103 protein-coding genes, 1 tRNA gene and 3 pseudogenes (1 of these 107 running past the window's edge) are annotated in these 115,343 nt (G+C 62.8%); 42 read left to right on the top strand and 65 right to left on the bottom strand.

Translation table 11 applies throughout. The features are described 5' to 3' along the window. The 9 genes from CR103_RS05385 to CR103_RS05350 form a co-directional block, all read left to right on the top strand. Positions 1-1,477 carry the end of a contractile injection system tape measure protein gene (locus tag CR103_RS05385; RefSeq protein ID WP_099914980.1) on the top strand. It extends 3,209 nt beyond the left edge of the window, so the window shows 1,477 of its 4,686 coding nt (coding positions 3,210-4,686); its start codon lies beyond the left edge, outside the window; its stop codon occupies positions 1,475-1,477. Between the two features lie 25 nt (positions 1,478-1,502). Next, positions 1,503-2,864: an ATP-binding protein gene (locus tag CR103_RS05380; protein WP_229442813.1), complete on the top strand. Its 1,362-nt coding sequence runs from the start codon at positions 1,503-1,505 to the stop codon at positions 2,862-2,864. 1 nt (position 2,865) lies between these two features. Beyond that, positions 2,866-5,448: a hypothetical protein gene (locus tag CR103_RS05375; protein WP_099914979.1), complete on the top strand. Its 2,583-nt coding sequence runs from the start codon at positions 2,866-2,868 to the stop codon at positions 5,446-5,448. Positions 5,449-5,484: 36 nt separating this feature from the next. After that, positions 5,485-5,808 carry a hypothetical protein gene (locus CR103_RS22485; RefSeq protein ID WP_180279278.1) on the top strand — a complete coding sequence of 108 codons (324 nt, stop codon included), beginning with the start codon at positions 5,485-5,487 and terminating at the stop codon, positions 5,806-5,808. A gap of 164 nt (positions 5,809-5,972) precedes the next feature. Then, a complete protein-coding gene (gene tnpA / locus CR103_RS22480; protein ID WP_441293456.1) occupies positions 5,973-6,197 on the top strand; it encodes an IS66 family insertion sequence element accessory protein TnpA in 225 nt (74 codons plus the stop codon). Next, the gene (gene tnpB, locus CR103_RS05365) at positions 6,197-6,580 is read left to right on the top strand and encodes an IS66 family insertion sequence element accessory protein TnpB (RefSeq protein ID WP_099914977.1); all 384 of its coding nucleotides are present in this window, start codon (positions 6,197-6,199) and stop codon (positions 6,578-6,580) included. The genes tnpA and tnpB overlap by 1 nt, the downstream gene beginning before the upstream one ends. An 18-nt stretch (positions 6,581-6,598) precedes the next feature. Continuing rightward, a complete protein-coding gene (tnpC, locus tag CR103_RS05360; RefSeq protein WP_099914976.1) occupies positions 6,599-8,191 on the top strand; it encodes an IS66 family transposase in 1,593 nt (530 codons plus the stop codon). After that, complete coding sequence (locus CR103_RS05355; RefSeq protein WP_099914975.1) at positions 8,139-9,047, top strand: DNA/RNA non-specific endonuclease; 909 nt, start codon at positions 8,139-8,141, stop codon at positions 9,045-9,047. Before tnpC ends, CR103_RS05355 begins: the two co-directional genes overlap by 53 nt. Positions 9,048-9,426: 379 nt before the next feature. Further along, on the top strand, positions 9,427-10,920 hold the full coding sequence (locus tag CR103_RS05350; RefSeq protein WP_099914974.1) for a sigma-54-dependent transcriptional regulator: 1,494 nt from the start codon (positions 9,427-9,429) through the stop codon (positions 10,918-10,920). 12 nt (positions 10,921-10,932) lie between these two features. Here the strand turns inward: CR103_RS05350 and CR103_RS05345 are convergent, their stop codons facing one another. The 6 genes from CR103_RS05345 to CR103_RS21965 all read right to left on the bottom strand — a co-directional run bounded on the left by CR103_RS05345 (position 10,933) and on the right by CR103_RS21965 (position 16,343). Further along, positions 10,933-11,289, bottom strand: coding sequence for a hypothetical protein (locus CR103_RS05345; protein WP_099914973.1), 357 nt, complete (start codon positions 11,287-11,289; stop codon positions 10,933-10,935). 57 nt (positions 11,290-11,346) lie between these two features. Then, on the bottom strand, positions 11,347-13,521 hold the full coding sequence (locus tag CR103_RS05340; protein ID WP_099914972.1) for a serine/threonine-protein kinase: 2,175 nt from the start codon (positions 13,519-13,521) through the stop codon (positions 11,347-11,349). 367 nt (positions 13,522-13,888) lie between these two features. Next, positions 13,889-14,500, bottom strand: coding sequence for a hypothetical protein (locus CR103_RS05335; protein WP_099914971.1), 612 nt, complete (start codon positions 14,498-14,500; stop codon positions 13,889-13,891). Between the two features lie 147 nt (positions 14,501-14,647). After that, positions 14,648-15,535, bottom strand: coding sequence for a DUF4232 domain-containing protein (locus CR103_RS05330; protein ID WP_180279284.1), 888 nt, complete (start codon positions 15,533-15,535; stop codon positions 14,648-14,650). Between the two features lie 78 nt (positions 15,536-15,613). Next, positions 15,614-16,153 carry a glycoside hydrolase domain-containing protein gene (locus CR103_RS05325; RefSeq protein WP_267873971.1) on the bottom strand — a complete coding sequence of 180 codons (540 nt, stop codon included), beginning with the start codon at positions 16,151-16,153 and terminating at the stop codon, positions 15,614-15,616. Continuing rightward, the gene (locus tag CR103_RS21965; RefSeq protein WP_143752524.1) at positions 16,050-16,343 is read right to left on the bottom strand and encodes a hypothetical protein; all 294 of its coding nucleotides are present in this window, start codon (positions 16,341-16,343) and stop codon (positions 16,050-16,052) included. Before CR103_RS21965 ends, CR103_RS05325 begins: the two co-directional genes overlap by 104 nt. Between CR103_RS21965 and CR103_RS23230 the strand changes: the two are divergent. Next, a pseudogene (locus CR103_RS23230) lies at positions 16,344-16,475 on the top strand (ISAs1 family transposase); the annotation flags it as partial. Between the two features lie 34 nt (positions 16,476-16,509). On the opposite strand, the gene CR103_RS05315 reads toward CR103_RS23230, so the two are convergent. The 4 genes from CR103_RS05315 to CR103_RS05300 all read right to left on the bottom strand — a co-directional run bounded on the left by CR103_RS05315 (position 16,510) and on the right by CR103_RS05300 (position 18,953). After that, positions 16,510-16,968, bottom strand: a complete 459-nt coding sequence (locus tag CR103_RS05315; RefSeq protein WP_143752523.1) for a hypothetical protein — start codon at positions 16,966-16,968, stop codon at positions 16,510-16,512. 151 nt (positions 16,969-17,119) lie between these two features. After that, entirely contained in the window at positions 17,120-17,530 is a 411-nt protein-coding gene (locus CR103_RS05310) for a tellurite resistance TerB family protein (RefSeq protein WP_099914967.1), read from the bottom strand. An 86-nt stretch (positions 17,531-17,616) separates the two neighbouring features. Next, positions 17,617-18,582 (bottom strand): TerC family protein, encoded by a 966-nt coding sequence (locus CR103_RS05305; protein ID WP_099914966.1) that lies wholly within the window; start codon positions 18,580-18,582, stop codon positions 17,617-17,619. Continuing rightward, positions 18,579-18,953: an HPF/RaiA family ribosome-associated protein gene (locus CR103_RS05300; RefSeq protein ID WP_099915021.1), complete on the bottom strand. Its 375-nt coding sequence runs from the start codon at positions 18,951-18,953 to the stop codon at positions 18,579-18,581. Before CR103_RS05300 ends, CR103_RS05305 begins: the two co-directional genes overlap by 4 nt. A 123-nt stretch (positions 18,954-19,076) precedes the next feature. Here CR103_RS05300 and nhaR point away from each other — a divergent pair, with 123 nt between their 5' ends. Continuing rightward, positions 19,077-19,976 (top strand): transcriptional activator NhaR, encoded by a 900-nt coding sequence (gene nhaR, locus CR103_RS05295; protein ID WP_099914965.1) that lies wholly within the window; start codon positions 19,077-19,079, stop codon positions 19,974-19,976. 12 nt (positions 19,977-19,988) lie between these two features. Here nhaR and CR103_RS05290 read toward each other — a convergent pair whose 3' ends face one another. The 8 genes from CR103_RS05290 to CR103_RS21960 form a co-directional block, all read right to left on the bottom strand. Beyond that, positions 19,989-20,339, bottom strand: coding sequence for a DUF3147 family protein (locus tag CR103_RS05290; protein WP_099914964.1), 351 nt, complete (start codon positions 20,337-20,339; stop codon positions 19,989-19,991). A gap of 58 nt (positions 20,340-20,397) precedes the next feature. Next, entirely contained in the window at positions 20,398-20,772 is a 375-nt protein-coding gene (locus tag CR103_RS05285) for a hypothetical protein (RefSeq protein WP_099914963.1), read from the bottom strand. Between the two features lie 59 nt (positions 20,773-20,831). Then, positions 20,832-23,930: an efflux RND transporter permease subunit gene (locus CR103_RS05280; protein WP_099914962.1), complete on the bottom strand. Its 3,099-nt coding sequence runs from the start codon at positions 23,928-23,930 to the stop codon at positions 20,832-20,834. 6 nt (positions 23,931-23,936) lie between these two features. Further along, positions 23,937-25,052 carry an efflux RND transporter periplasmic adaptor subunit gene (locus tag CR103_RS05275; RefSeq protein WP_099914961.1) on the bottom strand — a complete coding sequence of 372 codons (1,116 nt, stop codon included), beginning with the start codon at positions 25,050-25,052 and terminating at the stop codon, positions 23,937-23,939. A gap of 2 nt (positions 25,053-25,054) precedes the next feature. Beyond that, positions 25,055-25,627, bottom strand: coding sequence for a hypothetical protein (locus CR103_RS05270; protein WP_099914960.1), 573 nt, complete (start codon positions 25,625-25,627; stop codon positions 25,055-25,057). Continuing rightward, positions 25,624-26,850: a TolC family protein gene (locus tag CR103_RS05265; RefSeq protein ID WP_099914959.1), complete on the bottom strand. Its 1,227-nt coding sequence runs from the start codon at positions 26,848-26,850 to the stop codon at positions 25,624-25,626. The genes CR103_RS05270 and CR103_RS05265 overlap by 4 nt, the downstream gene beginning before the upstream one ends. Positions 26,851-26,928: 78 nt before the next feature. Beyond that, a complete protein-coding gene (locus tag CR103_RS05260) occupies positions 26,929-27,330 on the bottom strand; it encodes a hypothetical protein (protein WP_099914958.1) in 402 nt (133 codons plus the stop codon). Positions 27,331-27,373: 43 nt separating this feature from the next. Continuing rightward, complete coding sequence (locus CR103_RS21960; protein WP_143752522.1) at positions 27,374-27,691, bottom strand: hypothetical protein; 318 nt, start codon at positions 27,689-27,691, stop codon at positions 27,374-27,376. On the opposite strand from CR103_RS21960, the gene CR103_RS05255 reads away from it, so the two are divergent. After that, positions 27,677-28,336: a carbonic anhydrase gene (locus tag CR103_RS05255; protein WP_099914957.1), complete on the top strand. Its 660-nt coding sequence runs from the start codon at positions 27,677-27,679 to the stop codon at positions 28,334-28,336. The genes CR103_RS21960 and CR103_RS05255 overlap by 15 nt on opposite strands. A gap of 54 nt (positions 28,337-28,390) precedes the next feature. Here the strand turns inward: CR103_RS05255 and CR103_RS05250 are convergent, their stop codons facing one another. The 6 genes from CR103_RS05250 to CR103_RS05225 form a co-directional block, all read right to left on the bottom strand. Beyond that, positions 28,391-29,311, bottom strand: coding sequence for an EamA family transporter (locus CR103_RS05250; protein WP_099914956.1), 921 nt, complete (start codon positions 29,309-29,311; stop codon positions 28,391-28,393). Between the two features lie 10 nt (positions 29,312-29,321). Next, positions 29,322-30,050 carry an ABC transporter ATP-binding protein gene (locus CR103_RS05245; RefSeq protein WP_099914955.1) on the bottom strand — a complete coding sequence of 243 codons (729 nt, stop codon included), beginning with the start codon at positions 30,048-30,050 and terminating at the stop codon, positions 29,322-29,324. Between the two features lie 11 nt (positions 30,051-30,061). Further along, positions 30,062-32,029, bottom strand: coding sequence for a branched-chain amino acid ABC transporter ATP-binding protein/permease (locus CR103_RS05240; protein WP_099914954.1), 1,968 nt, complete (start codon positions 32,027-32,029; stop codon positions 30,062-30,064). A 2-nt stretch (positions 32,030-32,031) separates the two neighbouring features. Continuing rightward, positions 32,032-32,922 carry a branched-chain amino acid ABC transporter permease gene (locus CR103_RS05235; protein WP_099787886.1) on the bottom strand — a complete coding sequence of 297 codons (891 nt, stop codon included), beginning with the start codon at positions 32,920-32,922 and terminating at the stop codon, positions 32,032-32,034. A 99-nt stretch (positions 32,923-33,021) separates the two neighbouring features. Continuing rightward, on the bottom strand, positions 33,022-34,179 hold the full coding sequence (locus tag CR103_RS05230; protein ID WP_099914953.1) for an ABC transporter substrate-binding protein: 1,158 nt from the start codon (positions 34,177-34,179) through the stop codon (positions 33,022-33,024). 247 nt (positions 34,180-34,426) lie between these two features. Then, complete coding sequence (locus CR103_RS05225; protein ID WP_099915020.1) at positions 34,427-34,792, bottom strand: hypothetical protein; 366 nt, start codon at positions 34,790-34,792, stop codon at positions 34,427-34,429. 178 nt (positions 34,793-34,970) lie between these two features. On the opposite strand from CR103_RS05225, the gene CR103_RS05220 reads away from it, so the two are divergent. Beyond that, positions 34,971-36,356: an ethanolamine ammonia-lyase subunit EutB gene (locus tag CR103_RS05220; protein WP_099915019.1), complete on the top strand. Its 1,386-nt coding sequence runs from the start codon at positions 34,971-34,973 to the stop codon at positions 36,354-36,356. Beyond that, on the top strand, positions 36,353-37,171 hold the full coding sequence (gene eutC, locus CR103_RS05215) for an ethanolamine ammonia-lyase subunit EutC (protein WP_099914952.1): 819 nt from the start codon (positions 36,353-36,355) through the stop codon (positions 37,169-37,171). Before CR103_RS05220 ends, eutC begins: the two co-directional genes overlap by 4 nt. A gap of 70 nt (positions 37,172-37,241) precedes the next feature. On the opposite strand, the gene CR103_RS05210 is transcribed toward eutC, so the two are convergent. Next, on the bottom strand, positions 37,242-37,991 hold the full coding sequence (locus CR103_RS05210; protein WP_099914951.1) for an MBL fold metallo-hydrolase: 750 nt from the start codon (positions 37,989-37,991) through the stop codon (positions 37,242-37,244). Between the two features lie 107 nt (positions 37,992-38,098). On the opposite strand from CR103_RS05210, the gene CR103_RS22475 reads away from it, so the two are divergent. Continuing rightward, positions 38,099-38,239, top strand: a complete 141-nt coding sequence (locus tag CR103_RS22475; protein WP_180279283.1) for a hypothetical protein — start codon at positions 38,099-38,101, stop codon at positions 38,237-38,239. Between the two features lie 79 nt (positions 38,240-38,318). On the opposite strand, the gene serB is transcribed toward CR103_RS22475, so the two are convergent. The 7 genes from serB to CR103_RS05170 form a co-directional block, all read right to left on the bottom strand. Next, a complete protein-coding gene (serB, locus tag CR103_RS05200; RefSeq protein ID WP_099914949.1) occupies positions 38,319-39,179 on the bottom strand; it encodes a phosphoserine phosphatase SerB in 861 nt (286 codons plus the stop codon). A gap of 26 nt (positions 39,180-39,205) precedes the next feature. Continuing rightward, positions 39,206-42,652, bottom strand: a complete 3,447-nt coding sequence (gene mfd / locus CR103_RS05195; protein ID WP_099914948.1) for a transcription-repair coupling factor — start codon at positions 42,650-42,652, stop codon at positions 39,206-39,208. An 87-nt stretch (positions 42,653-42,739) separates the two neighbouring features. After that, positions 42,740-43,678, bottom strand: a complete 939-nt coding sequence (locus CR103_RS05190) for a 5'-nucleotidase (protein WP_099914947.1) — start codon at positions 43,676-43,678, stop codon at positions 42,740-42,742. Beyond that, the gene (locus CR103_RS05185; RefSeq protein ID WP_229442811.1) at positions 43,678-44,673 is read right to left on the bottom strand and encodes an HDOD domain-containing protein; all 996 of its coding nucleotides are present in this window, start codon (positions 44,671-44,673) and stop codon (positions 43,678-43,680) included. Before CR103_RS05185 ends, CR103_RS05190 begins: the two co-directional genes overlap by 1 nt. Before the next feature lie 86 nt (positions 44,674-44,759). Continuing rightward, complete coding sequence (locus tag CR103_RS05180) at positions 44,760-46,742, bottom strand: OPT family oligopeptide transporter (protein ID WP_099914946.1); 1,983 nt, start codon at positions 46,740-46,742, stop codon at positions 44,760-44,762. 111 nt (positions 46,743-46,853) lie between these two features. Continuing rightward, complete coding sequence (locus tag CR103_RS05175) at positions 46,854-49,205, bottom strand: penicillin-binding protein 1A (RefSeq protein ID WP_099914945.1); 2,352 nt, start codon at positions 49,203-49,205, stop codon at positions 46,854-46,856. A 228-nt stretch (positions 49,206-49,433) separates the two neighbouring features. Next, positions 49,434-50,948, bottom strand: a complete 1,515-nt coding sequence (locus CR103_RS05170) for a peptide MFS transporter (protein WP_099914944.1) — start codon at positions 50,946-50,948, stop codon at positions 49,434-49,436. 276 nt (positions 50,949-51,224) lie between these two features. Here CR103_RS05170 and ppnN point away from each other — a divergent pair, with 276 nt between their 5' ends. From ppnN to CR103_RS05155, 3 genes are all read left to right on the top strand, one after another. Then, positions 51,225-52,595 (top strand): nucleotide 5'-monophosphate nucleosidase PpnN, encoded by a 1,371-nt coding sequence (ppnN, locus tag CR103_RS05165; protein ID WP_099914943.1) that lies wholly within the window; start codon positions 51,225-51,227, stop codon positions 52,593-52,595. Positions 52,596-52,818: 223 nt separating this feature from the next. After that, entirely contained in the window at positions 52,819-53,130 is a 312-nt protein-coding gene (locus tag CR103_RS24055; RefSeq protein ID WP_099914942.1) for an antibiotic biosynthesis monooxygenase family protein, read from the top strand. A 238-nt stretch (positions 53,131-53,368) separates the two neighbouring features. Then, entirely contained in the window at positions 53,369-54,076 is a 708-nt protein-coding gene (locus CR103_RS05155; protein ID WP_143752521.1) for an NAD(P)H-binding protein, read from the top strand. A gap of 67 nt (positions 54,077-54,143) precedes the next feature. Here the strand turns inward: CR103_RS05155 and lysS are convergent, their stop codons facing one another. The 4 genes from lysS to CR103_RS22470 form a co-directional block, all read right to left on the bottom strand. After that, positions 54,144-55,676 carry a lysine--tRNA ligase gene (lysS, locus tag CR103_RS05150; protein ID WP_099914940.1) on the bottom strand — a complete coding sequence of 511 codons (1,533 nt, stop codon included), beginning with the start codon at positions 55,674-55,676 and terminating at the stop codon, positions 54,144-54,146. Positions 55,677-55,718: 42 nt separating this feature from the next. Continuing rightward, complete coding sequence (locus CR103_RS05145; RefSeq protein ID WP_099914939.1) at positions 55,719-56,384, bottom strand: HAD family hydrolase; 666 nt, start codon at positions 56,382-56,384, stop codon at positions 55,719-55,721. Between the two features lie 3 nt (positions 56,385-56,387). After that, positions 56,388-57,492, bottom strand: a protein-coding gene (gene prfB / locus CR103_RS05140) for a peptide chain release factor 2 (RefSeq protein ID WP_143752520.1) whose coding sequence is annotated in 2 segments (ribosomal slippage) — positions 56,388-57,410 and positions 57,412-57,492 — 1,104 coding nt in all. Because the reading frame shifts where the segments join, the coding sequence is not laid out codon by codon here. Between the two features lie 193 nt (positions 57,493-57,685). After that, positions 57,686-57,853, bottom strand: coding sequence for a hypothetical protein (locus CR103_RS22470; RefSeq protein WP_180279282.1), 168 nt, complete (start codon positions 57,851-57,853; stop codon positions 57,686-57,688). A 71-nt stretch (positions 57,854-57,924) separates the two neighbouring features. On the opposite strand from CR103_RS22470, the gene CR103_RS05135 reads away from it, so the two are divergent. After that, positions 57,925-58,401, top strand: coding sequence for a phosphate-starvation-inducible PsiE family protein (locus tag CR103_RS05135; RefSeq protein ID WP_099914938.1), 477 nt, complete (start codon positions 57,925-57,927; stop codon positions 58,399-58,401). Between the two features lie 270 nt (positions 58,402-58,671). Then, positions 58,672-60,683 (top strand): annotated as a pseudogene (locus CR103_RS05130) (bifunctional 2',3'-cyclic-nucleotide 2'-phosphodiesterase/3'-nucleotidase). 108 nt (positions 60,684-60,791) lie between these two features. On the opposite strand, the gene CR103_RS05125 reads toward CR103_RS05130, so the two are convergent. The 4 genes from CR103_RS05125 to CR103_RS05110 all read right to left on the bottom strand — a co-directional run bounded on the left by CR103_RS05125 (position 60,792) and on the right by CR103_RS05110 (position 64,259). Next, positions 60,792-61,112, bottom strand: a complete 321-nt coding sequence (locus CR103_RS05125) for a DUF2288 domain-containing protein (protein ID WP_099914937.1) — start codon at positions 61,110-61,112, stop codon at positions 60,792-60,794. A gap of 63 nt (positions 61,113-61,175) precedes the next feature. Further along, positions 61,176-61,859 (bottom strand): RES family NAD+ phosphorylase, encoded by a 684-nt coding sequence (locus CR103_RS05120; protein WP_099914936.1) that lies wholly within the window; start codon positions 61,857-61,859, stop codon positions 61,176-61,178. 1 nt (position 61,860) lies between these two features. Next, positions 61,861-62,298 (bottom strand): antitoxin Xre/MbcA/ParS toxin-binding domain-containing protein, encoded by a 438-nt coding sequence (locus CR103_RS05115; RefSeq protein ID WP_099914935.1) that lies wholly within the window; start codon positions 62,296-62,298, stop codon positions 61,861-61,863. Between the two features lie 80 nt (positions 62,299-62,378). Beyond that, the gene (locus tag CR103_RS05110; protein ID WP_099914934.1) at positions 62,379-64,259 is read right to left on the bottom strand and encodes a potassium transporter Kup; all 1,881 of its coding nucleotides are present in this window, start codon (positions 64,257-64,259) and stop codon (positions 62,379-62,381) included. A gap of 194 nt (positions 64,260-64,453) precedes the next feature. On the opposite strand from CR103_RS05110, the gene CR103_RS05105 reads away from it, so the two are divergent. Next, positions 64,454-64,867 carry a GNAT family N-acetyltransferase gene (locus tag CR103_RS05105; protein WP_307719676.1) on the top strand — a complete coding sequence of 138 codons (414 nt, stop codon included), beginning with the start codon at positions 64,454-64,456 and terminating at the stop codon, positions 64,865-64,867. An 80-nt stretch (positions 64,868-64,947) separates the two neighbouring features. Here the strand turns inward: CR103_RS05105 and recJ are convergent, their stop codons facing one another. Both recJ and CR103_RS05095 read right to left on the bottom strand, forming a co-directional pair. Continuing rightward, positions 64,948-66,642, bottom strand: a complete 1,695-nt coding sequence (gene recJ / locus CR103_RS05100) for a single-stranded-DNA-specific exonuclease RecJ (protein WP_099914933.1) — start codon at positions 66,640-66,642, stop codon at positions 64,948-64,950. Continuing rightward, positions 66,639-67,658 carry a hypothetical protein gene (locus CR103_RS05095; protein ID WP_099915016.1) on the bottom strand — a complete coding sequence of 340 codons (1,020 nt, stop codon included), beginning with the start codon at positions 67,656-67,658 and terminating at the stop codon, positions 66,639-66,641. The genes recJ and CR103_RS05095 overlap by 4 nt, the downstream gene beginning before the upstream one ends. A gap of 144 nt (positions 67,659-67,802) precedes the next feature. Between CR103_RS05095 and CR103_RS05090 the strand changes: the two genes are divergently transcribed. From CR103_RS05090 to CR103_RS05070, 5 genes are read left to right on the top strand one after another with little or no spacing between them, the layout of a single operon-like run. After that, entirely contained in the window at positions 67,803-69,068 is a 1,266-nt protein-coding gene (locus CR103_RS05090) for a lipoprotein-releasing ABC transporter permease subunit (RefSeq protein WP_099914932.1), read from the top strand. Further along, entirely contained in the window at positions 69,061-69,828 is a 768-nt protein-coding gene (lolD, locus tag CR103_RS05085; protein WP_099914931.1) for a lipoprotein-releasing ABC transporter ATP-binding protein LolD, read from the top strand. The genes CR103_RS05090 and lolD (CR103_RS05085) overlap by 8 nt, the downstream gene beginning before the upstream one ends. Beyond that, positions 69,825-71,114 carry a lipoprotein-releasing ABC transporter permease subunit gene (locus CR103_RS05080; protein ID WP_099914930.1) on the top strand — a complete coding sequence of 430 codons (1,290 nt, stop codon included), beginning with the start codon at positions 69,825-69,827 and terminating at the stop codon, positions 71,112-71,114. The genes lolD (CR103_RS05085) and CR103_RS05080 overlap by 4 nt, the downstream gene beginning before the upstream one ends. Continuing rightward, positions 71,107-71,829, top strand: a complete 723-nt coding sequence (lolD, locus tag CR103_RS05075; protein WP_099914929.1) for a lipoprotein-releasing ABC transporter ATP-binding protein LolD — start codon at positions 71,107-71,109, stop codon at positions 71,827-71,829. Before CR103_RS05080 ends, lolD (CR103_RS05075) begins: the two co-directional genes overlap by 8 nt. Positions 71,830-71,854: 25 nt before the next feature. Continuing rightward, a complete protein-coding gene (locus CR103_RS05070; protein ID WP_099914928.1) occupies positions 71,855-72,658 on the top strand; it encodes a TatD family hydrolase in 804 nt (267 codons plus the stop codon). Here the strand turns inward: CR103_RS05070 and CR103_RS05065 are convergent. Beyond that, the gene (locus CR103_RS05065) at positions 72,647-73,393 is read right to left on the bottom strand and encodes a hypothetical protein (RefSeq protein WP_143752519.1); all 747 of its coding nucleotides are present in this window, start codon (positions 73,391-73,393) and stop codon (positions 72,647-72,649) included. The genes CR103_RS05070 and CR103_RS05065 overlap by 12 nt on opposite strands. A 464-nt stretch (positions 73,394-73,857) precedes the next feature. On the opposite strand from CR103_RS05065, the gene CR103_RS05060 reads away from it, so the two are divergent. Together CR103_RS05060 and CR103_RS05055 are read left to right on the top strand one after the other, a co-directional pair. Beyond that, positions 73,858-75,558 (top strand): methyl-accepting chemotaxis protein, encoded by a 1,701-nt coding sequence (locus tag CR103_RS05060; protein WP_099914926.1) that lies wholly within the window; start codon positions 73,858-73,860, stop codon positions 75,556-75,558. A 131-nt stretch (positions 75,559-75,689) separates the two neighbouring features. Further along, complete coding sequence (locus CR103_RS05055; RefSeq protein WP_099914925.1) at positions 75,690-78,083, top strand: DNA internalization-related competence protein ComEC/Rec2; 2,394 nt, start codon at positions 75,690-75,692, stop codon at positions 78,081-78,083. Between the two features lie 3 nt (positions 78,084-78,086). Here the strand turns inward: CR103_RS05055 and CR103_RS05050 are convergent, their stop codons facing one another. Beyond that, positions 78,087-78,281, bottom strand: coding sequence for a hypothetical protein (locus CR103_RS05050; RefSeq protein ID WP_099914924.1), 195 nt, complete (start codon positions 78,279-78,281; stop codon positions 78,087-78,089). Between the two features lies 1 nt (position 78,282). Beyond that, positions 78,283-79,266 carry a hypothetical protein gene (locus tag CR103_RS05045; protein ID WP_143752518.1) on the bottom strand — a complete coding sequence of 328 codons (984 nt, stop codon included), beginning with the start codon at positions 79,264-79,266 and terminating at the stop codon, positions 78,283-78,285. Between the two features lie 203 nt (positions 79,267-79,469). Between CR103_RS05045 and CR103_RS05040 the strand changes: the two genes are divergently transcribed. Both CR103_RS05040 and dcd read left to right on the top strand, forming a co-directional pair. After that, positions 79,470-80,267, top strand: a complete 798-nt coding sequence (locus tag CR103_RS05040; RefSeq protein WP_099914922.1) for an alpha/beta hydrolase — start codon at positions 79,470-79,472, stop codon at positions 80,265-80,267. A gap of 99 nt (positions 80,268-80,366) precedes the next feature. After that, positions 80,367-80,936: a dCTP deaminase gene (dcd, locus tag CR103_RS05035; RefSeq protein WP_099914921.1), complete on the top strand. Its 570-nt coding sequence runs from the start codon at positions 80,367-80,369 to the stop codon at positions 80,934-80,936. Between the two features lie 75 nt (positions 80,937-81,011). On the opposite strand, the gene CR103_RS05030 is transcribed toward dcd, so the two are convergent. Then, positions 81,012-83,264 (bottom strand): arginine/lysine/ornithine decarboxylase, encoded by a 2,253-nt coding sequence (locus CR103_RS05030; RefSeq protein WP_099914920.1) that lies wholly within the window; start codon positions 83,262-83,264, stop codon positions 81,012-81,014. Between the two features lie 271 nt (positions 83,265-83,535). After that, positions 83,536-84,027: a dihydrofolate reductase gene (locus CR103_RS05025; protein WP_229442810.1), complete on the bottom strand. Its 492-nt coding sequence runs from the start codon at positions 84,025-84,027 to the stop codon at positions 83,536-83,538. 311 nt (positions 84,028-84,338) lie between these two features. On the opposite strand from CR103_RS05025, the pseudogene CR103_RS23225 reads away from it, so the two are divergent. Then, positions 84,339-85,308: pseudogene (locus CR103_RS23225) on the top strand (methyl-accepting chemotaxis protein); the annotation flags it as partial. On the opposite strand, the gene CR103_RS05015 reads toward CR103_RS23225, so the two are convergent. The 9 genes from CR103_RS05015 to wrbA all read right to left on the bottom strand — a co-directional run bounded on the left by CR103_RS05015 (position 85,266) and on the right by wrbA (position 97,432). Continuing rightward, the gene (locus tag CR103_RS05015; RefSeq protein ID WP_099914918.1) at positions 85,266-86,060 is read right to left on the bottom strand and encodes a thymidylate synthase; all 795 of its coding nucleotides are present in this window, start codon (positions 86,058-86,060) and stop codon (positions 85,266-85,268) included. The pseudogene CR103_RS23225 and the gene CR103_RS05015 sit on opposite strands and share 43 nt — an antisense overlap. 33 nt (positions 86,061-86,093) lie before the next feature. Beyond that, complete coding sequence (locus tag CR103_RS05010) at positions 86,094-87,179, bottom strand: threonine aldolase family protein (protein WP_099914917.1); 1,086 nt, start codon at positions 87,177-87,179, stop codon at positions 86,094-86,096. A gap of 61 nt (positions 87,180-87,240) precedes the next feature. Continuing rightward, on the bottom strand, positions 87,241-89,277 hold the full coding sequence (locus tag CR103_RS05005) for a methyl-accepting chemotaxis protein (protein ID WP_099914916.1): 2,037 nt from the start codon (positions 89,275-89,277) through the stop codon (positions 87,241-87,243). A 124-nt stretch (positions 89,278-89,401) separates the two neighbouring features. Continuing rightward, entirely contained in the window at positions 89,402-91,297 is a 1,896-nt protein-coding gene (locus tag CR103_RS05000; RefSeq protein ID WP_099914915.1) for an ABC transporter transmembrane domain-containing protein, read from the bottom strand. 51 nt (positions 91,298-91,348) lie between these two features. Then, entirely contained in the window at positions 91,349-92,416 is a 1,068-nt protein-coding gene (locus CR103_RS04995) for a lipocalin-like domain-containing protein (protein WP_099914914.1), read from the bottom strand. Then, the gene (locus tag CR103_RS04990; RefSeq protein ID WP_229442809.1) at positions 92,416-94,977 is read right to left on the bottom strand and encodes an FtsX-like permease family protein; all 2,562 of its coding nucleotides are present in this window, start codon (positions 94,975-94,977) and stop codon (positions 92,416-92,418) included. Before CR103_RS04990 ends, CR103_RS04995 begins: the two co-directional genes overlap by 1 nt. Next, positions 94,974-96,383, bottom strand: a complete 1,410-nt coding sequence (locus CR103_RS04985; RefSeq protein ID WP_099914913.1) for an FAD-binding oxidoreductase — start codon at positions 96,381-96,383, stop codon at positions 94,974-94,976. The genes CR103_RS04990 and CR103_RS04985 overlap by 4 nt, the downstream gene beginning before the upstream one ends. Positions 96,384-96,413: 30 nt before the next feature. After that, positions 96,414-96,821 (bottom strand): DUF2069 domain-containing protein, encoded by a 408-nt coding sequence (locus CR103_RS04980; RefSeq protein ID WP_099914912.1) that lies wholly within the window; start codon positions 96,819-96,821, stop codon positions 96,414-96,416. Then, a complete protein-coding gene (gene wrbA, locus CR103_RS04975; protein WP_099914911.1) occupies positions 96,821-97,432 on the bottom strand; it encodes an NAD(P)H:quinone oxidoreductase in 612 nt (203 codons plus the stop codon). The genes CR103_RS04980 and wrbA overlap by 1 nt, the downstream gene beginning before the upstream one ends. 91 nt (positions 97,433-97,523) lie before the next feature. Here wrbA and CR103_RS04970 point away from each other — a divergent pair, with 91 nt between their 5' ends. Further along, on the top strand, positions 97,524-98,852 hold the full coding sequence (locus CR103_RS04970; protein WP_099914910.1) for a YihY family inner membrane protein: 1,329 nt from the start codon (positions 97,524-97,526) through the stop codon (positions 98,850-98,852). 175 nt (positions 98,853-99,027) lie between these two features. On the opposite strand, the gene CR103_RS04965 is transcribed toward CR103_RS04970, so the two are convergent. Then, the gene (locus CR103_RS04965) at positions 99,028-99,831 is read right to left on the bottom strand and encodes an alpha/beta fold hydrolase (RefSeq protein WP_099914909.1); all 804 of its coding nucleotides are present in this window, start codon (positions 99,829-99,831) and stop codon (positions 99,028-99,030) included. Position 99,832: 1 nt separating this feature from the next. Then, positions 99,833-101,152, bottom strand: a complete 1,320-nt coding sequence (locus tag CR103_RS04960; RefSeq protein WP_099914908.1) for an O-acetylhomoserine aminocarboxypropyltransferase — start codon at positions 101,150-101,152, stop codon at positions 99,833-99,835. Between the two features lie 260 nt (positions 101,153-101,412). Here CR103_RS04960 and CR103_RS04955 point away from each other — a divergent pair, with 260 nt between their 5' ends. Beyond that, on the top strand, positions 101,413-101,865 hold the full coding sequence (locus CR103_RS04955; RefSeq protein WP_099914907.1) for a CBS domain-containing protein: 453 nt from the start codon (positions 101,413-101,415) through the stop codon (positions 101,863-101,865). A 54-nt stretch (positions 101,866-101,919) separates the two neighbouring features. Here CR103_RS04955 and CR103_RS04950 read toward each other — a convergent pair whose 3' ends face one another. Then, positions 101,920-104,181 (bottom strand): EAL domain-containing response regulator, encoded by a 2,262-nt coding sequence (locus CR103_RS04950; protein ID WP_099914906.1) that lies wholly within the window; start codon positions 104,179-104,181, stop codon positions 101,920-101,922. Positions 104,182-104,410: 229 nt separating this feature from the next. On the opposite strand from CR103_RS04950, the gene aroC reads away from it, so the two are divergent. Next, a complete protein-coding gene (gene aroC, locus CR103_RS04945) occupies positions 104,411-105,517 on the top strand; it encodes a chorismate synthase (RefSeq protein WP_099914905.1) in 1,107 nt (368 codons plus the stop codon). A 363-nt stretch (positions 105,518-105,880) separates the two neighbouring features. Here aroC and CR103_RS22455 read toward each other — a convergent pair whose 3' ends face one another. Continuing rightward, positions 105,881-106,045, bottom strand: a complete 165-nt coding sequence (locus CR103_RS22455; protein WP_180279280.1) for a hypothetical protein — start codon at positions 106,043-106,045, stop codon at positions 105,881-105,883. A 209-nt stretch (positions 106,046-106,254) separates the two neighbouring features. On the opposite strand from CR103_RS22455, the gene upp reads away from it, so the two are divergent. From upp to CR103_RS04930, 3 genes are all read left to right on the top strand, one after another. Then, positions 106,255-106,905: a uracil phosphoribosyltransferase gene (gene upp / locus CR103_RS04940; protein WP_099914904.1), complete on the top strand. Its 651-nt coding sequence runs from the start codon at positions 106,255-106,257 to the stop codon at positions 106,903-106,905. Positions 106,906-106,915: 10 nt separating this feature from the next. After that, positions 106,916-107,296 carry an Hpt domain-containing protein gene (locus CR103_RS04935; protein WP_099914903.1) on the top strand — a complete coding sequence of 127 codons (381 nt, stop codon included), beginning with the start codon at positions 106,916-106,918 and terminating at the stop codon, positions 107,294-107,296. A 287-nt stretch (positions 107,297-107,583) separates the two neighbouring features. Then, positions 107,584-107,787 (top strand): cold-shock protein, encoded by a 204-nt coding sequence (locus CR103_RS04930; RefSeq protein ID WP_010398811.1) that lies wholly within the window; start codon positions 107,584-107,586, stop codon positions 107,785-107,787. Positions 107,788-107,974: 187 nt separating this feature from the next. Here CR103_RS04930 and CR103_RS04925 read toward each other — a convergent pair whose 3' ends face one another. Beyond that, complete coding sequence (locus tag CR103_RS04925; RefSeq protein WP_099914902.1) at positions 107,975-108,880, bottom strand: LysR family transcriptional regulator; 906 nt, start codon at positions 108,878-108,880, stop codon at positions 107,975-107,977. Positions 108,881-109,077: 197 nt separating this feature from the next. Here CR103_RS04925 and aceB point away from each other — a divergent pair, with 197 nt between their 5' ends. After that, positions 109,078-110,667 (top strand): malate synthase A, encoded by a 1,590-nt coding sequence (aceB, locus tag CR103_RS04920; RefSeq protein ID WP_099914901.1) that lies wholly within the window; start codon positions 109,078-109,080, stop codon positions 110,665-110,667. Positions 110,668-110,674: 7 nt separating this feature from the next. On the opposite strand, the gene CR103_RS04915 is transcribed toward aceB, so the two are convergent. Both CR103_RS04915 and gloB read right to left on the bottom strand, forming a co-directional pair. Beyond that, positions 110,675-111,346, bottom strand: a complete 672-nt coding sequence (locus CR103_RS04915; RefSeq protein WP_099914900.1) for a 2-hydroxychromene-2-carboxylate isomerase — start codon at positions 111,344-111,346, stop codon at positions 110,675-110,677. Between the two features lie 5 nt (positions 111,347-111,351). Beyond that, the gene (gene gloB / locus CR103_RS04910; RefSeq protein WP_099914899.1) at positions 111,352-112,155 is read right to left on the bottom strand and encodes a hydroxyacylglutathione hydrolase; all 804 of its coding nucleotides are present in this window, start codon (positions 112,153-112,155) and stop codon (positions 111,352-111,354) included. 28 nt (positions 112,156-112,183) lie between these two features. Here gloB and CR103_RS04905 point away from each other — a divergent pair, with 28 nt between their 5' ends. From CR103_RS04905 to CR103_RS04890, 4 genes are all read left to right on the top strand, one after another. After that, positions 112,184-112,969 (top strand): class I SAM-dependent methyltransferase, encoded by a 786-nt coding sequence (locus CR103_RS04905; protein WP_099914898.1) that lies wholly within the window; start codon positions 112,184-112,186, stop codon positions 112,967-112,969. Positions 112,970-112,978: 9 nt separating this feature from the next. Then, positions 112,979-113,416 (top strand): ribonuclease HI, encoded by a 438-nt coding sequence (gene rnhA / locus CR103_RS04900; protein WP_099914897.1) that lies wholly within the window; start codon positions 112,979-112,981, stop codon positions 113,414-113,416. Between the two features lie 64 nt (positions 113,417-113,480). Continuing rightward, the gene (gene dnaQ / locus CR103_RS04895; protein WP_099914896.1) at positions 113,481-114,185 is read left to right on the top strand and encodes a DNA polymerase III subunit epsilon; all 705 of its coding nucleotides are present in this window, start codon (positions 113,481-113,483) and stop codon (positions 114,183-114,185) included. A 47-nt stretch (positions 114,186-114,232) separates the two neighbouring features. After that, positions 114,233-114,307: transfer RNA gene (locus CR103_RS04890), tRNA-Val, on the top strand. A 41-nt stretch (positions 114,308-114,348) separates the two neighbouring features. Here CR103_RS04890 and CR103_RS04885 read toward each other — a convergent pair. Beyond that, entirely contained in the window at positions 114,349-114,975 is a 627-nt protein-coding gene (locus CR103_RS04885) for a site-specific integrase (RefSeq protein ID WP_180279279.1), read from the bottom strand. Between the two features lie 69 nt (positions 114,976-115,044). Next, on the bottom strand, positions 115,045-115,343 hold a 299-nt coding region (locus CR103_RS04880), incomplete at its 5' end, for an IS66 family transposase (RefSeq protein ID WP_143752517.1).

The following is a 115,343-nucleotide window of genomic DNA, read 5'->3' as shown; positions in this document are numbered from 1 at the left end:
TAGCGGCGCATCGACGCCGGCGCTTGCGCCCATCGTCGCCCCGACCGGCCTTGGCCTGGTCCTGCGCCAGCGCGAACAAATGGCGCGCTCGCTGCTCGCCAAATGCTGCGCGCTCGAAGCGCTGCTGTCGGGCCACACAGCACGCCCTGACGCGCCCGGCGCCGCAAGCATCGATGACGTCGCGGCGCTGCGCACGGCCATTGCGGCGCAGGTGGGCGCCAATCCAGCCATTGCGCTGCGGCGCAAAGCGCTGATGCTTGAATCGATCGGCGCAAAACTGGAACAAGCTGAGAATCCGGCACGTTTCCTGCGCGGCGTGCTGGCCGTGGTGACGTCGGGCGCGCCGCTCGATCTGGATGCGCTGCCCACGCCCGACTCCCCGGTTGCGGCTGCACCAAAAACGCCGACAATGCCGACCCACATGCTCGCTGCTGCCCTGATGGCGGGTGACGCCGCGGCCGTTTCCGCGCACTGGCAAACGCTGCTGCACAGCCACGCGCCGCAAATTCGTGCCGGCTTGCGCCATTACGGGCGCAACGCGCCGGTGCGGCGCGCTTTGGCGCAGGCACTTCCGCATACGATCTTCATCGGCCTCGCCGGTCTGCTCGATGGCGGCGCGCCGGCGATCCTGCGTGAAGTGCTGACGCCGTCGGCGCCCCTGCAGGATGCTGTCGGCCGCGGCGCGCCGTGGAATGCATGGACGATGCGCTGTCGTCTGCATGCATTGACGACGCTGATAAACGATCCAGCGGGAGGGCGCCGCATGGAAGCGGGCGCCTTCCTGCGCGGCCTCGCACCGGCGGACAGCCAGCTTCACGCCAACCTGCTGGACGCGCTACCGGCGCAATTCGCGGCAGCTGCAGGGCCGGCTGCGCAGCAAGACGCAGCCCCGGCGCCCTTGCCGCAGTCCCGCGCTGGCCGCGTCGGCGACGCAGCAGCGCCGGTATTCCCCGCGCCCGTCGACAGCACCGACTTGCTCGTCGTCGGCAACGCCGGCGTGGTGCTGGCCGGCCCTTACCTGCCACGCCTGTTCAACGTCCTCGGCCTGACGGTCGACGGCAAGTTCATCGACGAACACGCGGCCGGGCGCGCCGTCCAGCTGCTGCAGTACATGGCCACGGGAGAATCGCATGCGCCCGAATACCTGCTGGTGCTCAACAAGATCCTGTGCGGCTTGCCGACGGCAGCGCCGGTGCCGGCCGGCATTGACGTTAGCCCAGCGGAACAGGAATGCATCGAAGCAATGATTCAGGCCATGGTGGCCCACGCCAAGGTGCTCGGCAGCTGTTCGGTAGCAGCCATGCGCCAGACTTTTTTCGCCCGCAAGGCCGACCTGCGACTGATCGAGGACGCCTGGCAGCTGCGGGTCCATCCGGGTACGTTCGACATGCTGCTCGACCGCCTGCCGTGGGGCTATTCGATCATCAAATTCGGCTGGATGGCGCGGCCGGTGCATGTCGAATGGCGTCCGGCATGATCAACATTGAACCACGGAGCACGCCATGAACCAGCTCTGCACACCGATGCACGAGGCGGCGGTCAATGCACGCGCGCTCGAGCGTGAAATCGCCTGGTTTTCGCATCTGCTGGAAGCGCGCTTCGCCCATTATTTCGCGCAGCCCGGCACGCCGTTCGAGCCGCCGCCTGCGCCCGACCTGCACGCGGACACCTCGTCGTATGCCGGCATCGTGCGCGAGCACGCCATGATGGATGACGAGCGCGTGGTGCTAATGCTGGCCTTGATGCCCCATTTGCGGCCGCAGGCGCTGGACTTGATGTTTACCCAGAACCAGGTGCAGGCAAAGCGCTTCACCGAATTCGGCGGCTGGAAAGGCAAAACCCACGAAGGCTTTTTACCGACCTGCGAAACGGCCGCCTTCATCCTGGCCGGGGACGACCTGGCGCGCCGGATCGAGGTGGCATGCCTATTCGACGACGCCCATTTCTTCGCGCGCGGCAGGCTGCTGCGCCAGGAGCACGGCGGCGACGTCGAGCCCCTGTTCAGCACGCGGCTGGCCATCGCCCCCGACTGCCTGCAGCGCATCACCACGGGCGCGCGCCACAAGCCGGACTACAGCGCCGCGTTTCCCGCCAAGCGCATCAGCACCCGGCTGGGCTGGGGTGACCTCGTGCTGGCGCCGGAGGTGCGCAGCGAAATTGACAACATCGGACTGTGGCTCGCCAGGCCCGGCACGCTACTACAGGAGTGGGGGCTGGACAAGGCCGTCAAGCCGGGCTACCGCTGCCTGTTCTATGGCCCGCCGGGCACCGGCAAGACGCTCACGGCCACCCTGATGGTCGTGCTCGGCAACGCCGACGTCTACCGCATCGACCTGTCGATGGTGGTGTCGAAATACATCGGCGAGACCGAAAAGAACCTTGCCAACGTGTTCGACCAGGCCCAGGACAAGAACTGGATCCTGTTTTTCGACGAGGCCGACGCGCTGTTCGGCAAGCGCACCCAGGGCAGCAGCGCGAACGACCGCCACGCTAACCAGGAAATTTCGTATTTGCTGCAGCGGATCGAGGATTTTCCCGGCATCGTGATCCTGGCCAGCAACCTGCGCTGCAACATCGACGAAGCCTTTGCACGCCGCTTTCAGAGCGCGATCTACTTCGCCATGCCTGACGCCGACGCGCGCCTGCTGCTGTGGCAGCGGGTGTTCCAGGATGCCGTGCGTATTGGCCCGGACGTCAGGTTCGAGGTTTTGGCCGACACCTACGAATTGTCCGGCGGCGCGATAACGAACGTGGCGCGCTACGCCGCCGTCCAGGCCGCGCGGATGGGCCGTGCCACGGTCAGCCAACACGACCTCTTGACTGGCATCACCAAAGAATTGATCAAAGAAGGGCGCACGCACTAAAATGAAAACCAACTCCATCCTGATTCGCTTGCTGGGCGCCCTCGGCGCCTGTATGTTGACGGTGGCGCCGCTGCGCGCCGCGCCGCCTGAGCAGCCGGTCGACGCCAGCCAGAAAAATTGCGCCGCCGGCACGTACGCGGGAAGCGTGCCGCAGGTTCAGAAGGACCTGAACCGCATCTACACCGGCGACGACGTCTTCAAGCGCGACGCCGGCGAAGGCGACAACCCGCTGCGGGACGGCATACTCGGCCCCGTCACACGCCGTTGGCTGGGCCTGTTTTGCGCACAGCATCCGTTCGAGGCAGACGCCCGCCGTTTCGACCTCGATGTCGCTGCGGAGTTGGCCCGCTTTGGCACCGGCACCGGCACCGGGCACGCGACGCCAGCGGCCGGGAACGCGCAACCAGAGCCCTTGCCGGGCCCGGAAGCGAGCTACCGCTACGATCCGGCGTTCCTGCGCAAGCCGAAGGATATCGCGTTGATTTTGGCGCGCCTGCGCACGCTCACCGATCGGTACAACGACAAGAACCTGTTCGACGACGCGGTGCGGCGGGCTTCGAAAGGGCTGGTGCTCGATAACGCAACCCTCGCGCGGATCGCGAACTTCGCCGCGGTCGACGGCTACATGCTGCCCGGCCAGGCGGTCCAGCAATTTAAGGGCGCGTCCCCAGGACTGGTCGAAAAACTGATGCTCAAGACCGACATCGACTACGCCAGCGCGGACGACTTCCACATGGACCTGCGGGTCGCCATGGGCGAGGGCCCGGAAAAAGCAGGTCTGGCCCGGTTAGCCGCGCAGATCGACAAGCTGGCCCATGTCGTCCATTACCGGATCCCGACGACGATCGCAGCGGACCTGTCGGCCGCGACGGAGCTGGAACCGCCGGTCGCCGCCTTGTACCTGAGCATGGCCAAAGTGGAGTACCCTTCAAAAGAGCTGTTTGGCCTTGCACTGCGGGCGCGGATGGTACGGGCGCTCGACATGTGTCCGTCCAATCGCTATCGGCATGAAGGGCGCCTCGATGAGGATGGCGACGTCAGGGCGCTGTGGGCTCTGATGGATGGCAAAAATCGGATCGACGAGGTACTGGCGCTGCGTGCCGTCCAGGGCCGCTGCACGCCGCAGCAGGCGACGCTGGCAGCGGGGTTGACGGAGGCTGCGCATACGGTTTTCTACCGCAAGCTCGACAAAGCCGCCGAGTTGGTAACGCTGAACAAGGCGCCGGCTACGGTTGGACAGGGAGGGCCCGGCGCAGTCAAAGGATGTGGCTGCGCGCCTGATGCGCGCGAAGGCATGATGACCTACGGCTTTTATCCGCTCTGGAGCAACGCCGCCAAACAAAATATGGACTTCGACGTCCTGTCGCGCATCGGCCTGTACGGCATGACGATCGACGACAAAGGCGCCTTGAAACTGCCGGCCGGCGTCAACGCCACGCCATGGACGCTGCTCGAGGCGGCGCACCGGCACAGGACGAAGGTGGACTGGGTGCTGTACAAGAATGACTGGAGCGCGGCCAAGGGTGGGCGCATGGCCGGGCTACTGTCCAACCTGATCCAGAGCATTGACGCTCTGCTGCGCACGCCGTATCCCAAAACCGACTGGCGCGGCACCGCGCTGGCCACCTTCGGCCTGGAGCAGGGGCCTTCGGTCGGCGACGGCATCACGCTGCGCTTCGAAGGCTTTCCGGCTACCAAGCCGGAGCAGGAGGCCTTGGGCAGCTTTATTCAGGCGTTGACGGCGCAACTTCATGCGATGAAACCGGCGCGCCAGCTTCACCTGATGGTGACGCAGGCCGATATCGTCGACTCAACAGTCAAGGCTGACAATGCCAACAACGACGACCGGCCGTTTTCCCCCAGTAACCTGCAGACATTGATGCAAAAGGCCAATCTCATTCCTGACAACGCCGACCCCGCCGACATCAAGCGCCTGCGGGCGAACGATTTGCGGGTGCTGGTCCTGTTGCAAGAACCGACCTCGAGCGAAAAGATGCTGTTGCGCGCCAGTGTCGAAAACACGCTGTTCAGCAGCGGCCGGGTACGGGTGCTGCGTAACATCATTCCAATCCTGGAGTACGACGGAAAGCGGCCCGGTCAACTGAACGACGACCTCATCTACTTCAAAGATAATTTCGGCGGCGTGGGGTTCTGGCCGTTGTCGTTTGCCAGCATTGAAGACGATCTGGACGGCGCCACCACCGCCAATGCTGTCTTGCATACCTACTTCAACAGTGCCGGCATCGACGGCGGCGTCGTGGCCAAGGTGATCGACCAGATTTGCCCGAACCGCACCTGGCTGCGCTGGCTGGCCTGGATTTCCTCGATCTTGGCAATCGTGGCTGGCGTGACGCTGTCGCGCTGCCGCGGCTGTGGGACGCGCCTGGACAACAATGCATTTTATTTGGTCGGCATGGTGGTGTTGATCGTGCTGCCGTTTTTGGTGATTGCGGCGCTGGTTGTGGGCGATCCGTTGTTCAAGAGTGATTCGGGGGTGCATTGGTTTATTGCTGCGCTGTTGATTGGGGTGGTGGTTATTCCGGGGGGGTATGGGGTGCTGAAGCCGGCGCGCAAGCTGCCTTGAAGCTTGTACTTGATAAATCCGACAGGGAGGGGAACCATGCAAACCAAAGTAGAGGTGCGCGACAACGAGTCGTCGTCGGCGGACTCGGACCACGCAGTCAGACAAGATGCGCTGTCAGGCAGCGCTGCCTTCGATGACATGCGCCCGAAAAGTGCGGCGCAGCGCCAGAACAGAAACATTGCCAACGCTGGTTCTCGCACGGACCAGCAGCAGATGGCTGCCAGTGCCATCCAGCGCAAAACCAACAGCGCTGCCCTGCCGAACAGGACCGGGCTGCCGGACCAGCTGAAGGCTGGGATTGAATCGCTTTGCGGGATCAGCATGGACGACGTCAAAGTGCACTACAACTGTAAGCGGTAAGCCAGCGGCGTTATATCCGACAAGCGCCCGCATCGGCACAATCTCCTCCATGTTCAACACGATGGAGATCGGTCATGCATGGAATGCTCGTAAAACAATTGCGCAAGGAATTGGAATGGCGCCAGCGGCTGGCCCGGCTTGCCGCCAGCGGTGAGTAGGTCAAGCTGTTCTGCCATGCGGAGTTGGTGTCGGAGGCGTCGCTCTACCGCTGGCGCACGAAGTTGGCCGGGACAGTTGACGCGACGCCGGCAGCCGGCTTCATCGACGTCGGCGTGATGACGGCTGCGCCCGAGGCACCAGCGGTGCCGAAGCCTGCGTCGGTCGGTGGTGCGCTGGAAGTTCGCCTCGACCTGGGCCACGGCATGGTCTTACACATCGTGAGGCGCTGATGTTCTTTCCCGAAGGGCAAATCCGCGTGTTCGTGTACGGCCAGCCGGTCAGCATGCGCCTGTCCTACGATGGCTTGTACGCGCTGGCCAAACACACGATGCAACAGGACCCACTGTCGGGCAACCTGTTCGCCTTCATCAACCGACGCGCCAACCAGATCAAGGTGCTGTACTTCGATCGCAGCGGCTGGTGCGTGTGGGCCAAGCGGCTCGAGCAGGGCCGACTTCTGAGCAACTGGAGCACCGTGAGCACGCGTGAAATGGACTGGACCGGCCTGAAACTTCTGCTCGAGGGGATAGAGCCAAAACGGGTGCGACGGCGCTATCAAAAGCCATCTGCATTAGTCGCTAATGTCGCTAATATTGCTGAAAAAACAGGGTAAAAGATTTATAATATAGCCATGCATTCGCCCCTCAATTCCTCCTCGCCGACACCGACAGAATCGGTCGCACTGAGTGCGCCGCAGTTGGTCGACCTGGTTGAAAAACTGGAACGCGAAGTGGTCAATCTGCGTCGCCAGGTGGCGTGGTTTCAGCGCCAGATCTTCGGCCAAAAAAGCGAGAAGCGGCATCCCGATCCAGAAGGCGTTCAGGGCATTCTGGGCATCGGTTTCGATGCCGTTCCAGATACGCCTTTGCCTGGCAAAAAAGTGGTGGTGGCCGGCCACGAACGCAAGACAAAACCGGTTAGCAATGGCGCCAACGAATCAAGTTTGTTCTTCGACGAGAAACGGGTGCCAGTGGAAGTGATTGCTGTGCCCAATCCGGACATGGCATTGCTCAAGCCCGATCAGTACGAGGTGATTGGCGAGAAGGTCACGTACCGCCTCGCGCAGCGTCCCGGCAGCTATGTCGTGCTCAAGTACGTGCGCCCCCTGATCAAGCGCAAGGACACGCAGGCACTGTCGTGCCCGCCCGCACCGGTCGGCGTGATCGAGAACAGTCGCGCCGACGTCAGCTTCGTCGTCGGCATGGTGATCGACAAATTCGCCTATCACTTGCCGCTGTACCGCCAGCACCGCCGGCTCGACGATGCCGGAATCAAGGTCAGCCGGCCATGGCTGACGCAACTGATGCAAGCGACTGTGGCGCAGCTCGAACCGATCTACGATGCGCAGCTCGATTCCATACGGGCCAGCCGTGTCAAGGCGATGGACGAAGTGCCGATCAAGGCCGGCCGCTCGGCCCCCGGCAAGATGAAGACGACCTATTTCTGGCCGATTTACGGTGAGCGCGACGAGATTTGCTTTACGCACTCGCCAAGCCGCGCTGGCGGACATGTGCGCGACATGCTCGGGCTGTCGTCGCCGGACGACGCCGTGCTTCTCAGCGACGGCTACTCCGTCTATTCCAGTTACGCCAAACAGATCGGGCTGACGCATGCTCAATGCTGGGCACACGCGCGTCGGGAGGTGTACGAAGCGAAGGACATTGAGCCGGCGCACGCCGAAAAGGCGCTCGAGCACATCGCCGCGCTGTACGCGGCGCAGGAGCATATCCGCAAGCACGACTTGAAAGGCGCAGCCAAACTGGCCTGGCGCCAGGCCCACGCCAAGCCGGTGGCACAACGCTTCTTCACATGGGTCGACAAGTACTTCGAGGCGCAAGGTTTCCTGCCTAGCAGCCCCTTCACGAAAGCGCTGAACTACATCCGCGAGCGGCGCGACGGCCTCGCTGTTTACCTAAACGACCCCGGTGTCCAGATCGACACCAATCACCTCGAACGTGCGCTGCGGGTGATTCCGCTCGGCCGCAAAAATTGGCTGTTCAGTTGGACCGAACTGGGCGCCAGGCATATCGGCATCGTTCAGAGCTTGCTCGTGACGTGCCGACTGCACGATGTCGATCCGTATGACTACCTGGTCGATGTCTTGCAGCGCGTGAGCCAGCACCCCGCATCGTTGGTCGAGCAGCTCACGCCGCGCGTGTGGAAGACGCTGTTTGCCAACAATCCGCTACGCTCCGACCTTTACCAACGCCCGTCACGTCAATAACGCCGTTGGCTTACCGCTTACTTACAACTCGTCGCAGCCAGCGCAGCTCAATGCGCATGCCTACGCGCAAGGCACCGATATCCACATCGCGCCTGGGCAGGAACAGCACTTGCCGCACGAGGTCTGGCACGTGGTCCAGCAGGCACAAGGGCGGGTCCGGCCGACTGTTCAGATGGCTGGCGTCGCCATCAATGATGAAGGCGGGCTGGAGCGTGAGGCCGACGCGATGGGACGGCGGGCTGCGACAGGGGCCGCTATACGGCAGCAGATAGACGGCATGGATCTCGTAGGGCCATCTCTGCCTGCTGGCCATGTGACCCAAGCTTACAGGATTACGTATGGACCCCTGCATAACGGCAGTGGTACTGATATGCATGTATATATTGATGGCAAGAACGATGCTGACCTTGGAAAAGGTTCAGCCCCTTCAGTGACGCCACACTGGTGGCCAGCCGCTGGCACGTCCAACCGCTCATATCTCTCGCAATATGCAGTGCAAGGTCATCTCTTAAACAATTTACTGGGCGGACCGGGCAACGACATGAAAAACATGACGCCGATCACCAAGTCGACAAACTCTACACATTTTAAAAAAGTTGAAGATGACGTAAAAAAGGAAGTCGCTGCTGATAACGGGGTCGAGTACAGGGTCCGAGCCAATTACAGCAGCAATCCCCCGCTTTCGGACTTCGGTACCACCGCACCAGCTTCGCTTAATGCGATACTGCCCATGTTCGCCGGGGAGATCGCAGTCGATTACGATGTCTACGATCGGAGCAGCCTAAAGCTCCTGCGCGGGCTCAGCGGCGAACTTCTCATCAAAAATGAGGGCAAGCACAAGCAAGGCACGTTCTAGACCTCCAAGGCGTCCCCCGAAACGTAGGTAATTGAGGACCAACGACAGAGAAGGTGTTGGGCTAGCGATGGCGCGCATGGGTGCTTGAATGGGTAGGCATCAAAACGGTGTAGTGGACAGTGTTTGCCCCAAACAGCGGTTTGTCCGAGTCGTTGAGAAGTATCCGGAATAGGGTTACCTGGCAGCTACGACCGCGATCGTTCAATTGGATTTCGCTGGGTCCCTGAAACAAGTGCGTCGTTTCAAAACCGAAATCACGGTCCAATTTCGCGGCATTTTCAGCTAAGGAAACTTACTTGGGGTTACAGCTCGCCCTATCGACAGAGTAAAATGACAATTCGCACCGGCGTCTACTTAACTGCGTTTATTGTCAGGCCCCATGACCTACTCCGATTACACGCTGTCGTCCCCATTGGCCGACCTGGAAAGCGCCGCAGCGCCCTTGCTCGCCGTAACCATTGTCTGGCACCCCGACCGCACCCGTATTGGCGAACAATTTGTTGGCGGCACCAGCGGCGACGTCATCGAACTGAACCGCTACGCGCCGCTGTTCATGCACCCCGGCAGCAAGGCGCTGGCGCTCGGCCACGGCGGCATTTCGCGCCAGCCTTTGCGCCTAGCGCGCGACGCCGACGACAACGTGACCATGACGCTGCCCGCCACCCCGATGGTGGTGGAAGTAAATGGCAGCACCGTCAAGGATACAGTCCAGTTCAACGCCGCACAAATTGCCGAGGGCCAGATCCTGACGCTCGGCCGCGCGGTCGTCTTGTGCCTGCACTGGATGAACCGCCTGCCCAAGCTGAACGCCGTGCCGGGCCTGATCGGCGTCGGCAGCGTCATCATCGGCGTGCGCGAGCAGATTCGCATGGTGGCGCGGTCCGGCTTGCCGGTGCTGCTGCTGGGCGAAACCGGCACCGGCAAGGACATCGCCGCGCGCGCCATCCATGCGCTGAGCGACCGTAAGGCGGCGCCGCTGGTCGCCGTCAACATGGCCGCGCTGGACGAGTCGCTGGCGGCGCTGGAGTTGTTTGGCGCGGCAGGCGGCGCCTACGCGGGCGCGCCGGCGCCGCGCGACGGGCTGTTCGCGCAAGCTGATCAAGCAACCCTGTTTCTCGACGAAATCGGCAATGCGCCGGCGGCTGTCCAGCCGATGCTGTTGCGCGTGCTCGAAGGCGGCGATTACCGGCCGGTCGGCGCCGCCCAGGACCGGCGTTCGTCGGCCCGCCTGATCGCCGCCACCGACCAGGATCTCGACTCGGCTGCGTTCAGCCAGGCGCTGCTGCGCCGGCTGGAAGGCTTCGTCATCCACCTGCCGCCGCTGCGCGAGCGGCGCGAGGACGTCGGCGTGCTGATCGTGCATGTGATGGGAGAGCAGGGCGCGGACCTGCCCGTGACGCTGGTGGCGGAACTGGCGGCCTACGACTGGCCCGGCAATGTGCGCCAGCTGTCGCATGCGCTCAAGCGCGCGGCGCTGATGCTGCGTGAAGGCGTGACGCCCTCGTTCGAGCAACTGGTGCGGATCACTGCGCCGCAGCCGGGAAACACGACGCCGCCAGCGTCGGCGGCAGGCAGCGGCGAGGCGCAAACCCGGCGCCGGCTTGCAACCTTGACGGCGCACGAGGTCCTCGATGCGATGGCAGGCAATGACTGGAATATCCAGGCGGCCGCGCAGGCACTCGGCGTGTCGCGCCCAAGCATGTACAAACTGCTCGAAGACCATCCCGAAATACGGCGCGCCGAAATCATTCCGGAGGAAGAAATCGCGCGCGCCATGGCAGCCAGCAAGGACGACCTGGGACGTTGTGCGGCGCTGTTGAAGACGCCGGCCGAAGCGTTGCGCCGCCGCTGGCGGGTACTGCGACCGGGTTAATGCCCGGTTAAACTAGGTTGAACCGACTTCGAGCTCCGGATCAGGCAGGAAATAGAAGCTGCTGATGCCGTCTTGCTGGGTTTCGATGGCAATGGCGAAACCCCACAGGCCGGCTGAGTTGCCCACGCTGAGCGGCTGCTTTTTCATCAGGTCGATGGGATTGCCGCCGAACAGCGGACCGGTGCAGCCGCGCTCACGCGGACCACTCAGCAGCGTTGCCTGAACAATTTTTCCAGGGGCGTCGATAGTGAAGCTGACGGTATCGCCCTTCTGCGTTTTGATGACTGCGTGATCGCTGCCCTTGATACTCCAGCGCGCAATATCTTTTCCTTCGTCGCAAGTGACTGTAATCGAGTGACCGGTTTGCATAGTGGCTTTCAGTTGGGTGAATGAATGTGCAGTCAAGCACGGAATAGCCGGACGTTGTCAGTCCGGACGGTAGCGCTCGTCGCGCCGCAAGGCCACCAGGTCGGGTTCGGCATCGATGAACTTGACCGGGTAGCCGAGAGACCGGGCGTTATTGATGGCAACGAGAGCGGCGTCCCGTTGGCCGAGCAATTCATAAGCCAGCCCCGCCCGGAACTGCACGTCCGGGCTGTTCGGCGCCAGCGACATCGCGTGCGGCAACAGCTTGGCCGTCTCGGCGGCCGCGCCGGTCCGCGCGGCGTACAGGCCCATGCGCGACACCAGCAGCACGTCGTTGGGAGCGCGCGCCAGCCGCGGCGCCAGCAGTTCGCGCGCCTTGTCGTACGCAGTGCGCGCCTGTTTTTCGCGGCCCGGAATCCAGTTCAGCGTATCGGCCAGGTTGGCCCAGTTCAGGTATTCGCCCGGCGCGCCGCGCGTGGGCGACACCGTGTTTTCGAACGCGGCCGCGGCGCCGACGTAATCCTGACGCAGGAACAGGGCGTTGCCGAGGTTGGTATAGAGCTTGGCGCTGGGCCGGATCTGCAGGCCTTGCTGCAGTACTTGCAGCGCTTCGTCGTCGCGGTTCTGGCGCAGCAGCGCCGCGTTCAGGTTGGCGTAGGCGATCACGGCGTCCGGCTGCAGCGCGATGCTGCGGCGGAACGCGCGCTCCGCCGCCGGATAGTTGGCCTGTTCGTACTCCACGCTTCCCAGCTCGTCGGTGAACACGCGTTCCTGTGGAAACCGCGCGATGGCCTCGGCCAGCCGCGCCCGTGCTTCCGGGTACCGGTGCATGCGCCGCAACACCGCGGCCTGGCCGTACCAGGCAAAAAAATTAGTCGGATCGAGGCGCAGCCCTTGGGCGTGTGCGCGCAGGGCGTCGTCGCGCTTGCCCTGGCTGTCAAGCACCCAGGCGCGCGCGATGTGGGCGAGCGCGAGCTGGGCGTTGAGCTCGCTGGCCCGTTGCGCGCTGGCGTTGGCGCGCTGCAGCCAGGTTTCGTCGCGCCGGTCGCTCAGGTAGCGCTGGGAGTACATCAGCGACAGGCCCGCCGCCGCCGCCGCGCTGTCCGGATGGCGCACCAAAATACGGCGAAAATGCTGTTCGGCGCTGTCCAGGCTGCCCGGACGGTCGAACAGCTTCAGCTTTGCTAACGCCTGCTCCATTTCGACCGCTTCCGAAAAAGGCGCCAGGGAGGGGGCGAGCGAGGCCAGGTAGGGCGCAGCCGCCCAGCCGGCGGCGCCCAGCAGCGCCACGAAAAACACGCCCGCCAGCATGTGGCGCGTGCGCGCCGCCAGGCGCAGCCTGGCTGGCGGCGCAAGCTGGCCGGGCTGTGCGGGCGGCGCGGAAAGCTGCGCCAGGCGCTCCAGCACTTCCGTCATGCCGGCCAGCCGCAGGGGGGGCTGGCGCGCCGTCATTGCGCGGATCAGCGCGATCAGCGGCGCGCTGGCGTCAGCCGGATAGTTCCAGCCGTCGGACGAGGTTTGCACCTGTGCCGCCGCCAGGGCCAGTCCATCGAGCGCGGCAAACGGCCGGGCGCCACAGACCATTTCGTACAGGATCAATCCCAGGGCGTACACATCCGATTGCGGCGATAGCGGCGCGCCGAGCATGCGCTCCGGCGCCATGTAGGCAATGGTGCCTTGCAATGCGGCCGGCGCCAGCGACGCGGTAGCCAGCACGTCGAGGTGATGCGCCAGCCCGAAGTCGAGGATGCGGATTAATCCGCCCGGTTCAAGCATCATGTTCGACGGCTTCAGGTCGCCGTGCACCAGGCCGCAAGCGTGGGCGTCGCGCATCGCTTCGGCGATCTGGCGCGTGCATTCGAGGGCGGCGGCACGCTCGACGGGACCGGCGGCCAGGGTCTGCCTGAGGGTCTGGCCGGGCACCAGTTCCATGACAATCGACTGGGTGCAGCCATCGTCTTCAATCGCATGCACCTTGACGAACGCGGCATGGCGCAGCGACGCACCCAGACGCGCCTCGCGGATCAGGTCGGCGCCGGCGCGGTCTGCGCCCGAGTGCTTGATGCATTTGATGGCGACGGGGCGGCACAGCTTGCTGTCCCACGCCTCGTACACCCGGCCGAAGCCGCCTTCGCCCAGGCAGCCGCGCAAGTCGTAATGGCCGGGCAGCGTCGGCGCGGCCGGCAACAGCTCAGCCAGCGCGCAGGTTTCGGAAATCAGGGTGGGAGAGGTCATTGTCCGGTCCTTGAGACGGTCAGTGCACCTTACAGTAATTGTTGCATTATTGAAATGATAAGCGGTTATTTGTACAACTTTCGCGTCACACCAAGCGTTCTGGCGCTCGCAGGCGGACGGAACATACCGGCGCGATTGCCAAGTGATGAGCGTTTCGTGGCCGGGAGCGGTGAAACGCGACCTGCCGCCGCCGCCGGGGCCGGGGCCGGTCACGCCGCGCAAGTCGACAGCACAAACCCCTCGGCGCGCACGGTGGCCAACAGGGCGTGGAGGTCGTCGACGCGGATGTTGTACCCTCCCGCAATACTTGTGCAAATCCGCGCCATTTCGAGTAGAGCCCAAAGGGGCATCTATCGCTTTTGCAGTATCACATCGGTGGCGCAACCCCGTCTTTTTCCACGACAATGCGCGTTGCGCTCAAGCCTAACGGCGTGTCCTTGGCAACCACAAACACTTTTTTTCCAGCGATCAGGTCGGCGCGTGTTGCCGGGGCAAGCGTCACCACCGGCGTGTTTTCGGGAACCACGACGTCCTTGGAGCCGCCTTTGTATGACAGGTGCAAGGTGCGTCCCTCCACGCCGGACATGACGGTCTCGACGTTGGCGTTGGTCATCATGCTGCCCGGCAGCAAATCCCATGCGTAGTGGCCTTCATTGGTTCCGCGGCCCGATTCAGGAAATACCAGCACTTCGATTGCGACGTGCTTTCCATCGGGCGCCAGCTTGGTGGCCGTACCGATGAACGCGCCTTTTTTAATGTCGGCAAGCTTGACGTTCTTTACCGCGCCGACGCCCTGGTCCGGTGTGATGGAAATCTTGACGGTTTCGCCGCTGGTGTGGCGTACCGTCAGTGTCGTGGCATCGACCGAAATAATCTCGCCGCGAACACGCACTGGCGCGGTTTGCTGGGCTTGAACGGCGGCGCTTGCAAGCAGCGCTGCCACTGCAATGAAACGGACGGTGTTATGAATGATAGTCATGTCGATTTCCTGAGATGAGGCGTTCGGCTAAAAGGGTGGGCTGGTGTTTTAAGCAACTATATCAGGTTCTTTGAAACGACGACTTACCGTTGCGTGTCTACCGCAGGCCTGGCTGTCGCGGCGGCAGCCAAAACAAAAAGCTGCGCGTCAGCGCAAGTTGATGATCTTGCCAACGCCTGGCCCGTCCTGCAATTTCCAACTTAGCTTCAAGGTATCGCCGGCAAGCGTCGCCGGCACTTCTGCCTGCATGTCGAAACTGGCGCTGGAGTATGCCGCGATCTGTGCGCCGGCCGAGCCACAATTCAAACGCAGCGTGGTGTCGACCGCTTTGCCGTCGGCATACAGCGATTGCGCGTAGGCGGGGCGGGCAACCAGGGCAATTGCGGTCGCGGTCGGATTCGACAGCGTCACGACGTAACGCAGGATGCCGCCACGGTTTGCTTCATCCGGCACATCGAGCTTGCCGGTGAGTTCGCCGAGCGGCGATCCGCCCTTCGATGCCTTGGCGCGTGCGGCCGCTTCGTTCTGGACCGGCTGGAAGTGCACGACGGTGGCGCGTCCGCACAGCGTATCGATATGTACGCCGTCGAGCAATTTCATGCCGCCGCCGGGCAAGGCCAGCTGCAGCCGCTTGCTCACTTTCTTGTCGGCCTTGTTGGCGGCCTCGCAAACGCGGAGCGTTCCCAGCAGCAGCACGACTTCGTCACCCGGCGCCAGCTCGACCCGTCGGCTCGCCAGGTGCGGTGCGGCTTCGCTGGCGCCGACGGCCTGCGGTGCTTCATTGGCAGGCAATAACTGCAGGCCGGGGAAGCCGGTCATATGGCAGGCTCCGGTGCCGATATGGGTGAGACGCACTTCCTGCGTGGCATGGCCGCGGTAGGCGCCCGCCGCACCGGCGACGATCTGGAGCTTGGCTGCGGCACAGGGGTGACTGCCTGCCGCGGCCGCAGCGGCGAACATGCTGAACATGAACACGGCCACGCCGACCGGCAGCGCGGTGTGCCGGCGACGGCGAAGTTGGGAACGATTTGACATCGAAGCTCCTGATGACAAATTCATAAAAGGCTTCGTGAAATTTACAGGCACTGGTGCGCAGGCATCGGTTCGCCTGGGTTAGTTGCACACACTGGTGGAACTCAGGGCGCCGGTCGGCGCCATCGGCCCGTTGGCGCAGTTGCTGTCGATATTGAGCGTGGCCCCGCCCCAGGTGTCATTGTGATCGCCCTGGTATGGTTTGAGCCGCTGGTGATTGGACCAGTTGGCGCCGCTGACGCAGGAGAGAGCCGAGGTCGACGGATTGCCGTCCCAGTTCGCGGCCCAGATGAACTTGGGCGGACGGGCGATCGTGGCGAGCCCGTTCAGGTAGGAATTGCAGGAAGAACCATACACCCCGGCCACCTTGGCCGGCGCCACCGCGAGTTGATCGACCCAGCCGAGCATGAATGACTTTGCCGCAGTCTGGCAAGTGCCGTTGTCGGTGTAGCCTTCCATGTCGTAGACGATGGGGGTGCCTGCGGCGCCGTTGGTAAAGCCCAGGTTAAGGCTACCTCTAATAACCCGGTTTTTGAATTTGTTGGCAGCCAGCAGGTCTCGTCGGTGTCTCGATGGTCGATTTCTGGTTAATTCCGTTGATGCGGACCTGTTGCTGGTCATGCTTTTTTGTGTAAACGGGTCGGCCGGTTACTGCTGCACAACCCGATTCGGTGATCATGTGCCCGTTTTGGGCACCTGAACCTGCGCCTTGGAACGCTGGAACGCCGCGCTCTTTTAGCCTGAATTTTGCATAAAAAAGGGCGAGAATGCCGTAAGTGATTGAAAAATTTGAGTTATCCCTAAAACACATTCGTTCTTGCGACGAATTGCTCTCAATCTACTGAAAAATGAGAAGACGACGAAGCTCGGGGTCGCCGGCAAGCGATTAAAGGCCGGGTGGAACAGCGACTATCTTGCTAAGGTCTTAGGCTTGGCAATCTGACCCTTCATGCAATCGCCCTGCATCGCCCAAGCCGTCACTTGCAATTTTCCATCATTGCCATGTGCTGTTTCATCATTTCAGGCGACATTGTTTTGCTGTGTTCGTCCATCATCGCCTGGTGTTCTTCCGGGGTTTTCGCGCTCATCATTTTCTTGTGCATGTCGCACATCGCCTTCATATCCTTCATACCCATCATTGTCGTCTGGTCGCCGGACGCACCTGGCGACATCATTCCCGCCGGTGGCGCGCTTGAGCGGCCCGCCTGGTGTTTGCCATGCGCCGCGTCCTGACTGGTCGCGCAACCCGCCGTCGCCATTGCCGCGACGATAGCTGCAAACCAGCTTGCAAACCTAAATGTTGACTTCATCAAAAACCTCCTGCCTGTTGGGTTAAAACGTCGGCAAACTGTTCGTGTGCGAGACGCGATTTGGTCATCGGATGTTCCTCTGACTTTAATATAGGCGTCGAGGTACGTGATTTTTTTGATCTGCATCAAAATCATCCGGAAACAACCGAGTTTATTCAGTCCGGCTAGAAGTTGTCAGCGTCAGCCGTTGCCAGGACAAGCTTGGGGATTGATCGAAGGCCCCTCCCGCCAGCAAGATTGGGCTGCTCGGAAGTAGGGAAGGGGCTGGTCTTGGCAATTAAGGTCTGCGATACGAAGGGCTGCTGAAGTTCGTCTCGGCTGCCCAGGCATTGCTGGCACGGGTCAGCAAAACCGCTTCCGCATCGGCCAGCCAGCCGTCTGCATCGGCGATGCTCCACATTGCGTGCAGCAAACTGCGCCGCAAGTCGGGGTGTACTATCTCTTCCAGCACACTATCGATCAGCGCATTGTCCACCTGTATCGCGCCGTGCGAAGTTGATGTGAGCAAGTCCTCGCAAAGGTCTTTCAGCAAGTGCTGGAAATCCGCATGGTCAAGATCGATATGGTCCAAAATCTTGCTGCGGCTCAAAGCTGCAAGTTCTGATCCAACCAGGTTGCCGTCGACGATCATCGTCAAGGCCAGGATACGGCCTGCTGCATGAGGGCTGTCAACTGGGTACGAACGCATAAAAACTCCATTTTTGATTCAGGTTTTAATTAAGAATGCAGCCCACCGCGGCGGGCTGCTATTTGCTATTTGTTACTTGCTATTTGTTACTTGCTGCTGCCACTTCGGGTGACAAATACACTCGCCAGGCAGCTCGCGCCGATCAGTACCGCAACAACCGTCAGGGACGCTTGCACCGGCATGTGATACCACGGCATGATCAACATCTTGACGCCGATAAAAGCCAGGACCATTGCAAGGCCATACTTGAGCAGATGAAAACGGTCTGCCACATCTACCAGCAAGAAATACAGTGCCCGCAAACCGAGGATGGCGAACAGATTCGACGTGAACACGATAAACGGGTCGGTTGTGATCGCAAAAATGGCCGGGATTGAATCGACTGCGAACACCAGGTCTGTTACCTCGATCAAGATCAGCACCAGGAACAGCGGCGTTACGTACCGCACGCCATCCTTGACTATCGTAAAACGCTCGCCATGGTCACCTTCGGCCACACGTAAATGACGGCGGGCAAAAAGCAGCACCGGGTTGTTGGCGACATCCGGCTCAGCATCGGCCGCAACAAGCATGCGCATGCCGGTAAAGAGCAGGAAAGCGCCGAACAGATACAGCACCCAGCTGAACTCGCTGACGACCCACGCGCCTGCCAGAATCATGACAGCGCGCATCACGATCGCACCGAGTACACCGTAAATCAAGACCCGGCGCTGGTACTGGATTGGCACCTGGAACGCCGTAAAGATCAGCAGGAACACGAAAACGTTGTCGACCGAGAGCGTCTTCTCGATCAGGTAGCCAGACAAAAATTCTAATGATTTTGTTTTGGCAATTTCTGGTCCGACAGTGCTATTCAAATACCACCAAAGGCCGGCGTTAAAAATCATTGCCAGGGAAAACCAAATGGCTGACCAACTGGCCGCTTCCTTGACGCTGACCTTGTGCGCCTTGTTACCACCGAAGACGAACAGGTCGAGCGCCAGCATCAAGATGACAAAAGTGATGAAAGCGGCCCACATCGGAAGCGTTGCGATGCTTTCCAAACCGTTCATCGGGAAGCACCCATGTCCTTCTCCAGATCAGCGGTCGCACTTTCCCCAAAGAGCCGAACATGGGAAAACCCGCGCAGCTGCTCGATGCGGCGTACGACAGCGCGATCGACACGTTCGGCGGCGCGGTCAATGGCGTGGTACAGATCGGTCTCGGTATCCTCGATCACCACGCTTCTGCCACCGGCGATCTGTACCAAAATCCTGCAACGCTTGTCGCGCCCGCCTCGTGGCCCGTTGATGTCCGACAGCGAAACATGCAATTCACGCATGTGCCCGCCCGCCCAGCCCAATGCTGTCACGAGGCGCTTTTCGGTATACACCTTCAATGAGTCGGTCAAGACAAAACCACTTGCCTGGATGTTCATGCGCATGATGTTTCTCCTGTTAAAAGTAAGTAACCGGATCATCATAGAGCGAACTTAAACATCGAACAAATCGAATATAATTTACCAATACATCGAATAAATCGAATAATTTTGAACTGGAGTGGCATTTTGTCTTCACTAAATTACAAGCACCTGCGTTATTTTTGGATGGTGGCAAAGACTGGCAGCATTGCAAGGGCGGCGGAGAAGTTGCATCTCACCCCTCAATCGATCTCCGGGCAATTAAGCGAGTTTGCCGATACCCTGGGTGTCGAGCTGTTCCGTCGCGCCGGGCGCAACCTGGAGCTGACAGACACCGGCAGGCGCATTCTCAGTCATGCCGAAGACATCTTCAGTATTGGCGATGAGCTGCTTGAAATTGTGCGCGACCAGTCGCACACAACGACAGAGACGTACCGCGTCGGTTGCGCCGATTCGGTGTCGAAGCTGATTGCATGCCGCCTGGTGGCGCCCGCACTCGGGCTTGCTGAACCGCTGCGCCTGATTTGCCGGGAAGGACGGCTTGCCGGCCTGCTGGCGGACCTCGCGGTACACCGGCTCGACCTGATCATTGCCGATCGGCCAATGCCGGCGCATTTGAGCGTGCGCGGCTATAGCCACTTGTTGGGGGAGAGCAGCATGGCAGCATTCGCCGCGCCGGCGTTGGCAGCCTCGCTCGGAGACAGCTTTCCCGGCTGCCTCGACATGGCGCCCATGCTTTTGCCGGGCGAAGACTTTGCGATCCATCACCGCTTGCTGCAATGGCTCGGGGCAAACAATCTGCATTCGCGCGTGGTCGGCGAATTCGACGACAGCGCCATGATGAAAGCGTTTGGTCAGTCAGGGGCAGGCGTGTTTTTTGCCCCCAGCGTCATCGCACAGCAGGTCTGCGAGCAATATGGGGTCAAGGAACTCGGCCGCGTCGAGACGCTCGTCGAACAGGTCTATGCCATTACCACCGAACGGCGCATGAGCCACCCCGCCACCATCGCGATCAGCCAAACCGCGCGGCACGACCTGTTTGCCTGAGTTTTTGATTTTTTAGAGAAGAGTTATTCCGAAACGTCTTAGGGCAAGTGCAAACGCGCCAAAACAAGCCATTGTAATCAGCGCGCACGATCCGAGCGTCCACCAGAAACCGAGACGTTGCAGCAGCCACGGAAACGCCAGGAACATAGGCAGGGTCGGGATGACGTACCAGAAGGTGTACCACGCATGATTGGCAAGCTTTACGTCCGGCTGGTTTTCGAGATGCAGCCACACGAGGGTAAGCAATGAAATCATCGGCAGCGCGGCGACGAACCCGCCGAAGCGATCGCTGCGCTTCGCCGCCTCCGACACCAGTATGACAACCGCTGACGTGATGAGGTATTTTGCAATGAGCCATTTCATCGTCTCTCCTTTGACTTGGTTATTCCGGTGACCGTCGGGACCGCCACCGGCGCTGCGTTTACTTGATGGAGAAGCGGACGCTGACGGCCTTCTTGTCGGCGAACGTGACTGCGGCGACGGCCTTGTTGCCCGGCGCCAGTTTCGCATCGCCTGTGACGACCAGCGTATTGTTGCCCCCTGCCTCGAGCGGCAGCGAGGTTTTCTGCGCGCCCTTCAGCACGGTCAATGTACCGCTTGCGCCCGCGGTCGGCCTATCCTTGCCGTGGTCGTCGACGTAAATCGTTGTGCTGCCGTCCTTGGTGACCAGTTCGAACGCCAGGTCGCCCGCGCTTTGCACGATGCCGCCATGCTTGGCCTTGGCGCCGTGTGCAAGAACATTACCCGACAGGGCGACACTGGCCGCGAGGACGGCTGTTGTAAAGATCTTTTTCATTCGATGCTCCAGAAAAATGCGGCGGCAAAACGTGGGCGCCGCCACTTGGCCCGTGTGAATCAGTATGCGTCGCCGCCTTTTTCGGCCAGCAGCCGCTCCAGCGGGCGGCGGCCGACTTTCCAGAAAATGAGCGGCGTTAGCAGCGAATCGAGCAGCGTGGAGCTGATCAGCCCTCCGAAGATGACGACCGCGACCGGATGCAAAATCTCTTTGCCCGGGGTGTCGGCGGCCAGCAGCAGCGGGGTCAGGGCAAAAGCTGCCACCAAGGCCGTCATGAGGACCGGCGTCAGGCGTTCGATCGATCCGCGCACAATCATCGGCCAGCCGAAGGTTTCTCCCTCAAACTTGCACAGGTTGATGTAGTGGCTCACCTTGAGGATGCCGTTGCGGGTCGCGATGCCGGCCAAGGTAATGAAGCCGACCATCGAGGCGACCGAAAGCGACACCCCGGCGATCCACATGGCGATCACGCTGCCGACCAGGGCGAACGGAATGTTGCCCATAATGACAAACGCAAGCGTCGACGACCGGTAGCGCGAGTAGAGCACCAGGAAGATCAGCACGAGCGAGGCCAGGGACAGGCCGACGATGAGCTGCTGCGCCTGTTCCTGGGCCTGGAACTGGCCTTCGATGCTGACAAAATAGCCGTCCGGGAGCTGGCTGCCGGACACCGTCTTGCGCACGTCTTCGATAATCCTGGACATGTTCGAGCCGTCGGTATTGGCATATACGACGATGCGGCGGCGTCCGTTCTCGCGACCAATCTGGTTCGGCCCGTCGCCTTCTTCAATCTGAGCGACGCTTGAGAGCGGGATCGGTCCAGCAGGACTGGCAAGCATGACCCGCGCCAGATCCTGCGGCGAGCGGTCGACGTCGGCCAGCCGCACGACCAGATCGAAACGACGCGCGCCGTCGATGACCTGGGTCACGCGGGTTCCTTCCGCCATCGCTTGCAGCGTTTGCAGCACGTCGCCGGCCGCGAGACCATATTGCGCCGCCTTGCGGTAATCGATCCGTACCTTGATTTGCGGGATCAGCACCTGCCGCTCCACCGACAGGTCGACCAGGCCCGGCACGGCGCGCAGGCGTGCCTGGAGTCCGTCCGCAAGGCTGCGCAGGGTGTCGATGTCGTCACCATAAATTTTCAGGGCGATCTGCGCACGCACGCCGGACAGCAGGTGATCGAGCCGGTGCGAAATCGGCTGCCCGATCGCGATCGATGCCGGGATGACGGTCAGCTGGTTGCGGATGCTCGCCATGATCTCTTCGCGCGACCGCTCGGACGCCTTGAGGTCGACGTCGATCTCGGACGAGTGCACGCCTTCGGCATGTTCGTCCAGCTCGGCGCGGCCGGTACGGCGCCCGACCTTGGTCACTTCCGGCACCTGGGCGATCAGCATCTCGGCAAGGGAACCCATGCGATTGGCTTCCGCCAGCGAGGTACCTGGCGTGAATGTCATCCCCATCACCAGCGAACCCTCGTTGAAAGGCGGCAGGAATGCGCGCGGGAAGAAAGGCACGGATGCCGCTGCCGCCAACACCGCGATCAAGGCGACTGCCAAAATCATGCGGATGCGCGGAAACGTCCAGTTCAACGCGGCGCTATCCCAGCGCTTCATGGTGCGCACGATGGGGCTGTCGCCCCGGTGCAGGCGCTTCATGCGCGGCAGCAGGTAGTACGCCAGCACCGGCGTGACCGTCATGGAGACCAGCATCGAGGCTAGGATCGAGGCGATGTAGGCAATGCCCAGCGGCGCAAACAGGCGTCCCTCGATGCCGGGCAAGGCGAACAGCGGTACGAACACGAGCACCACGATGACGGTGGCGTAGACGATCCCCGAGCGCACCTCGACCGAGGCATGCCAGATTACTTCGAGCACCGACTGGCCGGATTCGCCGCGCTGCTTGAGCCTGCGCAGGATGTTCTCGACGTCCACCACTGCATCATCGACCAGTTCGCCGATCGCAATCGCCAGCCCCCCCAGTGTCATCACGTTGATGGATTGGCCGAGCAGGTGGAAGGCGAGCGCCGTCATGGCCAGCGACAGCGGGATTGCGATCAGCGAGATCAGCGTCGTACGGATACTGAGCAGGAAGGCGAACAGCACGATGGCGACCAGGATGGCGCCGTCACGCAGGGCTTCGACGACGTTGCCGATCGAGGCGTCGATGAAGTTGGCCTGACGGAACAGAACCACCGGCTGCGATATGCCGGCCGGCAAGCCCTGTTTCAGTTCCGTCAGCGCGGTCTCGATGTCGCGCGTCAGGCGTACCGTGTCGCCCGCCGGCTGCTTCTGGACGCTCACGATGACTGCGGGCTTGCCGTTCAGGCCAGCGTCGCCGCGCTTGAATGCCGGGGCATAGCTGACGCCGGCGACCTGTTCGAGCAGGACCGGCGCGCCGTTGCGATAGGCGATGGCCAGCCCGCTGATGTCCTCCAGGCGATTGGTGCGGCCCAGGTTGCGGATAAGGTATTCGCGGTTATTCAGGTCGACGAAGCCGCCGCTGGTGTTGGTCGCAAACCCGCGCAGTGCCGTGGTTACCTGTTCCAGCGACACGCCGAACTGGGCCATGCGCGCCGTATCCGGCTCGACCCGCAACTGGCGGACCTCGCCGCCGATCGGGATCACCTGCGACACGCCCGGGATCGACAGCAGGCGCGGCCGCAACACGAAGTCGGCATACTCGCGCGCCTTCATCGGGTCGGTCTTGGCGACGTCGATCGGCAGTGCGATCAGCATGATCTCACCCATGATCGAAGACACTGGCCCCATCGCCGGCGATATGTTGCCCGGGAGTTGTTCCTTGACCAGCGTGATCCGTTCGGACACGAGCTGCCGGTTGCGATAGATATCGGTTCCCCAGTCGAACTCGGCGTACACGATCGACAGGCCGACGCCCGAGACCGAGCGCACCCGCGTCACACCAGGCATGCCGTTGAGCGAAGTTTCGATCGGGAACGAGACCAATTGCTCGACTTCTTCCGGGGCCATGCCGCCGGCTTCGGTCAGCACGGTGACGACCGGCTTGTTCAGATCGGGGAACACATCGACCGGCGTGCGCCATGCTGTCATGGCGCCGTAGACCATCAGCATCAGCGCTGCTACCAGGACGAACAGGCGGTTGCGCAGGCTAAAACGAACTATGGAATTAAACATGGAAGGTCACCTGATCTGGTTGATCAGCGACGTACCGACGACGACGACCCGGTTGTCGGGGGGGAGTCCCTTGGTGACGATGACGGTGCGCGCGTCCAGTGCCGTTGCCTCAACGGGCAGGGCAATGAAGCGTTGGGCGCCGGATTTGATCCAGACCACCGTTTCATTGGCCGGGTTGCGTGCCAGTGCCGCCGCCGGCAGGGCAATCCCCTTGACCTTGGTATCGAGCTTGGCCAGGACTGTGACCGGCTGACCGACTGCCAGGTCAAGGTTTTTGCCGCGGGCACGGAAATGGATCGGCACGGCGCCGTCGCGCAGGCTGCGGCCGCCGCCAAGCAGCGTCAGTTCAACATCCGGCAGGTCGGCCAGCGTCGCGGCGCTGATCCTGCGGGCGATACCGGCATCGGTGGACAAGGCTTCGATCATCATGCGCTGCGGATCGACGATCTCGAACAGCACGTCGCGCGACTCGACGATTTGGCCGTTCAACACCGATGCACTGGCAATCACTCCGCTGGAAGGAGCAACAATTGCTTCGCTGCCGCTGATGGAACCGGCAACCGCCCGTTCGCGACCGATGGTGGCCGTCAGTTCAGCCTGGGCAGCTTCAATTTCTTTCGCGGGCACCACGCCTTCGAGCGATGTGAGGCGTTCTACCCGCTTTGCCAGCAGGCCACGGTTGGCGCGCAGCTCTGCCAGCTGTGCTGCCTGGTTGCCGCGCTCGATCGCCGCGCCGGTAGGACGCAGGCGTGCCAGCACCTGGCCTTTGACCACGCGCTGGCCAGCAACCGGCAGGCCATTTGGCCCTGGCGCAATTTGCCCGGCGTAAGGCGCCTGCACCCTGCCGCCAGCATTCGGGTCGATGCTCACCTTGCCGTTCAATGCGACGGTCCGCGCATATTCGCCTTCTAAAGCCATCAGCGTGCGTACGCCCATGCGGCGCTGCGCCGACTTCGGAACGTTGACGCTGCCATCGGGCAGGCGCGCAAGCGCCCCGGCGCTGGCAGTTGCCTGACCGTCCAGATGCTCTCCGTTCGGGCCGTGCGCGCCAGGCGAGGCCAGCAGGGAGGTCATGAACATCGCGCCGATTAAGCCCGCGACAACTTGTTGGGTAATTTTCATCATCAGATTTCCTTGCGGTGGTGGTGGCGCCGGCGTCGCACGATCAATATTGCAGCAGCCAGGGCGGCGACGACGGCGACCGCTGCCAGCAGCCAAAGGCGGCTGATCGGATGGCCGTGCCCTTGGTCGTCCGCCACCGCAGCGACGTTCAGCGTTCCTTCGAGCAGGTCGCTCTCTTCACCTGCGACGAGCGTAAACAGCAGCGCATGGGTACCCGGCGTTGAAATGGCGGCGAGGAACTTCGGGTCGTCGACAGCGTAGTCGCCGAGATCGGCGTGGAATGTCGCCTTTGCCTTGAGGTCCTTGTACTGGACTTCGAGCGCACCGTTCAGAACGGGCTCGTTCGTTTCGTAGCGGTCGATCATGATCGACAGCTCGCCGCCGGAGAGGTGGCCGAGCAGCTCGAATGCTTCGGTAAAGGTCTCGATGCGTGGTGCGGACGAGGCGGTGCCGGCGGCGTTTGCCGGGCCATCGAGGTGTTCGCCATTCGGCCCGTGGGCGCCGGGGCTGGCAAGTGCCATCGACATGGCGAACACGGCGAACATGGCGACAAACAGCAGGATCAGGTATTTCATGGAAGGACTCCTAAGGCTTGATTGAGTTGGGCATGCGCCAGTCCGAGTGCGACTTTTTGCTGGGCCGCGGCGATGTCGGCCTCGTGCGTCAATGCGCGCGAACGAAGCAGATCGGCAAGCCCTCGTTCCCCCGCGCGAAACGCCTTCTCGAACAGCGCGGTGTGTTCATGCAGGGTCGTTGCGCGTGCGCTTGCCGTGTCGAGCGCGGTACGTGCATTAGCGAGCCGTTCCTTGGCAGTATCGATGTCGGCATCGGTATTCGCCTGCACCTCGGCCGCCTCCGCAGATGCTGTCGCGATTACGGTTTGCGCCTGGGCCTCGACAGTACGGTTGCGTGCAGCAGTACCGATCGGGATCTGCAATGCCAATCGAATACTGCTGACGGGCTCGCGCAGACTCCGCTCGTCTTCCCGGCGAACTGACAACGCAATGCTCGGCGGCGCCGAGCGGGTGGCTGAAGCCAGGCGCAAGGCGGCGCGTGCGCGCTGTTCGGACGCATGTGCCGCGGCCAGGCGAGGATTGGCACGGACGTCACCGCCTGCCAGCGCTTCCGGTTCGAGCGCCGGCAGGCTTGACAGGCCCGTCACTACCCGATAGCGCGCCAGCACTTCGGCCAGCGCGGTACGGGCATTCGATACGTCGGTCTGAGCGGCCAGCACTTCCTGCTGCGCCAGCAGGCCGTCGCTGCGTGCCAGGTCGCCGGCCTTGACGCGTCGATGTACCTCTTCGGCAAGTCCTTCCAGATGATGTAGGTGGTCCTGCTTTTCATCGAGCTTGACTTGCGCAGCGGCAGCTTCCCATACCCGGCTGCGCACTAGCCCAGCCACTGCCAAGCGCGTTGCGCCAAGGTGAGCGGCAACTTCGTCCGAGCTATGTAAAGCCAGGGCTTCGCGAGCGGATTTCTGGCCGGGCAGCCAGATTGACGACGAAACCGAAATTTCAGTTTCTCGCTGCCCGCGTTCTGACGCGCCTTGGTCTGCGCTCTGGGACAATCCGAGCGTAGGGTTCGATGCGAGCCAGGAACCGGCATTGGCCCGCGCCGCGGCGACTTCGTCCTGGCGAGCTTCGAGCGTGCGGGCGGCGGGAGCGCGTAGCCAGGCACTCTCGACGGCTTGTTTTAGTGTGGTGCCGATCAAGGTCGGCGACGGCGGCGCTGCTAAAACCCAGCTTGGCAGGGCGAGGACAGCACCGACAACGTAAAGGGACAGGCGGAAGGTGCGCATGTTTTCTCCATCGGATGAGATTCAGGATCACCGAGGGCGAACACACCAGCGCGACCTGGTCGCGCCTGCATCTGTCGATTATGTGTGCAGCATTCCCCCGGCAGTTTGGCCGAGGGAGGAGGCAGGGGGCCTGTGCGGCCCGTCCAGGAACGGTTCAGGTACTGCCTGGGCTACATATGGCACCAGCTCGGACACCAGCTGCTCGGCAGGAACCGAAAGGCGCGAGAAACTGACTCCAGCTGACTGCGAGGAGGTAGAGTGTTCCTGTGCATGGTCGAGCGACTCATCGGATTCGTCGTAGTGAACCGATCCATCGTCCTTGTGGTGGTGGTGGTGGTGAACGCCGTCCTCGTGGTCAAGCTCGTGAATGATCGATGTTGTCCCGACAGCAGTCGGCAGGCCGGCTTGCATGGCGAAGCCATACAAGGGCAGGCACAACAGCAACAGGATGTGGACGATTCGACGCAAGAGGATCACCAAACAATTTTCGCCAGATTATATCAGCATGTCTGCGCTTTCCGGATTACCGGAGTGCCGGACATGCTGTGACGGCCGCCACCGTGCCCTGGAATTTGGTCTGCCTGGAGCGGGCGACGCAGGCTTCGCGCCGGAGCACCCGTTTTAAAAACAGATGGATTTCATACTTCGAAAAAAACGAACCATTTAGCAAATATATACGAATTTTCTTGTCGAAACCAAATCGGTAAGATGCGCCGCTCGGGTCGCCATTTTTGGGACACTGTTCTGCAAAACGGTATTTTCTATTACCGTTCCCATCAGATCGCTGGTACACGCCGTTGAGCCCGTCCTTATCTGAAAGAAGACAATGCAAGATATCCAAAAATTCATCGCCGGATTTAAACGATTCCAGGAGAAATATTTCAACGAGGACCTGGCATTGTTCGAAAAGCTTCGACATGGGCAACATCCGAAGGCGCTGATTGTGGCCTGCGCCGACTCCCGTGTAGACCCGACCTTGCTGATGGGAGCAGAGCCGGGGGATGTGTTCGTCGTGCGCAATGTCGCCAATCTCGTCCCCCCATACGAACCGGGAGGCAGCTTCGCCAGCGTCCCGGCGGCGTTGGAATTTGGTGTCTTGTCGCTGCAAGTCGAACACATTATCGTGCTCGGTCACGCTCAATGCGGGGGCATTCATGCCCTGATGCAGGGCACCAGTGCTGACAGCGAATTCATCGGCAAGTGGGTCGGGATTGCCCAACCGGCACGTGAACGCGTGCTCGCCGAGCTGCCATCCAAGCCGCCTGCCTTGCAGGCGCGCGCCTGCGAACAGGCTGCAATCCTGGTTTCACTCGAGAACCTGATGTCCTACCCATGGATCGCTCATCGCGTCGTGCTTGGTGAACTTCATCTCCATGGCTGGTACTTCGACATCGGGCCTGGAGCGCTATTGCACTACAACCCGGCAAATAACGCCTTTGAGCCAATTGGCGCAGATACGGCCGCCGCGTCGGTGAATATGGTGTGAGGGCGGCAGGCAGAAGGCCTTGACCCGGGGTGCGGTCCGCGGGGTGCGGTCAATTTACTGTCGCCCCCCGAGCCAGCGCGCGCCGAACATCACGGTCGCCAGCGAAATGGCGATCAGCGCAGTGCCGGCCCATTGCCAGGTACTGATGACGTCGCCGAACACCAGAATGCCCGAGCTGATGCCGACCACCGGCACGGCCAGGCTGAAGGGCGCGACCCGGTTCATCGGGTGGCGCTTGAGCAGGCCGGTCCACAGCGCGTACGCCATGATGGTGGCGAACCAGCCGAGGTAGGCCAGCGACAACCAGGTGCTCCATGGCGCGCCGACCCAGCGCCAGCGCAAGGCGGCCTGTGGCGGGTCGAACGCCAGCGACAGCAGGATGAACGGAATGATCGGCACCAGCGAACACCAGACCATGAACGGCACCACCTCGAACTGCGGCGTCGATTGCTGGGCGCGCCGCACGACGAGGTTCGACGCCGCCCACATCGCCGCGGAGCCGAGCACCAGTAAGAACCCGAGCGCGGTGGTGCCGCCAAGGTCAGCCCCGGGCGAGAGGTAATTCATCGCAAAGCAGCCGATGCCCAGCGCAGCGATGGACAGGCCGGCCAGTAGCGCGCGGCTGGCGCGTTCGCCCAGCAGCACGAAGCCGAACAGCGCGGTGAAAAATACCTGGGTCTGCATCAGCACCGAGCCGAGTGCGGCCGACATGCCGACCTTCAGCGCCAGAAACAGGCAGCCGAACTGGCCGACGCCCTGAAACAGGCCGTACAGCACCACCCATTTCAACGCCAGCTTCGGGCGCGGCACGAACAGTATCAGCGGCAGCACCGCAAACAGGTAGCGCAGGGCGCCGAGCTGGAACGGCGTCATGTCGTGCAGGGCGAACTTCATGGCGATGAAGTTCGTGCCCCAGATCAGCACCACGCCCATCGCGGCGACATAGTCGCGTACGCCGAACGGCGCGTGGTGCATGGCGGACAGCTTAATGGGCCTGGCCGCCGCCGAGATAGGCGGCGATCACCTTCGGATCGTTCTTCAGGCTTTCGGCCGGCCCGTGCACCGAGATGCTGCCGTTTTCCAGCACATAGCCGTAATCGGCGACGTTGAGGGCGGCGGCGGCAAACTGCTCGACCAGCAGCATCGTCACGCCTTCGGATTTCAGGCGGGTGATGATGCGAAATACTTCTTCGACCAGGATCGGCGCCAGGCCCATCGACGGTTCGTCGAGCAGGATCACGTCCGGGTTGAGCATGACGGCGCGCGCCATCGCCAGCATCTGCTGCTCGCCGCCGGACAAAGTGCCGGCCAGCTGGTGCTGGCGCTCTTTCAAGCGCGGGAACAGTTCGAGCGCCTTTTCCAGGTCGTGCTTGATGTCGCCTTTGGGGCGCGAGCGGGTAAAGCGCGGGAACGCGCCCAGCAGCAGGTTGTCGGTCACGCTCATGGTCGAAAACACGCGTCGCCCTTCGGGCGAATGGGCCAGGCCGGCGCGCGCGATCTTGTGCGACTCGAGCCCGGTGATGTCGATGCCGCCCAAGGTGACGCTGCCGGCTTTCGGCTTGATCATGCCGGAAATGGCGCGCATGGTGGTGGTCTTGCCGGCGCCGTTCGAGCCGATCAGCGTAACCAGTTTGCCCTTCGGGACTTCGAGCGAAATGCCGTGCAGGACTTCGACTTTGCCGTAGGCAGCTTGCAGGTTCTGAATCTTTAACATGGCTGTCCTCTTTAATGCGCCGCAGGGGCGGACGCGACGGGCGTGGTTTCTTCGCTGCTGCCGCCAAGATACGCTTCGATCACTTTCGGATCGCTCTGCACAATGGCCGGCGTGCCTTCGGCGATTTTCTGGCCGAAGTCGAGTACCGTTACGGTATCCGAGATCGCCATCACGACGTCCATGTGGTGCTCGATCAGGATGATGGTGATGCCGTGGTCGCGGATCTTGCGGATGATCGCCATCAGCTCCTTGATGTCGGGCGCGGTCAGGCCGGCGGCCGGTTCGTCGAGCAGCAGCAGGCGCGGGTTCAGCCCGAGCGCGCGGCCGATTTCGAGCAGGCGCTGTTTACCGTACGGCAGGTTGCGCGCCTCTTCGTTGGCCAGCGACGCCAGCCCGACGAATTCGAGGATGCTGGCGGCGCGCTCGCGTGCGGCGCGTTCCTCGCGCATGTAGCGCGGGGTGTGCAGCATCACGTCGAGCACGTTCGATTCGAACGTGTGGTGCAGGCCGACCAGCACGTTTTCGGTCGCCGTCATTTCGCCGAACAGCTGCACGTTCTGGAACGTGCGGGCGATGCCGCCGAGCGCGATCTGGGACGGCGTGCGGCCGGTAATGGACTCGCCGTCGAATTCGACCTTGCCGGCGGTCGGCTGGTAGATGCCGGTCAGGACGTTCATCATCGTACTCTTGCCCGAGCCGTTCGGCCCGATCAGGCCGTGCACCGAGCGTTCGGCCACGTTCAGGTCAACCAGGTTGAGCGCTTTCAGGCCACCGAACTGCATCAACGCCTGGTCGACTTTGAGCAGGGTTTTAGCGGCGGCGCCGGCGGCGCCGGTGGTGGCGCCGGCGAACGGATTGGCGGTGGCCGCGGCCACCGCCAGCGACTGGTCATGCACCGCGCCGCGGCCCATCAGCCCGCGCACCCAGCCGACGATACCGTCCTGCAGGTAGTAGACGACGAACAGGGTCATCAAGCCGAAGATCGTCAGGCGCCAGTCGGTCACGCTCTCGAGCTTGTAGGAAAAGATCGCCATGGCGATCGTCGCCACCAGCGGCACCGCGGCGCTGCGCACGGTAATGCGTTTGCGCGCCAGCGCGATGGCCGCGCCGATCGTGCCCAGAACGGCGGCGGTAACGGCGATCTGGCGGAACAGTTCGATGTCGGACAGCAGGCTTGGCAGCATCACCACGATCAGCGAGCCGAGCAGCGAACCGATGCGGCTCTTGCGTCCGCCCATGATCACCGCGAGCAGGAACAGGATCGTCAGCTCGAAGTTATAGCTGCTGGGCGAAATGTACTCTTCCGAATACGCGTAGAGGCTGCCGGACAGGCCGGCCAGCGCCGCGCTGATGACGAACGCGTAGACTTTGTAGCGGTACACCGACACGCCCATGCAATCGGACGCAATCGGGCTGTCGCGTAGCGCTTCGAAGGCGCGGCCCAGGTGCGACTTGAGGATGCGGTGCACCAGGATCATCGACACCACCATCAGTGCGGCCACCATGTAGAAGTACTCCACCTCGTGCAGCTTGGTGCCCAGGACAGTCGGCTTGGGAATCTTGATGCCCATCGGGCCTTCGGTCAGCCAGGTCATCTCGTTGATCAGGATCGCGATGATGGTGCCGAACGCCAGCGTGACCATGGCCAGGTAAGGGCCCGTCACGCGCAGCGCCGGCAGCGCCAGGATCGCGCCGAACAGCGCGGTGCCGACAATGCTGGCCGGGATCGCCAGGTACCACGCCAGGCCAAATTTGAACACCAGCACGCCGGTGATGTACGAGCCGATGCCGAACAGGCCGGCGTGGCCGAGCGAGACCTGGCCGGTGTAGCCGACCACGATATCCAGGCCGAACAGCAGGATCGCGTAGATCAGCACCGTCTGGGCCAGATGGATGTAATACGGATTGGTGACGACTTGCGGGAACAGCGCCAGCGCGGCGATGCCCAATACGCCCAACAGTAATGATTTTTTGTTCATGTTCAAACTTTCTTGATCGTGGCTTTGCCGAACAGGCCGGCGGGCTTGATCGCCAGGACCAGCAGCAGCAGCAGCAGGCCGGGTACTTCCTTGTAGCCGGTCGAGACGTAGAAACCGGTGGTCACTTCCGCGATGCCGAGTATGAGGCCGCCGACGACGGCGCCCATGCCCGACGTCAGGCCGCCGATGATGGCAACGGCGAACGCTTTCAGGCCGAGCGAGGCGCCCATGGTGGCGCCGGTCAGGGTCAGCGGGGCGACCAGCACGCCGGCAAACGCCGCGGTCGCGGAAGACAGCGCGTACGAGAACGTGATCACCATGCTGGTGTTAATGCCCATCAGGCCGGCCGCGTCGCGGTCGTTGGCGGTGGCGACGACCGCCTTGCCGTAGATCGACTTGCGGTTGAACAGCTCGACGGCCAGCATGATCGCCAGCGCGCCGACGATGACCGCTACCTGCATCGGCTGCACGTTGGCGCCGAGTACCTGGAACGGGGTTGAACTCAAGGGAGACGGGAAGGTCAGGTCGTCCTTGCCCCAGATATTTTCCGCGACGTTCTTGAAGATGATGGCCAGTGCGATGGTTGACATGATCCAGCCGAATTCGGATTTGATCTTGATGGCCGGGCGCACGCCGATCCATTCGACGAACATGCCTTGCAGTGCGCCGAACACGAGCACGATCGGGATCATCAAAAGGTAGCTCATGTATGGGCCGCCGTGGAAGGTGCTTACCAGCGACAGGCCGACCAGTGCGCCCAGCATGAGCGACTCGCCCTGGCCGAAATTGAGTGTGCCGGAAGTGGCAAAGGTGAGTTGATAGCCGAACGCGATAACGGCATAGATCATGCCGAGCGCGATACCGGAAAAAACGAGCTGTAAAAGAATTTCCATGATTTTACCTAATGGATGGTGCGCCTGCACCACCGGTCAACAAGAAAATGGCCAGGCTTGAATCGTCAAGCCTGGCCACATGCGGCAAGCGTCGAACGCTTACTTGGCCAGTACCACTTTGCCACCCGAGACTTCGCCGAACACGGTGTTGTCCAGGTTGATCGCCTCGTGGTCATCCTTGCTGTAAGGCTTGTTGTAGCTGGTGACGACACCGTCGACTTTTTCGGTCAGGTTCTCCAGCGCGGCTTTGACTTTCTGGCCGTCGGTGGTGCCCGCCTGTTTCATGGCGGCAGCGAGCAGGTAGATCGAGTCGTAGCCCTGCGCTGCCGACACTGGCGAAGGCATGCGGCCGTTCGGCGGATTGTAGGCCTTGACGTAGGCGTCGATAAACGTCTTGCGCTTGGCGTTGTTGGGATCCTGGATGAACGTTTGCGGCATGCGGGTGCCGTCGCCGTTCTTGCCGGCATTGTCGATGAAGTTGCCCATCGACAGGGTCCAGCTGCCGATCAGCGGCACTTTCCAGCCCAGTTTTTCCATGCCATTGGCGATCTGCGCCAGTTCCGGGCCAATGCCGTAGGTCAGCACCGCTTGCGCGCCGGCCTGCTTGGCTTTCAACAGCTGGGCCGTCATGTCGACGTCCTTGATGTTGTATTTTTCGACAACGACAGCCTTGAGGCCTTTTTTGTCGAGCGCTTTTTCCAGGTCTTCGCGGCCGAGCTGGCCGTAGTTGGTCGAGTCGGCCAGGATCGCGACCTTGGTAAATTTACGGCGCGCCACGGCTTCTTCGACGATCATCGACGACTGGATCTGGTCGCTGGCCGAGTTGCGGAAGATGTAGTTCTCCGGCTCCTTGGCGAACTGCTGGGTAATGATCGAGCCGGTAGCCACGTTGTTCATGACCGGGATTTTCGCTTCCTGGTAGAACCGCTGCGACGCCAGCGCCACGCCGGTGTTGATGTAGCCGACAGTGGCGACGACTTTTTCCTTGTTGATCAGCTCTTGTGCGATCTGCACGCCGCGTTCAGGCTTGGCTTCGTCGTCGCGCTCGATCAGCTGGATCTGGCGGCCCAGCACGCCGCCCTTGGCGTTGATTTCGGCTGCTGCCAGTTTGACGCCGTCACGCATCGACACGCCCATCGGTGCGGAGCCGCCGGTAAATGGGCCTGCCACGCCGATCTTGATCGGTTCGGCGGCGATTGCCGACATGGCAAAACCCAGTGACATGCCTGCAACGAGTGTCTTTAGTTTGAAATTCATTTTGATGTCTCCATGGTGTTTTTCTATTAATTTCGCTGGCGATATTGCTACCCTCGTTAGCCTATTGTAGGGGAGTGTTTTGTTCCCAGCAATGGTTTGATGCTACGCATCGCACTACGCAACCATGTAAGGTAACGGTAAGCAAATGCAAGTAAGAAAAATAAACACGTTTAGGCAAGGGGAAAAAAGCCGCCGCGAAAGGGCGGCGGCCGGGATTGTGCCAATATTTTGTCGACTCAACAGTGGTTCAGCGCCCCCAGCGGCTGCCGATACCGACGCCGCCGAAGTTGCGGCCGTGGCGGCCCCAGCCACGGCCGAACATGAAGTCGAGGCCAATCGACGCCGGCGGATAATAATACGCCGGCGGCGGCGCGTACAGCGGCTGTGGCACATACACGGGCTGCGGCACGTAGACAGTGCGGGGAACCGGCTCCGAATTGTATTGGACCGACGCGCCGGTGCCGGGCGGCACCGGCGTCACCGACACCACGTGCCATTGGCTGGGGTCGGCAGGAGGCGGGGCATAACGGCTTGCCTGGCTGGACGGGGCGGGCGGAGCATAGGCGCAACCACCCAGTGCGGCCAGCGAAAAAAGTGCAAATAGTAGTTTCATGGTGTCCTCGCGCACGTAAAGCATTGACTGATCCGACACAACTGACAATACTACTATAAGAAATTTTTGCCTGTCCCGCTACGCAATTACAGCTTGTTACAAAGCCCTGGAGCCTTGCCACGTGATGGAATGCGCAGGGCGGCACAGGAATAGGGCACAAGGCAAGGAAAGACCGCAGATGGCGCAATTTACGCATGTTGTCGGCACCACCACCTACGCGTTCGCCGATTTGCGCGCGCTGATGGCGAAAGCGACGCCGGCGCGCTCGGGCGATGCGCTCGCCGGCGTCGCTGCCGGCAGTGCCGGGGAGCGGGTCGCCGCCCAGATGGCGCTGGCCGAACTGCCGTTGTCGACCTTTTTGAACGATGTGGTGGTGCCGTATGAACGCGACGAAGTCACGCGCCTGATCATCGACAGCCACGACAGCGCCGCCTTTGCGTCCATCCGCCATCTGACGGTCGGCGACTTCCGCAACTACCTGCTGAGCGACGCGGTCGACGCCCAGGTGCTGGCCGCGCTCGCCGCCGGCATCACGCCCGAAATGGCGGCGGCGGTGTCGAAGATCATGCGTCTTCAGGACTTGATCCTGGTTGCCGCCAAGTGCCGCGTGGTGACCGCCTTTCGCAACACCATCGGCTTGCCGGGGCGCTTTTCCACCCGCCTGCAGCCGAACCACCCGACCGACGATGCGCGCGGCATCGCCGCCGCCATCTTCGACGGCCTGCTGTATGGCAGCGGCGACGCCGTCATCGGCATCAACCCCGCCACCGACAATCTCACTGAGCACGTCAGGCTGTTGACGATGTTAGGTGAGGTGATCGAACGCTACGCCATTCCGACCCAGGCCTGCGTGCTGACCCATGTCACCAACACCATCGCCGCCGTCAAGCGCGGCGCCCCGGTCGACCTGGTGTTCCAGTCGATCGCCGGTACCGAGGCGGCCAACCGCAGCTTCGGCATCAATCTCGCCTTGCTGGCCGAAGCACGCGCCGCGGCGCTGTCGTTAGGGCGCGGCACGGTAGGCGGGAACGTCATGTATTTCGAAACCGGACAGGGCAGCGCGCTGTCGGCCAACGGCCACCACGGCGTCGACCAGCAAACCTGCGAGGCGCGCGCCTACGCGGTGGCGCGCGCATTCAACCCGTTGCTGGTGAACTCGGTGGTCGGCTTCATCGGCCCCGAGTACCTGTACGACGGCAAGCAGATCATCCGCGCCGGACTGGAAGACCATTTTTGCGCCAAGCTGCTGGGGTTGCCGATGGGCTGCGACGTCTGCTACACCAATCACGCCGAAGCCGACCAGGACGACATGGACAGCCTGTTGACACTGCTGGCGGCGGCCGGCTGCACGTTTATCATGGGCGTGGCCGGATCGGACGACATCATGCTGGGCTACCAGAGCACTTCGTTCCACGATGCGCTGTACGCGCGCCGCCTGCTCGGCCTCAGGCCGGCGCCCGAGTTCGAGGCGTGGCTGCAGGCGATGGGGATGTTCGACGACGCGGGACGGCCGGGGTCAACGCTGCCGCCGCAGTTTTTACGCGCTTTGGCGCGGCTGTCATGAGCGACGGCGTGGTTGACAACCCATGGGGCGAACTGCGCCAATTCACCGCCGCCCGCATTGCACTCGGGCGCGCCGGGGTCAGCATGCCAACGAAGCCGCAACTGGCGTTCCAGCTGGCGCACGCGCAGGCGCGCGACGCCGTGCATGTCGAACTCGACGACGTCGCTCTCGCCCGCTCGCTCAGCGCCGCGCTGGGCCTGCCGTGCGTGACCCTGCACAGCGCCGCGCCGGACCGCGCGGCGTATCTGCGCCGGCCCGACCTCGGTCGCATGCTGGGTACGCAATCACGCTCGGCCTTGGCCGCGCTCGAGCGGCCGGCGGCGCCATGGGACATCGGCTTCGTCATCGCCGATGGCCTGTCGGCGCTGGCGATCGAGCGGCATGCGCTGCCATTCCTGCGCGCATGGGTCGATGCGCTGGCGCCCGCCACCATGTCGGTGGCGCCGCTGGCGATCGTGCGCCAGGGTCGGGTGGCGGTGGGCGACGAAGTGGCGCAACTGCTCGGCGCCCGGCTGGTGGTGGTGATGATCGGCGAGCGTCCCGGCTTGAGTTCCCCCGACAGCATGGGCCTGTACCTGACGTGGCAGCCCCGGGTCGGCATGACGGACGAGCTGCGCAACTGCATATCGAACGTGCGACTGGCCGGCCTGGGATACAAGGACGCCGCACGCAAGCTGCACTACCTGATCAATGAGGCGCGCCGGCGCGGCATGTCGGGCGTGGCGCTAAAAGATGGCAGTGGCGACGAGGGGCGACCAATCGCCGATCATGCCAACTTTTTGATTTCAACCGGAGTGCGAGACAAAGGCTCGTGACGATGACGTGAGACGAAGCCCGGGGCGACGCTGTTTTGTTGACCGGTGTTTACTCCTTTCAATGCTTCGTTTAGCCTTGCTGGCTCTCGGTCATCTGTTTGCAGTATTCCGCCAGGTCCTCCGGCAGATGTGACGGACAAACGCCGCATTGGCGGTTACCCGGGACTGCGTAATCGATAAATTTCGGATACGGCAAATTCAAATTGCTCATGATGGCCTTGAATTGTTCAAGTGTTTTGCCGTCGCCCAAGCGTGGATTCCGTCGCTTTTCCTGGGCGATGGATGAGACGAAACGCTCCTTGTAGTCGTGTGCCGGATAGACCAATGTCTCATCAGGCAGGGTGAACAGCTTGCCGCGCACACTCTTGTACAGTGCATCGGCATCGCCGTTTTGAAAGTCGGTCCTGCCACAGCCCTCAATGAGCAAGGCGTCCCCGGTAAAGACGCGGTCATCGAACAGGTAAGCGAAGTGGCCGTCGGTGTGCCCTGGAGTGTGTAACGGGTGCAAGACAAGACTACCGACACGGAACGGCTTGCCTTCCTCGATCCCTACATCTGCACAAGGGAGCCGCTCGTAGGCCGGGGCAGCAATCTTACTGCCAACGGCACGCTTCATTTCCAACGCCGCAGTGATATGGTCGGCGTGGATATGGGTGTCGACCGTATATGCCAGCTGTAGGCCCAGCCGGTGCACTTCCGCCAGGTCGCGATCTATCGCTGCGATGACGGGGTCGATGAGTATCGCCAACCCTGAGTCTTGATCCCCAAGAAGGTAGGTATACGTGCTCGAAAGTGGTTCACGCAATTGCTTGAAGATCATGCTGACTCCATCTGAAGTAGTGGATGTGGTTGGCTTCACACATACTATACCACTTCATATATTATGGCCTGGCATACTGTTTGCGCGGCGTTTCTGTGAGCCGATTGATGACCACTACAAAACAACCCGAGCTGTTTGCGACGGCAAACAATGTTTACAACATCGTCAGCCAAGAAGCGTTAGCAGTGCTGCAGGTGCTGTATCAACTGTACTGCCCGCAGGACCGGCAGACATGCCGTGACGATTGACTGGAATAACTTTACGCCATGGCCGTCAATTTGACAAATTGACAAATGCCGTATGGCGGCAGCGTTGAACCAATGCGGTTCAGACGGTTTCGAGGTGCGGGGCGAGGATCGCCAGGATGCCGTCCAGGCCCGAAAAATTGAGCGCAATTGCCGCTTTGGCCCGCACCACCGGCTTGGCGCGAAACGCCACCGACAGGCCTGCGATCGACATCATTTCCAAATCGTTGGCGCCGTCACCCATCACGATCGCCTGGCGTGGCGTGGCGCCGATCTGTGCGCACACCCGTTGCACCGTCAACATCTTCTCTCCGGCGTCGACAATGCCGCCGACCACCCGGCCGGTCAGCTTGCCGTTGTCGATTTCCAGCACATTGGCATGCGCGAAGTCGAGGCTTAGGCGTTCCCGCAGGCGCTCGGTAAAAAAAGTAAAGCCGCCCGACACCAGCAGCGTTTTGAGGCCAGCTGCCCTGACCTGCGCCAGCATCGCTTCACCCCCCATCGACATGTGCAGCCGCTCGTCGTAGACGCGCTCCAGGGCGCCGGCATCGAGTCCCTTCAGCAGGGCGACGCGCCGCTCGAGGCTTTCGGCAAAGACCAGTTCGCCGCGCATCGCCGCCTCGGTGATGGCGGACACCTGGGGTTTCAAGCCCTGCATGTCGGCGATCTCGTCGATGCACTCGATGGTAATCAGGGTCGAATCCATGTCCATCGCCACCAGGCGGAAATCGGCCAGCGTGAGCGCCGCGTCGATGAAGCAGGCGTCGACGCCTGCGTCGAAGGCGGCCGTCTCGACCGCCAGCCGTACCGCTTGCGAATCGTCGGCCTGCTCGCAGCGCAGCGCATGCGCGCCAAGTGCGAATGTGCGGGCTGGCCGCGCCAGCGCGGCGATACGTTGCAGGCCAGCCTGGCTTGCGCCGGGGCCCTGCAAAACCAGGTTCATTATCATCGGGGCTTACTCATTGAGGTCTAGGTTAACAGTTGTTTGATGGCTTGCTTGACCTGCGTCACCCTGGCGGCCAGGTCCGGCATGCTGGCGGTAATTTTCAGCTTGTCCTGGCCGGCCAGCTTGATGTGGCGGTTCTTCTGGATCAGGGCAATGATGCGCATCGAGTCGATCGGCGGGTTGACCATGAACTGCAAATTGGCCGCTTCGCCGTGGGCATCGATCTTGACGATGCCGACCGCCTTGGCGGCGATGCGCAGGCGGTGCGTTTCGATCAGTGCCTTGACCGGATCGGGGAGCTTGCCGAAGCGGTCGATCAGCTCCTCCTGCATGTCGTCGACCTTGTCGGCACTGGCGCAGTTGGCCAGCCGCTTGTAGATCGACAAGCGCTCGTGGACGTCGCCGCAAAAGCTGGACGGCAGCAGGGCCGGCACGTGCAGGTTGATTTCGGTAGTGGTGGACATCGGCGCCGCCAGGTCCGGCTCCTTGCCCGCCCTGAGCGAACGCACCGCTTCATGCAGCATATCGGAATACAGCTGGAAGCCGATTTCGAGCATCTCTCCGGACTGGTTTTCGCCCAGCACTTCGCCGGCGCCGCGGATCTCCAGGTCGTGCATCGCCAGGAAAAAGCCGCTGCCCAGTTCTTCCATCTGCTGGATGGCGTCGAGCCGGCGCTGCGCTTGCTTCGTTAAACTCGTCACGTCGTGCACCAGCAGGTAGGCGTAGGCCTGGTGGTGGGAACGGCCGACCCGGCCGCGCAGCTGGTGCAGCTGGGCCAGGCCGAATTTGTCGGCGCGGTGCATGATGATGGTGTTCGCCGTCGGCACGTCGATGCCGGTTTCGATGATGGTCGTGCACAGCAGGATGTTGTAGCGCTGGGCGACGAAGTCGCGCATCACTTTTTCGAGGTCGCGTTCGTGCATCTGGCCGTGGGCGACGCCGATGCGCGCTTCCGGCAGCAGTTCGGTCAGCATCGCCATCCGGTTCTGGATGGTATCGACTTCGTTGTGCAGGAAGTAGATCTGGCCGCCGCGTTTCAGTTCGCGCAGGCAGGCTTCGCGGATGATCGAGCCGTCTTCGCTGCGTACGAAGGTTTTGATCGCTAGCCGCTTTTGCGGCGCGGTGGCGATGATCGAAAAATCGCGCAGGCCCTCCAGCGCCATGCCGAGGGTGCGCGGGATCGGCGTCGCCGTCAGCGTCAACACGTCGACTTCGGCGCGCAGGGACTTGAGTGCTTCCTTCTGGCGCACGCCGAAGCGGTGCTCCTCGTCGATGATGACCAGGCCCAGGCGGGTGAACTTGACGTCGGGCGAGAGCAGCTTGTGGGTGCCGATCACGATGTCGAGGGTGCCGTCGGCCATGCCTTTGATGGCGTTGTTGATCTCCTTGCCGGTGCGAAAACGCGACAGCTCGGCGATGCGCACCGGCCAGTCGGCGAAGCGATCGGCAAAGGTCTGGGCGTGCTGCTCGGCCAGCAAGGTGGTGGGCGCGAGGATCGCCACCTGCTTGCCGCCCATGACGGCGATGAAGGCGGCGCGCAGTGCCACTTCGGTCTTGCCGAAGCCGACGTCGCCGCACACCAGCCGGTCCATCGGTTTGCCGCCGGTCATGTCCTTGATGACGTTGTTGATCGCCTCGGCCTGGTCGGGCGTTTCTTCGAAGCCGAAGCTGTCGGCAAAATTCTGGTAGTCGTGGGCCGAATATTCGAACGCATGGCCTTTGCGCAGCGCGCGCCGGGCGTACAGGTCGAGCAGCTCGGCGGCGGTGTCGCGCACCTGTTCGGCCGCGCGGCGCTTGGCTTTTTCCCATTGGCCGGAGCCGAGCGAGTGCAAGGGCGCGTCTTCGGGCGAAGCGCCGGAGTAGCGCGAGATCACGTGCAGCTGCGACACCGGCACGTACAGCTTGGTGTCCTTGGCGTATTCGAGATGCAAAAATTCGGTCTCGCCTTCGCCCAGGTCCATGCTCGCCAGGCCCATGTAGCGCCCGATGCCATGGTGGATGTGGACCACCGGGTCGCCGATTTTCAGCTCCGACAGGTCGCGCACCATCGACTCGACCTGGGTGACGCCTTCCTGCTTTTTCTTGCCGGCGCGCCGCCCCGAGCCGGCATACAGCTCCGTCTCGGTGATGAACACCAGGTGCCCGCTGTGCTCTTCGAACAGCTCGAAGCCGGCGTGCAGCGGTGCTACGCCCAGCACCAGTTTGGCGCTCGAGGTCCTGAAACCTTCCATACCCTCGACCGGCGCCAACGCCAGCTTGTATTCGTTGAAATACTGCTGCAGCGTTTCGCGCCGGCCGTTCGATTCGGCGCAGATCATGACCCGGCCGTCGTTGTGCGACAGGTAAGTGCGCAGGTTCGCCAGCGGGTCGTCCACGCGGCGGTTGACGGCAATGTTCGGGATCAGGCCTGACAATTCGGAGCCGGCCGGATCAACGTCGTTTGTCAGCACCCAGCGCGGGTAGGGCTTGGCCAGCGTGAAGAAGGCTTCGTCGGAGAGGAACAGCTCGCTTGGGGGCAGGATCGGGCGTTCGCGGTCGGCCTTCAGGAAGCGGTAGCGCGACTGCGTGTCGAGCCAGAAGCGCTTGATGGCGGCGTCGATGTCGCCCACCAGCGCGATGCTGGCATCAAGCGGCAGGTAGTCGAACAACGTCGCGGTGGCGTCGAAAAACAGCGGCAGGTAGTATTCGATGCCGGCCGAGGCGATGCCGCTGCCGATGTCCTTGTACACCACCGAGCGCGACGGATCGCCCTCGAAACGCTCGCGCCAGCGGCTGCGAAAACTGGTGCGCGCCGGTTCGTCCATCGGAAATTCGCGGCCCGGCAGCAGCCGCACTTCGCGCACCGGATAGAGCGAGCGCTGGGTGTCGGCGTCGAAGGTGCGGATGGTTTCGATTTCGTCGCCGAACAGGTCGAGCCGGTACGGCAGGGCTGAGCCCATCGGGAACAGGTCGATCAGGCCGCCGCGCACCGAGTATTCGCCGGGCGACATCACCTGCAACACGTGGGTGTAGCCGGCCAGCGCCAGCTGCGCCTTCAGGCGCACCTCGTCGAGTTTTTCGCCCTGCTTGAAAAAGAACGTATAGGCCGCCAAGAAAGACGGCGGCGCCAGGCGCACCAGCGCGGTAGTGGCCGGCACGATCAGCACGTCGCACTGGCCGTTGCGGATTTCGTGCAAGGTCGCCAGCCGTTCGGACACCAGGTCCTGGTGCGGCGAAAAAGCGTCGTACGGTAACGTTTCCCAGTCGGGCAGCAAGTGGCAGGACAGCTTGCCATCGGCGAACCACGGGATTTCGTCGAGCAGGCGCTGGCCGTCGCTGGCGTTGGCGACAATCACCGTCAGCATCTGCTGCTTCGATTTCAGGGCGAGGCCGGCCTGTGCCAGCGCGTACGCGTCGGACGATCCATACAGAGCCGGCAGCGCGAAACGGCTGCCGGGTTTAGGGAGGGATTTGCTTAAATCGAAGGACATTGAGGCGCGCGATACTGAACTGGGCTTTGATGCATGATTATAGTCGCAATCGCCACTTGGGCGCGGCGCGCGCCCAGGGCAGCGTTCTCAGGGCGGCGCCCGGCGGTTGGCGATCCCGAACGGCACGTGCACCATCGGAATGGTTGCATCGGGCGACGATGTCAGGTGGGTGAGCTGGTCGTCGAAGAAGATATGCGGCTTGAACACCGCCAGCACCCGCGCCTTGTCCATGCCGCCGAGGAAAAACGTCTCGTTGGCCGACACGCCCCAGCTCTTGAGCGTGGTGACGACCCGTTCGTGCGACGGCGCGCTGCGGGCGGTGATGATGGCAATCCGCAGGACCTTGCGGTAGCTGGAATCGCGGCGGGCCATTCGCTCTTCCATCCGCTGCATCAGCGCCAGCTTCTGGAACATGTCGGCCAGCGGGCCTGGCTGGTGCGGCCTGGCGACGTGTTTCGCCTCGTGGGCGTGGAACTCGTCGAGGCCGTTTTGCTTGAACACGCTTTCGGCCTCGTCGTCGGCAATCACGCCGTCGAAGTCGAAGGCCACGCGCAGCTCGACGTCGTCATCGTCATCGACGATCCTCGAGGGCAGCACCAGCCCGGCCGGGTAGTTGGCCGCGATCGCCGCCGTGACGTCGTCCTCGTTCGCACTGAGGAACAGCGAGGTGTTAAACGCCGGCAGGTAAGGGTAGGGCGCAGTGCCGGTCATGAAGGCGGCGCGCGAGATGTCGAGGCCGTAATGGGCGATCGAGCGCATCACGCGTAGCCCGGTCTCGGGTGAATTACGCGAAAACAGCACCACTTCGACCGGGCACTGGCGCGGAAAACACTTGTTGATGCTCAGGAAGCGCCGGATGAAGGGGAAGGCAACGCCCTTGCCAAGGGTGACGTCCAGATTGCGTTCCTGGAAATTGCGGTACTCGTCCGGCCCGCTGTCGAGGTACACCTGGTGCGAGCCGGTCAGGTCGAACAGCGCGCTCGAGGCCACACCGATGACCAGTTTGTGCTCAATCTGAAACGGCATCAGTGTTCCTCGTGACGGAGTTTTTCGAAACATGCGGCACCAAACGGCCCGAGGCCGGCAAGCACGCACGGGTCAAGCGCCGCCAGTTCGCCGGCATCGACCAGCATGCGCAGCATGGCGACGCGATCGGCCTGCGCCAGCACCTGCGCCAGCGCCAGGCAATCAGCTTGGTCGGGCAGGCCGGATTGTTCGATCGCCATCGCTACTGTAACAGGGAATTCCCACAGCGCCGCGATACGGGCCGACAGCAGGCGCGCGCACGGCAGCAGCGCGGCGCAAAACTGGTCCGAACGCGGCATTGCAGCGCCGGTATGGATCTGGTCGACCAGGCGCAAGGCGACGATCAGGCCGACGTGGTGCAGCAGGCCCGCAAGGTAGGCTTCGAACGGATTGGCGCGCGTCGCCGAGTCCCCCGTCTGGGCCAGCATGCTTGCGGCCAGCGCGCACATTTCGGACTGGCGCCACACCAGCGGCGCGATTGCCGCAGCGAAGCGGCCCGACTGCTCCCTGATGATCGGGCGGAAGGCGACGCGCGCGATCAGCATGCGCATGCCGTTCTGCCCGAGCAGCATGATCGCCGCTTCGACCGTCTTGACCGGCTTCGATGGCCGGTAGGCCGGGCTGTTCGCTTCGCGGATCGCTTCGGCCACCAGCACCACGTCCTGCGACAGTTGGCGCGACAGTTCGGCGACGGCCACGCTGTCGTCGCGCAGGCTGCGCAGCAGTTGCGGAAGCACCGCCGGCACCCGCGGCACCAGGTCGGCGCCCGACTGCGGCGCCTCGACCAGGCGCGCCAGTTCGTCGATGATCAGTTTTTCGGTGGACGGCTGGACCGCTTCGCCGCTGCCGCCGCAGTGGCCGGCCAGCCACCGGTAGAACAGGGTGTCGGTGTCGCCCGGGGGCGCCACCGATGCGCCAGGCGATTGCATCGCCACCGGCGCGGTGGTGGCCAGGGCGGTGGGCTGATTGAACCATCGGACAATCCATTTGATCATTGTCGGGGGCGGGTCGAACGAGGATAGACGATTATGTTGCCGGACAGGCATGGCAACCACGGTACGGCTGCCACGCCGTACGCCGCTTACACGTGGACCCGGCGCGCATTGGTCGCCGCCCACCGGTACAGCGCGATCACCAGTCCCGCGCCCAGCAGCGTCGCGACGATCATGGTCTGTCCCTCGCTCAAGCCGTTGGCGATGGCCAGCGGCTCGCCGGTGCCGGTCGAGACGATCAGTCCGGCCAGCGCCACGTTGAACAGCGATTCGCCGACGATAAAGCCGGACATGATCAGTACGCCCATGCGCTTGGCCGGTTCGCCCCAGGTGCGCTTGCTGACCGCCCGCTCGTAGAACCAGCCGCCGAAGGCGCCCACCACCACCGGCGCGGTGACGGCGCTCGGCAGGTAGATCGCCAGGCCCACGCCCAGCGGCGGCAAGCTGTATTTGTCATGGCTCGCTTTTTTCAGCACGAAATTGATCACCACCAGGATCAGGCCGATCAAGGCGCCGTAGCCGATCAGGTTCCACGGCAGGTCGCCGCCGATCACCCCTTTTGCCAGCGTCGAGATCAAGGTTGCCTGGGGCGCGGCCAGCGGCGTGGACGAAATGGCGTTGACGTTCGGCGCGCCGGCAAAGCCGTATGCGCCATTGAGCAGTTCGAGCACCGGCGGCACCACGGCCGAACCGGCGGCCACGCCGATGAGCAGCGCAACCTGCTGCTTCCATGGCGTCGCGCCCACCAGTTGGCCGGTTTTGAGGTCCTGCAGGTTGTCGTTGCCGATGACCGCTACCGCCAGCACCACGGTGGTGACGAACAAGGCGAAGGCGATCAGCGCATGGGCCACTTCAGGCCCCATCACGTGGCGCCCGACCATGCCGACGCACAGCGACGCGCCGAGGATGGTAAGGATGGCGATGCCCGACACCGGCGAATTCGACGAACCGATCAGGCCGGCCATATAGCCGCACACGGCGGCGGCAAAAATGCCGGCGACCAGGATGAAGCCGACGCCCACCGCGACCAGCGGCACCGACAGGCCGGCCAGCACGCCGTCTTGCAGGAAGCTGGCCAGCAGCCAGCCGGCCGGCGCCATGGCGATCAAGGTCACCAGGCCGACGATGAAAATTGGGATGTCCTGTTCCGCGCGCTCGATCACCGCGCCCTCGGTTTTCGCGTGGCGCGCGGCGGCCATTGCCGAGCGCAGGCCGCCGATGACCGGCTTGGCCAGGCCAGCCAGGGTGGCAATCGCCGCCGCGCCGATTGCGCCGGCGCCGATGATGCGCACTTCACGGCTCCAGACGCCGAGCGCATGGTCGGCAGCCGACAGCGCCGGCATCGGGTTCATCGACGTCATCAGCGGCACCAGGATGCCCCATGCGATGGCAAGGCCCGCCAGCATCGCGATGCCGACCGTGATGCCCATCAGGTGGCCGGCGCCGATCAGCGCCAGCGAGCTCGATGCGCCGATGCCGGTGGCGCCCTGGCCGGCGCGGAAGTAGATCGCCACTTCACCGGCCATCAGCTTGGCGGCGGCGAAGGCGGCGAACAGCGCCGAGGCAAGGCTGCCCCAGATGACCGCCGACAAGCCGGCCTTGCCTTCGGCCGCGCCGCTGCGCGACGAGGTGCCGACCTTGAGCACTTCTGCCGCGGCCACCCCTTCCGGATACGGCAGGGTCGATTGCGACACGAGCGCCCGGCGCAGCGGCACGGTATACATCACACCGAGCACGCCACCGATGGCGCAGGCGCCGAAGGTCGGCCAGAACGGCACGTTGGCCCACCAGCCGATCATCAACAGGCCGGGCAGCACGAAGATCACCGAAGCGAGCGTGCCGGCAGCCGAGGCAATGGTCTGGACGATGTTGTTTTCCTGGATCGTCGCGCTCTTGAAGGCGCTCAGCAGCGCCATCGAGATCACCGCCGCGGGGATCGATGTAGCGAAGGTAAGACCGACCTTGAGCCCGAGGTAGACCTGGGCCGCGGTGAAGATCAATGTAATGAGCACGCCGAGGATAATGCCCCGGACCGTGATCTCTTTTGGTTTAGTCAGTGACACCGTCGCCATTCGCAGCACTCCAATTTGTGGGGTTTTTTAAAAGTGTCTTAGAGACTAAGGACTTATCATAACCGTCACATCGCAAAATCCCAAGCGCCTTGATCGGTCTTTACACGGCGCCTAATTGGCTGGCTGGGCCGGCGCGGACACCGGTTCCGCCTCGGCGGCGGCAACCGGCGCCTGCTCGACGTCGATTTCCCTGAACTGCGCATTTCCCGCGTACTCCGCATAGATCCAGTCGTCGTCCTGGCGCATGACGCCCTCGGGCGTCGGGCGTTCCTGTTCCGCTCGGCTGGACAGGGCCACGCGCATGTAGTCGATCCAGATCGGCATTGCCAGCGTGGCGCCGAATTCGCGCGCGCCGAGCGACTTCGGCTCGTCGTAGCCCATCCACGCAACGGCCACCACATTGGCGCCGTAGCCGGCGAACCAGCCGTCTACGGCGTCGCTGGTGGTGCCGGTCTTGCCGGCGATGTCGGCCCTGGACAGCTTTTTGGTGGCGTCGGCGCCGGTGCCGTAGCGCGTGACGTCGCGCAGCATGCTGTCGGTGACGAAGGCGTTGCGAGCATCCAGCACGCGGTTCGTTTCCAGGCCGGCGGCCGGCGCATGCGGTTCAAAGATGAGGACACCGCGCGCGTCTTCGATTTTGCTGATCAGGTAGGGCTGCACCGCGAAGCCGCCGTTGGCGAACACCGCATACGCGCCGGCCATCTGCAGCGGCGTGACGGCCCCGGTGCCGAGCGCCATCGTCAGGTTGTTCGGATGGCGTGCCGTGTCGAAGCCGAACTTGCCGAGATAGTCGTTCAGGTACGGTACGCCGACCGCGCGCAGCAGGCGCACCGATGCCACGTTTTTTGACTGGGCCAACGCGCGGCGCATGGTGATGGGACCATCATAGATGCCGTCGTCGTTTTGCGGCGACCAGGTCTTGCCGGCGTCTTCGCCGGGCATGTCGAGCGCCGCATCGAGGATCAGGGTGCTTGGTGAAAAGCCTTTTTCGAGCGACGACGAAAACAGGAAAGGCTTGAGCGCGGATCCCGGCTGGCGCCACGCCTGGGTCACGTGATTAAATTTTTGCAAATTGAAATCGAAGCCGCCGACCAGCGCGTGGTAGGCGCCGGTGCCGGCGTCGATCGACACGAACGCGGCCGACACCTGCGGCAGTTGCACGATGCTCCAGGTTGGTTTGCCATTGAGCTTGCCATCGCTGCTGACGCGCACGATCGCGCCCGGCGTCAGCCGCAGCGACTCCTTCGCCTTCGGCGCCAGGGCGGCGCCGGCGAACTTCAGACCGGCGCCCGTAACGTCGATGGTCTCGCCGTCGACCGTCTCGACCCGCACCATCTTTGCCGACGCCTCGAGCACCACCGCCGGCAGCAGGCCGTCGCTGGAGCTGCGCTTCTGCAGCGCCTCGTCGATGGCGTCGGCGCGTTCGATCGGGTCGGCCGGCAGCGCCATTCGCGCTTCCGGGCCGCGATAGCCGTGGCGCTGGTCGTAGGCCAGCACGTTGCGGCGCAGCGACTGGTAGGCGGCGTCCTGGTCGGCTTTCCTGATGGTGGTGGTGACCACGATGCCCCTGGTGTACGCCTCTTCCTTGAACCGGGCGTAGACCACCTGGCGCGCCAGTTCCGCGACGTATTCGGCGTGGGTGTCGTATTCCTGCCCCTTTGGATTGACTCGCAGCGGCTCGGCCAGCGCCTTTTGGTAGTCGGCCTCGCTGATGTAAGCCAGTTCGCGCATGCTTTTGAGGACCACGTGCTGGCGCTCGCGCGCGCGTTTCGGATTAGCCACCGGATTGTGGCGCGCCGGGTTTTGCGGCAGGCCGGCCAGCATCGCCATCTCGGCCACCGACAAATCTTCGAGCGGCTTGCCAAAGTAAATTTTGGCCGCGCTGCTGAAACCGTAGGCGCGCTGGCCAAGGTAGATCTGGTTCATGTACAGCTCGAGGATCTGGTCTTTCGACAGCGCGCCCTCGATCTTGTAGGCCAGCGCTACCTCATTGAGTTTGCGACCGATCAGTTTGTCGCGCGACAGGAAGAAATTGCGCGCCACCTGCATCGTGATGGTCGAGCCGCCCTGGCGAAAGCCGCCGCGCAGGTTCGCCCTGGCAGCGCCCATCGCGCGGATCCAGTCGATGCCGCCGTGATCGTAAAAGCGCTTGTCCTCGATGGCCAGCACCGCCTTCTTCATCAGGGGCGGCACTTTCTCGATCGGCACGAAGTCGCGGTGCTCCTCGCCGAATTCGCCGATCAGAACATGGTCGGCAGTGTAAATACGCAGCGGGATCTTCGGCTGGTAGTCAAGCACCGCGCCGATCGGCGGCACGTTCGGCACGATCACGGTCAGCGCGTAGACGACGGCGCCGACGACGACCAGCAGGGCCAAGGCGGCAAGGGCGGCGAGAATGAAGAAGCCACCCGAACGCAGCGCAGATTTGGCCCGGCGCGCAGGCAGCTTGGTCGATGATGTCAAAAGAGTCTCTCCAGGTAAGGCCGTGCCAATAATGACGGCCGAATCCGGCAAATTATAAGCCCGGTTGGGTTCGCCGCAAGCTTACGCTGCCGCCGCCGCGGCGTCGCCGGGCGATTGTGAAAGGGCGGGGGGCGATACCATTTGCGGCTTCGCGCAATACCTGTTGAAAGTGCTCCCGCAATGAAAACGGCGGCCCGCAGGCCGCCGTCGTGGCACGATGTGCGGCGCTTATTTTACGCCGTGCATCAGTTTCTGGATTTGCGGCGCCAGCAGGAACAGCAACACGCCGCCGGCCGTCAGCGACCAGAAGCCGAAGGTATAGCCCGACAGCGCCGACGCCACCGACATGCCCGACTGGCCCGACACGTGGCTGGCGAAGATGCCCGACAGGTTGTTGCCGATGCCGGTCGAGAGGAACCAGCCGCCCATGCCCAGGCCAACCAGGCGCACTGGCGCCAGCTTGGTGGTCATCGACAGGCCGATCGGCGACAGGCACAATTCACCGATCGACTGGATCCAGTAGACGGCGAACAGGGTCCAGAACGGCACCTTGTTGATGGTCGGATCGACCAGGAACGTCAGCGCATACATCAACAGGCCGAAGGCGACGGCGTTGAAGAGGATGCCGATGCCGAATTTGCGCGGGATCGACGGGTTCGCATTGCGGCGGCCCATTGCGATCCACACCCAGGCAATCAGCGGGGCGCAGACGATGATGGCGACCGAGTTGACGCTCTGGAACCACGCGGTCGGGAACGTGGACATGCCAAACACGTTGGTGCGGTCGACGATGTTCGCGGCCAGGAATGTAAACGAGCTGCCGGCCTGTTCAAAGAACATCCAGAACAGGATGTTGAAGGCGAAGATGATCAGGAGGGCGATGGTCTTGTCGCGCGCAGCCTTGCCGTCGCGGATGCCTTCGAACATCAGCATCACGACCAGCCCGAGAAACAGGATCGACAGCACTATCTGCAGGTTGGCGGCGCCCGCCTTGAGCAGGAAGTACATGACCGGAATCACGGCGATGGCGCCGATCGTGACATATACCATGCGCATCGGGTTAATGGCTTTTGCGTCAGGCGCGCCGATGCCCTTGAGCGTGTGGCGGCCGATGGCGAACCATACGAGGCTGATCAGCATGCCGATGCCGGAAGCGATGAACACGACCTTGTAGGCCGGGGTGTCGTTGAGGTTGGCGAACTTCTGGGCCAGCAGCTGGGTCAGGATCGGCGCGAAGAAAGCGCCGGCGTTGATGCCCATGTAGAAAATGGTGAAGCCGGAATCGCGCCGCGTGTCGCTTACCGCGTACAGTTTGCCGACCATGGTCGAGATGTTCGGCTTGAACATGCCGTTACCGACGATGATGGTGGCCAGGCCGACTTTAAAGATGTCCGGATCGGGAATGGAGATGGCGAACAGGCCCACGGCCATGAAGGCGGCGCCGATCAGGATCGAACGCTGGTAGCCGATGATTTTGTCGGCGACGTAACCGCCGAACACGGCGCCGGCATACACCAGCGCGAGGTAGGAACCGTACGTCAGGTTGGCATCGGCCTGGCCGGCGGCTGCGCCGGCGTGAAACTGGGTGACGATGTAGAGCACCAGTGCCCAACGTATGCCGTAAAACGCGAAGCGTTCCCAGAATTCGGTCATGAACAACATCCACAGCGGACTAGGGTGACCTAAAATCTGCTTGAACTCCGGTATTGCGACTGGCTGGCCAGGTGTAGCTGCACCGCTCATGCGGGATCTCCCGTAATAATTATAATTGGATTAATCATATGGAGAACCGATGGCCCGAAGCGCCGCAGGTTTTGCAAGCAGGCCGGACCGTCGATTCCAATGGGCTGCATTTTAATGGAAATCGGCCGCCGCCAGCGAATTTTTGCCGGATGTGTTATTTAGCCGTTTGCCGCGGCGCGCCCGCAGGCGGAAATCCGCAACCCAAAGGGTGCCCAGTTGTCGTATATTGGCATTGCAGGCTCGTACGCTCCACCGAATCAACAAAGGAATTTGCACATGGACCACGACATTGTCGACACCCTGATTTCGCCCGAAGGCCGGCTCGAAGTGCTGTCAAAAGCGGAAGTAGCCAAACTGCTCGACTCCGGCAAGGGAGGTCTGTATCAAGTCTTTCGCAACTGCGCGCTGGCGGTGCTGAACTGCGGCAGCGCGATCGACGACGGCAAGGAACTGCTGGAACGCTATACATCGTTTGACATCAACATTATCCAGCGCGAACGCGGCATCAAGCTCGACATCCGCGGCGCGCCGGCGATCGCTTTTGTCGACGGCAAGATGATCAAGGGGATCCACGAGCATTTGTTCGCGGTGCTGCGCGATATCGTCTTCGTCAGCAACGAGGTCACCGACAACCCGAAGTTCGATATGTCGAGTTCGGAAGGCATCACCGATTCGGTATTCCACATCCTGCGCAACGCCAACGTGCTGCGCCCGCAGCGCAATCCCAACTTGGTGGTGTGCTGGGGCGGCCATTCGATCAACCGGGTCGAGTACAACTATTCGAAGGAAGTCGGCTACCAGATGGGGCTGCGCGATCTGGACATCTGCACCGGCTGCGGTCCGGGGGCGATGAAGGGGCCGATGAAAGGCGCCACCATCGGCCACGCCAAGCAGCGCCTGACGGGCGGGCGCTATCTCGGCATTTCCGAACCCGGCATCATCGCCGCCGAGTCGCCCAACCCGATCGTCAACGACCTGGTGATCATGCCCGACATCGAGAAGCGGCTCGAGGCCTTCGTGCGCATCGGCCACGGCATTATCGTGTTCCCGGGCGGCGCCGGCACCGCCGAGGAAATCCTGTACATCCTCGGCATCCTGCTCCATCCCGATAACGCCGGGATGCCGTACCCGCTCATTTTTACCGGCCCCGAATCATCGCGCGATTACTTTAAACAGATTAACGAGTTTATCGGCGCTACGCTTGGCGAAGCGGCGCAGCAGCGTTACAGCATCATCGTCGACGACCCCGAAATGGTGGCGCGCGAGATGCAGGTGGCGATCAAGCAAGTGCGCGAATTTCGCAAGTCGCGCGGCGACGCGTATTATTTCAATTGGCTGCTCAAGATCGACGAGGAATTCCAGCGCCCGTTCAAGCCGTCGCATGAAGCCATGCGCAGCCTGTCCCTGCACAAGAACCAGGCAACCCACCTGCTGGCGGCCAACCTGCGGCGCGCGTTTTCGGGCGTGGTGGCGGGCAACGTCAAGGACGAGGGCATCCGCGCGATCGAGCAATTCGGCCATTTCGAAATCCACGGCGATGCCGCCATCATGGGCCCGATGGACGCGCTGCTGTCGTCCTTCGTCGCCCAAAGCCGCATGAAACTGCCGGGCAAGACGTATGAGCCGTGCTACCGGGTCATTCAGTAAGGGTATCCAATCAGGGACAGGAAACGCAGCGGGAACTCAAGCAAGTCCCCGCTGTTGTGGCGGCCTGTACTTGGCAGCCGCCGTTGAGTGATAGACTGGTCTCGGCCAGAAGCGGTCCTTCGCGGCTGTAAACATAGCAAGGGGCCCTGTTGCCTAAACTATCAACGGCAAGCTGCTATTCACTTGCGACCGGCAGGGTTCGGCCACAACCCGACAGGATGTTATGCACGCGATTTACTTTAGATGGAAAGTAGCCTCTGGTCGTGAGCGAGACTTCGAGCACGCCTGGCTGGAACTCACCGAACTTATACGCGATGAGCGAGGCGGTCTAGGGTCGCGTTTGCATCGGTGCGCCGACGGCCACTATTTTGCGTACGCTCAATGGCCGTCCGAACTCTTCTGGGCTACACAACCCGAGCCTACTGCACGCATGGTCGAGCTGCGAAATCAGATGCGTGAATTCGCTGAACTTGTAGATGGCCCACTTCGGGGTGACGTCGTTGCCGACCTCCTGATATCGGTAGCTCCCGACTAAGGGAACAGGCTGGCGATAGCATTCACAGGCGCGAGTGACCGGTTAGGGCCGAAAGCGGTCTATCAATTCCATGTCTTGATAACGAGGATCGCGCCGATCCGAAATGCCTGCCTGGTTCGCCGCTTTCTGCCCGAAGCGACTTCGACCCACATCGTTGTCGACCTGTTGACATCGGTTTTCTGGCAATTCGGATGGTTATTAGTCCCGTAGGAAGTTGATCTTTCGATTGGAGCAAACTATGTCTGGTAGAACCGCAATTATCTTGGGGGCATCAGGATCAGTTGGGCAGGCCCTCCTCGCCGAAGTAGTGCGCTGTGGCGGTTTCAGCCGGATTCTTATCATGACGCGGCGGCCACTCAATTTACAATCAGGCGCGCAGGTTGAAGAGCGGCTAGTGCCTGATATGGCGCCAAACGAGCTGAGTCAAGCTGTTGTCGACGCACTGCGCGAGCTTGGCGGCGAGGTACTTGGGTTCAGTGTTTTAGGGGTCGGGTCTGGCACTGCGCAACTTTCTTTAGAAGCGCACCGTGCCGTCGATGTCGATCTCAATGCAGCATTTGCCCGGGGCCTGAAGGCGTCAGGAAAAGTCCAACATCTGGTCTTCATGTCGGCAATCGGTGCCGACCCTCATTCCAAAACTACCGGTTCGGGTGCGGCAGGAATGGCGCGCTATTCTCGCGTCAAAGGCGAGGCTGAAGCAGCCGTAAGAAGACAGGGACCGGCCGTCGTGAGCATCTTTCGTCCAGCCATAATTATCGACTCCCGGCATACTCCGTGGCTACTCTCAGCTGTTCTGCCGCTCTTTGCGCCGTTAACGCCGGCGAAGTTCCGTTCTATTCGGACCACTGAGATTGCTCAAGCAATGGTCGCTATCGCCTTGCACCCTGCGCCGCACAGTGCGATTTACAATTACCCTGAAATGATGACGCTGATCGCTGGCAGATGACGTCGCCCGTGTGTGCCGGGCCATAGACATCCACAATTTATTTCGGGTAGGCGCTTAATACAAGGCTTTACTCTTCCCGGCGCAAATGCGGGAACAAAATCACGTCGCGGATGTTCGGCGAATCGGTAATCAGCATTATCAGGCGGTCGATGCCGATACCGCAACCGCCGGCCGGCGGCATGCCGTATTCGAGCGCGCGAATGTAGTCGGCGTCGTAGAACATCGCCTCTTCATCGCCCGCGTCCTTGGCCGCGACCTGCGCCAGGAAGCGCGCCGACTGGTCTTCGGCGTCGTTAAGCTCCGAAAAACCGTTGGCGATTTCGCGCCCGACCATGAACAGCTCGAAGCGCTCGGTGATGCCGGGCGCCGTGTCGGAGGCGCGCGCCAGCGGCGACACTTCGGCCGGGTAGTCGACGATGAAGGTCGGCTCCCACAACTGCGCTTCGGCGGTTTCTTCGAACAGCGACAGCTGCAAGGAACCCAGGCCCGACGTCGCGAACGGCTTGACGCCGAATTTCTGCAGCTCGGCTTTCAAAAACACCATGTCGTGCAGCTGCTCATGGCTGTAGCCGGGTGCGTACTTGTTGATCGCTTCGACGATGGTCATGCGGTGGAACGGTTTTGACAAGTCCAGCTCGCGCCCGCCGTAGGTCAGCTGGGCGGTGCCGTGGGCGTCGACCGCGGCCCGGCGGATCACCGCTTCGGTAAAATTCATGATCCACTGGTAATCGGTGTAGGCGGCGTAGAACTCCATCATCGTGAATTCTGGATTGTGGCGCGGCGACACGCCTTCATTGCGGAAGTTGCGGTTCACCTCGAACACACGGTCGAAACCGCCGACCACCAAGCGCTTGAGGTACAGCTCGGGAGCGATACGCAGGAACATCTCCATGTCGAGCGCGTTGTGGTGGGTGACGAAGGGCTTGGCCGCGGCGCCGCCGGGGATGGCGTGCAGCATCGGTGTTTCGACTTCCATGAAGTCGTTTTCTTCCATAAAGCGGCGGATCGACGACATTGCGGCAGTGCGCGCCTTGAAGGTGCGGCGCGTCTCTTCGCTCATGATCAGGTCGACGTAACGCTGGCGGTACTTGGTTTCCTGGTCGGCCAGGCCGTGAAATTTGTCCGGCAGCGGGCGCAGCGACTTGGTGATCAAACGCAGGGTGGTGACCTTGACGGTCAGTTCGTCGGTCTTGGTCTTGAACAGCGTGCCCTCGACGCCGAGGATGTCGCCCAGGTCGTAGTGGTGCAGCGCTTCCATGGCGGCCGCTCCCGTCAGGTCGAGCGTGGCGTAGATCTGGATGCGGCCATCGGCGCGCGCGCCCGACGCGTCCTGCAGCGTGGCAAAGGCGGCCTTCTTGCCCGCTTCGCGCTTGAGCATCATGCGCCCGGCCAGCACGACGGCGACCGGGTTCGCTTCGAGTTCTTCGCGCGTCTTGTCGCCGAACTCGGCGTGCAAGGCGGCGGCCTTGTGCTGCGGACGGAAGTCGTTGGGGAAGGCAACGCCCTTTTCGCGCAGCGCGGCCAGCTTGGCGCGGCGCTCGGCGATGATCTTGTTTTCGTCGGCCGGTTGCGCGGCCTGGTCTACGATGTCGGTGGTCATGAGAGTCTGGTGTGTGAGGTTTATTGTAGCGAACGGCGCTGATCAGGCGGCGAACAGGGCGTCGATATCGAGGCCCGAAAAATCGGCGGCGATGGCGACGACGTTGTCGAAATCGGCAAACGCCGCGGCCGGCAGGGTAGTGGTCAGCACCACGCAGCGCATGCCAGCGCGGCGCGCCGCTTCCACGCCCAGCGGCGCGTCTTCGAACACGATGCAATGTTCGGGCGCGATTGCGCAGCGCTCGGCGGCGAGCAGGAAGCCGTCGGGATGGGGCTTGCCGCGCGCGACATTGGCGGCGCCGACAACGACGTCGAAATGGCGCCGCAAGTCGAGCCCGTCAAGCGTGAACTCGATGTTGGCGTCGGGCGCGGCGGTCGCCACGGCCAGCACCACGCCTTCCATCCTGGCGCGGTTGACCAGCGCATCGAAACCGGCGACGGTCTTGCGGTGCGGGCCGTACAGGTCGCGGTAAACCGCTTCCTTCTCGACGTTCAGTCGCGCCACTTCGTCGTCGCCCAGGTGTTCGCCCAGGTGGGCGCGGATGATCTCCTTGCCCTGGCGCCCGGCCGTGGTGCGAAAGAACGCGTCGGCATCGATCGCCATGCCGCGCTGCTCGAAAAACGTGATCCACGATTGCGTGTGGTAGACCATGTTGTCGACGATGGTGCCGTCCATGTCGAAGATGAAAGCGGTTTTTTCGCGGGCCATCGGCTAGACGCCCTGTTTGAGCGAAGCGGCGATGAACTCGTCGAGGTCGCCGTCCAGCACGCCCTTGGTGTTGCCCGTTTCGAAATTAGTGCGCAAGTCCTTGATGCGCGACTGGTCCAGCACGTACGAGCGGATCTGGTGGCCCCAGCCGACGTCGGTCTTCGAGTCTTCCAGCTTTTGCTGCTCGCTCATGCGCTTGCGCAGCTCGTGCTCGTACAGCTTGGCCTTCAGCATTTCCATCGCTTCGGCGCGGTTGCGGTGCTGGCTGCGGTCGTTCTGGCACTGCACCACGATGCCGGTCGGGCCGTGCGTCATGCGCACCGCCGAGTCGGTCTTGTTGATGTGCTGGCCGCCGGCGCCGGATGCGCGGTAGGTATCGACCCGGATATCGGCCGGATTGACGTCGATCTCGATCGAATCGTCCACTTCCGGGTACACGAACAGGGACGTGAACGAGGTGTGGCGGCCGTTGGCCGAGTCGAACGGCGACTTGCGCACCAGCCGGTGCACGCCGGTTTCAGTGCGCAGGTGGCCGTAGGCGTACTCGCCCTCGACCTTGAGCGTGGCGGTCTTGATGCCGGCGACTTCGCCGTCGGACTGCTCGAGGATATCGACCTTGAAACCCTTGCGCTCGCAATAGCGCAGGTACTGGCGCAGCAGCATCGAGGCCCAGTCTTGGGCTTCGGTACCGCCGGCGCCGGCCTGGATATCGATGAAGCAGTTGTTCTGGTCCATTGGATGGCCGAACATGCGGCGAAATTCCATGCCTTCGACGACCAGCTTGATGGCATCGGCATCGACGATGACGGCTTCGAGCGTGTCGTCGTCGTTTTCTTCGCGCGCCATGCCGAACAAATCGTGCGCATCTTTTAAGCTGGCATCGGCTTTTTGCAGCGTATGCACGACGCCTTCCAGCGCTTTTTTCTCTTTGCCGAGTTCCTGGGCGCGTTTAGGATCGTTCCAGACGGTCGGATCTTCTAGTTCTTCGTTGACTTGTTCGAGCTTCTCTGACTTTTTATCGTAGTCAAAGATACCTCCGAAGTTCGGCTTCGCGACCGGTCAGGTCGTTGAGCAGGGCGGAGAGGGCGTTGATGCGTTCGGCTTCCATGGCGTTTTTTCCGGTCTTGAATGAGATGAATCGAACCGTCGATTATACCCGAAGGGGACGCCCGGGACCGGTTGAGGTATCGACTCGACAGCGTAGCCGGACTTCGTCGAGGTTCGTGCCCGCAATGCCTTTTTTCACGCCAACAGCCCGAATGCGCCGGCGAGCGAGATGAGCGTCACCATTTCGGTACGCATCAGCGGCGAGTGGGTGAACAGCGCTTCTTCAGGGTCGCGCGGCGCACCGCTGCAGTCAGCCGCAAAAACAGGGCAGTGACCAGATTAATCCAAAGCAATTGCGTGGGTAGCATCGGGCCGGTCATGGCGACGACATGGCCGCGCGCTTGAAGCGCTTTGATCAGCATGGCACAAGATCGCGGTACTCTCATATTACAATCGAAATCTATCGTTGCGGCCATGTCAGCAGGAGATCCAGATGAGCCAAAATATTACGCCCCCGCAGCCTCCATTGCCCTTGAACGATCCTCTCATCAAGGTGCTGGTGAAATTGATACGCTTTGCCGTGCGAATCCTGGCCGTGCTGATGGTAATGGTGATCTGGTGGGGGGTGGCAGATGTCGGCTACGTGCTGTATTCACGCATTGCCGCCCATCCGTACTACCTGCTTGAAATCAGCGATATTTTGGCCGTCTTCGGCGCGTTCATGGCCGTGCTGATTGCAATCGAAATCTTCATCAACATCGCCAGCTATCTGCGCGATAACGTCATCCATATCAAAGTTGTCCTGGCGACGGCGTTTATGGCAGTCGCCCGCAAGGTCATTGTGTTGGATTACAAAGTGGTCAGTTCTGACTATGTGTTCGCCACCGCTGCGCTAGTGCTCGCACTGGCCGTCGCCTATTGGCTGGCGGTGGTGAAAAATACCTCGATAGAAAGCCATGGCGAACTGTGAGGAAACTGATTGATTGCGCATAGCGCCTGTCGAGTTCGCCGCGCTCGGCTGTGTTCCCCGGCGAGCGCGCCAAGGGCACCGATCTGGCGTTGGGCGGTGGATGTTCGTCCTCCGCCCAGTTTAGCGCAGACCCTGCGCCGCCCGTGCGTCGCGGATATCGATCACGCTGTCGCCGTTGATGTCGCGGCAGTCCCCCGGCATCAAGCTTGTTGCCGGGCGGCGCACTGCGTATCATGCGGTCGATCCTCATCTTTCCCAAGGAACCTTGCCATGCGTGCTCAGTACTGCCTGCCTCTCTCCTTGCTGATCAGCGCCTGCGCGGCGACCGGGGGCGGCGCCCCGTCCCCGGTCGCCGCCGGCGCAACCGCGGTGCTGGCGGTGCTGGAAACCACCGACGTCCATTCGAACCTGCTCGGCTACGACTATTACAAGCTGGCGCCGGACCCGTCGTTCGGGCTGGACCGCACCGCCACGCTGATCGCACAAGCGCGCAAGGAGTACGCCAACACGCTGCTTCTCGATAACGGCGACACCATCCAGGGCACCGCGCTGGCCGATTACCAGGCGCTGGTGGGCCGCTGCGATGCGACCAGACGCTGGCCGTCTACAAGGTCATGAACCAGCTCGGCGTGGAGGGCAGCGGCATCGGCAACCACGAGTTCAACTACGGCCTGGCTTACCTGAACCAGGTCACCGGCAGCCGCTTCGACGTCGACGGCGTCGATCCAGCCAGGCCGCGCTGCGCCGGGCCGGCTTTCCCGCAAGTGCTGGCCAATGTCTACAGCAGCAAGACCCAAACCCAGCTGTTCGCGCCGTACCGCATCATTTCCAAGCAGGTCAGCGCGTTCGATGCGCACGGCAAACCGGTCAGTGCGATTGTCAACATCGGCATCATCGGCTTCACGCCGCCGACCATCGTGGCCTGGGACCAGCGCTGGCTCGAGGGCAAGGTCTACACCGAAGGCGTGGTTGAAACGGCGCTGAAATACATCCCGCAAATGCGCGCCGAGGGCGCCGACCTGGTGATTGCGATCTCGCACGGCGGACTGGACGCGGCCGCGTATTCGCTGTCGATGGAGAACGGCAACTACCATTTATCGAAGGTGGCTGGCATCGACGCCATGCTGATCGGCCACTCGCACCAGGTGTTCCCGGATGCTGCCAGCCGTGTCGAACAATTCAAGCTGCCCGGCGTCGACAAGGTGGCCGGCACCGTCAACGGCGTGCCGACGACGATGGCCAATTTGTGGGGCAAGCATCTCGGCGTCATCAAGCTGCACCTGAACTACGACGGCGCGCGCTGGTTGGTCGACAAGCGCCTGACCACGGTCGAGGCGCGCAGCACCCAGCGCGCCGATCAATCGTTCGTCGCGCCGGATGCGCAAGTGGCGGCGCTGATCGCCGGCGAGCACGCGGCCACCATCGCGTACGTCAAGACGCCGCTTGGCACCAGCGACTACCGCATGTCGAGCTATTTCGCCGACGTCGGCGACATGTCGGCGATCGCCATCGTCAACCATGCGCAGCTTGACTACGTGGCGCGCTACGTCAAGGCGAACTTGCCGCAGTACGCGGCGCTGCCGGTGCTATCGATGGCGGCGGCGTTCAAGATCGGCTCGGCGGGCGTGAGCGATTTCACCGATGTCCCGGCCGGCAGCGTGGCGCTCAACAACGCGGCCGACCTGTACCTGTATCCGAATTCGCTGCATGCGGTAAAGGTCGACGGCGCCGGCCTCGCAGCCTGGTTGGAGCACGGTGCGGCGCGCTTCAATACGATCGACCCGGCGAAAAATGCGGCGCAGGAGCTGGTCAATTCTGGTTTTCCAAGCTATAACTTCGACACACTGACCTCGGCCGACGTCAGCTACGAGATCGACGTCACGCAGCCAATAGGCCGGCGCATCGGCAAGCTGGCCTACCGCGGCAAGGCCGTCGAGCCAATGCAGCAGTTCATCGTGGCGACGAATAACTACCGGGCCAGCGGCGGCGGCGGTTTTCCGGGGCTCGACGGCAGCAAGACGGTGCTCGCTTCGCCCGACGCCAACCGTGACGTGCTGATCGCGTACATCAAGACGGCAAAGCAGCTGACGGCCGCCGCGCACGGGGTGCAGCGCAGCTGGCGCTTCGCAAAGGTGAAGACGGCCGGGCCGGTGGTGTTTCGATCAAAGCCGGGCATGATCGAACTGGCGCGGGCGGCGGGACTGAACAATGTGGCGCTGCTGCGGCTTGACGATGGCGGCGGCAAGGGGTTCGCGTTGTACTCGGTCGATCTGTCGCAATAAGCTTGAGCGGTTTGCGCACTAACGAGGTCTCCGCATGCGCCATGACCGCCCGGCATGCACGGCGTGCTCGCGCACGCGGGACCCCATTTCTCACCTCCAGGGCGCAGCCTAATTTAGCTTCGCCTTCTCCGCCTGTACCAGCACGAACGGGCTGACCACCGCGGTCCACAGCACGGCTTGCCCTTCGCTCCAGGCTTGTGCCTGTTCGACCGTTACCTTGCCGACCCTGGAGTCGGCCATCCAGCGCGCAATGCTGTCCTTGTCGTCGTGCGAAATGCGCACCGCGACGTCGATCAGGTCCAGGTCGGGGCTGACGAACACCACCGTGCCCTGGGCAAAGTGGCGCTCCAGTTCGGCCCACGGCAGGCGCGCGGTCTCGCGGTTGATCTTGATGCGCAGTTCGGTATCGTTATCGGGATTGGTATTCATAAGCACGGTAAAAAAAATTGGTCAGATAAACTCGGTCAGATCGACTCGGTCAGATCGACTCGGTCAGATCGACTCGACGCCTGGCGTCGGCGAACCCGCCCATGTTAACCGATACGCGCGGCCCTTGCGCACGTTCCCCACCAGGGCCGGTCGAAAGCACGCCAGGTTGGTGCCGTTGGTGCGCCGCACGCTGGGAAAAATCACTCCCATCGAGCCGGCTTCCAGCAGCTCGGCGGCCAGCTCTTGCGAAGCGATGTAGCTGTCGGGCGCGAGTACCCGGGCATTGCCGCGCGCGCCGCGCAGGTCGTGGAAGGTGGCGGTAAAATCGGCCAGCATGGTCTGGTAGCAGACGCTGTCGTCGAAGCGGTCGATCTCCTGGTACTCGACCGTCTTGTGGAAGATGATCTCGGCGAGCGCCGTTTCCGGCTCGAACGCGCAGTACCAGGCGCCGCGTTCGTCGTCGCTGAAGCGGTTGCCCTCGGGGCGGGCGTACGTAAAAGCGGCGTTGATGATGCGAAAATTGGGCACGCCGAACACCAGTTCATCGACGCCGATGCTGGGCAGGCCGCCGTATTCGCCGCGCAGGCGCTCGTTGGTGGCGTTGTCGAGGTCGAACAGGTCGCCCAGCATGTCGTTATGGTCCGCCAGCGGCGCCAGGACCGAGTCCTCGGCATCGGCGAAGCGCGACGGGATCAGCCAGCAGGTATCGAACTGGCGCAGCGCGGTCTGTTTCGGTGCCGCGGCCAACTCACAGGCCCCCGCGCCGCGCGTCGAGGAGCTTACGCACCGTCTGCATCGCCAAAATGCCACCGGCCAGCATCTGCGACAGCGGGGTGCGCCCGCCGAATACCGGGTTTTTGTTGGGCAGGCCGACCCACTCGTCGGCCAGCTTGTCGCCGTACAGGATGTGCAGCGCCTTGTAGATACCGATCAGGTAGGAGATGCGGGTGATGCGGTCCACCTCCAGCACCCGTTGCGGGTTCTTCTTCCATTCGTAAAAGGCGGATGAGGACAGGCCGCCGAGCAGTTCGCGGGCGTCTTCGTCGCGCAATTGCCAGGCCGCGGCCAGCCTGAAAAACCCCTTCAAGGCGGACTTCGAGAGCCGCTCGCGCTCGGCGCGCTGGTTCAGGTCGACCAGGACGGCGGGCTCGAAGCGACTTTTTGGATAGGCGTAAGCGAGATTCATGATTACTCCGGTTAAGGATGTTTTATACTCCTTTTAAAATTAAAGCGCAAGCGACGCACCTTGTGTTCTTTTGTCATCCGCTAAATTTCCACTTGCGTGCCGAGCTCGATCACACGGTTCGAAGGCAGTTTGAAATAGTCTGCCGCATCGCGCGCATTTCTAGCCATCGAGGCGTACAGACCTTCTCGCCACATCGCCATCCCGGCTCCTGGGGTCGCTATGATGTTTTGCCGCGCAATAAAATACGAGGTCTCCATCGGCTCGAAGGCCAACCCATACTGCGCAGCCAATTCCAGATCAGCAGGCACGTTGCGGGACTCAACAAAGCCATACAACAGATCGACCTGATAACAATCATTTCCCAGCGGTTCTACCTTGATGCGCTCCGAGGTCGGCACAAACGGAATATCGGTCGAGATTACTGTCAGGAAGACGACGCGCTCGTGAAGGACCTTGTTGTGCAGCAAATTGTGGAGCATCGCGTGAGGAACACCGTCTCCTTCCGTCCTGAAAAAGACCGCCGTACCCGGAACCCGATGCGGCGGCGTGTTAAACAGACTTCCAAGAAATTCCGGCAGGGGAATGAGGTGAGCCTTTAAATTGTCGAAGACCAGCTCGCGCCCTTTACGCCAGGTAAGCATGATGGTCACCATGATCGCGCTGATCACCAATGTGAACCAGCCGCCACTGACGATCTTGAGACTGGTCGAGGCGAACAGCGTGACGTCGAACACGAGAAAGAAAGACGTAGCGCCGATGGCGACAAACCACGGGTAGTTCCAGCCATACCTGACCACGAAGAAGGTCAGCAGCGTTGTCGTCAGCATGGTGGCGGTGGCGGCGATGCCATACGCCGATGCCAGATTCGTCGATGAGCCAAAAGCGACGACGGCAAATACGACCGCCCCGAACTGCAGCCAGTTCACCAAAGGAATATATACTTGTCCTTGCTCCTGGCTTGAGGTGTGCAAAATTTGCATACGCGGCAAAAAGCCCAGCGAGATCGCCTGTTGGGCGACCGAGAAGGCGCCGGAAATCGTCGCCTGGGATGCCACTACCGCCGCTACCGTTGAAAGTGCAACGAGCGGGTAGATGCTCCACTCACCGAGCTGGTAAAAGAAGGGATTGACAGCTGCTGCCGGGTTCGATAGCAGCATTGCCCCTTGGCCAAGATAGTTCAGTGCCAGCGCAGGAAAAACCACAGAAAACCACGCCAGTCGTACCGGTTTGCGCCCGAAATGGCCCATATCGGCGTACAAGGCTTCGGCGCCCGTCAGCGCCAGCACAACGGCGCCCAACGCGACGAAAGCGAACCATCCATTTGCACGCAGGAAGTTGAAAGCATACAAAGGATTTAACGCCGCCAGGATCTCGGTGTTCTCAACGATGTTCACCACACCCATTGCCGCCAGCGTCGTAAACCATACCAGCACGATGGGGCCAAACCATTTGCCGATGCCACCTGTGCCGCGGTGCTGGACCCAGTACAGGCCGGCCAGCACGGCAAGTGTCACCGGAATCACGTAAGGTTTGAATGCGGGCGTTGCCACCTCGATCCCTTCGATCGACGACAGCACGGTAATCGCAGGGGTAATGACGCCATCGCCGAAAAACAGGCCGGCACCGATCATGCCGAGCAACATGACCGGGTAATAAAATCGGGAATTTTGCGTTACCGATTTCAGCGCCAGGGCCGTCAGCGCCATGATTCCGCCTTCGCCCCTATTGTCGGCCCTCAGCACCAGCGTCACGTATTTGAGCGAAATGACCACGATGAGGCACCATAAAATCAGTGACACCACGCCAATCACGTTCGCCGGCGACACAGCAATCCCATGCGCGGGAGAAAATACCTCTTTCATGGTGTAAAGCGGGCTTGTGCCAATGTCGCCGTACACCACCCCAATGGCGCCCAAGGTCAGGGTGGCGATGCCGTTTTTTTTTGTCGATTCAGTTGTCATTCTGCAGCCTGGTTAAGTCGTGTCGCATTGTAACGAGAATTTTTCAAAAGACCAGTTTGTCGCGTTACGCCAGCCGGGCTGGCGCCGGCGAATAGCACGCCAGGCTTGTTTAACCACCCGTCGCGCTAAAAGTTTCCATATAATCAATGTTGCGCAAACTTGACCCCGACATAGTGCGACCGAATGACATCCCCTTGTATCGACAGGCAAACAGCAGCGACATCCCTTCGATGTCGGCAATTCGGCTCGCCGTCGCTGAAAATACACTATCGGACCCGGCCCGCATTACCGTACAGATGTATGAAGATTATCTTGAAAAATCGGGACGTGGCTGGGTCGCCGAGAGTAAGGGAGAAATCGTCGCTTTTTGCTACGCAGACGGGGAAAAATCGTCTATTTGGGCATTATTCGTCAGTCCGGCACACGAAGGATGCGGTTTCGCAAAGACTTTGCTCAGGCTGGCCGTGGAGTGGCTGTTCGAACTGGGTCATGACTGTGTTCGCCTGAGCACGGGTGCCGGCACGAGAGCGGATCGATTTTACGAAGCACAAGGTTGGCTCCGGCAACCGGATGGCTCGTCCGACGTTAATTACCTGATGACGAAGTGATCAGGCGATAGTCAGCATGTGCGTAGCTGATGTGCCGACTGACGCGCGTGTGTGCGATCGCATAAAGCGGTGAGCCGAGGTCAGGCCGCTTCCGCGTGCTCGACCATCAGCTGCACCTTGGTAACGCCGTTGTATTCGTTGGCGTCGAGCCGGAAGGCGACGCGGGCGCGCTCGCCGAGCGAGGCGGTGTGGCCGAACCAGATGGCGTCGTAGCGCTGGCCGTTGCGCTCAAGTAACAACTTGAGGTGGCGCTCCTTCAGGATGCGCTGGCTGACGACGCGAAATTCGTCGCAGAACACGGGCGGCGCGAAGCCCTGGCCCCACACCTGGCTGTCGAGCAGGTCGATGAAGCCGGTGGTGTAGTAGGCGTCTTCGAGCGGACCGTCGGTTTCGATCACGCGCTCGAGCTGGGCGGCGCTGAGCCAGGCCTGGCCGACCGCCTCGAAAGCGGCCGAAAATGCGTCGAAGGCGTCGGCGCGGATGGTCAATCCGGCCGCCATCGCGTGGCCGCCGAATTTGTCGATCAGGCTGGGCGCGCGTTTCGACACCAGGTCGAGCGCATCGCGCAAGTGAAAGCCCGGAATCGAACGGCCGGAGCCTTTGATCCAGCCGTCCTGCCCGGGGGCGAAGGTAATCGTCGGGCGGAAGAATTTTTCTTTCAGGCGCGAGGCGACGATGCCGATCACGCCCTGGTGCCAGCCGGCGTCGAATACGCTGATGGTGCTGCTTGTGGCAGGCTGGAAGTCGTCGAGGTGGAGCAGGGCAGTATCCTGCATATCGGCTTCGATTTCGCGGCGCCGCAGGTTGATGTCGTTGAGCTGCTGGGCGATGGCCCAGGCACGCCCTTCGTCGTCGGTGACCAGGCATTCGATCCCGAGCGACATGTCGTCGAGGCGGCCGGCGGCGTTCAGGCGCGGGCCGAGCGCAAAACCAAGGTCGAACGGCGAGGCGACGCGCGCCTCGCGCCCGGCGACGCGAAACAGCGCTGCCACGCCGGCGTGCATGCGCCCGGCGCGCATCCGCTTGATGCCCTGGGCGACCAGGATGCGGTTGTTCGGGTCGAGCCGCACGACGTCGGCAACAGTGCCCAGCGCCACCAGGTCGAGCAGGCTGTCGAGTTTCGGCTGGCTGGCGGCATCGAACACGCCGCGGCGGCGCAGTTCGGCGCGCAGCGCCAGCAGCACGTAGAACACGACGCCCACGCCGGCCAGGTGCTTGCTGGGAAAGCCGCATTCGGGCTGGTTCGGGTTGACGATCACGCGCGCTTGCGGCAGCGTATCGGCCGGCAGGTGGTGGTCGGTGACGACGACCTCGATGCCGCGCCGATTGGCCTCCGCCACGCCGTCGATGCTGGCGATGCCATTGTCGACGGTGATGATGATGTCGGGCGACTTTTCGCGCGCCGTCAGTGCGACGATCTCGGGCGTCAGGCCATAGCCGTATTCGAAGCGGTTCGGCACGATGAAGTCGACGATGGCACCCATCGAGCGCAGGCCGCGCATGGCGGTGGCGCAGGCGGTGGCGCCGTCGCAGTCGTAGTCGGCGACGATCACCATCTTCTTGTTGGCGGCGATGGCGTCGGCCAAAAACACCGCGGCGGCATCGATGTGGAGCAGGCCAGCGGGGGCGATCAACGCCGCCAGTTCGGTCGACAGCTCGCGCGCATCGGTCAGACCGCGCGAAGCGTACAGGCGCGCCAGCACCGGATGCACGCCGTCCTGGCGCAGCATCTCGGAAGTACGGAACGGGCAAGGGCGGGTGGTAATGCGGGTCATGGCAGCAATCGGTCGAGGGTCGGGCGGCGCCAGAACTTGCGTTGCGCCAGCGACGTTGTGGTGAATTCAGCGAGGGCGTTGCGGTGGCTGAGCACCAGGCGCGCCTTGCCGGCGCTGCCCGCAAGCGCGCCAAGCAGCGGGGTAAACAAGTCTTTTTCGAAGCGCTGCATATGCTGCAGCCAGGCGGCCCAGTCGGCGGCGAGCGCAGCTTCCATCAGGCTGGCGTCGCAGAACGTGAAGTCGCGCCCCGCCGCCAGCAGCTCGGTAAACGAGGCGCCGTGCTTGTGCGCGATGGCCGCCAGCCAGGGCGGCGCGCCGGCGCAGGCCAGGTTCGACGTCGGCGAAGCCACGTCGAGCCCGCTGGCACCACCCCATGGCCAGAACGAGTTGATGGCGCCAAAACCGCGCGCTTCGCGTTCGACATTGGCGGGGTGGCCATGCCACAGCATCTGCACTTCGTTTTGCAGCTTGCGGTAATCAAGTGCGCGTTCTCCAAGCGGCAGCCAGTCGGTCAGGTTCATGGCGGTGGCGGCATCGAGCGAGGCGGTGTCGAGCGCGGCCCAGCCGTCGGCGCGCATGAACCAGGTCATGGCGTCGCCATACAACAGGGTGTGGCCGCGGTCGTCGAAATACGGCCGGGCGCTGTCGAACAGGGCTCGCGAATGCGATTCGACCAGCCCCAGGCGGCGGCTGTCGGTCATCATCAGAAAGGTGCGCGAGATGACGATGTGGGCCGGGTTGACGATGAACCAGTTGCCTGCGGCCGGGTCGAGCCCGTAACCGCGCATCGCCGCCGCCGCGAACGGCAGGGTGCGCCCGGCCGCCAGGCCGAGCGAGCGGGCCAGCCACAGCTCGTGCGGCAGCGCGCGCGCGTCCGCGGCGGCCGCATTGGCCTGCTGCGACGAGGTGCGCGACAACAGTGCCGCCAGAACAGGCGCATCGAGCGCGCGTACCAGGTCGGGGGCAAGCTCGGGTGGGGGCAGGGCGAACGGCAGGACAAGTGTAATTTCAGTCATGTACTCATTGTAGGCCATCGGCCGCCCGCGACGCTAATCCGGCGCCAGGGGGAGGCCGGCAATGATTCAATAGTGTCAAGCTCTGTTGTGTACCTGCTTTGTATGGCACACTGCGTCCTCACAAGGATCTACCCGCCGGAGCTCATGAGTATCATCGACAATCTGCCGTACGAATGGCTGGTCGGCTTGCGCTACACGCGCGCCGGGCGGCGCAGTAGCCGCAACAGCTTCATTTCGTTCATTTCCCTGATCTCGGTGGCCGGCATCGCGCTCGGCGTCGCCGCGCTGATCGTCGTCCTGTCGGTGATGAACGGCTTTCGCAAGGACGTCACCGACCGCATGCTGTCGGTGCTGGCGCATATCGAAGTGCTCGATCCAGGCGCCAGCATGGGCAACTGGCAGGACGTGATGAAAGACGCATTCAAGAACCCGGCGGTCAAGGGCGCGGCGCCGTTTGTCCAGACCCAGGGCATGCTGCTGCGCGAAGGCGGCATGCGCCCGGCGATGATCCGCGGCGTGCTGCCGCTTGATGAACCGAACGTCTCCGACGTCGCCAAAACGCTCACCCAGGGCAGCCTGGCGGCGCTCAAGCCAGGTCAATTCAATATCGTGATGGGCTACGCGCTGGCGCGCTCGCTGGGCCTGCAGATCGGCGACAAGGTGACCATGGCGCTGGCCCAGGCCCAGGTGACGCCGGCCGGCATGGTGCCGCGCATTCGCTCGTTTACGTTGGTCGGCGTGTTCGAAGCTGGTCACTACGAATTCGATAACGGCATGGCTTTCGTCCACATGGAAGACGCGCAGAAGATGGAGCGCCTGAGCGCGCCGTCCGGCATCCGCCTGCGCATCGCCGACATGCACCAGGCGATAGAGGTCGCGCAGCAGCTGCAGGCCAGCCTGCCCGGGCACCTGGAAGTGCGCGACTGGTCCAAGCAGAACAAGACCTGGTTTGCCGCCGTGCAGACGGAAAAAAAGATGATGCTCATCGTGATGGCGCTGATCATCACCGTGGCCGCATTCAATCTGGTGTCGACCCTGGTGATGACGGTGACGGACAAGCAGGCCGACATCGCCATCCTGCGCACGCTCGGCTCGTCGCCGCGCTCGATCATGAAAATATTTATCATCCAGGGCGCCGTGATCGGGATCCTCGGCGCCCTGGCCGGGGTCGCTCTTGGCACCGTGGTGGCGCTCAATATCGACGTCATCGTGCCGTTCTTCGAACAGCTGTTCGGGACCCAGGTTTTGCCAAGCGATATATACCAGGTGAGCGCCTTGCCGTCGGACCTGCGCTGGCCGGACGTGTTCGGCATCGGCGGCATTGCCGTGCTGATGGCATTCCTGGCGACGATCTACCCCAGCTTCACGGCCTCGCGCGTCAAACCGGCGGAGGCGCTGCGCTATGAATGAGTCTGTAAATGAGTCTGTAAGCAAGCCGGTTCAAGCCCCTGTGCTGGCGTGCCGGGGACTGGGCAAGACCTACACCCAGGGCGCCTACCAGGTAAAGGTGCTCGACAAGGTGGATTTGGACGTCCGCCGCGGCGAGCACGTCGCCATCGTCGGCGCCTCCGGCTCGGGCAAGTCGACCTTGCTGCACCTGTTGGGCGGGCTCGATACGCCGAGCACGGGATCGGTGACCTTGCAGGGGCTTGACTTTGCCACCCTGTCGGAGACAAAGCGCGGCGACCTGCGCAACAGCTCGCTCGGGTTCGTCTACCAGTTCCACCACCTGCTGCCGGAGTTTTCGGCGCTCGACAACGTCGCCATGCCGCTCCTGATCCGGCGCGAAAAGCGCGCCACCGCGCTTGAGAAGGCGGCGGCGATCCTGGCGCGTGTCGGGCTGTCAAAACGCGCCATCCACGTGCCGGGCGAGCTGTCCGGTGGCGAGCGCCAGCGCGTGGCCCTGGCGCGCGCATTGGTGACGCAACCGGCCTGCGTGCTGGCGGACGAACCGACCGGCAACCTCGATTCAGCCACCGCCCAGCAGATCTTCGCATTGATGCTCGAGCTCTCTGGCACGCTGGGCACGGCGTTTGTGATCGTCACCCACGATATCGAACTGGCGCGCCGCTGCGACCGCGTGCTGCGCTTGACCGAACACGGGCTGCAGGCAGAGGAATCCGTACTGTCAGCACCACCATCAACACTTTTCAGCGGCGCCAATTCATGAGTTTCATCGACAAACTGCCGTACGAATGGGCCGTCGGCATACGCTACACGCGCGCCGGCAAGCGCAGCGCGCGCAACAGCTTCATCTCGTTCATCTCGCTCATTTCGGTGTCGGGCATCGCGCTCGGCGTGGCCGCGCTGATCGTGGTGTTGTCGGTGATGAACGGCTTTCAAAAGGAAGTCACGAACCGCATGCTGTCGGTGGTGGCGCACATCGAAGTCTACAATGCGCGCGGCAGCATGCCCGACTGGCAGGCAAGGATGAAACAAGTGTTGCAGAACGGCGCCGTCAGGGGCGCGGCGCCGTTTGCCGAAACGTCCGGCATGCTGATGTCGGACGGCGTCATGAAGCCGGCGATCCTGCGCGGCGTGCTGCCTCAAGAGGAATCGAAGGTGTCGGACGTGCCAGGCAAGATCGTCGAGGGAAAATTCGATGCCTTGCGGGCCGGCGAAATGAACATCGTCCTCGGCATCGAACTGGCCCGTTCGCTGGCGCTAAAGGTCGGCGACAAGGTCACGCTGGCGACGGCGCCAAACGGAAGCACGGCGGGAGGCACGGCACCAGGGGCGTTGTCAGCGATGGCGCCGCGCATGGTCAATTTTACGGTCGTCGGCATTTTCGAGGCGGGCCACTTCGAATACGATTCAGGCCTGGCCTTCGTACACATGGCCGATGCACAGGCGCTTGCCAACCTCGATGCGCCGGTCGGCCTGCGCCTGCGCATCGCCGACCTGCACGATGCGCCGCGGGTGGCGCAGGAACTTGGCCGCACCATGTCGCGCGACCTGGTGTTCGTCGACTGGGGCAAGCACAACCCGACCTGGTTTGCGGCCGTGCAAAGCCAGAAGAAGATGATGTTCATTATCCTGGTGCTGATCATCGCGGTTGCCGCATTCAATTTGGTGGCCACGCTGGCGATGACGGTCACCGACAAGCAGGCCGATATCGCGATCCTGCGCACCCTCGGCTCTTCGCCGCGCTCGATCATGAAGATCTTCATGATCCAGGGGGCGCTGATCGGGATCGCCGGCACCGTGGCCGGGGTGACTGGGGGTGTCCTGCTGGCGCTCAATATCGACGTGATCATCCCGTTCATCGAACGGGTTCTGGCAATCCAGTTCCTTTCGAAAGATATCTACTTCATCAGCGCGTTGCCGTCCGACCTGCGCTGGCCGGATGTGTTCGGGATCGCCGGCGTGGCCATCGGCCTGGCCTTCGTGGCGACGTTGTACCCGAGTTTTGCCGCCTCGCGCGTCAAACCGGCGGAGGCGCTGCGCTATGAATAATTCGGTAAACCAGCCGCTACAAGCGCCAGTGCAAGCGCCGGTGCTGTCGTGCCGCGGCCTGGGCAAAACCTATACCCAGGGTGCCTACCAGGTGAAGGTGCTCGACAAGGTGGATTTCGACGTCCGCCGCGGCGAGCACGTCGCCATCGTCGGCGCCTCCGGCTCCGGCAAGTCGACCTTGCTGCACCTGCTGGGCGGGCTCGATACCCCGACCACGGGATCGGTGACCTTGCAGGGGAAAGATTTCGCCACCCTGTCGGAAACAAAGCGCGGTGACTTGCGCAATAGCTCGCTCGGTTTCGTCTACCAGTTCCACCACCTGCTGCCGGAGTTCTCCGCACTCGACAACGTCGCCATGCCGCTCCTGATCCGGCGCGAGAACCGCGCCTCTGCCGTCAAAAAGGCGGCAGCGATCCTCGAGCGTGTGGGGCTCTCGCAGCGGGCCATCCACGTGCCGGGCGAACTGTCCGGCGGCGAACGCCAGCGCGTGGCCCTGGCGCGCGCATTGGTGACGCAGCCGGCCTGCGTGCTGGCGGACGAACCGACCGGCAACCTCGATTCAGCCACCGCGCAGTCGATCTTCGCGCTGATGCTCGATCTGTCGAAGCATCTCGGCACGGCGTTCGTCATCGTCACCCATGACATCGAACTGGCGCACCGCTGCGACCGCGTGCTGCGCCTGACCGAGCACGGCTTGCTGCCGGCCGAAGCGTAGTCGGGATACCCGGACCTGGATCACTATGTGGATTGATACCCATTGCCACCTTGATGCCCATGAATTCGGCGCCGCCGCGCCAACGGTGGCGGCGCGCGCACGCGATGCCGGCGTGTCGATGATCGTCATTCCGGCCGTCGAGCGGGCGAACTTCGACGCCGTCGCACAGCTGGCCGCAACGGCGCCGAACGCCAGCTACGCGCTCGGCATCCATCCGATCTGCGTGCCGCGGGCGAGCGAGGATGACCTGACCGTGCTGCGCGCGAAGGTCGAAGCGGCGCTGGGCGACCCGCGTTTTGTGGCGATCGGCGAGGTCGGCCTGGATTTTTTCATCCCGATGCTGTGCGAGCCGGCCATGCGCGAAAAGCAGGATTACTTTTTTCGCCAGCAGCTGCGCATCGCGCGCGACTTCGGCCTGCCGGTGCTGATGCACGTGCGCCGCTCGCAAGACCAGGTGCTCAAGCACGTGCGCCAGATCGCTCCTGGCGGCGGCATTGCCCACGCTTTCAACGGCAGTTTCCAGCAGGCGCAAGCCTTCATCGACCTGGGCTTCAAGCTCGGTTTCGGCGGCGCCATGACTTTTACGCGCGCGCTGCAGATACGCCGGCTCGCCACCACGCTGCCGATGGAGGCGATCGTGCTCGAGACGGACGCGCCCGATATCGCGCCGGCCTGGGTCCACCCGGCGCGCAACAGCCCCGAACAGCTGCCGGCGATTGGCGCGGCGCTGGCAGAGATGCGGGCGATGACGCCGCAGGCGCTGGCCTTTGCGACGACGCACAACGCGCTGGCCGCGCTGCCGCGCCTGGCCGCCTTGTCAGGCGCCTGAGCGCCTTGCGGCGAACAACTCGGACGCCGCCCGCGCGCACTTGATCGACACGCCGACCGCGGCAATCAGGAACGCCAGCAGCAGCAACAGCCATTCATGCCGGTCATCCGGCGCCTCGATCATCGCGGCCATCGCTTCGTCGGTACGCGCCGACTGTTTTGCCGCCGTTACCATCGCGATGTCGCCGGCGAGGCGGGTGGCGACAATGACGGTGTCGTCGCAATCGGAATGGCGGGTGAAGACATTCGGCACGCAGCCGGGGTATTTGCCGCTGAAACTGCGCAGCGACGGCGCGGCAGCTTCCCAGTCGATCTCAAGCGGGGACGCTGCGCCGATCGAGGTCAAGCTGCGGGCGATGGCGCACAACTCTTTTTTTGCAACGGCGGGATTGTACGGCGCGCCCGCGCGGCGCAAGACGGGTGCGCAGGTTTGCAGCACGGTCAGGCGCAGCCGCTCGCCGACAGCCGCTTCGGCGACGCGTACCCGCCCCTCGAGGACCTGGTGATCAGTGACCAGCTTGATCCTGCCGGCGAATACCGCCAGGCCAATCAGGCCGACGCCGACGCTCATGTGCGCCAGCAGCGACAGCTTTTTCCAGTAGCGTTCGGCACTTGCATCCGGCTTGCCGTAGCCGATGCTGAAAAACAGGCAGGCCAATCCGACCACGATGAAGGCGGCAATCAGAAAGGCCATCGAGGGCGAGTAAAACAGTCTGGCGAAGTCGGGGGGGCGCATTGCGATCAAGTAACGGTTAAACTGCGCGGCGGGACATGTTGCCGATGGAACTCATGGGCCGATTATGGTCGGTTTGCGTGCCGCTGTGCAAGCGAAGTAATGATGTTCAACACTTAAAATCATGTCGTGTCGCGGATTTCGGCGGCCTGATGTCGACAACGGGTCCATCAATATGGCGCCACTCGGCGCCGTTGTATTTAGTAAACGAAGGTTAATTTCTCTACGGAAATTGTCACGGAAAATGTTAAAGTAAAACACCTCTGCATCTAGCTATGGGGCGATTACTGCTGTCGCGAAAAGCGTGTTGGTGGCTCAGACAAACTATCTCTTTTAACAGGAGAAAGGCGGCACGAGCGTAGCTGAAAGCGAACACGGTCGACAGCAGCCAATCGGCCTCCGAATCCATCGATTTTTCGTTGAAATTGCTTAATGATGCTTCATTCATTCACGTCGATACCCAAATAATGCTAAAAAACATCACCATCCGGACCAAGCTGATCTGCGTAATCGCCTTCCTGTCCCTGCAATTGATCATCGGCGCCCTGATCGGCATCATCAGCCTCAGCTTCGCCAATGACGCGGCGCACTCCATGTACGAAGATCGGCTCGTCGCCATGGGGAAGCTGGACAAGATCGTGCGGCTGCTGAGCGTGAACCGGCTGGCGGTTGCCGAGTCTGTCGTCGGCGACCCTGCCGCCAGCGACCCTGCCGCCAGCGCCAAGCGTATGAGTGAAGTGGACGCGAATATCCAGTCAGTGGGCAAGCTATGGGATGACTATAGTGCTACCCCCCTAAGTCCTGAAGAGAAGAAACTTGCCGATCAATTTTCGTACGACCGCAAGAAATTCGTTGCCGAGGGCCTCATGCCGGCGGTTGCAGCTCTTCGCGCTGAAGATGTCAAGTCTGCTACGGCGGCGCTGCAGGGGCCGATGATGCAGCTATTCGTGCCTGTCCAAACGGGAATCGATGCCTTGATTCAATATCAGCTGGACGTTGCAAAAAAAGACTCAGACCAATCGCAAAACACCTACCAACTGGTACGCAACGCTTGTATCGCGGGAGTCGTGGTCAGCCTGATGCTGGCAATGCTGGTGGGTATTTGGTTGGTTCGGAGCATTTCCCGGCCTTTGGAAGCTGCGGTCAAGATAGCCGGCGGCATCGCTGGCGGCGACCTGACGCAGCGCATCGAGGTGCTGTCGACGGACGAAACCGGCCGCCTGATGCAAGCGTTAAAGGGCATGAACGAGAGCCTGGTCCAGATCGTCGGTGAAGTGCGAACCGGTACCGATACCATCGCCACCGCGTCGGGCCAGATCGCAGCAGGAAACCTGGATTTGTCGTCGCGCACTGAAGAGCAGGCCAGTTCGCTCGAGGAAACCGCGGCCTCGATGGAAGAGTTGACCTCGACGGTCAAGCAGAATGCCGACAATGCGCGCCAGGCCAATCAACTGGCGGCAACCGCCTGTGAAGTCGCGCTCAAGGGCGGCGCCGTGGTGTCGCAGGTTGTCGGTACCATGGCGTCGATTAATGAATCGTCGAAAAAAATCGTCGACATCATCAGCGTGATTGACAGCATTGCGTTCCAGACCAATATCCTGGCCTTGAATGCGGCTGTGGAAGCGGCGCGTGCAGGCGAGCAGGGCCGAGGTTTCGCCGTGGTGGCCACCGAAGTGCGCAACCTGGCCCATCGCAGCGCCTCGGCGGCGAAGGAAATCAAGATATTGATCGACAACTCGGTCCAGCAGGTAGAAACCGGCAGCAAGCTGGTCGGCCATGCCGGCAGCACGATGGACGAGGTCGTCGCCAGCGTCCGCCGCGTCACCGATATCATGGGCGAGATCTCGTCGGCGAGCCTGGAACAAAGCTCCGGCATCGAACAGGTCAACCAGGCGATTGCCCAAATGGATCAGGTCACACAGCAGAATGCGGCCCTGGTGGAACAAGCGGCGGCGGCCGCCGAGAGCCTGCTGGATCAGGCCAGCAACCTGTCGCAGGTGGTCGGTGTGTTCCGCATCGACGCCATGCAGATGGCGGCAATTTCGCCGCCGGCCGCGGTCCGGGCAACGCCACGCTCGCGGATTGCCGCGCCGGCGCGCGCCGTGCTGCCAGCTTCGACGCGCCCGAGGACAGCCCCCGCAGTCCTTGATGAGTGGGAACAGTTCTAAAGCGACCTGGGCGTTTCTAAATCCCGACAAGGATTTATCTCAACAGTTCGCGTGCGCTGTTCGATCGCGCCCAATCCAGCTATGTGGAAAGCCGCTGACACTGGACGACTTCTCGGCTCGAATGTCAAACCATGCGGTGTGCGATCCTCGGATTCGTCGGCGGCGCAGCCGGCCTGCAGACGCTGGCCGTCTTGCCCGGCCAGGCAGCGCAAATCGTTTGCGCGGTGCTTGCCATCGTGTTGCTGCTGGCGTTGCGCGGTCCGCTGCGCGCCGCCGTGGCCGGCGGCTTGCTGGGTTTCAGCTGGGCCGCCCTGATTGCGACGGCCGCCCTGGCGCCGCAACTGGCCAAAGACGACGAAGGCCGCGACGTCACCTTGATCGGCACCATCGACAGCCTGCCGTACCGGTTCGATCAGGGCGTGCGCTTCAATTTCAAGGTCGAACAGGTCGTTGGCAGGGCGATGGCCGTGCCGCCGCGCGTGGCGCTGGCCTGGTACGGGGGTTTTCGCTCTGCATCCAAGCAGGCAGGGGCGCAGAGCGGCGGCGCGGCGAAACAGGTCGGCGCGGTGCAACCCGGCGAGCGCTGGCAGCTGACGGTGCGGCTGCAACGGCCGCACGGCAACGCCAATCCCCACGGTTTCGACTATGAGGTGTGGCAGCTCGGGCAGGGCGTGCGCGCCACCGGCTACGTGCGCCCTGAGGCCGACAAAAACCGCCGGCTCGATGCTTTCGTCTTCAGTTTCGGCAACGTCGTCGAGCATTGCCGCGCCGCCTTGCGCGAACGGATCCTGGGCGCTCTCAGCGGCAAGCCGTATGCCGGCGTGATCGTCGCGCTGGTGGTCGGCGACCAGCGCGCCATCGACCAGTCCGACTGGGTGGTGTTCAACCGCACCGGCATCGGCCATTTGATTTCGATATCGGGCCTGCACATCACCATGATCGCCGGCCTGTTCGCGCTGCTGGCCTCAAGCCTGTGGCGGCGCTCGTTTTTCACCGGCTTACAGTTGCCGCTGCTGCTGCCGGCGCAGAAGGCGGCGGCGCTGGCCGGCTTCGGCGCGGCGCTGCTGTACGTGCTGCTGGCCGGCTTCGGCATTCCAGCCCAGCGCACGCTGTACATGCTGGCCGTGGTGGCGGCGGCGCTGTGGTCGGGCCGCATCGCCGGCGTCGCGCACGTGCTGTGCGCCGCGCTCGGCGTGGTGGTACTGTTCGACCCGTGGGCGGTGCTGTGGCCCGGCTTCTGGCTGTCGTTCGGCGCGGTGGCCGTGATCCTGTTCGCCACCGTCGGGCGCACCGGCGCCGCGCAGGCTGGCTGGTGGAGCGCGCTCAAGCTCGGCGCGCACACGCAGTATGTCGTCACGCTCGGGCTGCTGCCGCTGACGATGCTGCTGTTCGCCCAGGTGTCGCTGGTCAGTCCGGTCGCCAACGCGGTGGCGATCCCGCTGGTTAGTTTTGTGGTGACGCCGCTGGCGCTGGCAGGCGCCATGCTGCCGGCGCCGGTATCGAATGTGCTGCTCGGCGTCGCCCACTTCCTGGTGGAAGCGCTGGCGACCTTTTTGGCGTGGCTGGGCGCCGGCCCGCTGGCCGTATGGAGTGCGCCGACGCCAACGCCTTGGGTGTTCTGCTTTGCGCTGGCCGGCACGTTGTGGATGCTGGCCCCGCGCGGCTGGCCGCAACGCTGGGTAGGCGCGATGGCGTGGCTGCCGCTGCTAACAAGCCTGCCGTCGTCACCGTTGCGGGGCCAGATTGCGGTTACTGCCTTCGACGTCGGCCAAGGCATGGCGCTGCTGATCGAAACCGCGACGCACCGGCTGCTGTACGATGCCGGGCCGCTGTACTCGCCTGAATCGAATGGCGGCAATCGCGTCATCGTCCCCTACCTCAAGGCGCGCGGCATCGACCGGCTCGACGGCATGGTCATCACCCACAGCGACGTCGACCACGCTGGCGGCGCACTGGCGGTGATGCAGGCCGTGAAAATCGGCTGGGTGGCGTCGTCGCTGCCGGCGGCGCACCCGATCGTGGCCGCGGCTACCCAACACAGCCGCTGCGTGGCCGGCCAGCGCTGGCACTGGGATGGCGTGCAGTTCGAGATGCTGCAGCCAAGCGTGACCAGCTACGAGCGGCCGACGGTGAAATCGAACGCGCGCGGCTGCACCTTGCACATCAGCGCCGGCGGCCATTCGATACTGCTGGCGGCCGACATCGGCGCCGCGCAAGAGGCCGAGCTGGTGCAAGGCGCGCCCGACAGGCTGCGCGCCGACGTGCTGCTGGCGCCGCACCACGGCAGCGGCACCTCGTCGACGTTAGCCTTTCTGCAGGCGGTGGGGCCAAAGCTGGGCGTGTTCCAGGTCGGCTACCGCAACCGCTACCAGCATCCGAAGACCGAGGTATTCGAGCGCTACCGCGAGATGGGCATCGGCCGCCTGCGTACCGACGAGGACGGCGCGGTCCTGCTGCATTTCGGCGCGCAGGTGCAGGCCAGCAGCTACCGCCGCGAGCACGCGCGCTACTGGTACGGACGGTAAATTTCAGCCGAACAGCTTTTTGCCGAGTTCCCGCAGGCGGTCGAATTTCGCCTGCGCTTGGGGCGCTTGCTGGCCGCTGACCAGCGACGGCGCGGTTTCAAACTGTTCGGCGACCAGGCGTTCGAATTCGTCCAGCTCGGCCCGGGTGCCGCGCTGCAAGGCCTGGTTGATTTGTTGGGGTTTGAGGGGGGCGACCATGTCATGTCCTTTCGCGTCTGAAGACTTTCGCTTCGATCCGATCCAGTATGTAGCGTTTGGTGATGCGGTCATGCTTGCTGCTGACGAAACCGTCGGAAAAGAAAAAATTATCCATTAGCGCCGGCTGCGCCGGGTCGACCAGCGCGGGATGGTAGGAGACCCACTCAGGCGGATAGCCCAGGCCGTCGCGCTCCTTGTCCGAGGCGTAAGCTACCCCTTTATACGTGGCGAAAACATTCGGGATCGGCCGGCCCGTCTTGCGGTTGAAGGCGGTATCGCCGTCGACGTAGAGGTCGGTGATGACGCCATTCGTATAGCTGGAGAAGGTGTGGCCGAATTCATGCGCGGCGGTCAGCGCATCGGACGTGGTGTGCAGCGCTGCCATTCCCGGGACGGTATGAAAGTAACGGTGGAACCGGCGCTGGCCGTCGTAGGTAAACGGGTCGCCCGGCCTCGCGTCGTTGTCGTCGGTTGAATAGGCGGCGGCGCGCGTGTTGGTGGGCGAATTGGAGACGATGAACACGATGTCCGGGTTCACCAGCAACGTGCGCAGCAGCGCCGGCACGGCGTCGCGGCGCGGCACCAGAAGGCCGGTGCTGGTAAAGTCCTCTTCGCCGACCAGCGCGCTGGCGTTGTTCGGGGGGAGCCCGCGCACGTAGATCGAGGCGACCTTGATCTTGTTCGCATGCGGCGAGTCGCTCAGCAGTTTTTCGGCCTGGCCCGGCGTGTTGCCGAACAGGTTATCGACAACATAGCGGGCCGAATTGATGAACCGGCTGTGATCGGCGGAGCCGGCGCCGCCGACCATGTCGGGGACGAAATTGCCCGAATTCCAAGGCCGCTCGAGCGCCGGGTTATTGATCACCAGGATGAAAAACGCGTCCTTGCGGGTCGGGTCTCCGGGGCGCCAGACGATCGTTTCGGAACTGATCTGCAGCGCCGGTTCGGGTCCGGCAGGTTCAGGGTTGCTTTCAACATGTGACATGATGGTCTCCATCGGTGCGCCGGCGGCCCATGCCGTTCGGGCAGACTCAACGGTAATCCTGAATCCCCCGGCTTACTTGAGGGCGCACAAAATTGCACCGCATGCCAGCCGGCAAGGGTGGACCGCGCCGGTGGCCGGTGGCTGGGTATTTGTAGTGGATACCCTCTACCCGCGATCGTAGCGAGCGCATTAAAATTGCACTTATGAAAAAACCACTGCTGCACTTCACCCACGGCAACAGCTTCCCGGCCGGCGTCTATCGCCATTTTCTCGATGGTTTGCGCATGGACTTTCATGTGCATACGACCGACATGGTCGGTCACGACGCGGCGTTTGCGGTGTCGGACGGTTGGCCGGAACTGGTGGCCGAACTGATCGCCCGGCTGGAAGCCTACGGCCAGCCGGCGGTCCTGGTCGGCCATTCGCTCGGCGGCATGCTCAGCCTGATGGCGGCGAAGCAGCGCCCGGACCTGGCGCGCTGCGTGGTGATGCTCGATTCGCCGGTGGTGGCAGGCTGGCGCGCGTGGCTGCTGCGGATAGCGAAGACGCGCCGCTGGGACGATCATTTTTCGCCGGCCAAGGCGTCGCGGCGGCGGCGCACCGTCTGGCCCGATGCGGATGCGGCTTATCGCCATTTCGCCGCGAAAAATATCTTTGCGGGGTGGGCGCCCGGCGTGCTGGCCGACTACATCGAACATGGCCTGGTGCCGCACCCCGATGGCGTGCAGCTGCGCTTTTCGCGCGAAGTCGAAACCGCCATCTACCGCTCGCTGCCGCATCACTTGGGCGCGCTGGTGCGTCCGCCGTTCCCGGTGCCGATCGGCTTTGTCGGCGGCGACAACTCGCTCGAGCTGCGCCAGGCCGGGCTGGATGCAACGCGCAAACTGGTCGGGCGACATTTCGCCGAAATCAAGGGCGGCCACCTGTTTCCGATGGAGTCGCCGCGGCTGGCCGCGCAACTGACGGGCGCGATGATCGCCGAACTGCTGGCAACAGCATAATTTCAAAACCATGCTGCTTTTCGCGTAAAATCCCGGGCATTCGGCGCGCCTTGCGCAGCCCCTGCTTCCCCGACTTACCCTTTTTTGAAAAGCCCAGCGATGACAATCAAAAGCGATAAATGGATCCGCCGCATGGCGCTCGAAACCGGCATGATCTCACCGTTCGAACCGGGCCAGGTGCGCCAAAGCCCCGACGGGCGCAAGATGATCTCGTACGGCACCTCGTCGTACGGCTATGATATCCGCTGCGCCGACGAGTTCAAGATTTTCACCAACATCAACAGCACCATCGTCGATCCGAAGAACTTCGATTCGAACTCCTTCGTCGACGTCAAGAGCGATGTCTGCATCATCCCGCCCAATTCGTTCGCGCTGGCGCGCACCATCGAGTACTTCAAGATCCCGCGCAACGTGCTGACGATCTGCCTGGGCAAATCGACCTACGCGCGCTGCGGCATCATCGTCAACGTGACACCGTTCGAGCCGGAATGGGAAGGCTACGTGACGCTCGAGTTTTCCAACACGACGCCGCTGCCGGCCAAGATTTATGCAGGCGAAGGCTGCGCGCAGGTGCTGTTCTTCGAGAGCGATGAAGTGTGCGAGACTTCGTACAAGGACCGCGGTGGAAAATACCAGGGGCAAAGTGGAGTGACGTTGCCGAGGGCTTGAGTCGATTGCACCCAAAATAAAAAGAGCCTGCGAGGCTCTTTTTATTTGCTGACGCCGCGACTGAAAAACTGGGGGTCAGTTCTTGACGCAGTCGACAAAATAACCGCGTCGGCCGTCGACTTCGCGCTTCACCAGGCCGTGCACGTCCGTCTCGAAACCGGGGAAGCGCTCGTTGAAGTCGCGCGCGAAACGCAGGTAGTCGACGATGGTCTTGTTGAAGCGCTCGCCCGGGATCAACAGCGGAATGCCCGGCGGGTACGGCGTCAAGAGGATTGCGGTGATGCGCCCTTCGAGCTCCTCGATCGGCACGCGGTCGGTCTCGCGGTGCGCCATCTTGGCAAACGCGTCGGACGGCTTCATCGCCGGGATCATGTCCGACAGGTACATCTCGGTCGTCAGGCGGGCGACGTCGTAGATTTTGTAAAAGTCGTGGATCGACTGGCACAGGTCGCGCAGGCCCATCGCCTCGTAGCGCGGATTGGCGCCGGCGAAGCCTGGCAGGATGCGCCACAGCGGCTGGTTCTTGTCGTAGTCGTCCTTGAACTGCTGCAGCGCGGTGACCAGCGTGTTCCAGCGGCCCTTGGTGATGCCGATCGTGAACATGATGAAGAACGAATACAGCCCGCACTTCTCGATGATGACGCCGTGTTCGGCCAGGTACTTGGTGACGATCGACGCCGGGATGCCGGAGTCGCCAAAGCGCCCGTCGAGCGACAGGCCGGGCGTGACGACGGTGGCCTTGATCGGGTCGAGCATGTTGAAGCCGGGGGCGAGGTTGCCGAAGCCGTGCCAGTCGTCCTCGGCGTGGATCATCCAGTCGTCCTGGGTACCGATGCCTTCTTCCGAGAAGGTATCAGGCCCCCACACCTTGAACCACCAGTCGGCGCCGAATTCCGCGTCGACCTTTTTCATGGCGCGGCGGAAGTCGAGCGCCTCAAAAATGGATTCTTCCACCAGTGCGGTGCCGCCAGGCGCCTCCATCATCGCCGCGGCGACGTCGCACGAAGCGATGATCGAATACTGCGGCGATGTCGACGTATGCATCAGGTAGGCTTCGTTGAAAGCGTCCCGGTCGAGTTTCACCGTTTCCGATTCGCGCACCAGCACCTGCGAAGCCTGCGACAGGCCGGCCAGCAGCTTGTGGGTCGACTGGGTCGAGAAGATCATCGACTCCTTGGCGCGCGGGCGGTCCTTGCCGATCGCGTGCATGTTCTTGTAAAAGTCGTGGAAAGTGGCGTGCGGCAGCCACGCTTCGTCGAAGTGCAGGGTGTCGATTTTGCCGTCCAACATTTCGCGCAGGGTTTCGACGTTGTAGACCACGCCGTCGTAGGTCGACTGGGTGATGGTCAAAATGCGCGGCTTCTTGTTGACCGCTTCGCGCGCGAATGGGTTCGCTTCGATCTTGCGGGCCAGCGACTCTGGCGTGAATTCTTCCAGCGGGATCGGGCCGATGATGCCCAGGTGGTTGCGGGTCGGCATCAGGAACACGGGGATAGCGCCGCACATGATGATCGAGTGCAGGATCGACTTGTGGCAGTTGCGGTCGACGACAACGATGTCGCCCGGCGCCACCGTCGAGTGCCACACCATCTTGTTTGAGGTCGAGGTGCCGTTGGTGACGAAGTAGCAGTGGTCGGCGTTGAAGATGCGGGCGGCGTTGCGCTCGGACTTGGCGACCGGGCCGGTGTGGTCGAGCAGCTGGCCGAGTTCTTCGACCGCGTTGCAGACGTCGGCGCGCAGCATGTTCTCGCCAAAAAACTGGTGGAACATCTGGCCGATCGGCGACTTTAGGAAGGCCACGCCGCCGGAGTGGCCGGGGCAGTGCCACGAGTACGAACCGTCGTTGGCGTAGTTCACCAGCGCGCGGAAGAACGGCGGCGCCAGGCCGTCGAGGTAGGACTTTGCTTCGCGGATGATGTGGCGGGCGACGAATTCGGGGGTGTCCTCGAACATGTGGATGAAACCATGCAGCTCGCGCAGAACGTCGTTCGGGATGTGGCGCGAGGTGCGCGTTTCGCCGTAGATGTAGATCGGGATGTCCGAATTCTTGTGGCGGATCTCTTTTACAAAAGCGCGCAGCGCGGTCAGCGCAAAATTGGTCTCTTCCAGCGAGCCGCCGCCGAATTCCTCGTCGTCGATCGACAGCACGAAGGCCGAAGCGCGCGACTGCTGCTGGGCGAACTGGGACAGGTCGCCGTAGCTGGTCAGGCCGAGCACTTCCATGCCTTCCTTTTCCATCGCGGCGGCAAGCGCACGGATGCCCAGGCCGGAGGTGTTCTCAGAACGGAAATCCTCGTCGATGATGACGATCGGGAAACGAAATTTCATTGACAGCTCCAAAGCGAAGCGCCGTGAGCGCAATCCACGCCGGGGAGGCGGGACGCTGCTCACGGCACCGAAGAAAAAAAGTAAGCGGAGTTTGGCAGAAATGCCTGCAATCCGGTGAAAAAAGTTTGAATCAGATTAGCCTATAAGCTCGATTGCTGCCGCACAATTTGTCTGCGGGGTGGCCATCCAGACCATTTCATCGAGCAGCAAAGCAATGCCCCCCGTTTTCGCAAGGGCAACGGCCACCGCGCAGGCGCCGATCATCACATGCTTAGTTCGCTTTATCGTAGGTCACGAAGGAGTAATCGAAGCCATTCGCCTTCGAATGGTGGGATTCGCGCGCGCTCTCGCGCCACTGGCCGGGGACCAGCGGCGCAAAGAAGGTGTCGCATTCAAAGGTATGGCCGATCTCGGTGACGATCATCTGGTCGGCGATGTCCATCGATTCGGCGAATACCTGGGCGCCGCCGATGATGAAGCCGCGCTGGCCGCCGATCAGGGCGAGGGCATCAAGGAGCGAAGCGGCCGCCTCGACGCCGTCGTGGCGCCAGGCCGGATTGCGGGTGATGACGATGTTGCGCCGGTTCGGCAGCGGCCGCCCGATCGAGTCGAACGTCTTGCGGCCCATGATGATCGGATGGCCGGAGGTGACGCGCTTGAAGTGCGCCAAGTCTTCCGGCAGATGCCACGGCAGTGTGTTGCGGATGCCGATGCCGCGTTGCGCGTCGAATGCCACGATGAGGGTCAGGTGGGTGGCGTTCACGACAGCACCGGAGGTTCGGTGAAGAGGCGGGTGGCGATAGTCATGGGGGCGTGCCTGAAGGTGGAAGTTGAGCCGTATTCTAGCAGCCGGCAAGGGCTTGAGGTCACCTGGGCCACAGCGCGGAGATTCCGGATCACGCGGCAGCGCGATCGTGCAAAACTTTAGCATTCATCCATAACAACGATGTGTTTTTAATATTTTGTGGTCTTGTAGGCACAATTTACAACAATTCTATTGTTATTAATATATTTTAATCGGACTAATTTGCGGGGCAACGTATTTGCAACTAGCAACACCCCATACTGGACGACGAGGCCATCGGCTTTACCGCGCGCATCGCCACTGGCGACCTCGCCGGCGAGCTGGCGGTCGATCCGAAGGATGACACCGAGACCGGGCGCCTCAAGCGCGCACTCGGCAACATGCGCGCCAGCCTGCACGGCATCGTCACCCTGGTGCGCGCCAGCACCGAGACAATGGCGGCGGCGTCCGACCAGATCGCCACCGGCAACATGGACCTGTCGGCGCGCACCGAAATGCAGGCCAGTTCGCTCGAAGAAACCGCCGCGTCGATCGAGGAGCTGACGTCGACCGTCAAGCAGAATGCCGGCAACGCGCGCCAGGCCAACGCCCTGGCGACGTCGGCCCTTGAAGTCGCCGGCAAGGGCTACGACGTGGTGGCCTCGGTGGTGACACGATGGGGGCGATCGACAGCGCCTCGCGCAAGATCGTCGACATCATCGCCGTCATCGAGGGCATTGCGTTCCAGACCAATATCTTGGCCCTCATTGCGGCGGTGGAGGCGGCCAGGGCCGCGGCTTTGCGGTGGTGGCGCAAGAAGTGCGCAGCCTGGCGCAGCGCTCGAACAGCGCGGCGAAGGAAATCAACCTGCTGATTGGCGCTTCGGTCGAGCAGGTCAACCTTGGCAGCCGGCTGGTCGGCGAGGCCGGCGCGACGATGAGAGGCATCGTCGACAGCGTGACGCGCGTGACCGACATCATGGCCGAAATCAGCACCGCCAGCCTGCAGCAGCAGTCCGGCATCGAACAGGTCAACCAGGCGGTCGTGCAGATCGACTCGGCGACCTAGCAGAATGCGGCGCTGGTCGAAGAGGCGGCAGCGGCGGCTGGGTCGTTGCGGGTGCAGGCGGCTGCGCTGGCCGAGGTGGTCAGCGTGTTTACCCTGGGCGCTGCTGGCACCTTAATCAGAAACGATACGGCAGCAGATGCGTCGGCTGCTTACACTGCGACCGGCGCCTTGATGTGCGGATGCGCGCTGTAGTTGGCAATCTCGAAATCGTCGAACCGGTAGTCGAACAGGGTATCGGGCCTGCGCTTGATGAGCAGTTGCGGCAGCGGTAGTTCGGCGCGCGACAGTTGCAGCTCGACCTGGTCGAGGTGGTTCGCATACAAGTGGCAGTCGCCGCCGGTCCAGATAAAATCGCCCAAACCGAGCCCGGCCTGCTGCGCCACCATATGGGTCAGCAGGGCGTAGGAGGCGATGTTGAACGGCACCCCGAGAAAGATGTCGGCGCTACGCTGGTACAGCTGGCATGACAGCTTGCCGTCGGCGACGTAGAACTGGAACAGCGCGTGGCACGGCGGCAGTTTCATTTTCGGCACGTCGGCCACGTTCCAGGCCGAGACGATCAGGCGGCGCGAATCCGGATTGTACTTGATCTGGTCGAGCACCTGCGAAATCTGGTCGATGTGGCTGCCGTCCGGCGCCGGCCAGCTGCGCCACTGGTAGCCGTAGACCGGTCCCAGCTCGCCGTCGGCGTCGGCCCAGTCGTTCCAGATCGAGACGCCGTTTTCTTCCAGATAGGCGATGTTGGTCGAGCCTTGCAGGAACCAGATCAGTTCGTGAATGATCGATTTGAGGTGCAGCTTTTTGGTCGTTACCAATGGGAAGCCGTCCTCCAGATTGAAGCGCATCTGGTAGCCGAACACAGAGCGCGTGCCGGTGCCGGTGCGGTCAAGCTTGACGCTGCCGTTGTCGCGCACGTGGCGCATGAAATCGAGGTATTGGCGCATGGCGGGCTCGCTATCTATATAAAGGTGATTGTTTTATGCAGCCAGGGCAGCCGACAGCAGCGCCAGCGCTTCAACCGCGGCCGAATCAGGCATGTCCAGCAGGTTGTCGCCGACGTACAGTTCGACGACGCAGGTGTCGGCCAGCGCGCCGTGCGCGGCGCGGCCGAACAGCCAGATGCCATGGTCACAGGCTAGCTGGTTGCGAATCGCCAGCGCTTTCTCGCGCGACGCCGGCAGGTGCAGATGCAGTATGTTGGCCTGCGGCCGGGCGGGGTTCGGCTTGATCGAAGGGTGCGCGCGCAGTATCTCGTAGAGCCATTGTGTGCGCGCAAAATATGCCGGCATGGCGGCCAGGCGCGCGTCGAACTGCATCGCCGCCGACACCACGTAGGGCGAACGATGGATCAGGTTGCCGCCTTCGCGCCGGAACCATTCGGCAGCGCGGGCGACAAACTCGGCGCTGCCGGCCAGCATCGAGCCGCCAAGTCCGCCGATGCCCTTGTACAGCGAGACGTAGACCGAGTCGAAGCCGTGCGCCACCTCGCGCGGCGAACGGCCGTAGCCGGCCGCCGCCTCCCACAGCCGGGCACCGTCCATGTGCAGGTGGGCGCCGCGCCCGCGGCAGTGCGCCTTGATGGCGTCGAGTTCGATCCAGGACGGGTTCTGGCCGCCGATTTCGCGCATCGGCACTTCCATCGCAACGGCGCCAAGCTGGTCGGGAATCGCCGCCAGGTCGTCAACGCTCCACGGTCGGTGGCGCTCGCCGGCCTGCAGGGCATGAAAGTGGCCGAGCAGCTGGTAGTTTGATTTCTCGTGCACGATGATGTGCGAGGTCGGATGCAGCGCCACCAGGGCTCTGGCGCGATCCTCGCAGGCCAGGCGCAGCGCCGTCACCTGCGCCATCGTGCCGCTGATGCAGAACACCGCCGCTTCAAAGCCGAGCAGCTCGGCAATCTTGTGCTCGAACGCCTCGATCAGCGCGCCGCTACCGTAGACGTCGTGGGCGACGTTATTCTGCTCGCACCAGGCGGCCATCGCGCCAAACGTTTGCGCCGGCGTGCTTGCCCGGTGGCCGGGGAAGACGATGCGGCAAGTCTGGAGCAATTCGGCGTCGGTCAAGGCAAACTCCTGTCAGCAAGGATTGCCACTGTACACCCAATCATCTTGTCCGCAAAGCCGCTCAGGCACGACGAAGCGCCCTCGGCGCCGGCGCCGCAGGCAAGCCGGCACGGGCATGCGTGGCAGGTTCGAGCTTGAACAGCCTTACGGCGCCGGCCAGCGTGGCGGCCTGATCCTGCATTGCTTCAGCTGCGGCGCTCGCCTCTTCGACCAGCGCGGCATTTTGCTGGGTCACCTCGTCCATCTCGCTGATCGAGCGGTTGACGTGTTCGATGCCGCCGCTCTGCTCGGCGCTGGCAGCACTGATGTCGGCCATGATGTCGGTAACGCGGGCGACGCTGGCCAGTACTTCTTCCATCGTCACGCCGGCGCTTTTCACCAACTTGCTGCCGGCATCGACCTGGCCGACCGAAGCGCCGATCAACGATTTGATCTCTTTCGCCGCTGCGGCGCTGCGCTGCGCCAGGTTACGCACCTCGCTGGCGACGACCGCGAAGCCGCGGCCTTGCTCACCGGCGCGGGCAGCTTCGACCGCAGCGTTCAGCGCCAGGATGTTGGTCTGGAAGGCAATCCCGTCGATTACCCCGATGATGTCGACGATCTTGTGCGAAGACTGGTTGATCGTGTTCATGGTGTCGATCACTTGCGTCACCATGGCGCCGCCTTTTTGCGCCACGTTCGAGGCGTTCAGCGCCATCTGGTTGGCCTGGCGGGCGTTGTCGGCATTCTGCTTGACGGTGATGGTCAGCTGCTCCATCGAGGTAGCGGTGGCGGCCAGGTTCGACGCCTGCTGTTCGGTGCGGGTGCACAGGTCGAGGTTGCCGGTCGAGATTTCGCGTGAAGCGGTAGCAATCTGCTCGGCGCCGTCACGCACCTGGCCGACGACCGACGACAGGTTGCGGCTGATGCCGTTCATCGCCTGCGCCAATGCGCCGATCTCGTCGCGCCGGCTGCTGTCGATGGTGGTGGTGAGGTCACCCTTCGCGATCTGGACCGCGGCGTCGCGCGCCAACATCAACGGCCGCGTGACGATAGCGCGCACCACCAGGTAAAGCGCAAGCGCGAACAGGCCGAGGGCGATCAGCCCGAACACAATGTAGCGGTTGCGCAGTTGTGACGACTCACTGGTGATTTCGTCCTCGAAGGTGCCGCCGGCAATCACCCAGTTCCATTCCTTGAAGAAGGCATACCCGACCATCTTGTCGCGCGCCCGAGTCTCGCCCTTTTCGGCATTCAACCATGGGTAGGTAATGGCGCCATTTTTTTTCTCCAACATCTCTTTGACGAATTCGCGACCGTTCGCATCCTTGTTTGCGAGGACATTTCCGCCTTCTTTGACAGGGTGGACCAGCAGGTCGCCGTAGGATTTCCCCGGCGCCGCATTGAGCACATAGAAGTAGCCGCTATCGCCGACCTTGATGTCCTTGATCTTCGCCTTCAGCGCCGCCATTTCGGCGGAAATATCGACGCCGACATACAGCACCCCGATCACCGCGCCGTTGACGCCCTTGATGGGATCGTATTGGGTGATGTACTGCTTGCCGAACAGGGTCGCCAACCCGACATAGCTTTTTCCGGCGCGCAGCAGCGGGTAGGAAGCATGGGCGCGATCGAGCAGGGTACCGTTCGCGCGTTCGCCGTTTTCTTTCTTCACCGAGGTAGTGACGCGGACAAAATCGTCGCCGCTGGTGACGAAAATAGTCGCGTTGCCGCCGGTCAGCAAGGTAAAGCGGTCAACGACGGTGGCATCGAGGTTGACGACCTTGCCGTCATTTTCAAGTACCGGAACCTGTTTGCCGGCGACATCGATGCCGTCGCCGGTGCCGAGCGCGAATTGCGGCTGGTAGCTGGCCGCCAGCATGCGGGCAAAGCCGCCGACCTCGCTGCTGACCGCTTTGTTGAACATCTCGACCATGTTGACTACGCCGCGCAGGTCGCTGGCAACGGCGGCCTGCGCGCGCGACTGCAGCAGTGTCGACGTGGTCATGCCGAACGCAACCACCAAACTGCCCAGGATGATGCCGACCAGGCCGAAGGTGAAGGCGCTGATCTTGGAGCCGACCCCCCAGTTGGCGGGATTAAAATTACTGCTGCGCATGTAAGTCCACCGGTTGTTGTTCGGATTGAAGAATCAACCGACAATATAACAGTGGAGTTGCAATTAAAAAGCGGAAAATTCATTTTGTGAACTTATGTTGCCTTGCAGCAACGCACGGAGCCTCTCATGCCGCTGCTTGGGGCGTCGCCTCATGCGGCGTCACGTGCACGCTGTGGAACTGCAGCGCCGCCAGGTTGGCGTAGATGCCGCCGTGCGCCACCAGCGTGGCGTGGGTGCCGGTTTCGACGATGCGCCCGTCCTCCATCACGATGATGCGGTCGGCCCGCTGCACGGTCGCCAGGCGGTGGGCGATGATGATGGTGGTGCGCCCGACCATCGCCGCCTCGAGCGCGGTTTGCACCAGCCGTTCCGATTCGGCGTCGAGCGCGCTGGTCGCTTCGTCGAGCAGCAGCAGCGGCGGGTTTTTCAGCAAAGCGCGGGCGATCGCGATGCGCTGGCGCTGTCCGCCCGACAGGCGCACGCCGCGCTCGCCCAGGAAGGACTTGTAACCTTGCGGCAGGCGCTCGATGAATTCGTGGGCCGCGGCCAGTTTGGCCGCCTTGATGACGTCGGCGTCGCTGGCGCCCGCGCGGCCGTAGCGAATGTTTTCCATCGCGTCGGCGGAAAAGATGACGGTATCTTGCGGCACGATACCGATGGCGTCGCGCAGTGAGTGCAGGTCAAGCTGGCGGATGTCGACGCCGTCGAGCTTGATGGCGCCGGACTGCGGATCGTAGAAGCGCAGCAGCAGCTGGAACAAGCTGGTCTTGCCGGCCCCCGATGGGCCGACCACGGCCACCGTTTCGCCCGGCCGGATCGTCAGCGACAGCTGCGCCAGCGCCAGTGTGTCGGGGCGCGACGGATAGCTGAAACTGACGTCGCTCAAGGCCAGCGCGGCACCGTTGGCGGCGCGCACCGGCAGCTGCAGCCGCTGTGCCGGGGCCGGGTTCTGGATATTCGAGCGGGCCGACAGCAGTTCGAGCAGGCGCTCGGTGGCGCCGGCAGCGCGCTGCGCCTCGCCCATTACCTCCGACAGCGCGCCGATCGAACCGGCCACGATCGAGGCGTACAAAATGAACTGGCCAAGGTCGCCGCCGGTCATGGTGCCAGCCAGCACCGCATGTGCGCCCAGCCACAGCACGAAGACGATGGTGCCGAACACCATCACGATCGCCACCATCGTCAGCAGCGCGCGCGCGCGGATGCGCTTCATGGCGGTGCCGAACGCCGATTCGACCGAAGCTTTGAACCGCGACGACTCGATATGCTCGTGGGTGAATGCTTGCACGGTCGGCATCGCGTTGAGGATTTCGCCGGCCATTGCGGAAGCATCGGCGATGCGGTCTTGCGAATCGCGCGAGAGCTTGCGCACGCGCCGGCCGAACAGCACGATCGGTACCACCACCATTACCAGCAGGCCCAAGATAATCGACGACAGCTTGACGCTGGTGAAAAACAGCATGATCAGGCCGCCGACGAACAGCAATATGTTACGCAGCGCCATTGAGATGCTGGTACCGACCACCGCCTGGATCAGGGTGGTGTCGGTGGTGATGCGCGACAGGACTTCGCCGGTCTGGGTGGTCTCGAAAAACTCCGGACTCTGGTTGACGACGTGCGTGTATACGGCGCTGCGGATGTCGGCGGTGACGCGTTCGCCCAGCCACGACACGGTGAAAAACCGCGCCGCGGTAGCCAGCGCCAGCACGGTGGCGACGCCGAACAGCGCCAGGAAGGTGGCGTCGACGTGGCGGATGCTCCTGGCTTCGGCGCCGGCGGCGGCGCCGAAGCCGAGGTCGATCATCTGCTTGAACGCATACGGGATCGCCAGCGTCGCGCCGGCCGCCACCACGAGCGCGATGGCGGCGAGGAAGAACTGGCGGCGGTACGGGCGCAGGAAGGGAAGCAGGCCCTTGAAGGCGGCCAGGCTGCCCTTGCGGTCGGTGCCGGTTTGAAAGGCGCCGGCGGTAGTGCTGGCAGCGCCGGCAGTGCCGGTGGTGTTGGTGGAGCGGTTGGTCATCGTCTGCGTCGGTTCTTCGTTTGGTTTTCGTTCTGTTTCAAAGCTGTTGTTTTATAGCGTGAGCGGCTTGTCGTAGCCCGTCATTTCGAGATAGCCGTGGCCGGCCGGCTTGCCGTCGCGCTCGATCGTCACCGCGCCTTCCCAATACACCGAGCCGGTCGAGCGCCGCGTATCGAGTTCCTGGTCGTGCTGCAAAGGTAAGATGCTCCAGCTGGCGTCGCCGGTGACGATGGTCGTCGCCACCGGATAGACGGCGCCCGTGCGCGGCGACTTCCACCGCGTCCGCGGGGTAAAACTGACCTGGCCCGGTAAAAACTGCGTCACTTTGCCGGAGGCATCGCGCAAGACCGCGTGCGCCCATAGTTTACCACCTTGTTTGCCGCGAATCTGGAAAGCCATCAGCGCCGAGCCGTCGGCGAGGTTGGCGCCGACCCAGTCCCAGCCGGCGGCACCCGGGTCGAGCGCCTGGCTGGACCATTCGTGATCGAACCAGGCGCTACCCGTGACCTTGGCCGGCGCGGCGCCGGCGCGGCCCGCCAGGCCGCTGACCGACAGTTGCGGTTCGCTGTAGTAATAGCTCGCCTGGGCCGGGTTCGGCCCCTTGCGCGAGTAGCCCTGGGCACCCTGCACCAGCGGCGGGCCGCTCGGCGTCAGGCGCAGCTCAAGCGTCAGTTCGGTCGAACGGATCGACACCGTGTAGGCACCGTCAGCACCGCGCTGCATGTGCCAGTCGTCCACCTTCACATCAGTCGTGCCGGTCCTGGCGTAGGCCAGGCCGAAGCCTTCGCGCGCGCTGCGCTCGTCGTGCACCAGGCGCCCGAACGCCGGGTCGGACAGCGCGGCATGCGCGATGATCAGCTGCTTTGGCGCGAACGCGCTTGGATTGGCGTCGTCAACGCCGGTCCGGCTGCGGAAAAAAGTGACCTGGAAGCCAAGCGGCTTGCCATCCGGCTTTGCCAGCCAGCCGGTGACGTACCACCACTCGGTCTTGAATTCGGGGTGGGCGCCGAAGTCGTGCGGGAACGCCAATGGCCGGTCCGGCACCACGGGCGCGAAGGTCGGCGGCGCCGCCCGGCAGCAGGTCGCGATCAACAGCATCAGCATGAAAATAAAACGCATTACCAGTCCTCTCTGACGGCGCGAATCGGCCCGCCTGACAAGGCGTAGCGCCCCGACACCAGTGCGGTGAGCACCGAGGCGCCCAGCAGCAGCGAGGCGACGCTGGCCAGCAAACCCCACGGCATATGCAGCTGCATGGTCCAGTGGAACGATTGCGGATTGACGACAAATACCAGGATCAGGCTGATGAAAAGGCCCAGGACGAAGCCGCAGGCGACGCCGAGCGCGGTGAGCGAACCGCCTTCGAGCGCCAGGATGCGCAGGATCTGGCCGCGGGTGACGCCGACGTGGCGCAGCATGCCGAATTCGCGCGCGCGCGCCAGCGTCTGGGCCGAGAAGGTGGCGGCCACGCCCGACAGGCCGATGGCAATCGCAATCGCCTCCAGCAAGTAGGTGACGGCGAAGCTGCGGTCAAAAATCTTCAGGCTCATCGCGCGGATCTGGCTCGGCTGGGCGAACTGCAGGGCGGCGCCGAACGGCAGCGCACGTAGGCGCGATTCGACTTCGGCGGCAGTGACGCCAGGCCGGGTCCAGACGGCGGCGTCGCTCACGTCTTGCTCGCCGGTAAGCAAGCGGTAGTCCGGCAGCCGTATCTGCACCGAGCCGGACTGGTTGGAGTAATCGCGCCAGGCGCCGGCGATGAAAAACTCGCGCAGCCGTCCGTTGATCGGGATCGAGATCCGGGCGCCGACCTTTGCGCCGTACAGGTCGAGCATTGCTTCGGATACCCACGCCGGCATCGATTCGGTGCCATTCGCAGCAGGCCGCTTCGCGCTGGCGCCGACCAGCACCATCACCTGGCCGGGATCGTCGACGTCGATGTCGCGCGCGATCAGGGTCACCGGCGCGCGCGCCGGGTCGAGCGACACCTGGCGCGAACGCAGGAACTGGACGCGCGCCACCCCGGGAGTTGCAGCCAGCGCGGCTTGTTCAGCTGGCCCGAGCGAGGTCGTGTTGCCGGCCACCGCGTTGCGGATGTACAGGTCGGCCGGCAGGATCTGCACCAGCCAGTCGTCGACCGAGACGCGAAAGCTCGACACCATGATTGCCATCGCCACCATCAGGCTGAAACTTGACAGTACGCCGCCGAGCGCGATGGCGGCGCTGCCCGAGGCGTTCGCCAGCCGCGCCAGGGAAAGTGCCGGCACCGGGTGCTGGCGGGCGCGCCGCATCGCGACCCGGTTTAGAAAGCCGAATACCCAGGCGGCCACGCGCGGCATCATGCCGATCCCGCCGACCAGCAGCAGCGCAATCGCGATGTAACCGAAAATGGGCAGCTCGAACAGCGGCGGCGCGCGCGTCAGCAGGGCCGCCACAGACAGGCAGGCAAGCGACGGCCAGATGCGCGCAAGACCGGACAATGCGGTCTCGTCGCTGCCCGATTTGAGCGCCACCGCCGGCGCCGCGCGCGCCGCCTCCAAGGCCGGCGCCAGGCAGCCGAGCAGGGCCACGCCCAGTCCCAGCGCAAAAAACACGACAGCTGCGACCGGCGTGAACTGCACCGCCGGCTGCACGCCGGTAAAATAGCCGGCGCCAAGGTCGGCACCGAAGAAATGCAGGGCGGCGGCGGCCAGCGCGTAGCCGGCGGCGATGCCGAGCAGCGCGCCGATCACACCCAGGCTGGCGCCTTCGAGCAGTACCTGGCCGAGCAGCTGGCGCCGCTCGACGCCGAGCACCCGCATCAGCGCGAACTGGCCACGGCGCCGGATCACCGACAGCGCCTGGGTCGAAAATACCAGGAAGGCGCCGGTGAACAAGGCCACCAGCGCCAGCACGGTGAGGTTGACGCGGTAGGCGCGGCTCAAGGTGTTGGTGCGGGCATCAAGGCTTTCGTCGTTCGGCTGGGCGACCTGGAAGCGGCCGGGGAATTCACGCTCCAGCTCGCGCGCCAGATCGCGCTCAAAACGGTCGCGGTCGACTCCTTCGCGCAATTTGAGGTCGATGCGCGACAGCTTGCCGCCCTGGCGGAAGCGCCACTGGGCAGCGCCGATATCCATCACGCCGATGCGCTGGCCGGCGCGCGCGCGCAGCAGGCCGCCGGCCACGCGCAAGCTGAAGTCGGTGGTACCCTCGCGCAGCACGATGGCGCCGCCGCTTGCGGTGTTTAACCACGTCATTGCTGCCGGCGACAGGAACACGGCATCGTCGGCCAGCATGTCGAACGGCTTGCCTTCGACCGGCACGCCCAGCAAGTCGGGCGATACGGCGCCGGCGCGGAAAGGGTCGATGCCGATGATTTTCAACGCACCACGCGCGCCCGGCACGCCGGCATCGAATTCAAGTACCGGCGAAGCGATGGCGACACCCGTGCGTTGCGCCAGGCGCGGGTAGATCGCCTGGTCGAACAGCGCCTCGCGCCCGGCCACCTGGACGTCGGCCTGGCCGGACAGGCTTTTGACGGCGGCCGAAAATTCGTTGAACGCCGCCGCGTTGATGAGGTGGATGGCAAAACCCATCGACACGCCGACGGCGATGGCGGCGATCGCCAGCAGCGCGCGCACCGGGTGCGAGCGCCATTCGCCGAACAGCAGCCAGCGCGCGAGCAGACCCGGGCCGCTCACAGGACCTTGCCGGGGTTCATGATGCCGAGCGGGTCGAGCGCGGCCTTGATTGCCCGCATCATGTCCAGCTCGACCTTCGGCTTGTAGCGCACCAAATCGTCACGCTTGAGGGCGCCGATGCCGTGTTCGGCCGAGATCGAACCGTTGAACTGTTCGACGCTGTCGTGCACGATGCGGTTGATCGCCTTTTGGTTGGCGAGGAAGCTCTCGTGCGGCTTGCCGTCGGCCGGTGCGACGTTGTAATGCAGGTTGCCGTCGCCGAGGTGGCCGAAGCAGACCACCTGGCAGTGCGGGAAAGCTTGCTGCAGCCTGGCGCCGGTAACGTCGATGAAGTCGGCGATGGCGGACACCGGCAGCGAGATGTCGTGCTTGATGTTGTTGCCGGCTGCCGCCTGCGCCAGCGGAATATGCTCGCGCAGCTGCCACAGCGCGCGCGACTGGGCGTTCGAGGTGGCCAGCACGGCGTCGTCGGCAAGACCGCGCTCGAGAGCCTGCTCGAGCGACAGTTCGAGCAGCCGGGCGGCATGCTGCTCCGATTCGTGGCTGGTCACTTCCAGCAGCACGTAGTGCGGATGGCGCGCCGCAAACGGCTGCGCCAGGCGCGGAAAGTGGGTAGCGACCAGTTGCATGCAAAAGTCGGACATCAGCTCGAAGCCGGTCAGGCCGGCGCTGGCGCGGTCCTGCATCAGGTGCAGCAAAGCGAGCGCATCGCGCGGCGATTTCACAGCCACCAGCGCGGCGATCGACGCCTTCGGTTGCGGGAACAGTTTGAGCACGGCGCCGGTGATGACGCCGAGCGTGCCTTCGGCGCCGATGAGCAGGCCGCGCAGGTCGTAGCCGGTATTGTCCTTGCGCAGGCCGCGCAGGCCGCTCCAGATGTCGCCATGCGGCGTGACCACTTCGAGACCGAGGCACAGCTCGCGTGCATTGCCGTAGCGCAGCACCGCGGTGCCGCCGGCGTTGGTCGACAGGTTGCCGCCGATGGTGCAGCTGCCTTCGGCCGCGAGCGACAGCGGGAACAGGCAATCCTGTGCCAGCGCCGCCTGCTGTATATCGTGCAGGATGCAGCCGGCATCGACCGTGATGGTGCGGTTGACCGTGTCGAGCGCGCGGATGCGGTTCATGCGCGAGAGCGACAGCACCACCTGCTCCCCGCTGGCGTCGGGCACGCTGCCGAGCACGAGGCCGGTGCGCCCGCCTTGCGGCACCAGCGCGATGCGGCTGTCGGCGCAGGCGCGCACCAGTTGCGCCACCTGCATCGGGTCGCCCGGGCGCAGTACCGCCAGCGCGCGCCCGGTGAAGCGGCCGCGCCAGTCGGTGAGATAGGGCGCGCAGTCCTCGGGCGAGGTCAGCACGTAGTCAGGGCCGGCCGCCTGGCGGCAGCGCTGCAGGAAGTCAGCAGCCATGGTTCACCCGCATGCGCCAGGACATATCGCTCAGCACTCGTTCTTGGAGGCCGGATTGACCTTGTCGAGCAATTCCTTGGCCAGCTTCTTGGCCGCTTTTTTGTACGGCCGCAGGTACAGCAGCGCGCAAATGAAGTACGTGCACACCAGGGCCGTTTCGCCCAGCGCCATGAACTGCGACTTCGGCAGGATGTCGCTCCAGCTGCGCACCACGCCTTCGGTAAAATACAGCAGGATCACCATCGACGACCATTGCAGCGTGTACAGGTCGCGCTTGAGGACGCCGCGCAGGGGAATCAGCAGCGGCAACGCCTTGAGTACCAGGAACGAGCCGCCGGGGTGCAGCGGCGCGACCACGGTTTCCCATGCCACCAGCCAGCCGATCAGCGCGACCAGGCTGCCGATGGCGCCCCAATGAAAAATCTTTTGCTGTTCCATCAGCGTGCTCCCTTGAGAGTCGAGGCGGTCAGTGCCAGGCGGCGCCCAAGCGCAATGGCCAGCCGCTTTTCGTCGTCGGTAATGGCTTTGTCGCCGTCGATGCCGGACCAGTGGGTGGCGCCATACGGGCTGCCGCCGCTCGAGGTGGTCATCAGTTCCGGATGGGTATACGGCAATCCCATCACCAGCATGCCGTGGTGCAGCAGCGGCATCATCATCGACAGCAAGGTCGATTCCTGGCCGCCGTGCAGGCTGCCGGTGGAGGTGAAGACGACCGCCGGCTTGCCCGCCAGCGTGCCGGCCAGCCATTCGGCTGCCGTGCCGTCGAGAAAATACTTGAGCGCGGCCGCCATGTTGCCGAACCGGGTTGGCGAGCCGAGCGCCAGGCCCGCGCAGTCGGCCAGGTCCTGCGTTTCGACGTAAGGGGCGCCGCTGGCCGGGATGTCCGGGGCGGTCGCTTCGGCGACGGTCGAGACGGCCGGCACGGTGCGCAGGCGTGCGTCGAAGCCGGGAACGCTTTCGATTCCCTGGGCGATCAGTTCAGCCAGCTTGCGGGTGGCGCCATGGCGCGAATAGTACAAAACAAGAATAGTCGAATTAGTTGGGTTCATCGTTGGTATTATAGGGCCGTTTACATTCTGATATGAGCGCGGCCGGATGCTTTCCAAAACAGTTCATACGCTTTCCAGGTCGACCAGTGAAATGATCCATGGCAGCGTGGACCTGATACGTGGCTTGAGCTGGAGCGAAGTGCGCGACCTGTTTCGCTTTGCCGGCCGCCGGCTGAAGGAAGAAAAGCTGCCGCAGGTGGCCGGCAGTCTGACTTTCACCACCACGCTGGCACTGGTGCCGCTGCTGACGATTGTGCTGGCGATTTTTACCACCTTCCCGATCTTCAGCACTTTTCGCGCATCGCTGGAAACGTATTTCGTCCAGACCGTGATGCCAAAAGGAATCTCGAACACGATCATCGGCAATCTGACCCAGTTCGCCAGCAAGGCAACGCGCCTGTCGGCGGTGGGCGCGGTGGTCTTGCTGTTTACGTCGAGCGCGATGATCGGCATGGTTGAGCGCTCCTTCAACCAGATCTGGCGCGTCAAGCGCACCCGGCCGCTTCAGCATCGGCTGCTGATGTACTGGGCGCTGCTGACGCTCGGCCCCTTGCTGCTCGGCCTGTCGCTGACGCTGACGTCGCAGTTGTTCATGGCCACCAACGACCTGGTGCGCACCGTGCCGTTGCTGGGCGCGCTGTTCTACACCGCGGTGTCGCTGGCGTTGACCACCGGCGCCTACACGCTGCTGTACATGACGGTGCCGAACCGTTACGTCGACTGGCGCGACGCGGTGTGGGGCGGCCTGGCGGCGGCGGTCGCCTTCGAGTTCGCCAAGCGCGGCTTCGGTATTTTCATCAAGCAGTTCCCGAACTACACGATCATTTATGGCGCGCTGGCGGCGCTGCCGTTGTTCCTGCTGTGGATGTATCTGTCGTGGATGATCACGCTGGTGGGCGCGCTGATCACCGCCGCGCTGCCGATCGTCAAATACGAGCGCTGGTGGTACGAGCCGGTGCCGGGCGGCGCCTTTGTCGACGCCGTGGCGATCCTGAAGGTGCTGCACGGCGGCGCCAGGGAGACCGATTCGGCGATGGTGCCTTCGGCGTCGATCCGGACCCGTACCCGCATCGGCTACGATGAAATGACGATGCTGCTCGACCGGATGGTGACGGTGGGCTGGGTCGGGCGGGTGCAACCGGACGTATCTGCGCGATTACGCTGGGGCAAGCGGGTCAGGGAAAGCGACGACAACTGGGTGCTGCTGATCAATCCGGAGAAGTTGAAGCTGGCCGACGTCTACCGCTTGTTCGTGTTTGGTGGCGCGACGCTCGCGCTCAATGCCGGCGCGACGGACGTTGGCGCCGGCGCGCCGATGGCGTTCGATACGGCGGCGCTGGCGCGGCAGGTGGAGGCGGCGGTGGAGCAGGGGCTGGAAGAGACGCTGGCGGAGCATTTTGCGGCGAAGGGCGGCGCCTAGTTCACGCAAAAAAATGGGGTCCCCTCGTTCGAGGATGTCGCAAAACGTCAAATGGCCGCAATGATCCCGTCGTCCTGGCGCACGCGGGGACCTGATTTGCGAGACAAATCGGTCACCTTTTAATGGACCAAAACGGGCCAAAACGGACCAAGGCAGGCGTTCACGCCATCGTCAATCATGCCTTGGCAAACGCGAACAGGGCATCGAGCACCGCATCGGGCTGCTCGGTCATCAAGGAGTGGCCAGCGTCGACGTGGACGATCTTGCCCTGGGCGACAGCCGTTGTCAGCGTCTTGGTCGACCGGGGCGGCGTCATCATGTCCTTGCTGCCGAAAATAAACAGGGCAGGGCAGGCCAGCGCGCGCGCCGCCGCCTCGCCGTTCGCATAGGCATTGCAGGCGCTAAAATCGGTATGGAACAGCTGTGCCGGATTGAGCGCCGACATGCGCTGCATCAGCCGGCGCGCGCTGCCCATGGCGCTCACGCCGGCCAGCGGACAGGCCGGATTTTGCGCGCGCATCGAATGCGACCAGATGTTGACCATGTCGATCGCCGCTGGCTCGGCGTTTTTCGCCGTCTCGAGCAGCGCTTCCGACACCTTCATCGGGTACGTCGTGCCCAGCATGGCCAGTTTCACGGCGCGCCCCGGGGCCTGGTGCGACGCCTCCAACGCCACCAGCGACCCCATGCTGTGACCGACCAGCATGGCCCGTTCCACGCCGACGGCGTCGAGCAAGGCCAGCAGCCAGGCGGCCATCGCCTCGACGTCGGTCTTTGCCGCGCCCTTGCTGCGGCCGTGGCCCGGCAGGTCGACCGCCAGCACATTGAAGCCGTGGTGGGCAAAATAGCGGGTCTGCAGGATCCATACCGAATGGTCGTTCTGGGCGCCGTGGATGAACACGACGGCCGGCAGCGCCGGGTCGAACTGCCTGCCGCCGGTGTAGCAGTAGGCCTCGACCCCTTCGACGTCGACGATCATCTCAAGCTCCTTTCTGCGGCAACTGGGACAATTTCAGGCCGCGTGCCAGGTCGTCGACCAGATCGTCGACGTTCTCCAGGCCGACCGACAGGCGCATGGTTCCTTCCTTGATGCCGGATGCGGCAAGCTGGTCGGCCGGCACCCGGAAGTGCGTCGTCGAGGCCGGATGGATCGCCAGCGATTTGGCGTCGCCGACGTTGGCCAGGTGGGAAAAAACCTGCAGCGAATCGACAAAGCGCCGTCCGGCCGCGCGGTCGCCCTTGATGTTGAACGAGAGCACCGCGCCGCAGCCTTTCGGCAGCAGCGTCTTGGCCAGTTCGTAGTCGGGATGCGAATCGAGTTCCGGGTAAGACACCGACTCGACGGCCGGATTTTTCAGCAGGAAGTCGACCACTTTGCGCGTGTTCGACACGTGGCGGTCCATGCGCAGGCTGAGCGTTTCGATCCCTTGCAGGACGGCGAAGGCGTTGTGCGGGCTCATGACGGCGCCGAAGTCGCGCAAGCCCTCGCGCCGGGCGCGCATGGCGAACGGCGCAACCGTCGATTCTTCGGCAAACACCATGCCGTGAAAGCCCTCGTACGGTTCGCACAGCTCGCCGAAGCGGCCGCTCTGCTCGTATGCCGCTTGCCAGTTGAAGCTGCCGCCGTCGACCAGCAGGCCGCCGATCGCGGTGCCATGCCCGCACAAGAATTTGGTCGCCGAGTGGAACACCAGGTCGGCGCCGTGATCAAACGGGCGCAGCAAATACGGCGTGGTGAAGGTGGCGTCGAGCATCAGCGGCAGGTGGTTGCGGTGCGCGATGTCGGCTACGCGGGGAATGTCGAGCACGTCGAGGCCGGGATTGCCGAGCGTTTCGGCGAACAATACCTTGGTGTTGGGGCGGATCGCCGCGTGCCAGGCGGCCATGTCGCGCGGATCGACAAACGTGGTGTCGATGCCGAAGCGCTTTAACGTGTAGGCCAGCAGGTTGTGCGAGCCGCCGTACAGCGCGCGCGAGGCGACGATGTGCGAGCCGGCGGCGGCGATGGTGGCCAGGCCGAGGTGCATGGCGGCCTGGCCGCTGGCGGTGGCGATGCCGGCAACGCCGCCTTCGAGGGCGGCGATGCGCTCCTCCAGCACGGCGTTGGTAGGGTTCGAGATGCGCGAGTAGACGTGGCCGGCGCGCTCCATGTTGAACAGCGACGCGGCGTGCTCGGAGTCCTTGAACGCAAACGACGACGTGAAATAGATCGGCGTGGCGCGCGCGCCGGTGGTGGGATCGGGGGTGCTGCCGGCGTGCAGCGACAAGGTGTCGAAGCCGGGGTACTGGGGACCGCTCATGGTGGGCTCGTCGGGGTCGAAAGGATGGGTCGAATCGTAGCACTATTTCATCGGCCCGCCGCTGCCGGGCGGCGCGCCGGCCTGGATTATTTGTGGATTATTTGTGGATAATTCGTGGATAATTCGTGGATAGTTCGTGGATAATTCGTGGATGATCCGAGATACTGGATTTTTTGCCACGCTTAGGCTACAGTCAGCAGGCGCCTGGTCAACCGTCAGGCATCATTCGCGAACTTAATTTGCAGACAAGGGTGGCCATCATGAAAGTCTCTGAAATACTACAGGTGAAGGGCAACATCCTTTACACCGCCACACCCGAGATGGCGCTGGTCGATGCGGTCAACACCATGGCCGAGAAGGACATCGGCTCGCTGGTGGTGATGGAGTTCGGCGACCTGGTCGGCATGCTGACATTTCGCGAAGTGATCAAGGTAGTGCACAAGAACGGCGGTTCGGTCGGCGCCGGCACCGTGCGCAAGCACATGGACGACCATCCGATCACCGTCACGCCCGACACCGAAATCAATGAGGTGCGGCGCATGATGCTGGAAAAGCACGCGCGCTACTTGCCGGTGATGGATGCCAAGACCCTGCTCGGCGTGATCTCGTTCTACGACGTCGCCAAGGCAGTGCTGGAAGCGCAAAGCTTCGAGAACCGCATGCTCAAGGCGTATATCCGCGACTGGCCGGTCGAGGCGGGGCAGGACGACTGATTCAACTGGCTAGCTTGGCACAAGGTATCGGGCACGTAGTCGCGCCGTCCCGTCTCAGGCCGTTCGCACCTGCGGGTGCTCGCGCAGCCAGTCGTACAGCGCCGGCGGCGACATCGGCTGCGCGAACAGGAAGCCTTGCGCCATCGGGCAGCCCAGCGCCTGCAAGATCTGCGCCTGGCGTTCGTCTTCGACCCCTTCGGCCACCACCGACAGGCCGAGGTTGCGGCCGAGCTGGATCACCATCTCGGCAATACTGCTGCCGCGCGCCGAGCCGGTGATCTCGCTGACAAAGGCGCGGTCGATCTTGAGCCGGTCGATCTGCAGCCGCTGCAGGTAGGACAGCGACGAGAAGCCGGTGCCGAAGTCGTCGATCGCGATCGACACGCCGGTGCGCTTGACTTCGGCCAGCATCTGGATCAACTGGTCAGGCTCTTCCATCGCCATCGATTCGGTGATTTCGAGTTCGATGTATTCGGGCGGCGCGCCGCTGTCCTCGAGTGCCGAGCGCAGCATGGCAAGGAAGAAGGGGTGGCGGAACTGCACCTGCGAGACGTTGACCGACATCGTTAAAGCGCAGTGGCCGGCGGCGCGCAGGCGCACCAGTTCTTTGCAGGCGCAACGCAGCACGAAATCGCCGATCTCGATGATCAGGCCGGAGTACTCGGCGATCGGGATGAAACGCACGGGCGAGATGAAACTGCCGTCGGAAACCTGCCAGCGCAGCAGCGCTTCGGCGCCGACCGGTTGCCGGGTGTTCAGGTCGATCTGCGGCTGGTAGACAACAAACAGTTCGCCCTTGGCAAAGCCGGTGCGCAGCGCGTGCATCATGCGCACCCGCTCGCGGATTTCGACGCCCATGCTGCGCGAGAAGTAAAAGTGACCGGCGCGCTGCTGCATCTTGGCGCGCTTGAGCGCGATGTCGGCGTCCTTGAGGGCGTCGGCGCCGCTGCCATCGTGCTCGGCCAGGCGCACCAGGCCGAGCGTGGCCGACAGCTGCACGTCCTGGCCGTCGATCGAAAACGGCGCCTGAAACAGGGCCAAGATCGCTTCCGGATTAACCGCGTCGGCGTCGCCCAGCACACTGAAGATGTCGCCGCCGATGCGCGCCACCGTCAGGTGCCGGCCGAGGCGCGATTGCAGCCGTGTTGCCACCGCCACCAGTAACAGGTCGCCAAACTGGTGGCCGAGGGTTTCGTTGGTTTCGGCAAAATGGTCGAGGTCGACCAGCGACAGCGTGGCGGTGTCGCGGCCCGGCCCATGCAAGGTGGCGTCGAGGATCTCGACCAGGCGGGTGCGGTTCGGCAGCTTCGAGAGCTGATCGTAGAAGGCGGTGTTGTGCAGGTGCGAGACCAGCTCGACGTTCTCTAACCCGACCGCGACATTGCTGCAAAAGACGTCGAGCAAGCGCTTTTCGATGTCGCCCAGCGGACGGTCCAGGAGCACGAAGGCGGCGAAGTCGCGGCCCGATTTACCGCCGAAGTACAGCGTCGCGCTGTCGCGCTCGAAGATGCTGGCGCGCTGCACCAGCGTGCGGCTGATCGCATCGAAGGCGCGCGGGTCGTCCAGGCTCGCAAGCACACCGTCATTGAGTCGATAAAAACTGCCGGCGCAGGCAATCACCGGCAACTGCCGGGCGCGCCCGCCTTGCGGCTCGGGAGCGCACAGCACGCCGTCCGCTTTGCCATCGAGGATGTCGGCAACCTGGGTCAGCACGCCGGAGGCGAAGTTCTTCACACCGTGCAGCGCCATCAGTTCGGTGCTGGCGCGCACGATCTGGTCAAGTCCGCGCCGGTTGCAATTGAGTGCGCGTATCTGCTGGTACGAGCGGATCGCCGCCGTGACGGTGGTGTACAGCTTGATGCGCGTCAGTTCCGACTTGGTCTTGTAGTCGTTGATGTCGAAATCGCGGATGGCGTCGATCTCGGGCGCGTAGCCCGGCTGGCCGGTGCGCAGGATGATGCGCACGTCGGACAGCTTGAGCGTTTCGCGGATGTGGCGCACCAAGTGTAGGCCGGCGTCGTCATGCTCCATCACGACGTCGAGCAGGATGACGGCGATGTCGCTTTCATGGCGCAGCATCTCGCGCGCCTGGGCGGCCGAGTAGGCATGGACGAATTCGAGCGGCCGGCCTTGCATGTCGAGGTTGCCGAGCGCGAACGTGGTCGTTGCATGGACATCTTCGTCGTCGTCGACGATCATCACACGCCACACCGCCCAATCCGTGCTCGCCGCGCCGGTTACTGCTTGTTCATCCAGAAATACTAGGTCGTCGTGATCGTCCTTGACATGCTTTAAGGGCGTGCTCGCATGGGACATGTGCAGCTTCTCCAGGAATTGACCAATTGTTTTGGCAATCTTAGTATATAGCGGTTTGCCGCAGGGCAGGGCGTTTCCATGCGTCAAGCATAGATGTACTGCTTTGAGGTAACTGTTCTTCTCCATGCCGGCCCACGCAAAACCTTCCGGCCGGGTGGTTTCGGGCCGCCGCCATCGGGCCGCGCGCGGGACTGGTAGAATTAGCGTTTTCGTCACTAAGCTCAATCCCATGTCCGGCAACTCATTTGGCAAGCTGTTCACAGTCACCACTTTCGGCGAATCGCACGGCGCGGCGATCGGCTGCGTCGTCGACGGCTGCCCGCCCGGCATGGCGCTGTCGGCGGCCGACATCCAGCTTGACCTTGACCGGCGCAAACCGGGCACCTCGCGCCATGTGACCCAGCGCCAGGAGTCCGACAGTGTGCAGATCCTATCGGGCGTCTACGAAGGCTTGACCACCGGCACCCCGATCGCGCTGTTGATCCCGAACGAAGACCAGCGCAGCAAAGACTACGGTAATATCGCCGACAGTTTCCGGCCCGGTCACGCCGACTACACTTACTGGCACAAGTACGGCGTACGCGATCCGCGTGGCGGCGGGCGCTCGTCGGCGCGGCTGACCGCCCCCGTGGTCGGTGCCGCCGCGATCGCGAAAAAATGGCTGCAACAGCAGTACGGCACCGTATTCATGGGCTGCATGAGCCAGTTGGGCGACATCGCGGTGCCGTTCGATGGGTGGGAACACGTGGCGAACAACCCGTTTTTTGCCGCCAGCGGCGACACTGCCCTGATCGAACGGATGGAGGCGGCGATGGACGAGCTGCGGCGCGCCGGCGACTCGATCGGCGCGCGCATCGACGTCGTCGCGCATAACGTGCCGGTCGGCCTCGGCCAGCCGATCTACGACAAGCTCGACGCCGACATCGCCTACGCCATGATGGGCATTAATGCCGTCAAGGGCGTCGAAATCGGCGCCGGCTTCAAGTCGGTAACACAGAAAGGCTCCGAGCACGGCGACGAACTGACTTTGCTAGGCTTCGTCGGCAACAATGCCGGCGGCACGCTGGGCGGGATTTCGACCGGGCAGGACATCACGGTGTCGATCGCCATCAAGCCGACGTCGTCGATCCGCACGCCACGCCGCTCGATCGACAAGGATGGCAATCCGGTGATGGTCGAAACGTTCGGCCGCCACGATCCTTGCGTCGGCATTCGCGCCACGCCGATCGCCGAAGCGATGCTTGCTCTGGTGCTGATGGACCACGCGCTGATGCACCGCGCCCAGTGCGGCGACGTGCGGGTAGCGACGCCGGACATCGCCAGGGCCAAGGCCTGACCTGAGGTCGATCGGGCGCTTCAACGTCCGGGCGGGCGCCGGTCAGTGAAATTGCCGGGAAGCTGTCGTCCCAGTCGCTGTAGATGAAGCCGGCGCCCTGGCGCTGACGCACAGCGGCACGATGACGAAGCTGCGGACCCGGGGGTCAGTTCCGACATTCCGGACCCGGGGGTCAGTTCCGACATTCGGACACGATCTCGGCTGTAGCGTTTCCCGGACCCGGGGGGCAGTTCCGACATTCGGACACGACCTCGGCTGTAGCGTTTCCCACCGGCAATGCAATTTTTCAGAGGAGGCTCGAATCTAAGGGTGGGGCCGTGTCCGAATGTCGGAACTGACCCCGGAGGCGGAGGAGGCTCGAATCTAAGGATGGGGCCGTGTCCGAATGTCGGAACTGACCCCGGAGGCGTGCAGCGCCGTCCCTTGCAGTTCGCGGCCATGGCCGAGGCCATGGGGGGCGCTCAGGCTGGCGAACACGATGCGGCCGGCCGGATCGAGCCTGAAGACGGCGTTGCCCGCTGTCTCCATCAGCGGTTGGGGGCACGGCTGCCAATTCCTGAAACTTGCGTTTGCGCTAGGCCTGGCACGCTGTTTCGACAAGTCAAACGATCCGGCGCAGGGCGCGCGCCGGCCGGCCGAGCAAAAGAATCCGATATTTATTTGCCAAATTACGGACAAGGGAGGCAATGGCTGGGATAATGCTGGTACAAGTCACAACAATCACTCAACTGCCCTCCATGAAACAAGATTCGCGCTTTCCCAATCTGTTTATCCTGACTCATCCGCTGATCCAGCACAAGCTGTCGCACATGCGTGAGCGCGACACCTCGACCCGCACCTTCCGCGAGTTGCTCAAGGAAATCACCTTGCTGATGGGTTACGAAGTTACCCGCGACCTGCCGCTGACCACCCGCTCGATCGAAACTCCGCTCGAGACCATTGACGCGCCCGTCATCGCCGGCAAAAAGCTGGCGATCGTACCGATTCTGCGCGCCGGCATCGGCATGAGCGACGGCCTGCTGGAGTTGGTGCCGTCGGCGCGTGTCGGCCACATCGGCGTGTTCCGCGACCCGGCCACCCACAAGCCGGTCGAATACCTGGTGCGCCTGCCCGATACGGCCGACCGGATCTTCATCCTGTGCGACCCGATGGTGGCGACCGGTAATTCGGCCGTCTATGCCGTCGACGTGCTCAAGAAGCGCGGCGTGACGGACGAGAAGATCATTTTTTTGGCGCTGGTCGCCGCGCCCGAAGGCGTGACGGTATTCCAGCAAGCGCATCCTGGCGTCAAGCTGTATGTCGCCTCGCTCGACTCGCACTTGAATGACCACGCTTACATCGTGCCGGGCCTGGGCGATGCGGGCGACCGCATTTTTGGTACCAAGTAAGCCGGCGGCAATGGCAACTTTGGTCGATCAGGATTTTTTCGCCCGTCTGCGGCTGTTGAGCGACAAGTTCGCCGCCAGCGTGCCCGGCATGCTGGCGCGCCTGGCGACGCTGCGCGCGGTCTTCGATCCGCACGCGCCGGCGCCGGAGTCGGTTGCCGAGCTGCGTCAGATATTGCACACCGTCGCCGGGTCCGCCGCCACGTTTGGTTTTCGCGCCATGGGCTACCAGGCGCGCGCGCTCGAACAGCGCCTGCGCGTGCTGATGGCGTTCGATGTGATCGCCCCGCGCGACTGGGAGAGCTGGCTCGTCAGCCTGGATAACTATCTGGCGTGGGCCGAGATCGACCCGCAGTCGAAAAACTACCCTGATGAAAACGTGCAACAGCAATGACGGGAGCGGGGCAAATCGTTTGATCTATCGCAAACTTGGTCCGCTTCGATAGCTTATATTCAACTCACTGCAGCGCTGACATGGAGACTTCAAAAAGTGATGTGCGGAATTATTAAGGCTTCGCACATTTTTATTTTGTGAATTTCGTGTTGTCGGTGTTTTATTGGGTATAATACGGGATCGTTGGATTCGAGGTAGTAAGTGCAGTCTGTCTGTCATTTCTTTCTTGCTTCTTTAAACGATCTAAAACGGGCGCAAGCCCAACTTAACTGAAATAGGAAATTGTAATGGCAACTGGCATCGTAAAATGGTTCAATGATTCGAAGGGCTTCGGCTTTATCACCCCTGACGAAGGCGGCGAAGATCTGTTCGCTCACTTCTCGGCTATCCAGTCGAACGGCTTCAAATCTTTGCAAGAGAACCAACGCGTCTCTTTCGAAGTAACCGCTGGCCCTAAAGGCAAGCAAGCTTCGAACATTCAGCCTATCTAATCGCTGAGTCAACGAAATAAGAAAATCCTCGGTTTCCGAGGATTTTTTTTGTCTAACGGGTCTGTCCCCACGGGACAGACCCTGGTTTCCGCACCGATCAGGTGGAGTTAGCGTGCCCCACGGGGCTCAGCGTCGCCGGTTCCGCGACTAAGCTGATTCAAGCGCAAGCCGGGCCTGATCCCTTGCATCACGCCGCGCGCCAGTACTCCGGCTGGTTGTACGTATGGCGCAAAAAATCGACAAAAGCGCGGATTCGCAGCGGCAGGTGACGGCGCTGGGCAAACACCGCGTGAATATCGTTGCCGGGCGCCGCATGATGGTCGAGTACCGTGCACAGCCGCCCGGCCCGGATCTCCGGCCCTACTTCCCACATGGAGCGCCACGCCAGCCCCTTGCCGGCCAGCGCCCAGTCGTGCAGCACTTCGCCGTCATTGCACACCATGTTGCCGGTTAATTTTAACGTCACCGGCTTGCCGTTTTCGAGAAACGTCCAGCCGCGCTGGCTGCCTTCGCTGCTGATCGCGAGGCAATTATGCCTGGACAGATCGGCCAGGCTGTGCGGCGTGCCGTGCCGCTTCAGGTAGGCCGGCGAGCCGACCAGCACGCGCTGGTTGTCCGCCAGTTTGACGCCGACCAGGCTTGAATCGGACAAGCTGGCAATCCGGATCGCCACGTCGACCCCTTCGCCCACCACGTCGACCAAGCGGTCGTTCAGGTTCAGGTTGACGCTGACGTCGCGGTGTTCGGCAAGAAACGAGGGGAGCAGCGGCGCCACGTGCTGGCGGCCGAAGCCGGCCGGCGCCGACACCAGCAGGTGGCCGCTGGCGCGCGCGCTGCGCTCGGCCACGGCCGATTCGGCTTCCTCCAGTTCGCCCAATATGCGCTGACAATCTTCAAGAAAGGCGGCGCCTTCGTTGGTCAGCACGAGCTTGCGGGTGGTGCGCTGCAGCAGCTTGACGCCGAGCCGGGTTTCGAGGGCGTCGAGGCGGCGCCCGATCATGGCCGGCGCAATGCCTTCGGCCCGCGCCGCCGCCGACAAGCTGCCGCGTGCCACTACCTCGACGAAAGTAGAAATCTGGCGAAACTGCCCCATTCGGTTGACTCCGGTTATCTGTGATAAAAACGCACAGATGAATGTATTTATTGTCTCGTTTAGCTACTGTTTAGTGAATATACTTGCATTGGAATTCAGCGCCAACCGCACTATACTAGAACCGGCGTGCGGCAGCGCAGCATGAGCTTGCTTGCCAGGACGCAATTCAATTTCTTTATCAATAACAGGAGTCACGCATGAGCATTGCTACCCCGGCCGGTATGGACATTACCGGAGACATCGCGCCAGGTTTCGATCAGGTTCTTACCCCTGAGGCGCTTGCGTTGGTTGCCAAGCTGACGCGCGCCTTCGAGCCGCGCCGCCAGGAACTGCTGGCCAAACGGGTCGAAAAGGTCGCGCAACTCGATGCCGGCGAACGTCCCGACTTTCTGGCCGAGACAGCGCACATCCGCGCCGGCGACTGGAAGATTGCGCCGATTCCGCAGGCGCTCGCATGTCGCCGCGTCGAGATCACCGGTCCAACCGATCGCAAGATGGTCATCAACGCCTTCAACTCGGGCGCCGATGCCTACATGACCGACTTCGAAGATTCGCAGACGCCGAACTGGCACAACCAGGTCGACGGCCAGCTCAACCTGATGCAAGCCGTGCGCCGCACCATCACCCTCGAGCAAAAGGGCAAATCGTACAAGCTGAACGACAAGATCGCCACCCTGATCGTGCGTCCGCGCGGCTGGCACCTCGATGAAAAGCACGTGCTGGTCGACGGCAAGCGTATTTCCGGCGGCATCTTCGACTTCGCGCTGTTCATGGTCCACAACGCAAAAGAGCTGCTGGCGCGCGGCGCCGGCCCTTATTTTTACCTGCCGAAAATCGAATCGCACCTCGAAGCGCGGCTGTGGAACGACATCTTCGTCATGGCCCAGGATGAACTCGGTCTGCCGCAGGGCACCATCAAGGCGACGGTGCTGATCGAAACGATCCTGGCCGCGTTCGAGATGGATGAGATCCTGTACGAACTGCGCGAACACAGCGCCGGCCTGAACGCGGGCCGCTGGGATTACATTTTCTCCTGCATCAAGAAATTCAAGCTGGACAAGGATTTCTGCCTGGCCGACCGCCCGAAAGTGACGATGACGGCGCCGTTCATGCGCGCGTATGCCTTGCTGCTGCTTAAGACCTGCCACCACCGCGGCGCGCAGGCAATGGGCGGCATGGCGGCGCTGATCCCGATCAAGAACGATCCGGAGAAGAACGAAATCGCCATGGCCGGCGTGCGGGTCGACAAGGCGCGCGACGCCACCGACGGCTACGACGGCGGCTGGGTTGCCCACCCGGGCCTGGTCGAGCTGGCGATGACGGAATTCGTCAAGGTGCTGGCCGACAAGCCAAACCAGGTCGAAAAGCAGCGCATGGACGTCAACGTGACGGCCGCGCAACTGCTCGACTTCAAGCCGGAAGCGCCGATCACCGAAGCGGGCCTGCGCTACAACATCAATGTCGGCATCCATTACCTCGGCAGCTGGCTGTCGGGTAACGGCTGCGTGCCGATCCATAACCTGATGGAAGATGCGGCCACCGCCGAGATCAGCCGCTCCCAGGTGTGGCAGTGGATCCGTTCGAGCAAGGGCGTGCTGGAAGACGGCCGCAAGGTTACCGCCGACATGGTGCGCGCGATGATTCCGCAAGAGCTGGCAAAGGTTAAGGTCGACGCCCCGAACGGCGACAATCCGACTTACGTCCGCGCGGCGCAGATCTTTGAAGAAATGGCAACGTCGGACTCGTTCGCGGAATTTTTGACGCTGCCGCTGTACGAAGAGATCTGATGTAAATTTAGCGTTTGCGCTCCGCCAGCGGCGGCAGCGCTAAAAAATCGGCGAGCGCGGCTAACGCCCGCGCGTCAGTTTCCTGGCGCTGCCCCGACAGGCACCGGATCAAGCTATCGATCCGGTCGCCGCCCCAGAACAATTCGTCGTCGACCTTGAGCGTCGGCACCCCGAACACCCCATCGGCAATCGCTTTTTCGGTTTCGCGCGCCAGCTGCATTTTAATGGCCGGTTGCTGGGCCGCCGCTTGCAATGAAGGTCCGCTCAGGCCGCACGCCGTAGCCAGGCGCTGCAGGACCGCCGTGTCCGACACGTCCTGCCCGTCTTCCCAGCATGCCTTCATGACCGCAAGCGCGAAGCGGCGCCGCTCGTCCTGGCGCGTCAGTGCCTGGCACATGCGCAACGCCTGCAGCGGATTGAACGGATGGCCTGGCGGTCCTTTGAAGGGGAGAGCGGCGCGCGCCGCTTCGCGCATGACGTCACGGAAAATATAGGCGCGTTTGGCCGGGATTTCGGCCGGCCCGAGGTTGCTGTGGGCATTCAGCAGCGCGCCGAACAGCACCGGCTGAAACACGATCTGGGCGCCGGCCGCCTCGATCCGCGCGAGCGCGTTCGCAGCCAGCCAGGCATACGGGCTGACCGGGTCGAAGTAAAAGGTGACGATGGGCGTCGGGTTCATGCGCCTCAGAAGTTGTTTTTCCACTCACGCAAGGCAGTGAATGCGGTGAGCGGCGCGGCGCCAACCTCAAGTTTACGGGCGGCAACTAGGCTGCGCACGATTTCCGCCTCGCGGTAGCGCAGGAACGGATTGGTGGCCTTTTCGAGCCCGATGGTCGACGGTACCGTGGCCTGGCCGGCGGCGCGTTTGGCAGTGTCAAGCTCGACCCGTTGCCGCAGTGCCCGGTTGCCTGGCTCGACCGCGGTGGCAAAGCGCAGATTCTCCAGCGTGTATTCGTGGGCGCAATACACGCCGGTGTCATCCGGCAAGGCGGCCAGCTTGCCGAGAGAATCGGCCATCTGCACCGGCGTGCCTTCGAAAATCCGGCCGCAGCCGCCGGCGAACAAGGTGTCGCCGCAGAACAGCCAAGGCGCTTCCGTTGGCGCCTCGCGCACGTAGGCGATGTGGCCCTTCGTGTGGCCGGGCACGTCGAGCACGCGTAAGCGCAAAGCGAGGCCGGGCACGTCGACCCGGTCGCCTTCGCCAAGCGGATGTGTGACGGCGGAAATGGCATCGTTGCGCGGACCGAATACCGGCACCCGCGCAAAATTTAACAATTGCGGAACACCGCCAATGTGGTCAGCATGGTGATGGGTGAGTAGAATGGCAGTGAGGGTCAGTTTGTGCGCGGCCAGTGCTGCAAGGATGGGGCCGCTGTCGCCCGGGTCCACGGCAGCGGCGTTGACGCCATCATGCACCAGCCAGAGATAGTTGTCCTTGAACGCGGGGACTGGCAGCACGCTTAACGCATTGCGCGGTAAATTGATCATATGAGTGGGTTTCTACAAAAGGGCAGGCATGGATAGCGCGGCATCACAACAGTCTATTATAGCGCTCGATGGCTGGCTGCGAACGCCGGCCGGGGCCTACGTGCGCGAGTGGGAGCAAGCTTGCCTGAACGAACTGACGGCCGATATCTTCGGCTTTAACGCGGTGCAGATCGGTGTGCCGCAGATCGATGCGCTGGCGGCCAACCGCATGCCCAACAAATGGCAGGCGGCCACCCGTACATCGACCGCCGACCAGTTGGCGATCGCCGCTTCAGGCAGGCAGATCGCGGTGGCGCTCGACTTCACCGACTTGCCGTTTGCTTCGCAAAGCCTGGACCTGGTGGTGCTGCCGCACGTGCTCGAATTTGCCGCCGAGCCGCATCAGGTGTTGCGCGAAGTCGAGCGCGTGCTTATTCCCGAAGGCCAGGTGATCATCTGCGGCTTCAATCCGGCCAGCCTGTGGGGCCTGCGCCAGGGCATGGGGCGCATTGCGCGCAACCCTTATTTGCCCGTCGCCGGCGAATTCATTTCTATGCCACGGATGAAAGACTGGTTAAAATTGTTGAATCTTGCCGTCAGTCGCAGTCATTTCGGCTGCTACGCGCCGCCGTGCCGCACCGATAAATGGCTTCAGCGCTTCGCCTTCATGGAGCGCTCGGGACAGCGCTGGTGGCCCTATGTCGGCGCCGTCTACATGGTGCATGCAATCAAGCGCGTCAAAGGCATGACCATCATCGGTCCGGCATGGAACAAGAAATCGGCGGCGTCTCAACAGGCGGTCCCCGCAACCAACAGAATAGAACCGAGAAAGTAGAACCGCGGGATGAGCAAAGTAGAAATTTTTACCGATGGCGCATGCAAAGGCAATCCAGGTACCGGAGGCTGGGGTGCGTGGTTGAGCGCCGACGGACACGAGAAGGAAATCTTCGGCGGCGAACTCAACACCACCAACAATCGCATGGAGTTGCGCGCCGTGATCGAAGCGCTGACGACGCTGACGCGGCCATGCGAAGTCGTGCTGCACACCGACAGCCAGTACGTGCAGAAGGGCATCTCGGAGTGGATCCATGGCTGGAAAAAGCGCGGCTGGAAAACCGCCGCCAGGGAGCCGGTCAAGAACGATGATTTGTGGAAAGCGCTCGACGCCATCCAGGCCACCCATACCGTCGACTGGCGCTGGGTGCGCGGCCACAACGGCCATCCCGGCAACGAGCGCGCCGACGTGCTGGCCAATCGCGGCGTCGAGACCGTGCGCAAGTAGAGCGCGGTGGTTTGTTATACTGCCGCGCTGCACCTTTTTTACTGCCTGATCCACTTGAGACCCTATGCGTCAAATCGTCCTCGATACTGAAACCACCGGCCTCAATCCCCGCACGGGCGACCGCGTCATCGAGATCGGCTGCGTCGAACTGCATAACCGCATGCTGACCGGTAATAACTTTCACCGCTACCTCAATCCTGACCGCGATTCGGAAGAAGGAGCGCTGGCGGTGCACGGCTTGACTACGGAATTCTTGCGCGACAAGCCGCGTTTTGCCGAGATCGCACAGGAGTTACGCGACTACGTGCAAGGTGCCGAAGTCATCATCCACAACGCGCCGTTCGACCTCGGCTTCCTCAACGCGGAGTTCAAGCTGCTCGGTCTGCCGACATTCACCGAGCATTGTTCCAGCGTTATCGACACCCTGGTCAATGCGAAGGAAATGCATCCCGGCAAGCGCAACTCACTCGATGCCTTGTGCGACCGCTATGGTGTATCGAACGCCCACCGCAAGCTGCACGGTGCCCTGCTCGATGCTGAATTGCTGGCCGACGTCTACCTGTCGATGACGCGCGGCCAGAATTCGCTGTCGATGGACATGGAAGAAGAAACCACGTCCGACGGCGTCATGCTGGAAGTGGTGCCGCTGGCCGACACGTTCGTGCTGGCGGCCAGCGCCGACGAACTGGCCGAGCACGAAGGCGTGATGAAAGGACTCGACAAGGCCGTCAAGGGCGAGTGTATCTGGAGAAATTACGCAAGCGCGTAAATTGTTGTGACGGTTCCGCCGGGGCGTGTCATAATATGGCCCGATTCGGGAGGTTAGCTCAGGGGTAGAGCACTGCATTCACACTGCAGGGGTCGCAAGTTCGAAACTTGCACTTCCCACCAAGATTACTTTAATAAAATCAATAACTTAGGTGGGAATTTGATCAAGCAGATCTTATTTCTGCGTATAGCGCCGCTAGACGTTCCTTCTTATCCCCATCCAGCCCTTTTTTGGTCCACTTAGTGTAGACGGTGTACACCATGGTGGCGTCAACGTGCCCCATCTGCGAGGCGACATAGAGTGGTGGTTCTCCGAGCATCAACAGACTGGTCGCAAATGTATGCCTCGTTTGATATGGGCAACGGTATCGCACTCCCGCCAGCTTTAGAATGCGCTTCCATCGCCCTCGAATCTGCTTGTCGCCGGTCCACCGCTTCAACGTGACCGCATGAGGCAATACTAACTCGCCAACTCCTCGCCTGTGCATCTGGGTGCTCAGGCCGTCTACGGCGAGCTGCCTTAAGTCAATCTCGCGGAGTGCTGAGTCTGTTTTCCCAATGTCCCTGAGCACTCCGTCGACATATGCGCCATCGACCGTTGCTGTGCCTTCCCTAAAATCCAGATCGTCCCAGATCAAAGCAATGTATTCGGAAGGCCGCATGCCAGTTCCGAACGCCCACGCTACCATGGAGCGCTCAAGGGCTCGATCACAAGCGTTCAGAATCTTTTCGATTTCATCCACATCGAAAGGATCAGCGTCTTTATTACTTTTTCGCCGTTCTGGTGACAAGATCTCCTTGAGGTCAATATTATCAAATGGATTGCTAGTGATCCAATTTTCCCTGTGACTATTTAGCCGCTATGCAGCGAGCCGAATTGGATCGCCATTGAAGGCGCGCCGCAAGACGTCGAGCATGCCGTGGCCTTGTTTGCGCAGCGTGTCGAGGCAGGAGCGGATGACGCAGAAATTCTCGGCGCCGAGTACGGTACGAAAGCAGCCGGATATCTTCTGCTTCACTTTGGGCATACGTACGGCACGCTCACCGATATTGTTCGTGAACGGGACGGCGTGGTCAGCGATGAACAACAGAACGGCATCAGCGTAGAGCCGGAAGCGTTTGAGCAGGTTAAAAGCGACGGACTGCTTGACCGGCCCTC

Origin of the sequence: Massilia psychrophila (genome assembly GCF_002760665.1) — a bacterium.
In the GTDB taxonomy this organism is placed as follows: domain Bacteria; phylum Pseudomonadota; class Gammaproteobacteria; order Burkholderiales; family Burkholderiaceae_D; genus JAFCUW01.
Note: the sequence above shows the minus strand (reverse complement) of the source record. Positions and strands in the feature narration are given on the sequence as shown.

Bases quoted from the DNA above. Each gene is read 5' to 3' on its own strand.
- CR103_RS05380 (WP_229442813.1), top strand. From the start codon at position 1,503: ATGAACCAGCTCTGCACACCGATGCACGAGGCGGCGGTCAATGCACGC.
- CR103_RS05375 (WP_099914979.1), top strand. From the start codon at position 2,866: ATGAAAACCAACTCCATCCTGATTCGCTTGCTGGGCGCCCTCGGCGCC.
- CR103_RS22485 (WP_180279278.1), top strand. From the start codon at position 5,485: ATGCAAACCAAAGTAGAGGTGCGCGACAACGAGTCGTCGTCGGCGGAC.
- tnpB (WP_099914977.1), top strand. From the start codon at position 6,197: ATGTTCTTTCCCGAAGGGCAAATCCGCGTGTTCGTGTACGGCCAGCCG.
- tnpC (WP_099914976.1), top strand. From the start codon at position 6,599: ATGCATTCGCCCCTCAATTCCTCCTCGCCGACACCGACAGAATCGGTC.
- CR103_RS05350 (WP_099914974.1), top strand. From the start codon at position 9,427: ATGACCTACTCCGATTACACGCTGTCGTCCCCATTGGCCGACCTGGAA.
- CR103_RS05345 (WP_099914973.1), bottom strand. From the start codon at position 11,289: ATGCAAACCGGTCACTCGATTACAGTCACTTGCGACGAAGGAAAAGAT.
- CR103_RS05340 (WP_099914972.1), bottom strand. From the start codon at position 13,521: ATGACCTCTCCCACCCTGATTTCCGAAACCTGCGCGCTGGCTGAGCTG.
- CR103_RS05335 (WP_099914971.1), bottom strand. From the start codon at position 14,500: ATGACTATCATTCATAACACCGTCCGTTTCATTGCAGTGGCAGCGCTG.
- CR103_RS05330 (WP_180279284.1), bottom strand. From the start codon at position 15,535: ATGTCAAATCGTTCCCAACTTCGCCGTCGCCGGCACACCGCGCTGCCG.
- CR103_RS05325 (WP_267873971.1), bottom strand. From the start codon at position 16,153: ATGACCAGCAACAGGTCCGCATCAACGGAATTAACCAGAAATCGACCA.
- CR103_RS21965 (WP_143752524.1), bottom strand. From the start codon at position 16,343: ATGTGTTTTAGGGATAACTCAAATTTTTCAATCACTTACGGCATTCTC.
- CR103_RS05315 (WP_143752523.1), bottom strand. From the start codon at position 16,968: ATGCAGATCAAAAAAATCACGTACCTCGACGCCTATATTAAAGTCAGA.
- CR103_RS05310 (WP_099914967.1), bottom strand. From the start codon at position 17,530: ATGCGTTCGTACCCAGTTGACAGCCCTCATGCAGCAGGCCGTATCCTG.
- CR103_RS05305 (WP_099914966.1), bottom strand. From the start codon at position 18,582: ATGAACGGTTTGGAAAGCATCGCAACGCTTCCGATGTGGGCCGCTTTC.
- CR103_RS05300 (WP_099915021.1), bottom strand. From the start codon at position 18,953: ATGCGCATGAACATCCAGGCAAGTGGTTTTGTCTTGACCGACTCATTG.
- CR103_RS05290 (WP_099914964.1), bottom strand. From the start codon at position 20,339: ATGAAATGGCTCATTGCAAAATACCTCATCACGTCAGCGGTTGTCATA.
- CR103_RS05285 (WP_099914963.1), bottom strand. From the start codon at position 20,772: ATGAAAAAGATCTTTACAACAGCCGTCCTCGCGGCCAGTGTCGCCCTG.
- CR103_RS05280 (WP_099914962.1), bottom strand. From the start codon at position 23,930: ATGTTTAATTCCATAGTTCGTTTTAGCCTGCGCAACCGCCTGTTCGTC.
- CR103_RS05275 (WP_099914961.1), bottom strand. From the start codon at position 25,052: ATGAAAATTACCCAACAAGTTGTCGCGGGCTTAATCGGCGCGATGTTC.
- CR103_RS05270 (WP_099914960.1), bottom strand. From the start codon at position 25,627: ATGAAATACCTGATCCTGCTGTTTGTCGCCATGTTCGCCGTGTTCGCC.
- CR103_RS05265 (WP_099914959.1), bottom strand. From the start codon at position 26,850: ATGCGCACCTTCCGCCTGTCCCTTTACGTTGTCGGTGCTGTCCTCGCC.
- CR103_RS05255 (WP_099914957.1), top strand. From the start codon at position 27,677: ATGCAAGATATCCAAAAATTCATCGCCGGATTTAAACGATTCCAGGAG.
- CR103_RS05250 (WP_099914956.1), bottom strand. From the start codon at position 29,311: ATGCACCACGCGCCGTTCGGCGTACGCGACTATGTCGCCGCGATGGGC.
- CR103_RS05245 (WP_099914955.1), bottom strand. From the start codon at position 30,050: ATGTTAAAGATTCAGAACCTGCAAGCTGCCTACGGCAAAGTCGAAGTC.
- CR103_RS05240 (WP_099914954.1), bottom strand. From the start codon at position 32,029: ATGAACAAAAAATCATTACTGTTGGGCGTATTGGGCATCGCCGCGCTG.
- CR103_RS05235 (WP_099787886.1), bottom strand. From the start codon at position 32,922: ATGGAAATTCTTTTACAGCTCGTTTTTTCCGGTATCGCGCTCGGCATG.
- CR103_RS05230 (WP_099914953.1), bottom strand. From the start codon at position 34,179: ATGAATTTCAAACTAAAGACACTCGTTGCAGGCATGTCACTGGGTTTT.
- CR103_RS05225 (WP_099915020.1), bottom strand. From the start codon at position 34,792: ATGAAACTACTATTTGCACTTTTTTCGCTGGCCGCACTGGGTGGTTGC.
- CR103_RS05220 (WP_099915019.1), top strand. From the start codon at position 34,971: ATGGCGCAATTTACGCATGTTGTCGGCACCACCACCTACGCGTTCGCC.
- eutC (WP_099914952.1), top strand. From the start codon at position 36,353: ATGAGCGACGGCGTGGTTGACAACCCATGGGGCGAACTGCGCCAATTC.
- CR103_RS05210 (WP_099914951.1), bottom strand. From the start codon at position 37,991: ATGATCTTCAAGCAATTGCGTGAACCACTTTCGAGCACGTATACCTAC.
- CR103_RS22475 (WP_180279283.1), top strand. From the start codon at position 38,099: ATGACCACTACAAAACAACCCGAGCTGTTTGCGACGGCAAACAATGTT.
- serB (WP_099914949.1), bottom strand. From the start codon at position 39,179: ATGAACCTGGTTTTGCAGGGCCCCGGCGCAAGCCAGGCTGGCCTGCAA.
- mfd (WP_099914948.1), bottom strand. From the start codon at position 42,652: ATGTCCTTCGATTTAAGCAAATCCCTCCCTAAACCCGGCAGCCGTTTC.
- CR103_RS05190 (WP_099914947.1), bottom strand. From the start codon at position 43,678: ATGCCGTTTCAGATTGAGCACAAACTGGTCATCGGTGTGGCCTCGAGC.
- CR103_RS05185 (WP_229442811.1), bottom strand. From the start codon at position 44,673: ATGATCAAATGGATTGTCCGATGGTTCAATCAGCCCACCGCCCTGGCC.
- CR103_RS05180 (WP_099914946.1), bottom strand. From the start codon at position 46,742: ATGGCGACGGTGTCACTGACTAAACCAAAAGAGATCACGGTCCGGGGC.
- CR103_RS05170 (WP_099914944.1), bottom strand. From the start codon at position 50,948: ATGAGCGGTGCAGCTACACCTGGCCAGCCAGTCGCAATACCGGAGTTC.
- ppnN (WP_099914943.1), top strand. From the start codon at position 51,225: ATGGACCACGACATTGTCGACACCCTGATTTCGCCCGAAGGCCGGCTC.
- CR103_RS24055 (WP_099914942.1), top strand. From the start codon at position 52,819: ATGCACGCGATTTACTTTAGATGGAAAGTAGCCTCTGGTCGTGAGCGA.
- CR103_RS05155 (WP_143752521.1), top strand. From the start codon at position 53,369: ATGTCTGGTAGAACCGCAATTATCTTGGGGGCATCAGGATCAGTTGGG.
- lysS (WP_099914940.1), bottom strand. From the start codon at position 55,676: ATGACCACCGACATCGTAGACCAGGCCGCGCAACCGGCCGACGAAAAC.
- CR103_RS05145 (WP_099914939.1), bottom strand. From the start codon at position 56,384: ATGGCCCGCGAAAAAACCGCTTTCATCTTCGACATGGACGGCACCATC.
- CR103_RS22470 (WP_180279282.1), bottom strand. From the start codon at position 57,853: ATGCTGATCAAAGCGCTTCAAGCGCGCGGCCATGTCGTCGCCATGACC.
- CR103_RS05135 (WP_099914938.1), top strand. From the start codon at position 57,925: ATGAGCCAAAATATTACGCCCCCGCAGCCTCCATTGCCCTTGAACGAT.
- CR103_RS05125 (WP_099914937.1), bottom strand. From the start codon at position 61,112: ATGAATACCAATCCCGATAACGATACCGAACTGCGCATCAAGATCAAC.
- CR103_RS05115 (WP_099914935.1), bottom strand. From the start codon at position 62,298: ATGAATCTCGCTTACGCCTATCCAAAAAGTCGCTTCGAGCCCGCCGTC.
- CR103_RS05110 (WP_099914934.1), bottom strand. From the start codon at position 64,259: ATGACAACTGAATCGACAAAAAAAAACGGCATCGCCACCCTGACCTTG.
- recJ (WP_099914933.1), bottom strand. From the start codon at position 66,642: ATGACCCGCATTACCACCCGCCCTTGCCCGTTCCGTACTTCCGAGATG.
- CR103_RS05095 (WP_099915016.1), bottom strand. From the start codon at position 67,658: ATGACTGAAATTACACTTGTCCTGCCGTTCGCCCTGCCCCCACCCGAG.
- CR103_RS05090 (WP_099914932.1), top strand. From the start codon at position 67,803: ATGAGTATCATCGACAATCTGCCGTACGAATGGCTGGTCGGCTTGCGC.
- lolD (WP_099914931.1), top strand. From the start codon at position 69,061: ATGAATGAGTCTGTAAATGAGTCTGTAAGCAAGCCGGTTCAAGCCCCT.
- CR103_RS05080 (WP_099914930.1), top strand. From the start codon at position 69,825: ATGAGTTTCATCGACAAACTGCCGTACGAATGGGCCGTCGGCATACGC.
- lolD (WP_099914929.1), top strand. From the start codon at position 71,107: ATGAATAATTCGGTAAACCAGCCGCTACAAGCGCCAGTGCAAGCGCCG.
- CR103_RS05070 (WP_099914928.1), top strand. From the start codon at position 71,855: ATGTGGATTGATACCCATTGCCACCTTGATGCCCATGAATTCGGCGCC.
- CR103_RS05065 (WP_143752519.1), bottom strand. From the start codon at position 73,393: ATGCGCCCCCCCGACTTCGCCAGACTGTTTTACTCGCCCTCGATGGCC.
- CR103_RS05060 (WP_099914926.1), top strand. From the start codon at position 73,858: ATGCTAAAAAACATCACCATCCGGACCAAGCTGATCTGCGTAATCGCC.
- CR103_RS05055 (WP_099914925.1), top strand. From the start codon at position 75,690: ATGCGGTGTGCGATCCTCGGATTCGTCGGCGGCGCAGCCGGCCTGCAG.
- CR103_RS05050 (WP_099914924.1), bottom strand. From the start codon at position 78,281: ATGGTCGCCCCCCTCAAACCCCAACAAATCAACCAGGCCTTGCAGCGC.
- CR103_RS05045 (WP_143752518.1), bottom strand. From the start codon at position 79,266: ATGTCACATGTTGAAAGCAACCCTGAACCTGCCGGACCCGAACCGGCG.
- CR103_RS05040 (WP_099914922.1), top strand. From the start codon at position 79,470: ATGAAAAAACCACTGCTGCACTTCACCCACGGCAACAGCTTCCCGGCC.
- dcd (WP_099914921.1), top strand. From the start codon at position 80,367: ATGACAATCAAAAGCGATAAATGGATCCGCCGCATGGCGCTCGAAACC.
- CR103_RS05030 (WP_099914920.1), bottom strand. From the start codon at position 83,264: ATGAAATTTCGTTTCCCGATCGTCATCATCGACGAGGATTTCCGTTCT.
- CR103_RS05015 (WP_099914918.1), bottom strand. From the start codon at position 86,060: ATGCGCCAATACCTCGATTTCATGCGCCACGTGCGCGACAACGGCAGC.
- CR103_RS05005 (WP_099914916.1), bottom strand. From the start codon at position 89,277: ATGCGCAGCAGTAATTTTAATCCCGCCAACTGGGGGGTCGGCTCCAAG.
- CR103_RS05000 (WP_099914915.1), bottom strand. From the start codon at position 91,297: ATGACCAACCGCTCCACCAACACCACCGGCACTGCCGGCGCTGCCAGC.
- CR103_RS04995 (WP_099914914.1), bottom strand. From the start codon at position 92,416: ATGCGTTTTATTTTCATGCTGATGCTGTTGATCGCGACCTGCTGCCGG.
- CR103_RS04985 (WP_099914913.1), bottom strand. From the start codon at position 96,383: ATGGCTGCTGACTTCCTGCAGCGCTGCCGCCAGGCGGCCGGCCCTGAC.
- CR103_RS04980 (WP_099914912.1), bottom strand. From the start codon at position 96,821: ATGGAACAGCAAAAGATTTTTCATTGGGGCGCCATCGGCAGCCTGGTC.
- wrbA (WP_099914911.1), bottom strand. From the start codon at position 97,432: ATGAACCCAACTAATTCGACTATTCTTGTTTTGTACTATTCGCGCCAT.
- CR103_RS04970 (WP_099914910.1), top strand. From the start codon at position 97,524: ATGATCCATGGCAGCGTGGACCTGATACGTGGCTTGAGCTGGAGCGAA.
- CR103_RS04965 (WP_099914909.1), bottom strand. From the start codon at position 99,831: ATGATCGTCGACGTCGAAGGGGTCGAGGCCTACTGCTACACCGGCGGC.
- CR103_RS04960 (WP_099914908.1), bottom strand. From the start codon at position 101,152: ATGAGCGGTCCCCAGTACCCCGGCTTCGACACCTTGTCGCTGCACGCC.
- CR103_RS04955 (WP_099914907.1), top strand. From the start codon at position 101,413: ATGAAAGTCTCTGAAATACTACAGGTGAAGGGCAACATCCTTTACACC.
- CR103_RS04950 (WP_099914906.1), bottom strand. From the start codon at position 104,181: ATGTCCCATGCGAGCACGCCCTTAAAGCATGTCAAGGACGATCACGAC.
- aroC (WP_099914905.1), top strand. From the start codon at position 104,411: ATGTCCGGCAACTCATTTGGCAAGCTGTTCACAGTCACCACTTTCGGC.
- CR103_RS22455 (WP_180279280.1), bottom strand. From the start codon at position 106,045: ATGGAGACAGCGGGCAACGCCGTCTTCAGGCTCGATCCGGCCGGCCGC.
- upp (WP_099914904.1), top strand. From the start codon at position 106,255: ATGAAACAAGATTCGCGCTTTCCCAATCTGTTTATCCTGACTCATCCG.
- CR103_RS04935 (WP_099914903.1), top strand. From the start codon at position 106,916: ATGGCAACTTTGGTCGATCAGGATTTTTTCGCCCGTCTGCGGCTGTTG.
- CR103_RS04930 (WP_010398811.1), top strand. From the start codon at position 107,584: ATGGCAACTGGCATCGTAAAATGGTTCAATGATTCGAAGGGCTTCGGC.
- CR103_RS04925 (WP_099914902.1), bottom strand. From the start codon at position 108,880: ATGGGGCAGTTTCGCCAGATTTCTACTTTCGTCGAGGTAGTGGCACGC.
- aceB (WP_099914901.1), top strand. From the start codon at position 109,078: ATGAGCATTGCTACCCCGGCCGGTATGGACATTACCGGAGACATCGCG.
- CR103_RS04915 (WP_099914900.1), bottom strand. From the start codon at position 111,346: ATGAACCCGACGCCCATCGTCACCTTTTACTTCGACCCGGTCAGCCCG.
- gloB (WP_099914899.1), bottom strand. From the start codon at position 112,155: ATGATCAATTTACCGCGCAATGCGTTAAGCGTGCTGCCAGTCCCCGCG.
- CR103_RS04905 (WP_099914898.1), top strand. From the start codon at position 112,184: ATGGATAGCGCGGCATCACAACAGTCTATTATAGCGCTCGATGGCTGG.
- rnhA (WP_099914897.1), top strand. From the start codon at position 112,979: ATGAGCAAAGTAGAAATTTTTACCGATGGCGCATGCAAAGGCAATCCA.
- dnaQ (WP_099914896.1), top strand. From the start codon at position 113,481: ATGCGTCAAATCGTCCTCGATACTGAAACCACCGGCCTCAATCCCCGC.